This is a genomic window from Gimesia sp. (genome assembly GCF_040219335.1).
GTDB lineage: Bacteria > Planctomycetota > Planctomycetia > Planctomycetales > Planctomycetaceae > Gimesia.
Map to the genome: position 1 here is coordinate 1 of NZ_JAVJSQ010000002.1, position 87,137 is coordinate 87,137.

Annotated in this window: 70 protein-coding genes, 1 tRNA gene and 1 pseudogene; 35 read left to right on the forward strand and 37 right to left on the reverse strand. The window is 54.3% G+C overall.

Features of this window, described 5'->3' with window-relative positions:
• Window positions 1–211 (forward strand): annotated as a pseudogene (locus tag RID21_RS00105) (IS110 family transposase); the annotation flags it as partial.
• Window positions 212–238: 27 nt separating this feature from the next.
• On the opposite strand, the gene treZ reads toward RID21_RS00105, so the two are convergent.
• Genes treZ through RID21_RS00120 form a run of 3 tightly spaced genes read right to left on the reverse strand, consistent with a single transcriptional unit; the run spans window position 239 to window position 7,068 of the window.
• Window positions 239–2,860 (reverse strand): malto-oligosyltrehalose trehalohydrolase, encoded by a 2,622-nt coding sequence (gene treZ, locus RID21_RS00110; protein WP_350186580.1) that lies wholly within the window; start codon window positions 2,858–2,860, stop codon window positions 239–241.
• 15 nt (window positions 2,861–2,875) lie between these two features.
• Window positions 2,876–4,843, reverse strand: a complete 1,968-nt coding sequence (locus tag RID21_RS00115; RefSeq protein WP_350186581.1) for an alpha-amylase family glycosyl hydrolase — start codon at window positions 4,841–4,843, stop codon at window positions 2,876–2,878.
• Window positions 4,840–7,068, reverse strand: coding sequence for an HAD-IIB family hydrolase (locus RID21_RS00120; RefSeq protein WP_350186582.1), 2,229 nt, complete (start codon window positions 7,066–7,068; stop codon window positions 4,840–4,842). Before RID21_RS00120 ends, RID21_RS00115 begins: the two co-directional genes overlap by 4 nt.
• Window positions 7,069–7,609: 541 nt before the next feature.
• Here RID21_RS00120 and RID21_RS00125 point away from each other — a divergent pair.
• The 3 genes from RID21_RS00125 (at window position 7,610) to RID21_RS00135 (ending at window position 11,371) form a co-directional block, all read left to right on the forward strand.
• Window positions 7,610–9,022, forward strand: coding sequence for a sigma-54 interaction domain-containing protein (locus tag RID21_RS00125; protein ID WP_350186583.1), 1,413 nt, complete (start codon window positions 7,610–7,612; stop codon window positions 9,020–9,022).
• A gap of 150 nt (window positions 9,023–9,172) precedes the next feature.
• The gene (locus RID21_RS00130) at window positions 9,173–9,922 is read left to right on the forward strand and encodes a 3-keto-disaccharide hydrolase (RefSeq protein WP_232106819.1); all 750 of its coding nucleotides are present in this window, start codon (window positions 9,173–9,175) and stop codon (window positions 9,920–9,922) included.
• Between the two features lie 99 nt (window positions 9,923–10,021).
• Window positions 10,022–11,371 carry a PQQ-binding-like beta-propeller repeat protein gene (locus RID21_RS00135; protein WP_350186584.1) on the forward strand — a complete coding sequence of 450 codons (1,350 nt, stop codon included), beginning with the start codon at window positions 10,022–10,024 and terminating at the stop codon, window positions 11,369–11,371.
• A 36-nt stretch (window positions 11,372–11,407) separates the two neighbouring features.
• Here the strand turns inward: RID21_RS00135 and RID21_RS00140 are convergent, their stop codons facing one another.
• The 12 genes from RID21_RS00140 to RID21_RS00195 form a co-directional block, all read right to left on the reverse strand.
• Complete coding sequence (locus tag RID21_RS00140) at window positions 11,408–12,214, reverse strand: hypothetical protein (protein ID WP_350186585.1); 807 nt, start codon at window positions 12,212–12,214, stop codon at window positions 11,408–11,410.
• 90 nt (window positions 12,215–12,304) lie between these two features.
• Window positions 12,305–13,708: a 30S ribosomal protein S6--L-glutamate ligase gene (gene rimK, locus RID21_RS00145; RefSeq protein WP_350186586.1), complete on the reverse strand. Its 1,404-nt coding sequence runs from the start codon at window positions 13,706–13,708 to the stop codon at window positions 12,305–12,307.
• A gap of 65 nt (window positions 13,709–13,773) precedes the next feature.
• Window positions 13,774–14,223 (reverse strand): GNAT family N-acetyltransferase, encoded by a 450-nt coding sequence (locus RID21_RS00150; RefSeq protein ID WP_350186587.1) that lies wholly within the window; start codon window positions 14,221–14,223, stop codon window positions 13,774–13,776.
• Between the two features lie 315 nt (window positions 14,224–14,538).
• The gene (locus RID21_RS00155) at window positions 14,539–15,891 is read right to left on the reverse strand and encodes an outer membrane protein assembly factor BamB family protein (RefSeq protein ID WP_350186588.1); all 1,353 of its coding nucleotides are present in this window, start codon (window positions 15,889–15,891) and stop codon (window positions 14,539–14,541) included.
• Window positions 15,875–16,309: an Rrf2 family transcriptional regulator gene (locus tag RID21_RS00160; RefSeq protein WP_350186589.1), complete on the reverse strand. Its 435-nt coding sequence runs from the start codon at window positions 16,307–16,309 to the stop codon at window positions 15,875–15,877. The genes RID21_RS00155 and RID21_RS00160 overlap by 17 nt, the downstream gene beginning before the upstream one ends.
• Before the next feature lie 18 nt (window positions 16,310–16,327).
• Window positions 16,328–17,128, reverse strand: coding sequence for a tetratricopeptide repeat protein (locus tag RID21_RS00165; RefSeq protein ID WP_350186590.1), 801 nt, complete (start codon window positions 17,126–17,128; stop codon window positions 16,328–16,330).
• Window positions 17,129–17,247: 119 nt separating this feature from the next.
• Window positions 17,248–18,891, reverse strand: a complete 1,644-nt coding sequence (locus tag RID21_RS00170; protein ID WP_350186591.1) for a DUF4198 domain-containing protein — start codon at window positions 18,889–18,891, stop codon at window positions 17,248–17,250.
• Between the two features lie 44 nt (window positions 18,892–18,935).
• Window positions 18,936–19,712: a DUF3386 family protein gene (locus RID21_RS00175; RefSeq protein ID WP_350186592.1), complete on the reverse strand. Its 777-nt coding sequence runs from the start codon at window positions 19,710–19,712 to the stop codon at window positions 18,936–18,938.
• A gap of 77 nt (window positions 19,713–19,789) precedes the next feature.
• Entirely contained in the window at window positions 19,790–20,248 is a 459-nt protein-coding gene (locus tag RID21_RS00180; protein WP_350186593.1) for a hypothetical protein, read from the reverse strand.
• Complete coding sequence (locus RID21_RS00185) at window positions 20,238–21,176, reverse strand: DUF1559 domain-containing protein (protein ID WP_350186594.1); 939 nt, start codon at window positions 21,174–21,176, stop codon at window positions 20,238–20,240. The genes RID21_RS00180 and RID21_RS00185 overlap by 11 nt, the downstream gene beginning before the upstream one ends.
• Before the next feature lie 341 nt (window positions 21,177–21,517).
• Entirely contained in the window at window positions 21,518–23,353 is a 1,836-nt protein-coding gene (gene recQ, locus RID21_RS00190) for a DNA helicase RecQ (RefSeq protein WP_350186596.1), read from the reverse strand.
• A 109-nt stretch (window positions 23,354–23,462) separates the two neighbouring features.
• A complete protein-coding gene (locus RID21_RS00195; protein WP_350186597.1) occupies window positions 23,463–24,803 on the reverse strand; it encodes a DUF1501 domain-containing protein in 1,341 nt (446 codons plus the stop codon).
• Between the two features lie 570 nt (window positions 24,804–25,373).
• On the opposite strand from RID21_RS00195, the gene RID21_RS00200 reads away from it, so the two are divergent.
• Window positions 25,374–26,720 (forward strand): class I SAM-dependent methyltransferase, encoded by a 1,347-nt coding sequence (locus tag RID21_RS00200; protein ID WP_350186599.1) that lies wholly within the window; start codon window positions 25,374–25,376, stop codon window positions 26,718–26,720.
• Window positions 26,721–26,724: 4 nt separating this feature from the next.
• Window positions 26,725–27,855 (forward strand): NAD(P)/FAD-dependent oxidoreductase, encoded by a 1,131-nt coding sequence (locus tag RID21_RS00205; RefSeq protein ID WP_350186600.1) that lies wholly within the window; start codon window positions 26,725–26,727, stop codon window positions 27,853–27,855.
• 9 nt (window positions 27,856–27,864) lie between these two features.
• On the opposite strand, the gene RID21_RS00210 is transcribed toward RID21_RS00205, so the two are convergent.
• The gene (locus RID21_RS00210) at window positions 27,865–29,589 is read right to left on the reverse strand and encodes an FAD-dependent oxidoreductase (RefSeq protein ID WP_350186601.1); all 1,725 of its coding nucleotides are present in this window, start codon (window positions 29,587–29,589) and stop codon (window positions 27,865–27,867) included.
• Between the two features lie 188 nt (window positions 29,590–29,777).
• Here RID21_RS00210 and RID21_RS00215 point away from each other — a divergent pair, with 188 nt between their 5' ends.
• Window positions 29,778–31,298 carry a glycoside hydrolase family protein gene (locus RID21_RS00215; RefSeq protein WP_350186602.1) on the forward strand — a complete coding sequence of 507 codons (1,521 nt, stop codon included), beginning with the start codon at window positions 29,778–29,780 and terminating at the stop codon, window positions 31,296–31,298.
• Between the two features lie 68 nt (window positions 31,299–31,366).
• On the opposite strand, the gene RID21_RS00220 is transcribed toward RID21_RS00215, so the two are convergent.
• The gene (locus RID21_RS00220) at window positions 31,367–32,275 is read right to left on the reverse strand and encodes an alpha/beta hydrolase fold domain-containing protein (protein WP_350186603.1); all 909 of its coding nucleotides are present in this window, start codon (window positions 32,273–32,275) and stop codon (window positions 31,367–31,369) included.
• 207 nt (window positions 32,276–32,482) lie between these two features.
• On the opposite strand from RID21_RS00220, the gene RID21_RS00225 reads away from it, so the two are divergent.
• A complete protein-coding gene (locus RID21_RS00225; RefSeq protein WP_350186604.1) occupies window positions 32,483–33,646 on the forward strand; it encodes an alpha/beta hydrolase family protein in 1,164 nt (387 codons plus the stop codon).
• Between the two features lie 30 nt (window positions 33,647–33,676).
• Here RID21_RS00225 and RID21_RS00230 read toward each other — a convergent pair whose 3' ends face one another.
• Together RID21_RS00230 and RID21_RS00235 are read right to left on the reverse strand one after the other, a co-directional pair.
• Entirely contained in the window at window positions 33,677–34,117 is a 441-nt protein-coding gene (locus RID21_RS00230; protein WP_145040412.1) for a hypothetical protein, read from the reverse strand.
• An 87-nt stretch (window positions 34,118–34,204) separates the two neighbouring features.
• A complete protein-coding gene (locus RID21_RS00235; RefSeq protein WP_350186605.1) occupies window positions 34,205–35,176 on the reverse strand; it encodes a DUF1559 domain-containing protein in 972 nt (323 codons plus the stop codon).
• Window positions 35,177–35,579: 403 nt separating this feature from the next.
• On the opposite strand from RID21_RS00235, the gene RID21_RS00240 reads away from it, so the two are divergent.
• Entirely contained in the window at window positions 35,580–36,155 is a 576-nt protein-coding gene (locus tag RID21_RS00240) for an HdeD family acid-resistance protein (RefSeq protein ID WP_350186606.1), read from the forward strand.
• Between the two features lie 12 nt (window positions 36,156–36,167).
• Here the strand turns inward: RID21_RS00240 and RID21_RS00245 are convergent, their stop codons facing one another.
• From RID21_RS00245 to RID21_RS00260, 4 genes are all read right to left on the reverse strand, one after another.
• Window positions 36,168–37,382, reverse strand: a complete 1,215-nt coding sequence (locus RID21_RS00245; RefSeq protein WP_350186607.1) for a hypothetical protein — start codon at window positions 37,380–37,382, stop codon at window positions 36,168–36,170.
• A gap of 382 nt (window positions 37,383–37,764) precedes the next feature.
• Entirely contained in the window at window positions 37,765–38,196 is a 432-nt protein-coding gene (locus RID21_RS00250; RefSeq protein ID WP_350186608.1) for a hypothetical protein, read from the reverse strand.
• Entirely contained in the window at window positions 38,193–38,540 is a 348-nt protein-coding gene (locus RID21_RS00255) for a hypothetical protein (RefSeq protein ID WP_350186609.1), read from the reverse strand. Before RID21_RS00255 ends, RID21_RS00250 begins: the two co-directional genes overlap by 4 nt.
• A gap of 75 nt (window positions 38,541–38,615) precedes the next feature.
• Window positions 38,616–38,972 carry a hypothetical protein gene (locus RID21_RS00260; protein ID WP_350186610.1) on the reverse strand — a complete coding sequence of 119 codons (357 nt, stop codon included), beginning with the start codon at window positions 38,970–38,972 and terminating at the stop codon, window positions 38,616–38,618.
• Window positions 38,973–39,175: 203 nt separating this feature from the next.
• On the opposite strand from RID21_RS00260, the gene RID21_RS00265 reads away from it, so the two are divergent.
• The 4 genes from RID21_RS00265 (at window position 39,176) to RID21_RS00280 (ending at window position 42,078) form a co-directional block, all read left to right on the forward strand.
• Window positions 39,176–39,433, forward strand: coding sequence for a hypothetical protein (locus RID21_RS00265; protein ID WP_350186611.1), 258 nt, complete (start codon window positions 39,176–39,178; stop codon window positions 39,431–39,433).
• A 129-nt stretch (window positions 39,434–39,562) separates the two neighbouring features.
• Window positions 39,563–40,831 (forward strand): NPCBM/NEW2 domain-containing protein, encoded by a 1,269-nt coding sequence (locus RID21_RS00270; RefSeq protein ID WP_350186612.1) that lies wholly within the window; start codon window positions 39,563–39,565, stop codon window positions 40,829–40,831.
• A 69-nt stretch (window positions 40,832–40,900) separates the two neighbouring features.
• The gene (locus RID21_RS00275) at window positions 40,901–41,362 is read left to right on the forward strand and encodes an SUKH-3 domain-containing protein (protein ID WP_350186613.1); all 462 of its coding nucleotides are present in this window, start codon (window positions 40,901–40,903) and stop codon (window positions 41,360–41,362) included.
• Between the two features lie 326 nt (window positions 41,363–41,688).
• A complete protein-coding gene (locus tag RID21_RS00280) occupies window positions 41,689–42,078 on the forward strand; it encodes a phage holin family protein (protein ID WP_145184323.1) in 390 nt (129 codons plus the stop codon).
• Window positions 42,079–42,575: 497 nt separating this feature from the next.
• On the opposite strand, the gene RID21_RS00285 is transcribed toward RID21_RS00280, so the two are convergent.
• On the reverse strand, window positions 42,576–43,268 hold the full coding sequence (locus RID21_RS00285) for a WGR domain-containing protein (protein WP_350186614.1): 693 nt from the start codon (window positions 43,266–43,268) through the stop codon (window positions 42,576–42,578).
• 494 nt (window positions 43,269–43,762) lie between these two features.
• On the opposite strand from RID21_RS00285, the gene RID21_RS00290 reads away from it, so the two are divergent.
• Window positions 43,763–44,188, forward strand: coding sequence for a BlaI/MecI/CopY family transcriptional regulator (locus tag RID21_RS00290; protein ID WP_350186616.1), 426 nt, complete (start codon window positions 43,763–43,765; stop codon window positions 44,186–44,188).
• Window positions 44,188–47,496 (forward strand): M56 family metallopeptidase, encoded by a 3,309-nt coding sequence (locus tag RID21_RS00295; protein WP_350186618.1) that lies wholly within the window; start codon window positions 44,188–44,190, stop codon window positions 47,494–47,496. Before RID21_RS00290 ends, RID21_RS00295 begins: the two co-directional genes overlap by 1 nt.
• A gap of 383 nt (window positions 47,497–47,879) precedes the next feature.
• Here RID21_RS00295 and RID21_RS00300 read toward each other — a convergent pair.
• A tRNA-Met gene (locus tag RID21_RS00300) sits at window positions 47,880–47,953 on the reverse strand.
• A gap of 281 nt (window positions 47,954–48,234) precedes the next feature.
• On the opposite strand from RID21_RS00300, the gene RID21_RS00305 reads away from it, so the two are divergent.
• The 5 genes from RID21_RS00305 to RID21_RS00325 all read left to right on the forward strand — a co-directional run bounded on the left by RID21_RS00305 (window position 48,235) and on the right by RID21_RS00325 (window position 58,371).
• Entirely contained in the window at window positions 48,235–49,392 is a 1,158-nt protein-coding gene (locus RID21_RS00305; protein ID WP_350186619.1) for a sialidase family protein, read from the forward strand.
• Window positions 49,393–49,539: 147 nt separating this feature from the next.
• Window positions 49,540–50,772 (forward strand): peptidase T, encoded by a 1,233-nt coding sequence (pepT, locus tag RID21_RS00310; protein ID WP_350186620.1) that lies wholly within the window; start codon window positions 49,540–49,542, stop codon window positions 50,770–50,772.
• A gap of 437 nt (window positions 50,773–51,209) precedes the next feature.
• Complete coding sequence (locus RID21_RS00315) at window positions 51,210–52,880, forward strand: S41 family peptidase (RefSeq protein ID WP_350186622.1); 1,671 nt, start codon at window positions 51,210–51,212, stop codon at window positions 52,878–52,880.
• Window positions 52,877–53,776, forward strand: coding sequence for a WD40 repeat domain-containing protein (locus tag RID21_RS00320; RefSeq protein WP_149345903.1), 900 nt, complete (start codon window positions 52,877–52,879; stop codon window positions 53,774–53,776). Before RID21_RS00315 ends, RID21_RS00320 begins: the two co-directional genes overlap by 4 nt.
• Window positions 53,777–54,018: 242 nt before the next feature.
• Window positions 54,019–58,371: a serine/threonine-protein kinase gene (locus RID21_RS00325; RefSeq protein ID WP_350186623.1), complete on the forward strand. Its 4,353-nt coding sequence runs from the start codon at window positions 54,019–54,021 to the stop codon at window positions 58,369–58,371.
• Window positions 58,372–58,379: 8 nt separating this feature from the next.
• Here RID21_RS00325 and RID21_RS00330 read toward each other — a convergent pair whose 3' ends face one another.
• The 4 genes from RID21_RS00330 to RID21_RS00345 all read right to left on the reverse strand — a co-directional run bounded on the left by RID21_RS00330 (window position 58,380) and on the right by RID21_RS00345 (window position 62,046).
• Window positions 58,380–60,110 carry an ATP-binding protein gene (locus RID21_RS00330; RefSeq protein WP_350186624.1) on the reverse strand — a complete coding sequence of 577 codons (1,731 nt, stop codon included), beginning with the start codon at window positions 60,108–60,110 and terminating at the stop codon, window positions 58,380–58,382.
• Between the two features lie 270 nt (window positions 60,111–60,380).
• Entirely contained in the window at window positions 60,381–60,740 is a 360-nt protein-coding gene (locus RID21_RS00335) for a hypothetical protein (RefSeq protein ID WP_350186626.1), read from the reverse strand.
• Window positions 60,741–60,927: 187 nt separating this feature from the next.
• Entirely contained in the window at window positions 60,928–61,293 is a 366-nt protein-coding gene (locus RID21_RS00340) for a hypothetical protein (RefSeq protein WP_350186627.1), read from the reverse strand.
• A 141-nt stretch (window positions 61,294–61,434) separates the two neighbouring features.
• Complete coding sequence (locus RID21_RS00345) at window positions 61,435–62,046, reverse strand: superoxide dismutase (protein WP_350186629.1); 612 nt, start codon at window positions 62,044–62,046, stop codon at window positions 61,435–61,437.
• Between the two features lie 306 nt (window positions 62,047–62,352).
• On the opposite strand from RID21_RS00345, the gene RID21_RS00350 reads away from it, so the two are divergent.
• Together RID21_RS00350 and RID21_RS00355 are read left to right on the forward strand one after the other, a co-directional pair.
• Window positions 62,353–63,129: a glycosyltransferase family 2 protein gene (locus RID21_RS00350; RefSeq protein ID WP_350186630.1), complete on the forward strand. Its 777-nt coding sequence runs from the start codon at window positions 62,353–62,355 to the stop codon at window positions 63,127–63,129.
• Window positions 63,130–63,353: 224 nt separating this feature from the next.
• Window positions 63,354–65,069 (forward strand): hypothetical protein, encoded by a 1,716-nt coding sequence (locus tag RID21_RS00355; protein ID WP_350186631.1) that lies wholly within the window; start codon window positions 63,354–63,356, stop codon window positions 65,067–65,069.
• 29 nt (window positions 65,070–65,098) lie between these two features.
• Here the strand turns inward: RID21_RS00355 and RID21_RS00360 are convergent, their stop codons facing one another.
• A complete protein-coding gene (locus tag RID21_RS00360; RefSeq protein WP_350186632.1) occupies window positions 65,099–65,896 on the reverse strand; it encodes an ABC transporter permease in 798 nt (265 codons plus the stop codon).
• A 313-nt stretch (window positions 65,897–66,209) separates the two neighbouring features.
• Between RID21_RS00360 and RID21_RS00365 the strand changes: the two genes are divergently transcribed.
• From RID21_RS00365 to RID21_RS00380, 4 genes are all read left to right on the forward strand, one after another.
• Window positions 66,210–67,112, forward strand: coding sequence for a UDP-2,3-diacylglucosamine diphosphatase (locus RID21_RS00365; protein ID WP_350186633.1), 903 nt, complete (start codon window positions 66,210–66,212; stop codon window positions 67,110–67,112).
• Between the two features lie 36 nt (window positions 67,113–67,148).
• Window positions 67,149–68,345 carry a BtaA family protein gene (locus RID21_RS00370; protein WP_350186634.1) on the forward strand — a complete coding sequence of 399 codons (1,197 nt, stop codon included), beginning with the start codon at window positions 67,149–67,151 and terminating at the stop codon, window positions 68,343–68,345.
• Between the two features lie 51 nt (window positions 68,346–68,396).
• Window positions 68,397–69,140 carry a class I SAM-dependent methyltransferase gene (locus RID21_RS00375; protein ID WP_350186636.1) on the forward strand — a complete coding sequence of 248 codons (744 nt, stop codon included), beginning with the start codon at window positions 68,397–68,399 and terminating at the stop codon, window positions 69,138–69,140.
• A gap of 119 nt (window positions 69,141–69,259) precedes the next feature.
• On the forward strand, window positions 69,260–70,789 hold the full coding sequence (locus RID21_RS00380; protein WP_350186637.1) for a bifunctional aminoglycoside phosphotransferase/ATP-binding protein: 1,530 nt from the start codon (window positions 69,260–69,262) through the stop codon (window positions 70,787–70,789).
• A gap of 27 nt (window positions 70,790–70,816) precedes the next feature.
• On the opposite strand, the gene RID21_RS00385 is transcribed toward RID21_RS00380, so the two are convergent.
• The 7 genes from RID21_RS00385 to RID21_RS00415 form a co-directional block, all read right to left on the reverse strand.
• Complete coding sequence (locus RID21_RS00385; protein WP_350186639.1) at window positions 70,817–71,182, reverse strand: SpoIIAA family protein; 366 nt, start codon at window positions 71,180–71,182, stop codon at window positions 70,817–70,819.
• 121 nt (window positions 71,183–71,303) lie between these two features.
• On the reverse strand, window positions 71,304–72,008 hold the full coding sequence (locus tag RID21_RS00390) for an ABC transporter ATP-binding protein (protein ID WP_350186640.1): 705 nt from the start codon (window positions 72,006–72,008) through the stop codon (window positions 71,304–71,306).
• Window positions 72,005–72,928 carry a 1-phosphofructokinase family hexose kinase gene (locus RID21_RS00395; protein ID WP_350186641.1) on the reverse strand — a complete coding sequence of 308 codons (924 nt, stop codon included), beginning with the start codon at window positions 72,926–72,928 and terminating at the stop codon, window positions 72,005–72,007. Before RID21_RS00395 ends, RID21_RS00390 begins: the two co-directional genes overlap by 4 nt.
• A gap of 36 nt (window positions 72,929–72,964) precedes the next feature.
• Window positions 72,965–74,257 carry an SGNH/GDSL hydrolase family protein gene (locus RID21_RS00400; protein WP_350186642.1) on the reverse strand — a complete coding sequence of 431 codons (1,293 nt, stop codon included), beginning with the start codon at window positions 74,255–74,257 and terminating at the stop codon, window positions 72,965–72,967.
• A gap of 135 nt (window positions 74,258–74,392) precedes the next feature.
• Entirely contained in the window at window positions 74,393–75,562 is a 1,170-nt protein-coding gene (locus RID21_RS00405; protein WP_350186643.1) for an iron-containing alcohol dehydrogenase, read from the reverse strand.
• 133 nt (window positions 75,563–75,695) lie between these two features.
• On the reverse strand, window positions 75,696–76,280 hold the full coding sequence (locus RID21_RS00410; RefSeq protein WP_155362579.1) for a glutathione peroxidase: 585 nt from the start codon (window positions 76,278–76,280) through the stop codon (window positions 75,696–75,698).
• Between the two features lie 258 nt (window positions 76,281–76,538).
• Window positions 76,539–76,994, reverse strand: coding sequence for a hypothetical protein (locus RID21_RS00415; RefSeq protein ID WP_350186644.1), 456 nt, complete (start codon window positions 76,992–76,994; stop codon window positions 76,539–76,541).
• Window positions 76,995–77,404: 410 nt separating this feature from the next.
• On the opposite strand from RID21_RS00415, the gene RID21_RS00420 reads away from it, so the two are divergent.
• From RID21_RS00420 to RID21_RS00460, 9 genes are all read left to right on the forward strand, one after another.
• Window positions 77,405–77,749 carry an FHA domain-containing protein gene (locus RID21_RS00420; protein ID WP_145040480.1) on the forward strand — a complete coding sequence of 115 codons (345 nt, stop codon included), beginning with the start codon at window positions 77,405–77,407 and terminating at the stop codon, window positions 77,747–77,749.
• A gap of 93 nt (window positions 77,750–77,842) precedes the next feature.
• A complete protein-coding gene (locus RID21_RS00425) occupies window positions 77,843–78,352 on the forward strand; it encodes an NUDIX hydrolase (protein WP_350186645.1) in 510 nt (169 codons plus the stop codon).
• Between the two features lie 134 nt (window positions 78,353–78,486).
• Complete coding sequence (locus tag RID21_RS00430; RefSeq protein ID WP_350186646.1) at window positions 78,487–80,346, forward strand: ArnT family glycosyltransferase; 1,860 nt, start codon at window positions 78,487–78,489, stop codon at window positions 80,344–80,346.
• A 156-nt stretch (window positions 80,347–80,502) separates the two neighbouring features.
• Window positions 80,503–83,769: a DUF1553 domain-containing protein gene (locus RID21_RS00435; RefSeq protein WP_350186647.1), complete on the forward strand. Its 3,267-nt coding sequence runs from the start codon at window positions 80,503–80,505 to the stop codon at window positions 83,767–83,769.
• A gap of 3 nt (window positions 83,770–83,772) precedes the next feature.
• Entirely contained in the window at window positions 83,773–85,224 is a 1,452-nt protein-coding gene (locus RID21_RS00440; protein WP_350186648.1) for a DUF1501 domain-containing protein, read from the forward strand.
• Window positions 85,225–85,388: 164 nt separating this feature from the next.
• Window positions 85,389–85,784 carry a hypothetical protein gene (locus RID21_RS00445; protein WP_350186650.1) on the forward strand — a complete coding sequence of 132 codons (396 nt, stop codon included), beginning with the start codon at window positions 85,389–85,391 and terminating at the stop codon, window positions 85,782–85,784.
• Between the two features lie 165 nt (window positions 85,785–85,949).
• Complete coding sequence (locus RID21_RS00450; RefSeq protein ID WP_149345928.1) at window positions 85,950–86,270, forward strand: DUF971 domain-containing protein; 321 nt, start codon at window positions 85,950–85,952, stop codon at window positions 86,268–86,270.
• A 75-nt stretch (window positions 86,271–86,345) separates the two neighbouring features.
• Complete coding sequence (locus tag RID21_RS00455) at window positions 86,346–86,819, forward strand: hypothetical protein (protein ID WP_350186651.1); 474 nt, start codon at window positions 86,346–86,348, stop codon at window positions 86,817–86,819.
• Between the two features lie 90 nt (window positions 86,820–86,909).
• Window positions 86,910–87,137, forward strand: a 228-nt coding sequence (locus RID21_RS00460) for a hypothetical protein (protein ID WP_350186652.1), incomplete at its 3' end; no start/stop codon positions are given.

An 87,137-nucleotide genomic window follows, 5' to 3' on the forward strand; every position in this document is an offset into this window, starting at 1 on the left:
GGGACGAGTCCGGATCCGGAACGGGTTATACATGCCCACCGTCACGGCCCTGAATCACAACCCCAGGATCAAAGCGTTCTACAAACGGCTCGTGGAAAATGGAAAGCCCAAAATGGTGGCGCTGGTCGCTGCGATGCGAAAGCTACTCATCATTATCAACACCATGGTAAAGGAAGGGAAAAAATGGGAGGCTAACGTGATAAATTTCTGATTTTTTAAGACAGTCGCTACTACTTTATTAGTGTTGAAATATCACCAGGTGATCGGGGGCGAGTTGGATTTCGTTGTCCTGGATCAGGGGCTCTGATACCGAGGAGAGCTCAAGCGAACCTGTAAGGGGGATGCGAACGGGTTCTGCGTCCGTATCTGTGACCGGGGTGAGACGGGCGTGGATAGTGATCGTGCTCCCCTGCTCTGGCTGCAGGTATTGGAGCGTGAAAATATTGTGCTCCCGGTCAACGCTGGTCTGCAGGTGGTCAGCGGTCAGCCAACCTGCGTCGATCCCCTGTTTGCGGAAGTGGAGCAGGCTTTGATACCAGTGGAACATGTCCGGATCTCGGTGCGGGGCTTCATTCCATTTCGCTTTGAAAAACGCTTCGGCCTGCGAGGGGAGCAACGCATCCTGCCAGATATGAGGTGGGTAATCGCCTCGACGGCCGATGTCGACGGCGTCGCGGAGATGTCGATCTTCAAAGTCGACGAAGAAAGGAAACGGCGCGGAAGTTGCGAATTCTTCCCCCATGAAGATCAGCGGAATTCCAGGATATAGGAGTACCAGACCGGCGGCTGCTTTCTGGAACGGTTTGGACGTCAGATGGTGAATCCGTTTGCCGTGCGGATGGTTGCCGACGCTGTCATGGGTTTGCAATGCGATGACCAGCGACTCGAAATGCCGGCTGTCCCGTTCCCTGTCAGTGACGCGTTGTGAGTCTTTGCCGGCGAAGACGTATCCGTGAGCCAGCGACTCCACGAGGTCCGCAGTTCCGTGGTACTGACGGTGAGTCAGCGAGAGGTCCGGCAGGACGTGAGAATAGATCGAGTACATCAGGCAATCGCACCAGATGCCGTCGTAAGGAGTGCGGTCCTGATCGGGAGTGAGGAGTTCGTGGTTGTAGGCATTGGTTTCGGCGAAGAGGTGGATGGGCCAGCGTACGGTCTCCGCGAATCGTGAGACGCCCTGGCGGATGTCATCCAGGATGTCAGGGCGACTGTCATCGTACATGCAGTGCACGGCGTCGAGGCGAAGTCCATCGAGGTGAAACTCTTCGAGCCAGTAGACAGCATTATCGACGATGAACTGCCGGACGTGTTCTGATTCCGGACCATCGTAGTTGAAGGCGTCTCCCCAGGGGGTGTGATGTTTGTCGGAAAAATAGGGACCGAATTCAGAGAGGTAGTTCCCCTCCGGTCCCAGATGGTTGTAGACCACGTCCAGAATAACGGCGAGGCCGGAGCGGTGACATTCGTCAACGAAGGCGCGGAAGTCGTCAGGTGTGCCATAGGTGTTACGGACGGCGAAGAGGTCGACCCCGTCGTAGCCCCAGTTCCAGCGACCGGGAGACTGGGCGACCGGCATGATTTCCACTGCGGTGATGCCGAACTCGTTCAGTTCCGGCAGGCGTTCGATGGCCGCTCGGAACGTGCCTGCCTGGGTGAAGGTGCCGACGTGCAGTTCGTAGATCACGAGGTTTTGTTTTTCAATTCCCTGCCAGCGCTCATCGGCCCAGGGGAAGTCGCGGGGATCGATGATCTGCGAGACATTGTGGACTCCCCGCGGCTGATAACGCGAGGCGGGATCGGGGCGCGTGGTTTCTCCATCAAGGCGGTACTGATAGCAGGCATTCGTGGAGGCCTGGGGAATGGTGCCTGAATGATATCCCTGATGATCGCGCACCAGTTCGTGGCTGATGTTCGCGCTGTCGGTATTGATCTCGACATGCACCTGCTTACAATGAGGCGCCCAGACGCGGAAGTGCGTATCCCGGGAGGTCACAGGGGTGGCGCCAGGACGCGTGATTTCCGTTGGTTCGGGGGCTGCGAGTCCAAACCAGCGACAGCCTTCCAGCACTGCGGAGGTGGCGGTGGCTGAAGCGAGAAAGAGGCGGTCATCCCAACCGGATTGGCGGTGCAGGTTATAGACTCGCTGGGCCAGGCTGCGGTCGGCATTTCCGACCAGAATCGTACGGTAGCCTGCAGTGAGCGCGGCCAGGTCGTTTCCGGAGTCTCCTGAAAAGACGGTGCTGGAAGGATCGAGCTGATTCTCCTTGTGCCACCACTCGAGGGCCAGGGCCTTGGAGACGGTAGCGGGGAGCAGATCGATCAGACCATCTCCGTTAAAGGGATCGACGCTGTGAATGATCGAGTATGGGGCGTCGGTCTTGTCGAGAATCTGCTGGATGCGGTCGACTTCCTGTTCCAGCAGTGACGCGTCGGTGTAGTAACTGAGTTTGAATCTCCCCTGCTTTTCCGGTTCCTGTAAACGCAGGCCGGAAATCGGCTGCAGGAGTTCGCGGAGCTTCTCGATGGGCATCGAGGTAATGATTTGATCCTGGTAGTCCTGGTAGGCCGAGACCGGTTCAAATTCACCTGAAGTCTGGCGTTTAAAGATGGATGTGCCGACGTCGCAGATGATCCACTGCGGGATCGGCAGTTCGAACTCTTTAATCGCCTGGGAGACGGAAGCGAAGTGACGGCCCGTGACGAAGACGACGGATACATTACGGCTCTGGAACTCTGTGGTGAGAGTCTTCAGATCGGCCTGGTTTTGGGGATCCTGATTCAGGGGGATAAAGGTGCCATCCAGATCGGTGGCCAGAATCTGGGCTGCGGGATCTGTCAGCGGATTGTCTGCGCGAGACATGGGACGCTCCGTCGGTTAGACGCGATTGAGCCAGAGAATCTGGTAGGGGGCGAGCACGATGTTCTCTGAGGTCGCGTAGGTTTTGTCGTCGATCATATTCTGGAAGAATCGTCCGAGGCCAGCGGTGCGGATCTTATTTCCGTCGATTTGCTGAGGTTCCTCGGAGAAGTTGGCGAGCACGATCAGGCGGTTGCCTTCATTGATGCGGATGTAGCCCAGCACGTGTTCGTTGGTAAGCGCGATGAGGTCCATCTCCTGACCCGCGAGGGCCGGCAGCGATTTGCGGAGAGCGATCAGCTTCTGGGTGGTGCAGTAAATGTGGGTGCGGATGGAGCCGTTGCCCGCGTTGCGGTGGTCGTCAAGTTCTTCGAGGAATTCCCACTGCATTTTGGGGCGATGGATCCAGCGGGAGTCGCCGGCCTTGGCGGGATCTTTGACGAAATCGTAATCGTTGAGCATGCCCCACTCTTCGCCGAGGTAGAGTAGTGGAATGCCACCGATACTCAGTGAGACCCCGTGCAGGAGCAACATGCGTCGCAGAGCGAGTTCCTTCTTCTCCTCGTCGTCTTCCTCAATGGCCTGTTCCAGTCCGGCGAGCGACGCCATGGTTCCCGAGATGCGCATGTCGCCAGTCTCGAAGTTTTCCTGAAAAGGAACGCCGCGCGCGAAGGAGCCCGGAAACTGACCGGTGTAGAAGTCGTTAAGGAATTTACGATGATCATAGGCGTTGATGCCGATGGCCTGGGCATCGGCGTCGTCGAAGGTCCAGCCGATGTCGTCGTGGCAGCGGAGGTAGTTGACCCAGGCAGTGTTGCGGGGCAGTCGATAACGGTGGCTGAGGGTCTGCACCAGGAGATTGACTTTGCGGGTGGCCAGCGATTCCCAGAGGAGCGCCATCAGTGTGGGGTTGTAAGAGATCTGACACTCGTGCTCGCTGATGTACTTGACGACGTCGTCGGGATGTACGATGGCTTCGGACTTGAACAGCAGACCGGGGGTGGCGATGCGGGCCAGGCGGTTGAAGGCCTGGATCAGAGTGTGTGCCTGCGGGAGATTCTCACAGCTGGTTCCCATCTGTTTCCAGATAAAGGCGACCGCGTCCAGGCGGAGGATGTCGATACCCGTGTTGGCGATGAAGAACATCTCTTCGAGCATGGCGCGAAAGACCGCGGGGTTGGTGTAGTTCAGATCCCACTGGAAGCTGTTAAATGTGGTCCAGACCCACTGCTGCATTCCGTCGTGCCAGGTGAAGTTCCCGCGACGCACGGTGGGAAAGATTTCGCGGAGGGTCCGTTCGTATTTCTCCGGTTCGGTGCGGTCCGGGAAGATGTAGTAGTACTCCTGAAACTCACGGTTCCCGGCTTGCGCGAGGCGCGCCCATTCGTGGTCGTCCGCGGTGTGGTTAAAGACGAAATCGAGGACAAGCGAGATGCCTGCTTTCCGCAGGTCGGCAGCGAACAGACGTAAATCGTCAATCGTCCCGAGACGGGGATCGACAGAGCGATACGTACTGATTGCGTAACCGCCGTCGTTATTGCCGGGGCGGACTGCGAATAAGGGCATCAGGTGCAGATAAGTCAGACCGAGATCTTTAAAGTAGCCCACATGCTCGCGAAGTTTGCTGAGGTTCTCCCCGAATAGATCGACGTAGAGTGCCCCTCCGTTGATGCGTTCGGACTGGAACCAGTTGGGTTCGTTGATCCGATGCCGGTCCAGTTCGCAGAGTTCTTCTCTCCGTTCCGCCCACGCTCGGGCTGCGGTGAGCAGCACGTGTTCGATGTGGAAGAAGAAGTCGTAACGGTTGTGATAGAGTTCGAACAGCAGACGGAACAACGGGCGCCAGTGCTCGTCGAGTCGCAATTCAAATTCATGCTGCCTGGCATCACTGATCTGACTCTCCTGCCAGACCTGAGCTAACCGGGGCTGCAAACGTTGCAGGGTCAGATCTGCCTTGAAGTCAATCTCATCCTGTGTCTTGCTCATTCGATCCGATCGTTGGGAATGGTAATCTTATCTAAGAAGTTGTAGTACTTGATTCCTTCGAGGATGCCTGCAGCGTGGGTTGCCTGCGCGAAGTAGACGCGGGGTCGATTACGCAGACGTTCCAGCTCTTCGCTGTGGTTGCCGACGACGACTCCCAGGGTGCGTCCCAGCAGCATTCCCGCGTCATTTCCGGAATCGCCAGAGACAAGAACGTGTTCGGGAGCGAAGCCCCATTTCCAGAGCACGTGCCTCATTGACAGGTCGCTGCCCCCCCGCACGGGGATGACATCCAGGTACATGCCGAGCGACATCACAACCTTAGCACGTAATCCTGCTTCCCGGAGAATTTTTTTGATTTCCGAGAGGCTGGGGCTGAGACTGGTATCAATTTCATAACTGATTTTGAATTCTGACTGATGTTCTTCGATTTGCGGGAAAAATCCGGGGAGTGAATCCAGCACTTCGCGAATTTTCTCGGGTTGCCAGGCGTAATCGATTGATTTACGCCAGCTGAGGTCGGGAGTGAGATTCTCGCCGTAGTGTAACTGTGTTCCCGCGTCCGTATCAATCAGGTCCGGCTGAGGGAGCCCCAACTCCTGGATCAGTTCCATGGCACTGTCCAGACGTCGGCCCGTCGCAATTCCAAAACCAATATGATCATTCGCACGGATGAGTTCGATGAACTCCTGCAATGCCTCGTCATCTCCCGTCAGTGTATTGTCCAGATCGGTGATAATCAACCGGTCAAATTCGGGAAGACGACGCGAGGTCGATTTGTCGGCCAGCACGGGGGCGGGAGAGTGCTCCAGGATATCCTGCAGGTCCCTCAAGTAACGCTGCGCGTGGTTATTCCAGGAGTAATGTTCACGGGTGCCTGCGATCCCGTTTGTGGACCAGTCAGACCACTGCTCCGGCTCAGTAAGGGCGCGGAGTAGTGCGTGTTCGATGGCTTCTTTATCCAGAGGATCGACAAGCAGGCCGTTCTGGCAGTTGGCGATTATGTCCCGCGGTCCTCCATCGTTGGTGGCGACGACGGGGAGCCCTGTGGCACCGGCTTCAAGCAGTGTGAGTCCGAACGGCTCCGTCAGGGCGGGATTGATGAAGACCCCCTTCAAAGATGTAGCGAGCCGGTAGAGCTCAGGGACATCACTCGGCGTATGGGATTTAGGGTACGCGACCTTCCCATACAGGTTATAGCGGTCAACCAGGTAGAGCACGCGGTTGATGATGGTCCGCTGCGATTTGGGCAGATCGCGGAGGTCATCGCGAGTTCCCATGACCATCACGAGGTTGGCTTTCTCCTGCAGCTGTTCGCTTTCGCCGTAAACCTTGACCAGCATTTCCAGGTTTTTGCGTTCATCCGGTCGCGCCATGGTGAGGATCATTGGCTTGTCCGGCTCGCGCAGGAAGGGTTTCAGCTCTTCGGCGAATGCAGGTATTTTCCAGTCAGGTTTCGCAGGAGAAAATGACGAGAGATCCACGCCGGGAGGGATGACTTCCATCCGGGCGGGTTCATAGTGGTCGTAGAGTTCGTATTGCTGCTGGACTTCCTGGTTCGTGCTGGTGACTACCATGGAAGCGGTTTCCAATGCGAGTTCTTCCGCTTCGATGCGTGCGGTGAACTTGTAGCGGTTTTCCAGTTTATCCATTGATTCCGGATCAGTTTTCCCCAGTGAGAGTCGCTGGCGTTTGACCCGTCCCAGTGAATGTCCAGTAAAGACATAAGGAATGTGCAGCAGTCGGGCCAACTGGGCTCCCGCTACGCCAGCGTCCGCGTAATGTCCGTGAATGATGTCAGGCAGACCCGTGCGACGGAAGTGCTGCAGCGTCTGGTCGATAAACAGTTCCAGGTACGGCCAGAGCGATTCTTTACGCAGATAACGTTTGGGGCCGAACGGGACGCGGACGATCTTTGCGTTCTCAGAAATTGGTTCTTCAACCTGCGCGTAAGCGTCATCGACTTTGGGGTCAATGATCTGGCGGGTGAGTACCTCGACTTCTTTAACGCGCGAGTGAGCGGCGAGTTCTTTGGCCAGTTCCAGTACGTATTTGACCTGGCCGCCGGTATCCGCATCGCGGCCCAGTTCGGGATCGTGTGCCCGAATCAAACCGTGCAGACTGATGAGCGTAATTTTCAGATCACCGCGTCTCGCAGAGGCAATGCCTGCCCCACGAGGATCAACGACTGCGTCTGAAAAGGGTTCATTTAATACGTTATGGCTCATTGAGTTCATCCTGTTAAATTCTATTCCTGAGTTAGGGGCCCGCTGCGATGTCGCAATCCTGAATAACGGGAGTGATGGTAAGAGGTTCGCGTGAAAACGTGTCGGCGGGAGCGCGGCGAAAAAGTCGTTCGCCGATTTTGAATAACGTCAAAGTCGGCTCTGTTGAGTGGAGATATCAGTCGAGCAGGTCCGGTCGCTGAGCGACCACATTGGTCGCCAGCCAACCACCCGGGGATATCTCCTGCTGGGGCGAGTACAATCAAAACGGGTTTGTTAATTGCTTTCTCCTGAATGGTCATCCTGAGTCCAATGTACTGGGAATTAACTATGCAAAGGGCATGCCGAACCGGGGGGTAGAGGTCCAGCAGTGATGAGACATATCTGGCCCAAAATAAGTGCCACAGTTGTCTCATATGTGTGCGTGATGATATAATGGGAAACGCGTGTCGCATTTGCGAGTGAGAAATCGACCGTCGATTTCTCTGTAAATTCAGTCTCGTGCTCGCTGAATTCACCGCAAATAGTGGCCGGGAGGTGTCTCATGGAAAAACCTTTGCTCGTCTGTACGTTATCGAAACGTCAGGCCAGGACAGCCCTGGAGTCTGAAGGCTGCGATCTGCTGGTGGTCTCCTCTGCCGAGCAGATTCTGTCGACGGAATTCCCTCGCTCGCCCCGTTTGTTTTTGATGACGGCGACTGCAGAGAACCTGGAAGAAGTTCTGGGCGTCATCAGCGTTTTGCGCAATCAATGGCCACTGACGGACATTCTGATCTGGGCACCGGTTATCGAGAATGAGCAGGTCCGTATCTTGTTTCAGTCAGGCGTGAGGGATGTATGTCTGTCTCAGTCCGTGGAGCAACTGCAGCAGTTGGTGAAAGAGACGCTCGAGAATCAGCAGTTTCTGCCCCGCATGCACGATCTGAGTCATCAGCGGAAAAAAGGGGCGCGTTTTGAATCGATGCTCAGTCGCAGCCTGGCGATGTGGGATCTGTTCGAACTCTGCACGCGTGTGGCACCGACGGATGCGACCGTTTTGATCGTGGGAGAGACGGGGACCGGTAAAGAACTGCTGGCGCGAGCCGTACATCGTCGTTCGGGAAGATCGGGGCGTTTTGTCGCTGCGAATTGTGCGAGTATTCCTGCGGAACTGATCAACTCCGAACTGTTCGGTCATGAGAAAGGAGCCTTCACCGGTGCGGAACGGGCCAAGAAAGGTCTGGTGATGCATGCGAATGGAGGGACACTGTTTCTGGATGAAATTGGCGATATGCCTCCGGAAGCACAGCTGTGCCTGCTGCGGATGCTGCAGGAAAAACGGATTCGGCCTGTGGGCAGTCAGTCTGAAGTCGAGATTGATGTGCGGATCGTGGCGGCAACGAATGTACTGCTGGACCTGGCTGTCCGCGAGGGACGATTTCGCGAGGATCTGTTTTACCGACTCGATGTGATCCGCGTGAATGTGCCTCCACTGCGTCAGCGTCCGGAAGATATCTTTCTGTTGTTCGGCCATTTCACCAAACGACTGGCGCGGCATTACGGGTTGGAACCGCCGGTCTTTACGGACAGCTTTCTGGATGCCCTGCTCGATTACGAATGGCCGGGTAATGTGCGTCAGCTGGAAAATTTCAGTGAGCGGCTGGTACTGGCCCGGTTTCCCTCGGCTCTGACAGCACGGGATTTTGCCCGACTGCGGAGTACCAATCTGGCAGAGACCGGGCAGACGCTGGAACATAAGCAGCAGGCGGTCTGGCGGAAGAGCATTGATGCGTCGCGGACGCTGCAGGAGAATCTGGAGCCCGTGATTGAGCAGCTGGAACGCGAGTATTTACGGGCGAAGCTCAAGCAGAATTCCGGTCGGGTGGCAGAAACCGCTGACGCCGCAGGGATCAGCAGACGGACCCTCTTGCGCAAGATGAAACAGTATGGAATCGAGAAGCAGGATTTCAAAGACTGACAGTTCGGGAATTTTAAGCTGACCGGGCAACCCGCAGATTGTATTTCCTCCCCCCTCTGATTAGAGTAATTACTAAACAAGGTTATTGAATCGGCTGAGAGTCAAATCCAGCCTGGTTGTCAGCGTCATTATATCAAGAAGGAATGATCGATGAATTTAAAGTCACTCTGCAAAAGTGGTCTGTTTTCCCTGCTGGTTCTGGCTGTCATGGGAACTGCTGCCGTGAATGCAGGCGAAAAGAAGTCCGACAAGAAAATGAATCAGCCTCCGGAAGGCTTTATCGCCCTGTTTAACGGTAAAGATCTGTCCGGCTGGATCGGCATGAATTATCACATCGTCAAAGGGAAAAGCCCGATGGCCGTGAAGAAGATGTCGGAAAAAGAGCGGGAAGAACTGCTCAAAAAGAACTGGGAAGACGTACTGGAACACTGGTCCGTGGAAGATGGGGAACTGGTGAATGACGGTCATGGCGTCTATCTGACAACAGCTGAAGACTTTGGTGACTTCGAACTACTGCTCGATTACAAGACCGTCGCGAAAGCAGACAGCGGTATCTACTTACGCGGTGTGCCTCAGGTGCAGATCTGGGATACGACCGAAGAAGGTGGTAAATGGGATCGGAAGGCGAATCTGGGTTCCGGTGGTCTGTTCAATAACAAAGGGGAAGGCAAGTATCCGCTGGTACACGCCGATAAACCCTTTGGTGAGTGGAATCATTTCCGGATCATCATGAAGGGGGATAAGGTTACGGTCTACTTCAATGACAAACTCGTTGTAGACAACAAAAAGATGGATAATTATTATGAGAAGGACCAACCGATCTATGAGACGGGGCCGATTCAGCTTCAGACTCATGGCGGTGAAATCCGTTTCAGAAATGTCTTTCTGAAAAAGCTGTAAACCGTACAAAACAGAATTCGGAACCAGCTGTCCCCCGGGTGCGGGACAGCTGAACTCCGGGTGCTGTTTTCGATATAAGATTCAGGGAGGAGTTAAGGAATGGTTTCCTGCACGCACCGCTTATTTGTGACCGGCCTATTTTTATGGCTGCTGGTCGGCTGCACCAAAACGACTCCCGTTGAAGAAATCTCTGTCCAGTCCAGCGGCGTCTCCCTGAGTGATTCTGACGTTCCCGATCTGTCAGATGTCTGGCCAGGCTGGCGTGGACCGGAACGGAATGGACACGCCCCGAACCAGGACCTGCCCGTCCAGTGGAACGCGTCCAAGAATGTGGTCTGGCGTACTGATATTCCCGGACGCGGACACAGCTCTCCCATCGTGGTTGGTGACCAGGTGATGCTGGCCACCGCCGATGATGCGGATCAGGAGCAGATGGTGATCGCCTATCACCGCAAGGATGGCACCGTGCTTTGGGAAACCGTCGTGCATCAAGGGGGCTTCCCCTCTGACGGGGAACTGCATAAAAAAGGAACCAATGCGAACGGAAGTCTGCTCTGCGACGGCGAGCGGATCTTTGCTGCCTTTCTGAATTCAGGGAAAGTCATCGCGACCGCACTGGATCTAGAAGGTAAGCAACTCTGGCAGCAGGAACTCGGGGCCTTTAATTCCAAGTTTGGATACGCTCCATCTCCCCTGCTCTACAAGTCATTTGTAATCATAGCCGCCGACAACCGGGGGGGCGGATACATTGCTGCTCTGGATCGACAGACGGGCAAGATCGCCTGGCGGGTCGCGCGACCGGCGGTGAGTACCTATTCCAGCCCGATCGTGGCGCATGTGGGAGGTCGGGATCAACTGCTGATCAGCGGCTGTGACAGTGTCGCCAGTTACGACCCGGCAACGGGCAAGGAATTCTGGAGCACTCCCTGTCTCGCGGAAGCAACCTGCGGGACGATTGTCACTGCCGATGACAAAATCTTTGCCAGCGGCGGTTATCCCAAGCGGGAAACGGTGGGGCTCTCGGCAGAGGGAAAACTGCTCTGGACGGATAAGACCAAAGTCTATGAGCCTTCCCTGCTGGCAGATGGTAAATACGTGTACGGCGTGACCGATGACGGGATCGCCTACTGCTGGGCAGCCGGATCGGGAGAGGTCATGTGGCGGAACCGGCTGCGGGGTTCCTTCAGTGCCTCACCGATTTTGTGCAACGGGTTGATTTATGTCTCGAATCTGTCGGGGGAGACGTTTATCTTCAAAGCGACTCCTGACGGATACGAAGAAGTCGGCTTCAACAAGATTGGTGATGACTGCTACGCGAGTCCCGCGGTGGCGGATGGCGAACTGTTCCTGCGGATCGGTAAAGAACAGGGAGGCAAACGACAGGAGCAACTGGTCTGTCTGGCTAAGATGTCTGAATCCAAAGCTGCCGAGTCCGACCAGGCCAGGTAGGTAACCCTCGGTCTCACGAAACTGATTCGGACCGATTTATTTCTGATTCGGTTCCGCTTGCGGCCGTTTTTTGAAATGCTGTTCTGCTCTTGGAAGTTGGTGTGCCCAGTCAGGGCTGAGAAATTCGCGGATGCGTTTCTGATCGCGGGTGAGGAATGAACCGTGCTTCTGCGTGGTCCAGTAAGCGTAAAACTCGGTGTGAAGCCGGGGATCATCAATGCTGAATTCCCCCTGCTTTTCCCGAGCCTGCAGCCAGCGGTACATGCCGTCGAATGCTTCGATGCCGGCCTGTTGCCAGAGAATTCTTCCTTTGCCGTAAGTCAGATAAACATGTCGCTGGAATTTCCAGCGGTCGAGCATGAAACGGGCAAAGGTGCGACAGGGCATGTCCAGACAAGCCTGGAGTTCGGTCTGCTGTTCCTGCAGTTTCTGTTTTTCAGTTGATGCAAGCTGTTCTGTTCTGAGCTGCTTTTCTATCGTCAGCAGCTGTTGACGGATCATATTCTTTTCTTTGTCATTCAGTCGTCGGATCTGCTGGTCACGACAGAAAAAAGACGCCGCGTACGAGATTTCCTGTTCGGTGGGAACAAGCGACTTCCGACGGTCACTGATGTATTGTTCTTTGACAGGCTGCGCGAACAGCCGAAAGAGTTCTTCGCGTTGTGTTACATTCTTGCCGGTGCGGAGCTGGTCTCGATAGACGGCGCGGCCCATCACGGTGCCGATCTGCTCGTGTCCCGGGTTCTTGGGATCTTGAGACGCGGTCGTGAAAGACAGGCAGACAAAGAGAATATACAGGCAACAGACGGAGACGATGCTCCCCCTGGATAAAATAGAATTCATTGCAGGCCCTCGGAAAGAATCTTGCTTCAGTGATGCTAAACCGATGAGGGCATTCTAACCGCGGATCTCTGTAACACTAGAAAAATTCTGCTATTTATGGCGTTTCACACTCAATTCGCGCTTCCAGTTGAGTTTTTTCTCAATGGCGGAGATCATCATGCCGGCGATGTCTTTACCAGTGGCTGCTTCAATACCTTCGAGTCCAGGCGAAGAATTAACTTCGAGCAGCAGTGGACCATGTTTGGAGCGAATGATATCTACACCGGCAATCATCAGGCCGAGCGCTTTTGTGGCTTTCACCGCCAGCTTACGTTCGGTCGGTGTGATCTTGATGATGGACGCAGTGCCCCCCTGGTGGATGTTCGCCCGGAATTCTCCCGGGGCTGCTTCCCGCTGAATCGACGCGACGACCTTGCCGTCGATGACGAAACAGCGAAGGTCCTTCCCTTCGGCTTCTTTGATAAACTCCTGCACGAGCAGGTTGGCACGCAGCGCTTTGAAGGCATTGATCACACTTTCAGCGGCTTTGCGGGTTTCCGCGAGCACGACGCCGCGCCCCTGCGAGCCTTCCAGCAGCTTGACGATTAATGGAGCACCTCCCACCATTTCAATCAGGTCGTTGGTATCGATGGGAGAATTGGCAAAGCCGGTCGTGGGGATATTGATTCCGCTCTTGAGCATCAACTGCAGTGAATACAGCTTGTCGCGAGACTGGGTGATGGCGACAGACGTATTCACCGTCAGTACATTCATGCTCTCGAACTGACGGGCCAGCGCACAACCATAATAGGTGATGCTGGGACGGATGCGGGTAATGACGGCATCCAGGTCATCGAGAATGGTGCCACCCCGGTAGTGAGCCTCAGGTTCGACCGCGTCGAGTTTCATGTAGCACTGTTTGATATCCAGAAACTCCATCTCATGCCCCCGCTCTTCTCCCGCTTCGAGAATCCGCTGGTTGCTGTAGAGTTCCTGATTACTGGCGAGCACCGCGATTTTGAGTCCGCTACGGGTCTGTTCCCGCTTGCCATAATGTTTATTCAACGTGTCGCTGGTTACCTGCCCCTGACAGAAGCTGAGGGCGGGATCAACCAGCATCCGCCCGCTCATCGCTTCGCGTCCCAACAGCATGCGATAACCCATGGAATCACGATTGGCGAGTGTGAGTTCAATTTCCCAGGCCTGATCGCCCATCTTGAGTGTCGCCAGGATGACATAGCGGGTTTCCGAGATCCCACTGGAACTTTTCACCACGCGCTTGTCGACGATGGGACGTTCGCAGCGGACCACGGTGCGACGGTTATTCTGAAGGGGATGGACTTCAAAACTGACCCAGGTTTCCCCCTGGCGGCGGAACTTCTGAACGTTGAAGGCGTGGATGGAAGATGTTTTGGCTCCGGAGTCCACACGGGCTTTGATGGCGGGAATACCCAGGTCAGGGAAGGCGCACCATTCTTCACAGCCGATAATCTGTTTGTTTTTCTCATCTTTCATGATGGGGAGTGTCGTTTCTATTTCGAACCTGCCAGGCAGGGATGGTTTAAAACTTCGAGCAGGAGTCAGAGGGAATAGTGGTAGACGAAATACTGTTCGTCCCGCTTCCAGCCTGCGGTCTGATACAGGTCCTGTGCGGTTTCGTTCGTCATTTCTGTGGACAGGGTCAGCCGGACCGCCTGGAGTTCCCGGGCATATGCGATGGCAGCGGAGAGCAATTCTGTTCCCACTCCCTGCCGTCGACCTTCCGGTGCGACAAACAGATCATTTAAGATGAACGTCCGCGCCAGCGAGATCGAGGAAAAGCCGGGATATAACTGGGTAAAACCGACTGGCGTGTCTTCCTGATACGCGATGAACAGGACCGATTCGCCATGGTTAAAGCGGTCTGAAAGAAAGTCGCGTGCCGCCTGTGGATCACTTTGTTGCCGGTAGAACTGGCGATAGCTGTCAAACAGCGGTACGAGATCATCCAGATCTGTGAGAACGGCTTGTCTGACGGTGATCGAATTCATAATGCAGGCCACAAGGTTGAACGCGATAGGGGGGAGTCACTATGCGTAAAATAGTCGCTCTCGGCAGCTGTGTCCACAACACGTCTGTTAGTTTTCCGTGTTTGACGCAGTTCGAACGCTTTCTGCCTGGGTAACCAGCTCTCGCTACAGGAGGCGGAATTCCTGTGGACTGGCCGGGATGGTCATTTTACTGCATTCTCAAGTGTGAAAAACAGATGAAACGGGGGCGAAATGAAATCATCCCCTCACCGATGCTGTATCGGAGAGGGGATGATTCAAAGGGCACGACGCAGCTCTGTGCTAGAGGCCACGGTCTTATTTTTCAGGTGTACCAATACAGAATAATTCGGTGCCGGTACGAATCAGCAGGGTCTGGTCGACGGCTGCGGTTCCATAAACGGCGATGGGACCTGCTTCCGCGTATTCGGTTTTGGGTTTGTCCTGCTGTCCTGGAGCGGTTTTGGATTTCTCTGCATCTGCAGAGTCCGCCAGGAGAGCATTGGACGCGATGAGTTTAAACTCCGGTCCGGGGGCGATGACGTCAGTAATGCCTTTTTTGGTGAAGAAATAGATCTGGTCGCCGGCGGCCAGGGGCGAACTCCAGCAGGGACCGGAGAGCCTTTGGGCGTAGTTCTGTTTGCCGGTCTTGAGATCGAGACAGAAGACCACGCCGACCTTATTGACGAAATAAGCGCAGCCCTCATACGCCAGTGGAGTACAGTAATAGGAGACGGCCTTTTCTGCTTTCCAGAGCACTTCGTACCCCGGTTTCCCGTCCTTGGTTACAAGTCGGAGGCAGCAGTTGGAATCGCTGGCATTCGCGCCCCCCGGGTTGCGGCGGTCGGTGGACGCTCCAATGAGTACGTAATCTTCAAAGACTGACGCAGACGGAATTGTATTGCCGCTGATACCGGACATGGTCCAGAGGAGCTTGCCGGTCAACCCCTGGTAGCCTTTTACGGTACCGCGGGCACTGACAATGATTTCCGGCGTACCAGCACGGTCGGCAACGACGGGAGAAGTCCAGGCGACTCCTTCCTCTCGATCGGTCTTCCAGTTCGTTTCTCCCGTTTTCTTATTGAGAGACAACAGGTAGGAGGGGCCATCGTGGGCAGTCAGTACAAACAGTTGATCGGCTGTCTGCGCCACTGAGTTTCCGATGCCGTGGTTACTGACGAATGCACCGTAATCTTTCACGAGCGAACGATGCCAGAGTGGTGAGCCATCATGCCTGCAGGCGAAGACATCACCACTATCATAGAACGCATAGATCCCCTGCCCGTCAACTGCGGGAGTCGGTGCGGCACGGGAGACCATGGAAGTTGATTTCTTAGTCTGGCTGGCTTTGAATTCTTTCGTCCAGTTCAATTTTCCCGAGGCGAGATCATACGAGTGCAGCAGGCAAGTTTCCTGTTGTGGACCTGCGATGGATGTAACGAAGACCTGATTTTTCCAGATAACAGGCGAAGACTGACCATAGCCGGGGACTGCCTGCTTCCAGCGAATTCCCTGGTCGGCAGACCATTTCAGTGGCAGATCGCGGGCTGAGGAAATATTGGAGCCTGTCCCGCGAAAACCGGTCCAGGTATCAGAGGCGTTCGCAGTCGTGATGGTGGACAGCAGGCAGACTGCCAGCAAAATTCGAGTCGATTTATAATTCCTGGGCACAGCTGGGTTCCTTGAGATGTGGGGGTTCCGGAGGCGCTACCAGATCTGCCAGTGACGTCTGATGCAGGGTGGTTTCCAACATGGAAAAGGAGTTCAGCAGATGCTGGTGTAGCTGGCTGATCTCGGTCGAAACAGAGTCTGTGTGGGAAAGCGTCTCTCTGAGAGAGGTGGTATTCACGGCATTAATGATATCAAGCAGGCTGGTTTCACCGGGATCACGAAGCAGCGTGTATCCGCCGTTATGGCCGCGCTGCGAGCGGATGAGCCCGGTTCGGTTGAGTTCCAGCATGATTTTGGGCAGGTAGGCATGCGGGACCTGGGTGACTTCAAACAGCTGATCGCGGGTCATATAGTCCGGATAACGAAACGCCAGACAGGTCATTGCTCGGAGAGCATACTCTTCGGTTTGAGAAATCATATTCATAGTGATCAGGACTCAATGGCGTATCTGTCGAGGAGGCTTCGGCAGGCGATTTCTGACGAACGAGCCTCTCTCTGATTGTGTGGGGGATTGCAGTTGCAGCAGTTTGTTCCGGCAGATGTCGTAACGAATCTGGTCATTCGCATCTTGAAAAATGGCCATGAGCCTTTCCAGGCAGCTGCTACAGTGGATCTGCTGTAATTCTGAGCGACTGATCTGTTTGACAACGCGGTAAGCTTCGTCGAACTGTCCCATGTGTTCGAGGAGGTTACTGAGTGCGAGTCTGTAATGTCGGTTCTCCGGATCCAGACTGACTGCCTTGCGGAGAATGCTGGCAACCTGTCGTTGCGGGTAACCGAGCTGATTCATAAAGTGGGCCATCCCCAGCCAGGAATCGGCCTGATCCGGATCGCGGCGGACTGCTTTGCGGCAGGCCTGCAGCGCCAGATGTTTCATCTCGGAGTGTCGTCCCAGGTAGGTCGAGAGTGCGGGCAGCAGCCGATCCGGAATGTCTTCTCGCTGTAAGAGGATCGTGAATACCGACTGGGCCAGAGCGGTTTTACCGGTTTCCAGGTAGTTCTTAGCCAGAACGTATTGCCCGGAAGCGGAGAGCGGGATGAGTGTTGTTGCCGTTTCAAGTGAATGGATCGAGGTATTGTGCCAGCTGAGCGAGTCTTCAATCAGTCCTTTGAGTTCCCAGGCTTTTCCTGCATCGGGATCAACGGTGTGCAACTGTGTGATCTGGTCCAGTGCCTGGTAATGCAGTCCCTGTCGAAACAGATCGATGGCCACCTGCAGCGTTTGCTGTGTTTCCATAGTCATCCTCTCTGAAAGGAAATTATCAGGCTTCACCTGAAAAAGAGGAGAGACAAGAGTTCCCGGAATGGGGCGTATCCAGAACAGAACTCTTGTCTCTTCAAGCGGAAAACTTGACTTTAATTCAATTGAATCTGCTCGATCGTTTTGAGGTGCCCTTTGCGTGAAGCGCCTCCGATGGCGAGCAGACCGCCGTTACCGTCAGGGAGCAGACGATGGAAGAAACGCGGTGTGGCCAGTGATCCTACCTGCTTCCATTGGTTGTTCTTCTGATCCAACTGGAAAACACCGCCGTCCATTCCGCTGAAGTAGAGCTGGCCACCCAGGCTCCAGGCGGTGGTACCGAAACCGTTCATGGTACTGCCGGGCAGTTCCGGTCCTTTGGACCATTTGCCGGTCTGGGTGTCGTAGACGTCGACTTCGTGGCTGATATCGCCGTCAGCATCGATGCCTCCCATGGCGTAGATTTTACCTTCGTGGGCAGCAGCGGAGAGAGCCCGCCGCTGGAAGGGTTGCTTAATGGTTTTCCATGTGGGTTTGTCTGCAGCAGCATCGAAGACCAGCATATTCTCCTGCCAGATCGATTCATCCCCTTTTCGCATCTGCCAGCCACCCACAACGTAGAGCTGATCTCCCAGGAAGACAGCGTCATGTGAGGAGCGACCATTAGGCATCGCGGTGATGGGTTCCCAGCTGTTTTTGCCGGGCTCAAAGCGTTCCACACTGGGCAGCGATTCCATCAGGGATTCTTCTCCCTTTTTGTTCGTGACCGACAGGCCACCGACCCGGTAGACGCTTTCTCCGTGAGGTGCCATGGCCAGGCCCTGTAATGGAGTTTTGAGCGGCAGAGTTTCCCAGTTTTTGGGCTGCTTGAGGTTGAGCCGCTGGAAGTTCTGCGAAAGGTTGTCTGCACTGTGCTGATGGGCGCGTCCGGTGTGACCTGAATAGACATAGAGGTAGTCTCCACTGACGGCTGCACCGAAGCTGGAAATGGCATCGGGCAGCTGAGGATATTTGCTGTCGACAGCGGTCGTTTCCGTTTTGTCGGCCACGGGCACATAAGGGAGCGTCAGTGTGGAGTAGTGACGGATGCTGTCGTACTTGTCCCCTTTATGTTCGCCTGCTTTTTCTTCCACGTGTTTAGCGCGGATCGAATACAGGCCTTTGCTGAGTTTGAACTGGTACTGACCCTGGTCGTTGGTGCTGGCGGTGACCGTTTCGCTGGTGGTTTCCGGACCGATGACTTTGACCTCTGCACCAGCCAGCGGTTTACCGTTCAGGTTGACCTGCAGGGTGACTTCTTCCCCCTTGAGTGTAGGGATGATTTCCAGGGGCAGCTGTTCGGTGCAGGTGATCTTATTCCAGACCTGCTGACTTTTCTGCGGGAATGTCTTGGCGTAGTACTTGAGCAGGAAGTTGCTTTCGCCGCGCGTGATCACGCCATAGGTGTGATTCAGCCCATAAGCGGCTTTACCGGCTCCTTTGGGTTCGGGAGTGATGAACAGCGAGTCATCACCTGCTGTCAGGGAGTAGGTCTGCAGTTTGCCGTTCTGCTGTTTCTCCCAGACTTTGATGCTGGTGAGTCGTTTTAGCAGATCGGGGTCATCGGGTTCGGCTACCTCACCAAAGTAGAGCTGCACTTTGGCAGCGTTATTCTTGCCTTCGGCCTGGGGAAGCAGCCAGAGGAAATGGGCGTATGCCTGGTTTGTCGCGACGACTGCCAGCAGGCAGAGCATGGCGGCGGAAAATGTGAATTTTTTCATTTCAGATTACTTTCAAAAAGCGAGTCGCTGAGTAGGAATCCTGCTCAGTTAGTTTGTGAGAGTGCAGAGTCGGTCAGCAGGCGGTGATTTGTCAGCTTGATGGAACCGACGTTGCGATCGAATTTTTCGCCACATTCTACGGTCAGCATGGATGTGGGCAGGTCGAACTTGCCGACCCGGGTGAAGGCAAACGTATTGCTGCGGTTGGACAGAATTTCGCCTGTCTGGGGATTGCGGTAAGTCACTGAGGTGACCTGCGGGAGGGTTTCATTTTCTTTGGTCCGCAGTACGTCCAGCGTGGAAATGGTAAACCACGATTTATCAGAACGGCGATGGACTTCTGTCATGACATCCCCCTGCAGGCGAAATGAAACGTTTTTGCCGTCAATGTTGACCAGGCGGCCGAGTGGATGGTCGACTTCCTGATCAGCGAACGTGGCGGGGATTTGTTTCTGCTGACGGTATTTCCGATGTCCAATCACGGACTTCAGCTTGGGCAGGCTCCACTCGGAAAGTGATTCGTCCTGCAGAGTCAGCTTGATTTTGAACTGATTGTCTGCGACGAGTTTCCCGGTGGTGCACTTCCCATTGTAGCAGACGGTGACATCTGCCGTAAAACCGGGAAAGTCACGCCAGGTCGCCCGGGCTTCCCTGACCTTCTGGTATAGTTTGGTCGCGGCTGCTTTTTCCTGCTGGGAATCGGTCGATTCCTGTTCCCGGGCAGGCGTCCATTCCATGGTAGCAGAGAGAGCCAGCAAAACGATCAGGCCAGCCAGGCCCCATTGCTTGAGTTCTCGCGTGATTTTTTGGCGAAACGGCATCGGATGTCTCCATCGTTATGAGGTAAGTAGGTTCGCGTTGGCGGAAAGTGGGGATTGAAGTCAAACTTCAAACAGGTTTATTTCTTAGCAGTCGATGTCAGGGCAAAGGTAAAATCGTTGTCTTGCTCTGCACTGATGGACTTGGTCAATTTGCTCTGTTTGTTGTATTGCGGAGGGACTTTGACAACTTCGATCCTTTTAATACCTTCTGCTCTCAAACGTTTGAAAGCCTCTTCATCATCCTCTGCAAATCCTCCATCGTCAGTGGAGATGATTTCAATGCGATTGGTACCTACGACAGGGCCGAAATCGAGTGGGACATTGAAAATCCCCTCGCGAATTGAGGCTGAAGCCTGGGGACCTTCGTTTTCACCATCCGGAATAAAGCGGATGACACCTTTGGAGAGTGGATCGCCATCCAGGGTCACGATCCCCCGCACCGCAGCACGGGGGTATTCTTCAGAAGATCCACAGCCTGTCAAAGCAGACAGAACCAGGCAGAAGCACAAAATGAGTGATACCTGTTTAGAATTCACCGATCACCTCCCCACCGTTTCGGGTTGCCAGGGCATCCAGCAGGTCGGCGTCAATATTTTCAGAGATGAAGTGTACCGAGCCATCGACAAAGACGAACTGTACGCCGCCTACATGGTCGCTGCGAAATGATTTTCTCCAGTTACTGTCAAAGACAGAGTCGTTAGCAACATCGTGAGGATTAAAGTCTGCAGCCGTGAAGCAGACGGTTGATCCCGGGTAGGGATTAGCCCAGTAAGTGAATCCGTAACGAGACTGACCATTACAACTGGAACTGGCACTGGTGAATTTATAGTCCGGCAGGTTGTAAGCGGTTTCTCCGATTAACAGTGTCGTTGAGGTACCATCGGTGATGTCCCGGAAACGAATTTTACCGGCAGTGCTGCCTGTGTATACGATGGCACCATTCTGTGCTGGAACCGGATCGCCAACGTGGCTCCAGTAAATATTGTAGTCTTCTGTACCTCCACAGACCGCATAGTGTCCGGGAGCACGGCCGTTATCATCTGAACAACTGGGGACAGCGCGACGCATCGGCGATGTGGGGCACATATAAAACGGTAGCTTCTGAGAGGTGACCGTCACATTGTATGGGTCTGAGTTATTCAGATCAAAATTGTAAAGGTTATATGCGTTCGACTGATCGATGAAGGGGAGGATCGAAACAAAGAGACTACCTCCACTTGTGATGGAGTCGGAATTACCACAGTTAGCATTGGGGAGAGTAGTGTAGACGTCGGCATAGTTGTGAACGGCCAGGCCGATCTGTTTGAGGTTGTTTTTACATTGGGTCCGGCGGGCGGCTTCACGGGCCTGCTGGACGGCGGGGAGCAGAAGGGCGATCAGAATCGCGATGATGGCGATGACGACCAGCAGCTCGATGAGGGTGAATGCACGACGCCGCTGGGGGTGAGTGGGGGTGAGTAACATGGTTTCTCCAGAAGGTTGTAGTACCAGATTGATGAATTTGAACCGATGGATGATCGATTCAACGCCCGACGGATCTGGCTGGCTGGCTACGCATGGAGAAGCGTCATGTTCGCTGGCTGGCTGATTGAAATTGAAACTCAATCTCAATACAGGGATGATATAATTGGATCCCCTGCTCTGCAAGTTTTTAGACAACAAAATCAGTGAAAATTAATAAAATTACATGGGGTGTCTTAAGTGTCGCTGTATAAGTCACTTAAGTTGGTTTTTCTCTGGTGGAGAGGTCCAGGAATGATCTGGTCAGATGCTCCCAGAGCTAATACGGAGAGAATAATAGAGTGTTAGTCTTGAGATTCATTCTCAAAAGCAGCGATCGATTCCAGAAACGGTGTCCCGAAATCATCGCATTTTTTCTGACCCACGCCCCAGATTTCAAGGAATTGTGCCGTGGTTGCCGGTTTATGGCGAGCCAGTTCCCGCAACGTGGCGTCGCCGAAGACCATGTAGGGTTGAATCCCTTTTTCACCGGCGATCTGCTTCCGTAGCTCGCGGAGCACTTCAAACAGCCCTTTATCGACCCCCTTCCAGTTCAGGTTGTCGAACTTGTCGCGGGAACGTTGTGACTTTTCAGCCTGACTGTCCTGTGTGGTCCGCATGAGCTGTGGAGTTGCTTCCCCTTTGAGGAGTTGCCAGCCGCTCTTTGTGATTCGCAGCTGCTGGTATTCTGCCGTCTTGGTCAGGAATCCCTGGGACATCAGCTGGTTGAGCCAGCTGCGGATTGTCGCCAGGCTTTCCCCTTTCAACAGACCGTAGGTACTCAACTGGTCGTGTCCGTTATTGAGTACTTTTTTGTCTTTGGAACCCTTCAAGACTGCTGCGGTATAGGAGGCTCCAAAATTCTGATCCTGACGATAGATCGAGGAGAGGATTTTCTGTCCGATCACCTGGGCATCGTCGACCTGTTTGAATTCTCCCCGGCAGAGATCACAGCCCGTTTCACAGTCCTCTTCCAGGTCCTGACCGAAGTGCCGCATCAGGTAGCGGTGCCGACAGTCGAATGCGTGACAGTAGTTCTGCATCGCCTGCAGTGATTCAAAGGCGCTCGCTTTGGATTCGTCAGGCTGATCTTCGAGGATCCGCTGCCAGATCATCGCATCCTGCTCGGAATAGAGCAGTACGCACTCGGCTTCAAGACCGTCCCGCCCTGCCCGACCACTTTCCTGCTGGTAATTTTCCAGTGACTTGGGCAGACCTGCATGAATTACATAACGCACGTTGGGTTTATCGATGCCCATGCCGAAGGCGATGGTGGCGACGATCACATCGATCTGATCTTGAATGAAGGCTTCCTGGTTGCCCGCACGTTCGACATCGGGCAATCCTGCATGGTAGGGGCGCGTTTCGTAACCGGCGTCGTTGAGCGACTCACTCAGCGATTCCACATCGGCCCGGGAGATACAGTAAATCACCCCCGGTTCATCCGGGTGGCGGTCGATGACCTCACAGACCTGCGAGAAGCGATTGCTCCGGCGGGCGACGGTGTAACTCAGATTGGGACGATCGAACGAGCCGATGAGCAGTTCCGGATCCTGCAGGCCGAGTTGACTGGCAATATCGTTGCGAACCAGTTCCGTTGCGGTGGCGGTGTAAGCGTGGATGCCACACTGCGGAAAGATGCGTTTCAGTTCCTGGAGTTCCCGGTAATGAGGGCGAAAGTCGTGCCCCCACATACTCACGCAGTGTGCTTCATCGATGACGATATAAGCCAGCTTGATTTCGGCGAGCATGCTGAGCATACTCTCGAGCATGAGCCGTTCGGGGGCGACATACAGAAGTTTGATCTTGCCTGCACGCAGATCTCGAAAAACCTGTCGGGCTTCTTCCTGGTCGAGGGAACTGTTGAGACAGGCGGCGGAGATGCCACAGACGCGGAGCGCATCGACCTGGTCTTTCATCAGGGAAATCAGCGGGCTGACAACAACCGCGGTCCCTTCCACGCAGAGTGCGGGAGCCTGGTAGCAGAGAGATTTCCCACCCCCCGTTGGCAGGACGACCAGTGAATCACGGCCTTCCAGTACCGAAGTCATCGCGGCCTGCTGCAGGGGGCGAAATTCGGAATATCCCCAGTACTCGTGTAAGACATCCAGTAACGCGTCGTCCATCCCTGTTTCAGCCATGATCGTTTCCGTTAATAGTAGAGCGAAATTGCCTGTGCAGGCAGATCTCTATCGTAACGGCTGGAGTTGAAAAGCTAAAGGATGTAACGTCGCTGGAACGTCAATTCTTCTAGAGCACTTCGTGCAGTGGCTCGTAGTCGTCGACCAGGTATTGGGGACGTCCGGCGAGGTCCGGGATAGTGGTGCCGTGGAAATCGATGCCCAGGTGACGGTAGAGCGTGGCAAAGACTTCACCGAAGTGAATCGGCCGGTCTGCTACCTGGGCTCCCAGGCGATCAGTGGCGCCGATGACCTGACCGGTTTTGAATCCGCCGCCGGCAAGCAGGCCAGCTCCAACGGCCGGCCAGTGATCGCGGCCGCCATCTTTGTTGATCTTGGGAGTTCGTCCGAATTCGCCCCAGGCGACCACGGCGACGTCATCGGCCATGCCCCGCTCGTGCAGGTCTTCGATCAGTGTAGCCAGGCCCTGGTCGAATTGTGGCAGGTGGGTATTTTTCAGACCGCCAAAGTTGTTGCTGTGGAAATCCCAGCGACCGAAGTTCAAGGTCACAATCCGGGCACCGGCTTCCACCAGACGGCGGGCCATCAGGAAGTGCTCCAGGTTACGCGGTGCGCCATCGCCGAAGTTTTTGGGATCACCTTTTCCGTAACGCTCCCGGATGGCGGGATCTTCCTGGGAAAGATCGAGGGCGTTGACCAGTCGATTGGAAGTCAGGATATTGAACACCTGCTGGTTCATGTCATCCATACCCTGCATCGAGCCGCTGGCATCGGCATCGCGTTTGAATTGATCGAAGGTGGCCAGCAGTTGCTTACGATCGTTCAGTCGTGCTTCATCAATGCCGTTGAGGACCATGTTTTTCCGCGAGGGACCTGAGGGGCGGAAAGCGGAATGACTGACACCGAGGAATCCGGGAAGCCCCGGAGAGCCGTAAGGGGGATGCCCCGTATCGGGAGCAAGCCCTACGAAGGGAGGGACAGCAGGATCGGCGGCTCCCTGAATCTTGGAAACGACCGAACCGATGGACGGCCATCCGCCCGCCGGCTGGTTCCGAGTCGTACGACCGGTGTAGCAGATGAATGAATCGTGTGCTCCATTAGGAGAACCATAGACCGAACGCAGGGGAATGATCTTCTCGGCGATATTTCCCAGTCGCGGCAGATGTTCACAGATCTGGAAGCCGGGAACGCGGGTGTCGATGGGACGGAACTCGCCACGGATTTCCGCAGGGGCGTCCATCTTCAGGTCGTACATGTCCTGATGCGAAGGTGCGCCGCACATGTAGATCATGATCACGGCTTTATGTCGTTTACTACTGCCTGCTGCGGATTCTGCCTGCAGAAGTTGAGGCAGACTGATGCCACCCAGTCCCAGCGCACCGATCTTCAGGATTTCCCGACGGGAAATACGATCGCAGAGCTTCTTTTCCGGTCCCCAGATAGACAGCATGAAAAATCCTTTCTCAAGGAAGGGCAGGAGTTTAGTGAGGTTATCGGGCATTGCGCCTGGCAGGAGTTATATCAATGATCAAAAAACATTGATATAACAAATTGTAGCACTTCGGGGGGCGGAATTCCAAGCCCAAACTTCAAAACTCGGCTTTCAGATCAGGAAAAATCAGCTGACATTCCAGACCTGGTAAACTGACAAAAGCCTGACAAACAGGAGAGGTTTTAATTGTTTCAAAAGGAATTCGTGCCCTGGGGGGACCAGTTCTTTTGTATTCGTGATTTCCACAATATTTCCCTGCAGAATCTCCTGCTCTGACGTCTGTTTCCGGGCCTGATCTGTAACCAGATCTACTTAGCTGCCTTCAAAATCCTGCGAGCAAACCAGTTAATCCTGTTTTGGGAAATTCGCGGAATAGTGTTCATAATGCCAAAAAAAGATTTGAATTTTTGAAATAGAGTGAGAAAATAAGGGAGATTACTTAATTCTAACTATGTTTAAAAATCGAGGGAAAAGCCGGCGTTTGCTTACTGAATGAGATTCTGATCGCTTTAGTTAGGGAGATCAAAGGTGAATCCAATCAACTCTGATTTTAAGACCAGGCAAGCTTCCTCAAGTGAGTCGAGTGATTCTGAAGGTCCAGTAGAACTGGCTTCTCAACAGACTCCGTTGTTTCAACCTCCTCCCCCTACCAGCGGTGACTCTTCAAAACTGGACCGCTGGCTGATGCGGACCATGCTCGAAAAAGCCGGTAATCCGGAAGTCGAAGTGGTCTTGTGGGATGGGAGTGTCATCACCACGGCGACTTCTCCCGTTTCGGTTCGCGCGCATATTCGCAATCGCAGTACATTGTACAAGCTGCTGTTCGATCCGAGTCTGTATTTCGGGGATGGCTATTCGCTGGGAACCATCGAGGTCGAGGGGGGGCTGGTCGAATTTAATGAGGCGATTGATCAAGGCACTCACAAGATCGATACGCAGGGGTTCTATCGGGATCGGTTTCGCAGAAGTCTGAGCTGGTTGAAGCGGAATACCATAGATGCCGCCCGGCACAATATTCATCACCACTACGATATCGGGAATGACTTTTACCAGCTTTGGCTCGACGAACAGCTGGCCTACACCTGTGCCTATTTTCCTGATCCTGACGCTTCTCTTGAAGCGGCCCAGGTCGCCAAGATGGATCATGTCTGCCGTAAAGTCGGTTTAAAGCCGGGGGGCTCGGTTGTGGAAGCCGGCTGTGGCTGGGGCGCGCTGGCGATTCACATGGCGAAACATTATGGCGTGAGTGTGCGTGCTTTCAATATTTCCCGCGAGCAACTTGCATATGCCCGCGAACGTGCCAGGCGCGAAGGGCTTGAAAAACAGGTTGAATTTGTCGAAGACGACTGGCGGAATATTACGGGTTCTTATGACTCATTCGTCTCGGTCGGCATGCTGGAACATGTCGGCTTGAAGAACTACGAGGAACTGGGCCGCGTGATTGCCCGCTGTCAGCGTCCCCACGGACGCGGTCTGATTCATTCGATCGGCTGTAATTCGCCCCGGGTACTCGACAGCTGGACGACCAAACGGATCTTCCCTGGTGCCCACGTACCCAGTCTGAGTGAGTTCATGAGGATCTTTGAGCCGCAGAAGTTTTCCGTACTCGATGTCGAAAACATCCGGCTGCATTATGCCCGAACGCTGGAGCACTGGCTGGAACGCTATGAGCAGAACATTGACCAGGTCCGCGATATGTTCGATGAAACCTTTATTCGCACCTGGCGACTTTATCTGTCGGCTTCGGTGGCTGCGTTCCGCTCCGGTTCGCTGCAGTTGTTTCAGGTGGTCTTTACGAATGGAGCCAATAACGAAATTCCCTGGACCCGAGCCGGCCTGTATCAGGACCAGCAGTCCGGTTCAGTAGAAGGATAGACCGGTGTCAGAGACAGACAGCTGTGATGTACTGATTGTGGGCGGAGGTCCGGGCGGTTCATCCTGTGCCTGGGGGCTTCGCGAGTCGGGGCTGGATGTGCTGATTCTCGACAAAGCGACATTTCCCCGGGACAAAGTCTGTGCCGGCTGGATCACCCCGGCTGTGGCAGAGCTGCTGGAACTCGATCTGGATGATTATTCTCACGGGCATGTCCTGCAGCCCATCAGTCGCTTTCGTACGGGTCTGATTGGCGGAAGCACGCTGCACACTGAATACCCCGAAACGGTCAGCTATGGGATTCGTCGTTGCGAATTCGATCACTATCTGCTGCAGCGCTGCGGAGCACGGACCCGGCTGGGAGAGTCCTTTCAGTCGCTCGAACGAACAGCGGACGGCTGGCTGGTAAACGGGAATCTTTCTGCGAAAATGGTGGTCGGTGCCGGAGGACATTTCTGTCCGGTGGCCCGCGAAATTAACGACAAACATGCGGGTGATCACTCGGTGGTCCTGGCCCAGGAGACCGAAGTTCAACTCACTCCCGAACAACAGCAGCGGTGCCGCGTTCAGCCCGATACGCCCGAGCTTTATTTCTGTCGCGATTTCAAAGGCTATGCCTGGTGTTTTCTGAAGGATGGTTATCTGAATGTGGGCATCGGTCGTGAGGGAGAAAAGCAACTCTCCACGGCCCGGGATGAGTTCACGGAGTACCTGGATCGGGAACAACGCGTTCCCAGGGACATCCTCGGGAAATTCAAAGGGCACGCCTATCGCCTGTATGGTCTGCAGAAGCGCACGATCATCGACGATGCCCTGCTGCTGATCGGAGATGCCGCCGGCCTGGCGTCACCACAGAGTGGCGAGGGAATTCGTCCGGCCATCGAATCGGGGTTGATGGCGGCAGATGTGCTGCAGAACTGTCAGCCGAATTTTGAGAAAGGGCAGCTGCAGGTCTATCAGGACCGACTGCTGGAACGGTTCGGTCCCTGGCCGGATGAGCCCGCGCACAGCATGCTGCCCGATGTCTTCCGTCAGTTCCTGGGTCGACAATTAATGGGAACCCAGTGGTTTACCCGCAAGGTGCTGCTGGATCGCTGGTTCCTGCAGCAGCATCTTCCCCCACTGGTCCGCAGCTGAGTCAGCGATTTAACTCAGTTGGGACCATTCAAGCTCGATGCCCTGCCCGGTCAGCTTTTGCTGGAAGTCTTCCAGTTGCTGTGGCGTGTTTCTGATCTGGCGTGGTGTCGTGTGACTGGTCAGTGCGTGGGCACACAGGGCACCTGCTGCTTCGCCAATCGACCATTCCACGGGATGCAGACGATAGCAGCCGTTAGAGATATGTGTCGTTCCAATGTTTTTGCAACCCGGGATCAGGTTTTCGACACGTTCTGGAATCAGCGCACCCAGTGGGACCTGGAATGGCACGCTTCCCATGTCGATGTAGTTGTCGCCTCCCGTACTGGGATGCAGATCCAGATGGTAATAGCCAATGCCAACCGAGTCGGCGAAGGGTTTGGCCAGCAGTGGCTTTTGGTCCTTGCCCTGCACTTTGAGACGTTCGTCGTAGGTCAGGTCCTGTTCCTTGATGGTCAGCTCAGCCTTGATGCGGCGGGACTCGCGGATGTAGGGATACTTCGCCAGACCGTCTTCTGTTCCCACAATATCTTTCCGCAGACGCAGGCCCGGCCAGCCTTCTCCGCCATCCGGACGGGGAGCGGAGGTCTGCAGCCAGTAGAGGAGTGACAGGCTGAGTTGTCTGGCGGCGTGGAGCTGTTTCTCCCGCTCTGCCTGAGTAACGTCGGTAATGTTTCCCAGCATATAGTCGTTTTGCGGCCAGTTAACGACGGTGATGTCGCTGACATACGAACCGGGAGTGAAGTTGCTGCGATCGATCATCCGGCGGTAGAGCCAGAGATTGAGTGATTTCGTGCGGGGCGCAGGTCTCTCTTTTCCAGAGGGGACAAACGAGAGCGCTTTGGGTTTGAGCGTACGCGGGTGCGAGTAATTGAGTGAAAGAATCTTGCCGGACCAGGCTGGGTTGAGGGGGGGCACATGGTCTTTCCAGAAATCATACATCGCAGGACGATCGATGGTATGATCTTCCCCTTCCCGATGATCGATGGCGAAGCAGTGCGTGAGCGCCTGGATGTTCTGCTTATTGGCTGTTTCCGGGGCATGCGGTTCGCCGGTTTGAGCCTGCGATTCTGCGCCCAGTACGTATTCGGTTTTCGTCAGTGGGAGCAAGTCCCCTTCTTCGCTGGCATCAACAAAGTAAGTGCCATGAAGTGTGACGGGGTGACCACTTCCTGCGATCTGACAGTCAACGCTTTCAATGCGGTCTCCTGTGCAGGCTGCTGACAACGGTTGAGTGTTGATGAGCAGTGTGAGCTGACCGCTGCTGATCAGTGGTGCCAGCATGGACTGCAGGGCTGCGACGCCGACCCGGGGTTCATGGCAGATCCGGGAGACCGAACCGTTGCCCGGATTCAGGTTCTCCAACTGGCGGGCTTTTTTCGTCAGCGGGTAGTGCTGTTTATAATAGTCGCGGATCAGAGTCCGGAGCTGGGCGTAGCTCTGTGTGCGTCCAAAGGACTCAATCCACTTATGCTCATCGGGGGGGACCGCCTGCTGTGAAATCTGCCCGCCGATCCAGTCGGTCGGTTCAGTCAGAATCACCGACACGCCGTTGCGGCAAGCTGCGAGGGCGGCAGCACAGCCTCCCAGACCAGCGCCGATCACGACAACATCTGCTTTCAGTTCGCGTGGCATTGCGGCAGCGGCACTACGGGACTGCATGGCCTGCAGAAAACCAAGACTGAAGATACCGGAACCGTAAAAGCCACACTGTTGCAGGAAACGTCGTCGATGCATGAGAATAGATTTCAGAAAACGGGTGAGATTGTCGGTGATGATTGATTAAGATAAGCGAATCACCGGTTTCACAAATAATGCGAGCTGATTTACTTTATCTTGTTTAGTATATCGGAAGCGAGACCGAACGAAAGTGAAGTTGTCTGGTGAATGAATAATCGTGACAAGAAAAAATGGGAGAGACTTTGATGCGGAACATCGCGTGCCTGCTGTTCATCGCCTGGTGTTGTGCTCCCCGGTTGTCGCTGGCGAGTGACTGTTTCCAGATTCGTGTGATCGACGCTGCTACGAAACGGGGCATTCCGCTGGTCGAGTTGAAGACTGTCAATGAGATTCAGTATGTGACCGACAGCAATGGGATCGCTGCGGTAAATGAACCGGGACTGGTGAATCAGGAAGTCTATTTTTTCATTCGCAGTCATGGTTATGAATATCCCGCGGATGGTTTCGGGTATCGGGGCAAGAAGCTGAAAGTGACGTCGGGCGGGAACGCGGTTCTGGAACTGAAACGCATCAACCTGGCGGAACGACTTTATCGCATCACGGGAGGCGGAATCTATCGGGACAGCCTGCTGACGGGAGAACCGGTGCCTTTGAAACATCCGGTACTCAATGCGCAGGTACTGGGATCGGACAGTGTGCAGAACACGTTATTTCAGGGACGGGTCTACTGGTTCTGGGGAGATACGAACCGCACCAGTTATCCGCTGGGGAACTTTCAGGTTCCCGGGGCCATCTCGGAACTGCCCCAGCGGGGAGGCCTGCCGATCGAGCGGGGAATAAACCTGGAGTATTTCGTCGATGAGAGTGGCTTTGCCAGCCAGACCTGCCCGATGCCGGGACCGGGACCGACCTGGATCGATGCGCTGGTGACCTTGGAGGATGAATCGGGTCGGGAGCGTCTGTTTGCGAAATATGTGAAGGTGAAGGCACCACTGACGGTCTACGAACGGGGGCTGGTTGAATTCAATTTAGAATTGAACCAGTTTGAAAAGCGGAAGACATTCGATTTCGACGCACCGCTCTACCCGGTCGGTCATCCGGTGCGGTATGAAATGGAGGGGCGTGATTATCTGCTGTTCGGACTGGAGATCCCCCTGATCCGTGTGCCTGCGACCGTGGATGCCCTGGGAGAACTCAGTGAATATGAAACTTACTCGTATCTCCAGCCGGATGCTAAGAAAGGTCTCTGGACTGTAGACCGCGATGATCGGGGACATGTGAAATACACCTGGCGGAAAGGAGTTCCCCCTTTGAGTTATGAACTGGAGCAGAGGCTGATTGCTGAGCAGCGGCTGCGACCGGAGGAGGCCTTTTTCCAGTTTCGCGATCTAAAAACAAAGCAACGTGTGCAGCTGCATAACAGTTCGGTGGCCTGGAACGCGTATCGTAATAAGTGGACGATGATCGCTTCGCAGAAGAACGGGACCTCGATGCTGGGTGAGATCTGGTATTCGGAAGCTGACAGCCCACTGGGGCCGTGGAAGTGGGGCCGCAAGATCGTGACACACGACAGATACAGCTTTTACAATCCGAAGCAGCATCCCCTGTTTGCCCGGGAAAATGGACGACTGATTTATTTTGAGGGGACTTACACGACGCTCTTCTCGGGGAACAAAGTCAAAACGCCGCGTTACGATTACAATCAGATCATGTATCGCCTGGACCTGTCCGATCCACGACTCACTGCAGACCAGTTCGCGCAATAAAAACACAGAGCCAAGTCCGATCAGGGGCTGACTCTGTGTTTGATCTCAGTCAAACAATCGCGAGCCGCTTACGAATCATCGCCTGTGAGTTTATCGATCAGAAATTCATTCGTGTTTTTGTATTTCTCTGATTTCGACACGCCGGGGATCAAGAGGTGGCATTCCATACCGGACTTATCGGCTTTCTCTTTCATTTTGACACCGTAAACCGGGTGATGAATTCCGTGGCCGGCGTTTTCTGATGGGAGTTTCATATTGTTGCCGTATGTCATCAGCAGTGGTGGGTCGTCCGCGGTCACGTGGTTGTAGGGAGAGAACTCCTTGTACAGAGCTGCGTGCTTTTCGTAGTTGTCCATGACTTCCTGCATGCTTTTACCGCCCACTGATTTGTAAATCATGGCGTGCTTGAGCACGTTCGGACCGAGCCAGGGTTCGATGACTTTGGGGTCGATGGAAGTCTGGCCCCCGCCGACAGCTGCTGCGGTGACCCGCGTTGATTCACGCAGGACCGGGTCTTTCGCTTTGGGATCGGCCATATCATCGTGGCAGAGCAGCCACATGGATGTGCAGGCACCGGCGCTACCTCCCGTCAGGGCGATTTTATTCTTGTTGATGTTCCACTCTTTGGCCTTGTGCCGCAGAAACTGAATTGCCCGCGCCGCATCGTATACAGGAGCGGGCAGCGGTGCTTCCCCCGTCAGGCGGTAATTGACTGCCGCGTAGGAAATGCCTTTGTCGAGAAACGTTTTGATATTGCCGGGCAGACGGGCTTTGTTGCCTCCGATCCAACCACCCCCGTGGATATAAACCAGCAGCGGTCGCGGCCCTTCCCCTTTGGCTTCCCAGAAGTCGAGCTTGTTCATGTTGTAGGGACCGTAGGAAACATCAGCGTAGGTCGGCTTCGGCTGGTCTGCTGCCAGGGCCGTTGAGGTCATCAGTGTCAAAGCCGCAGCGAGCGAAAGAAACAGGCGTTGCATAGGACGAGATCCTTATATCGGGTGAAAATAACCAGAAGGAGTTCTGAAGAAAATGAATTCCTTTCTGATCATCTTGTGCAGTTTTGGGATGGGAATCAAGAATCTAATGCGAGGAGTTCCTTTCAATCGCCGGACGGGCTATGATGCTGGAGTGTGAAGAATGAGCTGCTCTGGAGAAAACAACCGTTGATAAGGGAGAGTGTTTTGATGAAACAATGGTTTCTAAGTGGATTGGTGTGGTTGTGTCTGTTAAGTACATCTCTGCTGCAGGCCGGCGATAAGACACCAGAAGTATCTCCCGCACGCGCCCAACAACTCTGGCAGCAGATCGCTCCCTTTTTTGAACCCGGTGCTGAATTCCAGGGTGACCTGGGGGATTTGAAAACACCGCTGAAATTCTACGATGGGAGTCCGGTGAAGACCAAAGCGGACTGGCAGAAGCGTCGTCAGGAAATTCTCAAGACCTGGCACACAATGATGGGTGGATGGCCGCCCGTGAATGAACATCCCGATGTGAAAACTCTCAAGCAGGAGCAGAAGGAAGGATATACGCAGTACACGGTCCAGTTCGACATTGCTCCCGGGCATCCCAATACCGGTTACCTGTTGATTCCCGATGGTGCGAAGCCGGATCACAGTCGTCCGGCTGTGCTGGTGGTCTATTATGAACCGGAGACTGGTGTCGGCCTGAAAGGCGAAAATCGGGACTTTGCCCGGGCCCTGGCCAAACGGGGTTTCGTGACATTTTCTGTCGGCCATGACTATTCACTCTACTATCCCAATCGCGAGAAAGCGGAGATCCAGCCGTTGTCTGCTTTGGCCTACGGAGCAGCGAATGCCTTTCATGTGCTGGCGAACCGCAGTGAAGTCGATCCCGAACGGATCGGAGTCATGGGGCACTCGTATGGCGGCAAGTGGTCGATGTTCGCTTCCTGTCTGTACGATAAATTCGCCTGTGCTGCCTGGTCGGATGGCGGGATTGTCTTCAATGAAAAGCGTCCCAGCGTGAATTACTGGGAACCCTGGTATCTGGGATATGAAGGGCCGGATTTCCGCAAACGGGGATTACCTACCAAAGAGAATCCACGAACCGGGCTGTATAAACGGCTCGTCAAAGAAGGCCACGATCTGCATGAACTGCATGCGTTGATGGCGCCGCGTCCCTTCCTGGTGTCAGGCGGTTCGGAAGATCCCCCCAGTCAGTGGCGGGCACTGAATCACACGATCGCTGTAAATGATTTCCTGGGATATAAAAACCGGGTCGCGATGACGAATCGTGAGAAGCATTCACCGAACCCGGAATCGAATGAGCAAATCTATCGCTTCTTCGAATACTGGCTGATGCAGGATCAACTGGATCAACAGAAGTAAACTGAACGCATCTGGCGAAACGGTCGAGCGTTATTTCAGATCGAATTCCAGATCGGATGTGCCCCCTTCCGGAACCGTTGCCTTGAAAGGCGAAGTGCCGAAATCGCTGAATTTGTGAGGCAGTTGATTGATGGCACCGACGTCTGCAGGGAATTCGCTTTCGGGAACCTGGGAACCATCGGGCATCACGAAATGTTCGAACAGCACGCGGTAGTTTCCGGGAGGCACGCCGTCGCGGCCGTCCTGGTAGCGGAGCATGAACTGGCCTGACTCATCGGTGGTGCCACGTCCCCCCTGCCCGCCGGTCTGGCCGTCAGGAAAGAAAACCACGGAGACCCCCGGCACTGCTTTGCCCTTAATCTTTACGGTTCCCCAGGTGGGAAAGGTTTTTAATTCATCACGCTTGGTCTCTGAACTGCCGCAGGCAGTCAGGCATAACAACGACAGAACACAAAAAAATCTTACAGCCATGGGATTCGTTTCAAATAATATTTCTGGATGAAAATCAACCGGCGACAATTGTGCCGCCGATTGAAGAGTGAAACTGTCCGTCAGAGATTAAAATTCGCCGAGTACGTTTCCGTCGGCGATATAGGAGAGATAGACCCGCGTGGTGGCGTCAATGTTTTCGCTGATGAACCGGACGGCTCCATCGCCGAGTAGAACATGACAGCCACCCGTGTGAAGACTACCCGAGTAACCCCAGGATGCGAGATTACCTACGGGACCGCTGGAGTACCAGGTATTGATGTTCGCACCCGCGAAGTTGGTACCATTGCCGACCCATTTTGCAAAGCCCCAGGCGGTTCCTTCACCGTTGGCAACCAGACGTGTGGTTTCCACAACAGCGACTGTATTGCTCATGCCGTCTGAGACATCACGGAATTTGGCACACCCGTTGAAACCGAACATCGGTCGGCTGGAAATACCGAGTTCTCCCCAGTTGGTGCAGGTCGAATACTGGCTGTTGGTGCTGAAATCATAGTTCGTGAACACACCCAGCAGAGTTGAGTTCCCCGGGGAAATGGAATAATGGGTGCTGGATGTTGTGCTGTAAACCTCGGGGGTCGCGTCTGACGGACAGTGGAATGCCTTAATGATGGTCGAAACAACTTCGTCATTGGCATTCCCAGAAGCTCCCGGTGCGACAATGTTCCCGCCTGAAGGGTTGTAAGAACCCGAGGCGTAACTTGAGTTGAATTTATTATACAAAGCACTCTGTTCGAGATAGGGTAAGAGCAGCAACCAGCCGCGGTGATTCAGGGTAACTTTACCACCTGTGCTGGCCGAGCCGGCACTACAGGAACCGGAGTGGGAAACAGAGTAAGGCAGCACTCCAAACGTTTCGTTGTAGTTGTGCAGTGCCAGTCCCAGTTGTTTGAGATTGTTCTTACAGGTGGAGCGTCGTGCTGCTTCACGTGCCTGCTGGACAGCGGGCAGCAGGAGCGCAATCAGGATAGCGATGATGGCAATGACCACCAGCAGTTCGATCAGCGTAAATCCTTTACGGCGTGGTTTGGGAAAGGACACAGAGGACTCCTTAAGAAAGAATAATGACGATCGATGAGAGAACAGCCGCACGATCTCTGCCAGTCATGAATGTCTGGCGTGACCGAATTCAGAATGTTCAGTCATTAGAAAAAGATAATAAATATCTTTAAGCAAGCAGCGTGCCAATCAGTGTGATTCGTGTCTCAGTCTGGTCGTTTTTTTGTGCATAATCAGATTAAAATAGAACTTTTGAGTTTTCTTGAGTGAATCCTCGCTGTTGTCCGAATTAGAATGGAACAGTGAAATCGGGCTCTGCTTCAGCTGTTATTGCCTGATTATTGGGCACCATCTCCCACTGACAGTGGATTCTGTCCCGCTTTGAACAGTACTGTAAATTGTTGATTCCCGGCACTTTGTTCTTAACCCAGACGAGGTTCTCACCATGTCGACCACTACTCCGCCCGTCATCAAAAACTTCAAAATGACTGGAATCATTCTCTGTGTGCTCGGGGTGATTTCTCTGATCACACCCGCGGTGGCCGGGACAGCGGTCGTGCTGGTGATTGGTTCCCTGCTGATGTTCGGTGGATTTCTCTACCTGTTTCAGACGTCACAGGCCGGAGACACGTCCGGTAAAATGATGCACATCATCCTCGGGGTTCTGATGATTCTCGGAGGCTTTGGGATCATCAGTCATCCCCTGTTCGGGTTGTCGTTCCTGACATTGATGATGGCGATGTTCTTCCTGTTTGAAGGGACCTGGAAGGTTCTGATGTCCTTCAGTCTCAAGCCCGCTGCAGGTTGGGGACAGGTCCTGTTCAGCGGACTTATCTCACTGCTGCTGGGGGGACTGATCTGGGCTGAGTGGCCTCTCTCCGGGCTCTGGGCCGTAGGAACTCTGCTCGGCGTCGACCTGCTGCTGACCGGATTTTTCCTGATCAACGTCGGCAATCTGCCCGGAATGCCTGGTCAAGATCCATCTGCGACTCCCCAGGATACTGAATCTCCGCAGCAATAAGCGGAGTGTAATCTACTGCTTCGGCACTGGTGGCAGTGCCGGGGCGGCCGGAGTGACCGGCTTGAGAACTTTCACGTTGGCCTTGGCCTCTGTGGATTCATCCGGTGTCTTGTAGCTTTTGCTGCCCAGTTGTGCGGTTCGATTGGGATCCATTCGGTTCCGGTAGATGACCAGTCCATCGATGGCGTGATACAGGGCGGAATAATTGACCTTTTCCCCTTTGTTATCGATGATATCGTTGGCCAGCAGAGAAACTGCTTTACGAACCCATTCTTCATTCAGACGCTCATCCGGCAGCGCCATCATCAGGAATTCGAGGGTATGCCCTGTCGTTTCCAGACGCTCCTGGAAGTTTTCGCAGGCGCTTTTCTGGAAGAAGTAATCGTAAGAGAAGGAACCGTCCAGGTTCTGCATCGCTTTGGCTTCTTCAATGTATCGCTGCAGTTTCTGATCTGCTTCCAGCCAGTAGCTCGATAACCGATGTCCTGCGTTCCGATAGGTGTTGCGGGCATAAGCGAGTGCGAATAAAGCGTGTGTACCACCGCAGGGAGAGTCGTTGGTGACGGTGTTGTTCTGCATGTAAACCAGGTCTGACATATGCCACTCTTCCCCGTTTTTATCGTACCAGACGGCGTCCGGTCCGAGGTAGTGGACCAGGGCCCACAGAGACCAGGTGACCTCTTCATTTTCCTGGATTTCTTTCTTGGCATTTTCGACCATGTCTGCCACGGTGATGGGACCATCGGGAGTCTGAACCTGGTGATCTAAGGGTATGTCAGCCATCGCCATGATCGCCAGTGACTGATTCTTATGACCTTCGAAGGCGTTCTCTTTTGTGTAAGGATGGGGACGTCCGCCGAACTCGGTTTTCTGGAACCAGGGTTCGCCGTCGTAGGTGACTCCGGACGAGAGCCATTCCAGGGCATTGACGGTCTGGCCATCTTTCTTGATCTGATAGTCTTTGCGAAACGCCAGAATGCCGTGGAAAATTTCCCAGGGAGAATGCTTTTCCGACTCGAGATACTTCTGCTGCGAGACCTCGATGGCCTGCTCTACTTTTTTCAGCAGTTCTTCGGGTGATTCGAGCTCTCTGCTGCTGGCAACTTTGGTTTCCGTTTCACTGCTGGAATCTGCGGAATCCGAAGGGGATGACTGATTGCAGCCCGTTGTGAAACAGAGGCCGGCGAACAGAAGTACAAACAGCGAAAGACGTAACGAAACATTCATGATTGGGGAAATTCCAGGGATATTAACGTATTTCAGGGATAATCGCAGGCAGGAGCCGCTGCAGGAGTTGAGCTCACCGGCGGCTGTCTGTTTGAATGTACCACGTAAAATGGCGGAAGTAAATCATATAAGTTGTCTAAAATGTCTATATTTTCAGTCGAGGCGCGTTGGTTTGAGGGTTGTTTTATGCATTACACAAAGATTGCAGGACTTACGGTGCCATTTACATGAATTCGAAATCTGAGAACTGCTGCAACCGCACTGCTCCCCCACATTTCAACCGGGCATAACATCGCCGACCTGATCTCACACCAGGTAATGCTGGGAATCCGGTTCAATTCGCTGGGGAATCTGATCGGCTGCCGGTAAGTAGCCTGGCTGGTCAGAGTGTTGCATCGTTGATCAAGGTGAGTACATTCAGCAACCGGGCCGCATCCGATTGCTGTGTCTCATCTGGATTGAAGCCATAGCTGTCCATCCACCCTTTTAATGACTGTCGGTTGAAGAGCCGGAGTGCCGAACAGTGGATGCGCAGGTTGTCTGATTCATCGAACAGCAGATAACCGGACTCATCATTCAGTCGGCAGCTCAGGCGTTCGACCGGAGCCTGCTGTGTATCGGACAGCGACAGACTCTGACAGCAGGTACAGACGAGAAACTGAGGTTCCGCGTCCTGCGATTGCAGTCGGAGCACAGCGATGGCATGTGAGAGTGTGTATGTCAAAAATCGCACTTCCCCCTGCTCCAGTAGAACTCGTGTTTCCTGCGGGGCACATTTGATCCAGCCGCTTTCCGCATCGGATGTAGAAGTCATATCGCCAGGACCAGCAGCATGAGCAGCGCGACGGCGTTACCGATGATGAGCGTCCAGTAGCCGAACTTTCTGAGGCTGGTGGTATACTCGGCGTCCTGTCCTGCTGACTGGTACTGGGCGTTCAGCGCTTCGTTTTCTGCGATGATTGCGCGGGCGGCAGCCTGTTGATCCTGCAGCACCATGACTTCGACGCCCCCCGGTGCTTCGGCCCGGAATTGTGCGGTGAAGCCGCCGGTCTGTGTGGCGGTAATGCCCTGCTCTGCGAGCAGATCGATCAGCAAGGCAGCTTCGAGTTCGGTGGAGACTGTCGCGACAGTGATCAGTGATGTTTGGTTGGGAGCCATGGCGGCTGTTCCTGTTTGTTGTTCTGCCGATCGGGGTGAACCAGTGGCGGAGGCGGACTGTCTGGTTACCAGAACTCAGTCCTGCTGCATTGATCGTAAGCTCTTTGATTTATTGACGAGTTCTTCAATGAGCGGTAATACCATTTCGTGCAGTGGATTCAACTCACATTTCATTCGGGAATAAGGATCGACCATCACGAAATAATCCATGAGAGGCGCTTCGGGATGGGGTTCGTAACCCACGACGATGGTGATTCTGTCGGGACCCTGGGTGTATTCCAGAATCTCGGACCAGCCTGTCGAGTTAGTGAAATCGTACTCTTCTTTGGTATGACTGACTAATTCAAGTCCACTGCACCGTTGTTGGACCTGTTGTAGTACCGACATCGCAGTCGGGTGATCGAGCTCATAGAGGCAAAGCGCTGCTGTCATTGGGCGTTCCTGGTGTGGATTGTTTTTTGTGTCGCCGTTTGAATTTACTTGTAGTATACATATTTATGGTTGTGGGTTCAATCTGTTTCTCTGGTGTCGTTCAGTCTGATAACGGTCTGACGACGTGGGGAGATCAACTTTTATTGCCTCTTTGGAGGAATGAAATCCTGGATTGAGAGCAGCCCTCCACTGGTATCTCTATCATGACCTACATCAAACGCAGAAAGTCAGTTCGTCCGGTGTTGGCTGAAGTCGCGCTGGCGCCGTTCAATTTGGTCTTCACTGGTTTGATGATCGCGTGGATCAGCCGGTACCTGTTACTCATCGGTCTGTGCGCGATGTTCTTCAGTATGTGGATGGCGGGACAGTCGTTCGCGGCGGCAGTGCCTGACCGGGAGACGTGCGGCTTGTTTTATCTGAATTCGCGGGAAGCGTTTCGCATCGAACAGTTTTACCTGTGATTTGGGAGCAGCTTGTGTTGCTTCTTGAAAGCTCAGGGAGTGATGCTTCCTTGCCTCTGTTTCTCTGGCGGCTTAGAATCGAAGTCTCTCGATCGATTCCCCGAACTCAGCCGTAATAGAGGAAGAGCCATGCGCGTGTGTCGTCTTGTTGCTGGATTGATGATTCTGGCCGTGTGCCTGTCTGCTTCGGGATCGCTCTGGGCCTGGGGGAAAGGGCATCGGCTGATTCGGCTCTGGGCGGTGGCCCGGCTGCCGGAATGGCAAACAGAATTACTTGGCCAGGAAAATCTCACCCGTCTCTGTCGGGATTACACGTCGCTGCAGGACAAGCACGCCGGTGGAAAGATGCCGCAGTTGGATGCTTACTGCCTGGTGCCGGGCGTGCGGCTCTCGCTGCATGATGTCAACCCGCCGACACAGAGTGCGACCGCCATCCAGTGGTACCTGGAGCAGATCGCCGCTAACCTGCAGGCAGGCAAAACAGATGAGGCGATGAAATACCTGGGCGTGCTCTGTCACTGGAACGAAGATCCGGGCTGTCCCTCGGCACACAGCAGTCCCGTTTCCGAACTGCAACTCAAAACACTGCTGCCTCCCCCCAAGGACAAGGCACGCTATAACTATCTGTTTGGCGCGGGCGGCTTCATGGATTCCGGCAACTATCAGCTGGCGGAAGAAGCGTATACGCCTCGACTTTTGGGGCGGACGCGTGCTGAGGCGGCGCTGCGGATCTATGAGCATCAGAAGCTGCTGCGGAACAATGCCGCGGCGCACATCATTCCCATCGTACAGGACACGATGCAGGGAGACGGAACCAAAGCGGACGAACATCGGGGGGCAGCGGCCTTGGTCAACGGACGGCATACGGCGGATGTGATCTTCACCGCGATCTGCCTGGCGACGGACCATGTGGACGATCAGGAGTTTCTGTTCGCTGATCAATCATTGACAGAATGGTTGCCCGATTTCCGGGGGCGGATGATTCCTCACCCGTATTACGTGAAGCCGTTCCTGGTGAACCAGGCAATGGACGCCCGGCGGCAACTGCATCCCCTCAAGATTAATGAGACCAAATACGAAACCGGTTATGGCATGGGGACGCCGTTCGAGCTGGACTTCGTGCTGGCCCCGGGGAATGTCTTCAAGCGGTTTACGTGCGATGTCGGACTGCATCCCACCGCGGGCAAGAAGGGAGCAGTCATGTTCGCGGTCGAGGCGAACGGTAAGGAACTGGTCCGCACCAGACCGCTGCGTGTGGGGGATGAACCCATCCAACTGGACGTCCCCCTGCCCTCGGCTGAGGTCTTGAAGCTGTCGCTGAAGACAATCGCCGGCGAAGGATCGGAACCGAGTCATAACCTGGCGGTGTGGGGACAGCCGGTGTTGAAGACTGAGTGAGTCAGCAGAGTTTGGGAGAACGCTTTCTGTCTTGATCTTGAGATTTTGGAGAGAGCACAGGAGCGAAAAATGAAATTTGATCTCTCTGTAGAAACGATACTTAAGGCAAATGGATGGACCGAAAATCGGTCTGTTGACCCAACACCCTGGATTCAAACACTTAATGAGAATGGATTTGAAGTAACGCCTGATGTTGAAGCGTTTTTAAAATGTTTTGGAGGACTCCAATTTACACCTCCTGTAAATCCTAAAGGGAAATATAGACCAGAAGAACTTTCTTTTTCTCCTGCCGATCCAGTGTGCGAATTTGAAAGGGTGTCTTATTGGGCAAAAAAGTTGAATGAAGTACTCTGTCCAGTGGGGGCTGTATTTCGGAGAGCAACTCTCTGCATCGGCGAGTCCGGGGCATATTACCTGATTTCTGATGTTGGAGTTCACCTCGCAGGAGAAAATCTTTTTGACTGTATGGAATGCCTCTTCGCTGCTTCGACTAAACCCATTGAAGTGCTTCTTGCTCCAGAAAGAGATTAGGTTTGTTTCACTTAGAAGTTCGCGGTGGGGCGGAATAGCTTTCCAGGCGTGCGCGGCGGTAGTTGCAGGCGTCGACCTGGAACGAGTGCAGTCGATGATAAAAAGATAAAAGACGAGATCAGTGAGCATTTCGTATGCGACTCACCTGATCAAAGGAGGTGTTTCCAGCCAATTGAAAACCTTCAATTGACCTCCCCCTGTCAGAAAAAAGTTGACAGTTGAAATTGCGCAGTCGATAATCGGGGTCCAGTCACTGTTCAAAATTCTCTGATCAATCGCTACGGAGAGCAGGTCCAGGACGGCTATCGCCGTGAAAGGGAGATGCCATGCTTCGTCTTCTCGCCTCCACTGTCTTGTATGTACTCGGGAATGCGATTGGAATCGTTGTGGCTGCCCAGTTGTTGCCCGGCTTCTCCATCGACTTCTGGTCGATCGTCATCGTCGCGGCGATCTTCACGCTGATCGTGGTTGTGATCACTCCCCTGCTGATTAAGATCTCGATCAAGAACGTGCCCCAGATGAGTGGCGGCGTCGCCCTGGTCGCAATCCTGGTCGGTCTGATCGGAACCAGCATGTTTTCCGATGGACTGAAAATCTCCGGCCTCACCACCTGGATTCTCGCGCCGTTGATCATCTGGGTCGTCGCGCTGATCGCGGGACTGGTGCTGCCGTTGTTCCTTTTCAAGAAGACACTGGAAAAGGTGAAGGAGTCCTGAGCGAGGTCTGCGGGATCACTTTTAACTCAGCGCATTAAAAAAGCCAGAAGCATTACTGAGAGAATGCTCCTGGCTTTCTTTGTTTGTTGCGCTGTGTCTTTTGTCTGAGGCAGGTAGCCGAGGCGGGACTCGAACCCCCGGCATGTGGAATATGATTCCGCATTCTGAATCGACTGACTCGTTAGATAATACTGAGAAGCAGCAAGGCGAAAATCGCGTTTACACTCCGGTTTAAACCACAGACGCTAAATTACAGTTCATTGTAGATTCATGGGGTGAATTACCAGATGACACTAAACAAACAATTTTACGTATTGTGAAAATAGTTCACAGTCAATTAAAGAGTTAACTAGTTTCATAAATGGGTCGAATTACAGGACGTCTGAAGAAACAAATGAGTTTATTGTATGACGTTTTGCGTAACCGGGTGGCGACGGCTGACGTTGATTTCAAATTCGGCGTGAATCGCCACTCCGGTTCACGCTGTTGTTATGCAGCTACTCGAACCCTTTTTGATCTGCATAGCTGTCGACAGGATAGCACAGAAACGTACCGGCGTATTGGAGCGTTGCAGTTCCTTTGATTGCCCATTCCATGTGCTCGCTCAAGTCCCATGCCGGAACCACGTATGCGACGGCAACATTGGGAACCTCAGGATCCAGTCGGATGCTGTTGATCTTGATGTGCGGCCAGATTTCGCCGGGCTTGGCAATTTTGGGGAGAGACTCGTCGCCAATCATCTCGACCATGTCGCGATAGTGGCGAAAGCACGCCTTCTCGATCTTTGCTTTCAGGGGCGGTGTCCACTTGGGCATCTTCTTGAACATCGGGTGTGAGTAGTCAATTGGGGCGTTGTCGTCAGTTAGCTCGACGGGGATGTCGCAACCGAGAATTGGAATGTCAACCACCAGCGACGGTTTGTATCCCTTCTTCAGTTTTTGGGCGGTGACCTTATCAGCTGCTGCCGATGCCTCGGTGGGGCTCTTAAACGACTTGGTTTTTGTCTGTCCCTTTGAGCCGACTTTCCCGTAACGGACGGTGTAAGAACTCTCGTCGATAGAGATCGACCAGAACTTAGCTGACGAACCGTCGTGGAACTCGTACCAATTACGTGCGACCATCGCTTTGCTGTATAACTTGTTATTAACCTGCACGGCCTTGTTCTGATATGATGCCAGTATGCTGTACATGATACCGGTCGTAATTAGATTTTCAAGGCGTTACTCTATTCTTGATCTATGTTTACAGCAATTACTTGCTGATATTGAAAAAAAGAAAACACAACAAGGTGTAAAAAAACATGAAACTCATTGAGTAACACAATCAGAAAACGTTCGTTTTGGTTTTCTGTCCTGCATTTGACGAGTTTCGCAGACAAAAATGAGCTGTCTGAATGGTATGGACCGATTTCAGATCAGCCCGAAGTGACGCGATGCCGTTTAATGGTCGCTTAAAAACGCATTTGCGAAAACGCTTGAATAGATCGGACGAGGGCAAGAGTAATAACCAAGCTTAAGGAATATGACCAGCGTGATTCATGGACCCAGGTCAATTCTACAGGAATTCGAATCGATCAGATTATCTTAATTAATTAGACATATGTCTAAATGCGTATTGACCAAATATAGACGTATGTCTAAATTGGTGAGGTGTCTGATTCACCAGTTACTTCAGGAGATTTTCAATGGCAAAGAATTCCAGGAGTGGTCACTCCGATTCCCAGGATTTACCTGAGGCAGAGCTTGAAGTTCTGGCTTGCCTTTGGAATGCAGGTGCTTTGACGGCTGGAGAAATCCGAAATCAATTAGAGTCATATCGACCGATGGCTCATGGTTCGGTGCTTACACTGCTCAATCGATTGTCTGAAAAGAAGTTCGTGAAGCGAGAGAAGTCAGGACAAGGCAAATCATTTACTTACCGCGCGGCACGAGGTCCAGAATCCACTCATCGTCGAATTCTGCAGAAGCTCAGACAACGAATATTTGGCGGAAACTCAGTCGCCATTGTGGCATCCCTGCTGGAAAGTCACCCCACCAGTCCGGAAGAAATTGAGGAACTCAAGGCTCTCATCGAACGTCTTGAACAGAATCAGAAATTGGAGGACAAATAATGTCCGTTGATACCATTAATTCCGTGGCCGAGGCGTGGCTCTTTATTGTGATGCACATGTTTTGGCAGTCAACTGTCGTCGCATTGCTTGTCCTGGTAGTTGTTTGCTGGAAGGATCGTATTTCAGCAAATATTCGGTATGCTTTGCTGATGCTGGCTCTGATCAAGTTTGTTGTGCCACCGTTTTTTGCGATGCCGGGTGGGATTTTCAGTCAGTGGGAAATATCAAACGGTTCTTCGGTGGAAAAGACCTCGAGTATGGTTTCCGTACTCCCGCCAGAACGTGAGAACCTGGTAGTGCCGTCTTTTGAATCAGTAACACCTGGCAGAAATGATCTGCCTGTTCCTGTCCAGAATAACCCGAAGAAAGAAGTGAGATCGACTACTGAAATAGCTGAATCCCCGGTTTCGATAATACCCTCATCATCAGTAATCCAGCAGGAACCGACGGTCAGTATTAGTCCCATTGCCTGGTTAATGATCGGCTCCCTTATCGTAACCCTGGCGTTTCTGCTGTGGATGGCGAAAAGCAGTTTTCACCTGATGCGAATCATGGCCCGTTGTAAGGATGCAGATGGTTTAATGCTGGAAGAATTCAGAGAACTGACTCGATCAATGGGATTGCGCCGCCGCATACGTTTGCTTTTAAGTCCGGCCCCCGTGACTCCGATGGCATGTGGCCTGATTCGACCGACAGTCATTGTTCCCGCAGCAATGCTGGCTCAACTGTCGGCGACTGAGCAGCGTGCTGTTTTTGCGCACGAACTGGCGCATCACCGTCGTTTTGATCCTGCTGCACTTTGGATTCAGGGTTTTATTCGCGCTCTCTGGTGGTTTCATCCATTGGTATGGATGTTGCATCGCAACATGCAACGCGTCCGAGAACAATGTTGCGATGATCTTATTGTGGTTGAGAATCTGGTTACGAAAGACGAATATTGTGCAGCATTAGTCCGTGCACTGGAGTGGTGCTCTGTGCGAACACAGATTTTGCAATTATCTGCTTTGCAGATGCGACCGCTTCAGTCTCGCATCACACGCGTCCTGAATCCACGGGTCCGTCGATCGGCCAGGTTATCAAAACTCGCCTGGGGAATCGCGATACTCTTGAGTGCAGCCATACTTCCAGGTCTTGCTTTACGGTCTGGAGACGCTGTAGCCGATGTTCTCGCAACGAACAAAAGTGAGCAGCAAGAGAATGACCAGGCAGTGATAGAATCGAATCCTGACCACGCCGAAATTGGTGGTTTGATTCTCGATGAGAAAGGTAATCCCGTAGAGGCAATCGTTTATTGCAGTCAGGTGATAAATAAAGTTGTTGACTTCCAGTCAACGACGACAGATGCAGATGGCCGTTTCCATTTTGATGATATTTCAGCAGATAGATGCGCATTAACAGTCGTTGCCGCAGGGAAAAGTTACACCGGCACGTACGTAACTGTTCAAGCAGGGCAGAACCAACGGAATCTGAAGCTCATTGTTTCTCGTCCCGAATCTCTGGTTCTTAATATCCAAGACAAGCAGGGAAAACCTGTTGCCGGAGTCGAGTTTTCCTACGTCAACTGGAATGTGAAGGGCGGAAGTCGATGGTGGCTTCAGCGGGAGTGGCTTGACCGAATGAAAATTGCCTGTCCCACATCAGATGCGGAGGGCAGACTTGTGATCGAAGGAATTCCAGCAGATGTCGATTGTAATGTGCTCGTCAAACACAAGGACTATGTCAACGGTTTAATCGAAAATGTCAGAACATCAAAAGAGAACACAATCACTCTGGATAAAGGAGTGCCTGTAGAAATTCAAGCAATCGAGGCAGAAACGGGGGAACCTGCGACAGAAGCCACCATCAGAATCACAGGTTATCCGAAAAGTATTAACGTAAGTAACGTTCCCGTAGATTCGGAAGGCAAGTATCGCACTCGATTCCCGATCATGTCTCATCGCGTATATATCAATGTGCGACATCCATCGCTGGCGACAACTGAATCAGCTCGAATACTTAGTGGAACGGCTCACAGTAAGTATGAATTCAAGCTATACCGCCGAGGAGCAGTGCGCGGACGTGTATTGAGCCCAGATAACCAGATGCCGTGTTCCGGAGTGCAGGTGCAACTCATCAGCAAGCGGGCAATTATTCTAAGTAGTTACACCGACAGTGAGGGACGCTTCGAAATGAACCCGCCATCCGGCAGGTTTGGAATTGTTGTTGGTTCAGGAAATGGTTTCTATGGGGAAGACAAGAATTGGAAAGACGTCCACATTAAACCTGGCGAAACGACGGAACTGGGAGATCTAAAAGCCAAACGGCTTCCGCTGATTCGTGGGATCGTGCTATTACCGAATGGCCAACCTGCCGTCAATGCATTGGTGATGCAGGGCGATCAGCAAACTCAGTCCGTCTTAACCGATGAGAATGGACGGTTCGAATTACAAATGGAGCATAAGCCATGGGTCGCACATATCATGGCGTGCCATTTGACTGAAAAGTTAAGCTCGGGAGTGAGCCTCTCGGTTTCCAGCCTGGAAGAGGGGACTGAAGCACGCATTCAACTTGAGCCGGAAACGATGTTGAGCGGCTCAGTCGTCGACACAGCAGGAACTCCGCTGGAAGATGTAGATGTGACACTTTGGTCAGTATATGGTGATAAAAAAAGAAGTGAATCCAGAAGACTCTCGACCCATAAAACTGATGCTTCAGGTGAATTTCGCAGTTGGGGACTAAGCAGACATCAAAAGTATCAGGCATTGGTCAGCGTAACGCGCAATACCAATTTACCTGGATTCGCCAGCGTCAAATCTGATATGACTCAACTTACAAAACCAGTACAACGCCTGGCACCAATCAAAGTTGATTCCCAGATCTATCAAGATCCTAGTCAACCCCCGTCTTCGGCTGCGGAGATCGTGTGCCGTGACTGGATCAATTCGGACGAACTGAATCTGGATACACTCCGCGGCAAAGTCGTCTTACTGGACTTCTGGGCCACATGGTGTGGACCTTGTATGGCAGATTTGCCCAGGCTTCAATTGGCGCATGAGCTTTACGGGGAAAAAGGATTGGTGATTATTGGCCTTCACAATAATTCAGTTCCAACAGACGAAGTAAAAGCGTTCGCAAAAAAACGTGGACTGACCTTTCCGATAGGACTCGATACGTTGTCTGGTGAAACTTGCGGGAATTATAATGTGAACAGCTATCCGACAAAGATTTTGATTGGCCGTGACGGAAGAATCATTGCCACGCAAATCAGCACTGCAGAGTTACTCCCGATTCTTCGAAGCAATGTCCTCTACCACAACGATCAGAAATAGATTGAATGCGCGAACTTTGAATTATGCCTGAATCCGCTAAAGAGTATGAGTTCTTCATGTGTGTTTAACGTTCGTTTTCGCGGAATACTGGCGAATTAGTGGTTACCACACTGAAATTCACAGACTGATTCCCATGAACTCATCTCTGAAATCAAAGTACAGGATTGCCGTGAAATCAGAGGTTAATGATTCGGCACTTTCGTACCATCTTCGCTGCGAGTTCCCCTTCGTCCCGCCGTCGCGTCAGCCTTCACCCCTGCCAGGCTGAGGTTGCGAGATGGGAAAGCATTGCCACTGCGAACACCAACAAAAAAACGCCTGAACCCCAAGTTGGGATTCAGGCGTTTTTGATTCTCTCTGCGTGCCAATGTTTGACACTAAAGTAGCGGTGGAGGGACTCGAACCCCCGACACGCGGATTATGATTCCGCTGCTCTAACCAACTGAGCTACACCGCCGGATGGTGTGGGCGTCTGTGTTGAGACAGACACTCCTATCCTAGTGGAAGTTCGCTGGGGAGAAAAGGTTTCTCCGGTGCTAACTTCCTTAGATATCTCACGTTATCGGCAAAAAAGCCGTTGAGAAGTCGCAAGATTAACAAAATCTTGTTAGTACGCAAGTCAACCGCCGTTTTCATTCGAAAATGTCGCAGAAATTCGTTGATTGTGGGGCTTTTCCGGGGGCGTTATACTCGAATCTGCTCATTTGATACCCCTGAATCTCGCTCTGGAGTGCCCGCATGATGAAATCGCTCGCGTTCGGTCTGGTTCTCTCGCTCCCGTTCCTCTCGACTGCCCCTCTCCCGGCAGCGGCACCTGCGGAAACACCCCAAGCCCTTGAGACAGTCATACGGACGACCGTGTTTGAGAAAGGGGAAGCCGGCTATCACGGGTTTCGGATCCCGGCGCTGCTGGTGACGCCGAAGGGAACGCTGCTCGCGTTTGCTGAGGCGCGGAAGAACAACCTGGGCGACAGCGGCGATATTGATCTGGTGCTCAAGCGGAGCAGCGACAACGGGAAGACCTGGTCTCCCCTGGCGGTGCTGTGGAATGACGGGGAGAACACCTGCGGGAATCCCTGTCCGGTGGTGGATGAGTCGACCGGGCGGATCTGGCTGCCGCTGACCTGGAATCATGGCAAGGACCATGAGAAGCAGATCAAGGCGCAGACCGGTCTGGATACGCGGCGGGTCTATATGAGTTATTCCGATGATGACGGTCAGACCTGGAAGCCGCCTTACGAAGTGACCGAGACGACCAAGAAGCCTGAGTGGACCTGGTATGCGACCGGGCCGGGCAACGGGATACAGCTGGCGCAGGGACCGCACAAAGGGCGGCTGGTGATTCCCTGCGATCATAATATGACGCTGGACGGTAAGGTGGTGCGGCGGTCGCATGCGATTTATTCGGACGATCATGGCGAGACGTGGCAGTTGAGTGAACCGATCGGCGAGATGACGAATGAATGTGCGGTCGTGGAACTGGGCGACGGTCGGCTGCAGATGAATATGCGGAGCTATCACGGCAAGAACCGGCGGGCGATTGCGTATTCCGACGATGGCGGGGCGACCTGGTCTGAGGTGACGCTCGATCCGACGCTGATTGAGCCGGTCTGCCAGGCGAGCCTGATTCGCGTCTCGTTTCCCAAATATGGAACGCCGGGGCAGATTCTGTTCAGCAACCCCGCCAGCAAAAAACGGGAGAAGATGACGGTCCGGTTGAGCAAAGACGACGGGCAGACATGGTTGGCGTCGCGACTGGTAACGCCGGGTTCGGCCGCGTATTCCTCTCTGGCTTTGTTGAAAAATGGTCAGGCGGGGCTGTTGTATGAGCGGGACCGTTATCAGAAAATCGAATTCGTGGCGTTTGATTTAAAACAGTTTACTGCCGGACGTTAGGTTGTGGTGTGGATCTGGTTTAGAGGCTGCGTCCAGACGACAGCGTTTCAACCGGGGCTAATGCCCTGCGGCTAATGGCTTCATAAGTTAGCAGGTGTCCCCTCGCTGGGGCGCCTTACTATTTTCTGAAAGATAAAGTGACCGCCGATGGATACATTACTTGATCGTTTTCTGCGTTATGTCAAAGTGGATACCCAGTCGGACGAAACCAGTCCCTCGTTTCCGAGTACGAAGAAGCAGCTGGATCTGAGCCGGATGCTGTGTGAAGAGTGTGAGCAACTCGGGCTGGAAGATGTGACGATCAGTGAGTACGGCATCGTGATGGCGACGATTCCTGGTACGGTTGAAGGAGAAGTGCCGGCGATTGGCTGGGTGGCTCACGTGGATACGTCGCCTGAATTTTCCGGGACGAATGTGAAACCGGTCGTGCATGAGAACTATGACGGGAGCGACCTGGTACTCCCCGGCGATACCTCACGCGTGCTGCGGGTCAGCGAGGAGCCCCGACTGAAAGAGATGGTGGGTAAAACCGTGATCACCACGGACGGAACCACGCTGCTGGGAGCCGATGATAAATCGGGCGTGGCGGTGATGATGTCTGCGGCAGCGCACCTGATGAGCGATCGCTCGATTGCCCATGGTCCGATCCGGCTCTGCTTTACCTGTGACGAAGAGATCGGCCGCGGGATTGAGAAGCTGGACCTGGATGTGTTCGGCGTTTGTTGCGCTTACACGCTCGACAGTGACGGCAGTGGTCGCATCGATTCCGAGACCTTCTCGGCCGATCAGGCGGTGATTACCGTGCGGGGCGTGAATACGCATCCTTCAGTTGGTAAAGGCGTGATGGTGAATGCGATTCGGATTCTGAGTGATCTGATCTCATCCTTGCCGACAGAAACACTGAGCCCGGAAACGACGGACGGCCGCGACGGTTTCATTCACCCCTATCATATCGAAGGGGGCGTGGCGGAAGCGTCAGCCCGGCTGATCCTGCGTGATTTTGAAACCGAGAAACTGGCCGAGTATGCCGGCCTGCTGGATTCCCTGGCGCAGCCGCTGCGCGAGAAATATCCGCGGTCGGAAATCAAGGTCGACGTGCATAAGCAGTACCGCAACATGCGGGACGGTCTGGGTAAGGAAGCGCGGGCGCTGGAGAAAGCGATTGAAGCGACACGTGCTGCGGGGCTGGAACCGAACCTGAATATCATCCGCGGTGGAACCGATGGCAGTCTGCTGACCGAAAAGGGGCTGCCGACGCCGAATCTTTCCAGCGGTCAACACAATCCGCATTCCCCCCTGGAATGGACGACCGTGGAAGAGATGGAAAAGGCCGTTGATGTTTTAGTGCAACTCGCGATTCTCTGGGGCCAGGAACGTTGAAGTTTTTCACGTCCAGTTGAGTCTTTCTGGCAACGTACCCTCTTTTTTTTCGAAACACGCCGATCTGGTTCCGGTTATTCCACCTGTGGAAGCTGGTGAATTCAACCAGACATTGTGCATTCTGCTGCGCCTGATGTGGCAAGGAGTTAAGACGATTCGCATCTGAAGGAAATCGGGCGACGGCGTGCTGTTCTCCTGTCTGTTATTTAAGCTGTAGCGATTGTGGTGATTGTACCACATCTTCGTGAAAACGATTGTTTGACCACCGTTTTTTTGTGGCTTATGTTAAACATATCGGCAAGCTACCTGTTTAAATAATCGCTGTGCATTGACGTGTGCAGCGCTGTTCGGTGTTTTGCATTTCGTTTACTTGTGCTGTGCCCTGATTGTGGTGGCCTGCAAGTGCGAATGACGTGCATCGACATAGAGGGGGAACAATGTTTTCTACTACCAAGATGCGACTTCTTAAGAGAGTCTACTCGAGTTCGCTGTGTATCGTGTTACTGGGATGTCAGCTGGCGGTCACTACGACTGTCTCGTATGCGGATCCCGGTCCTCTGCCCATCGTCATTCCCGTTACTCAGACCCAGGCGGTTGCCAAAGGGGAAGAGTTTGAACGGACGCGACAATGGATTAAGGCTATTGAGCACTATGAAGAAGCGCTCAAAGAATGGCCGGACAATGACAGCATCAAGTACGGGCTGCGTCGTGCCAAGATTCATTTCGGCATTGATCGACGTTACCATGACGACAGCTTTAATAAAGTTCTGCTGGTCCAGTCCCGTCGCGAATCATTCATTCTGTATGACGAAATTTTAGCGAAGATTCAGTCGCACTTCGTCGACCCGTTGAGCACAACCTCGTTTGTCGCTCATGGAACAGAAAGCCTCTACCTCGCTCTGGCCAACGATGAATTTGTGAAGGTGCATCTGAAGAGCGTGCCACCGGAAAAGATTCGTAATATGCGTCGGATTCTTCGCGAGAGATACTGGAACAAAGGTGTCAACGGTTTTCACGGTGCCCATCAGCTGATCAACGAGGTCTGTGACCTGTCGTATCAGAACCTGGGACTGCGTGACTCAGCCGTAATTGCAGAATACACGTTCGGTGGCTGCAATGCCCTGGACGATTACAGTAGCTTCCTGACTCCCGAACGTTTGGGCGATCTGTACGACAACATCGAAGGCGAATTCGTCGGTATCGGCATCGAAATGAAAGCCGAGATTGGCGAAGGCATGCTGTTGATCAACGTACTGCCCGAGAGTCCTGCAGAAAACGCAGGCGTGCTGGCAGGCGATCATATTGTGAGCATCGATGGCACCGACTGTCGTCACATGACGACCGATGCGGCAGCCAATCTGCTGCGGGGCACCTCCGGCAGCCAGGTCGTTCTGGAACTGGAAAGTCCCAAAACGGAACAGGTCCGAACGGCCCGCGTGACTCGCAAGGCGGTTCAGGTTCGCAGTTTTCCGATCGTGAAGATAATCGATCAGGAGAACGGAATCGGCTACATTAAAATGACTGGTTTCCAGAAAACCTCAGCAGCAGAACTCGATGCTGCCCTGCAGAAGCTGCACGGCGAAGGCATGCGGGCTCTGATCTGGGACGTACGTGGAAACCCGGGTGGTCTGCTTTCTGCGGCTGTAGAAGTGCTGGATCGATTCATCGATGAAGGTAAACTGGTTTCCACCAAAGGTCGTGTTTCCGATCAGAACTGGAGCTACACTGCTCATCGTCCTGGTACCTGGAAGATTCCGCTGGTCTTGCTGGTGGATGAAAACAGTGCGAGTGCCAGTGAAATTGTGGCGGGAGCACTCACCGATCATCGTCGGGCGACCGTGGTGGGTCGCAAGACTTACGGTAAGTGGTCGGTCCAGAGTATCTTTCCGATCCGCGGATCTACGGGATTGCGTCTGACGACTGCCAAATTCTATTCGCCTCACGGAAACACATATGGTAAGATCGGGATCAAACCCGGAATCACGGTTGAGAAAGATGAACTGCGGACGGCCATGTATGGGGCGTCACAGGAACAGAAACTGGCGACAGATTCTGATATCAAACGTGGCTTACAAATTCTGCAAAGGCAATATGCTGTAACACCATGATGGATGAACGTGCCGCCTGGCTGACCCAGGGAAAAGGAATTACTCCCAGCCTCCGCTGGTCATTTTCCACCGAAGCGCCTCTCCTGGCGCTCGATCTGGCACGTGAAACCGGAGAAATACTGGCCGCCGATATTTCCGGCGGCCTTTATTTATTGGATCGGCAGGGACAGTTCCTGCATCTGAACCGCGGGATCAAGGATGTGCAGCTGGTACACTGGAGCGATCACGGCAAGCGGGGGGCCGCGATCTACTCCGATAATAATATCTGCTGTTTCGATCGCGATCTGAACGTGACCTGGGCGATCTCCTTCTCCGTGGAATGCCTGGCGATTGCCATGGATTCCTACGGCGATTATGTCGCCGTCAGTCTGGCCAGCGGGAAAACGATTCTGATCGATTCCCAGAAAAAGAAGGTGGCCAGCTTTGAGACCATGAAGCCGCTGAGTTACCTCGAATTTCAGATGACCGAACCCCGGCTGATGGGGGCGGCTGAGAATGGCCTGGTCTGCTGTTACGACCTGGAAGGCAACTGTCTCTGGACGGAGAAGCACTGGTCGAACTGCGGCGGGCTGGCGATGTCAGGCGATGGTCAGCGGATCTACCTGGCGGGATTCAATTATGGAATCCTGATCTTCGATCATGAAGGCGATTCCGCGGGAACGCTGGTATTCGAGGGGACGCCGAAGGTTCTTGCCTGTGATTTTCAGGGTAACCGGATCGTCACTGCGACCATTGAACAGGAATTGTACTGGCTCAACCAGGAGGGCAAACTGCTGTGGGGCGGGATTATTCCTGATGAAGCAATCGAGGTCGCCTGCGACCCGTTCGGACAGTGGTGCGTGTGCGGTGCTAAATCGGGGCTGGTGCAGTGCCTGGACTGGAGTGACTCACTTTAAATGTGTTTGTGTGGGGGGCGGTGCGAACATGTGGTGATGTGCACTAACCCGTTTTCTAGGCAGGATCGTAGAAAAGGGCCAAGGTCTATTTTGACTCTCCCCTTGCAAATGCTTATTATATAAGCTCTTCCTGCAACACATTTATTGCGTCTCACTTTCAGTTCCTGTTGATTCACACTTTCTCTCACACTGGCGACATGCGTTACTAACACCGGCGAATCAGATCATTTCTGGGGCAGGCGATGGCCAAGCGGAATAAAGATACTCCTGAAAAGAAAAAACGCCAGTCCGCGCGCGTGCCCAAGCTGGATTCGCTGGGGAAATACCAGATCGAGAAAGAGATTGGTGCCGGCGGCATGGGAGCAGTCTTTCTCGCCCGCGACACAACGCTGAATCGACTGGCGGCGCTTAAAGTTCTACCCCGGGACAAGGCGGAAAACCCGGTTCTGGTCAAACGATTCAAGGCTGAGGGACAGGCGGCTGCTCACCTGCGGCACGAGAATATCGTCTCTGTCTACGATGCGGGCGAAGAAGACGGTTATCTCTACATTGCCCTCGAGTATGTCGAAGGGACCGACCTCCATAACATGATCAGTAAGCGGACCCGGCTGCCCGTTCGGCGTTCACTGGAGATTATCACGCAGGTGACGGAAGCCCTCGCGCATGCGTACCAGCAGGGTATCGTCCATCGGGATATCAAGCCGGCCAACATCCTGATTCGTCAGGATGGGGTCGTCAAGCTGACCGACCTGGGGCTGGCCCGTTCGATTGATGACAACACCGAAACCAGCATTACCCGGGCGGGTACGACTGTGGGAACGGTCGACTATATGGCTCCCGAACAGGCACGGGACAGTAAAGCGGCTGATATTCGCAGCGATATCTATTCGCTGGGCTGCACCTGGTATCACATGCTGACCGGACGGGCCCCCTTCTCCGAGGGAAGCCTGACCAATAAACTGGCCGCACATGCTACCACTCCCCCGCCCGACCCACGGGAATTGAATGAACGCGTGCCCGAAGGGATCGTGGCGATCATTCACCGGATGATGGCCAAGTCCAAGAACGACCGCTACCAGACGCCGGAAGAACTGCTGGAAGATCTAAAGGACCCAAATCTGAAGCGTTCCAATGTCGACAATAATGTGCTGGAAGCACTGGCCTCAGATGAATCGGATGGGGAACAGCCGACGCGTGAGGTCGATATTATTCTCCCGGCTGACAGCAGCGATTTTCAGATCAATCAGTTCATTCCCGATTACAACAGCCAGCCGGATGAGGACGATGACGATCACGCAGATGCAGATGGCGGGAACCGTCTGAGTACCAGCTTTGATCTGCAGCAACTGGCGGGAGAAGTGGAACTGGAGTCTGAAGTCACGGTGCCAGGTCTTAAACGTTCGACAAAGTCGTCGCCTGAAAAGAAAAGCGAGAAGAAGTCATCCCGCTCGAAATCGGGACCGCAAAAAACGGTCGACCGTTCAAGTACCCGGAAGCCTGTTGAGGAACCGGAAGAAGAAGGCTCCGTGATCTCCGATTCCGCGATGAAGACGCGGAAGGCGAAACGTTCTCGCAAAAGTGAGCCGGACTCATCACAGGGTAAGCGGAGCCGACCTGCTGCAGCGGGCAAAAAACAGAACCGGCCTCAAGCGACGAAACGCAGCAGCGGAAGCCGCAAATCGGTTCGAGAAACGTCTCCGGTTATGAACGGTGACGCCGATGCGAACGAGAGTGAGATTTCACTCGACTACCGGCAGATTGGTCTGGTGCTGGGCGGGTTACTGCTGGTCATCATACTGATCTGGTGGGCTGTGAGCAGTATGGGGTCTGGTTCTGGACCACAACAGGGACCAGGCAGTAATCCATTTGATCCCAATGCCGAGGCACCTGCGCCGGCCGAAAACACAGCGGTCGCTGCCGCGGATGAGCAAAAAGCTGATGCTGAAGCGGAAAAAGAAACAGAACAGACCAGTACCGAAGTCACAAAAACAGAGGAAAAGCCTGCCGGTTCCCAATGGGAAGAAGCAGCGGTACGAGGGCAGGAAAAACAGTTTCTGCCCGAGTGGGGAAAAGGCTTTTCGGCATTGACGGGGGCGAATGCCAGCCAGCCGGAAGCTCAGTTGACCCTGCTCAAAGTTGCCCATGGATCGTCGGCGCAGGGAATCTACTCCAGCCTGGATGACGCGTTGGCAGAGGTAGCTAACCGCGGGGCTGTCATTCGTCTGTACGGTCCCGGTCCGTTCACAATGAGTCCGCAGCGACTCGCGGGAATTTCGCAATTGATCATCATGGCAGCGGATTCCAGCCAGAAACAGCCGACCGTGATCTTGAACCCGAGTAGTGGGTCTGATGCACAGACGATTTCTGATTACCTGAGCTTTGCCGGGGGGCTGCTGCGTTTGCAGGGAATTCATTTCCTGTGTGACGCGGGCCGTCTGACTGGTAATGGCGACTGTAACCTGCTGGCTCTGAACCAGAGTGATCTGACCATTCAGGAATGTTCCTTTTCACTGACAGGAACCGGGACACGTGAGTTTCGTCTGATCAATTCTACCGGAGTTCCCCGCACCGAGACCGATCGGCCCGAGGGGGAGTCGCGGATTCTGCTGGAGAACTGTGTCGTTACCGGCAGAAAGCTGGAAGTGGTGCGCGTGGATCAGCCCTACTCCGATGTGATGCTTTCCAACTGTTATTTTTCCGTGACCGAGGCCCCCTGCCTGGAACTGACGGCGTTGAATCCGAATCTGAACCTCAGCAGTGTGCTGCAGGCACGGAAGGTTCCCCGCACGCTGCGTGTGTTTTCCAGTACGCTCGTCTCTGATCAATCGATCTTTGAACTGATCGGGCCGGTGGCGAAACAGGCCCAACCTGCTGCCGAGAACCAGGAGACTCTGAAGACGCAGACCGACCTGATCGTGATCAATTCGGTACTCGTGGGAGATCCGCAGGCAAAACGGGCTGCGATGCTGACACTCGTCGACTGGCCGCAGGATAAACTGCGCCAGCAGAGCAAGAGTCGCTTCAAGGACCTGGATCTGCAACTGGAGAGTGTCATGTTCTGGGGTTGGCCGTTGTATCTGAGATCGACCGAACCGGGCAGTCCGCAGAGTACGTTTGAGATTGATGCCCATCGAACCTGGCAGCAAAGCTGGGGAAAGCCGGTGGCGGTCGAGTCCTTCGATGCCGATCTGCCTCCCAAGTATGCGGCACTGCAGAAGCCGGCCTTCGACAGCAGCCTGCTCAATTTTTCCAAAGTCAAAAATGTCTACCGTGTTTCTTCAGGGGGGATCGTACCTGGCTGCGACCCGAACCGTCTGGCGACGCTTTCTGCCGGCGAGCAGGAGCGGATCCAAGCCTATGTGAGTCAGCCTCAGATCGGAGAAGCGATCGCCGGCAAGTTCGCTAAATCGAAAACGGTTGCTTTCGATATGTCGAAAGGAAATCTGAGTGACTTTCTCAACAGCGCTGCCGTTTCAGGACCCACCCGGGTGAATGTGACCGGCCAGGGCGTCTGTTACACGGCTCCCATCGAGCTGGAAAACAAGCAGGTGCAGTTAAATTTCGATACGCCTACTGGTGCGACTCCTTTGATTGTGGAACTGAAGCTGCTGCCTTCCGCAGGGAAGACGCGGTCGCGTGATTCCCGTAGTGCGGGAGTGGACTCTTTTATTGCCCTGAAGAATTCTACCCTGGCGATTCACGGTGGGAAATTTCGGATTTCGGCCGACCGGAAAGGTGTGGTCCCCCGGAATTTCATTTCGCTGCAGAACAGTCAGCTGACACTTGAAGATTCTGCCCTGGATGCTCTGCTGCTCAACGACAAACGCTTTCAGTCCGTTGTGCAGGTTAGCGGGGGAACGGGGAATCAACCGAACCAGGTGCTGTTGAGTCGCACCTATCTGTCGACTTCGGGAACGATTGTTAATTCAGAGACGCCGCAGCTGGACCTGGATGTCTCCGAGAGCCTGTTATTGAGCCAGAATGATCTGTTCGCACTGGCGGTGAAGCCGTCGTCGAGTCCGCGGGTTCGGGTTTCTCTGAATCAGAGTACCCTGGCGCCTCGCGATTCCGTGCTGGCTTTTAAGGAAAGCGACGGTTCTCAATCTACTGGAACCGCTGCCCGGGTGCTGGCGGAAGAATGTCTGTTTCTGCCTGTGCCAGCCGCGTCAGGCGGTCGCTCTGACTCTTCTCGTTCCGCTTCCCTGCTCCGGCTCCCCCAGAGTCTGCAGAAGCAGGTGCAGTGGTGGGGTTCGGGTAATGGGTATATGGTAGAGCGGCTGAAAGCACTCGGGGAATCCGGCTCGCTATCTGCGGGAGCTGGCGGCGATTTTGAACAGACGCTGGCTCAGTTGTTCGGCGACCAGGCGGATCAACACGCACTGGCGATGCCGGGCGGGGTTCTGCTGCAGGAACAGAAACTGCCTCCCCTGACGAAGATTCAGCCAGTCCACTTTCGGCTGCTCCCTGCCTGTAAGGCGGCGACCTGGTCGGACCTCAAACAGCCGCTGGGGGCCGATCCCGTTGCACTCCAGGCGATGCTGGAAGGCAATCCGCAGGACCGGGCGAAAGCGGCACGCAATAAACGCTCGTTCTAAGGACTTGCTTAGATATTCGAGAGTGTGGCGTGGGGGTGATCTTCATCCAGGCGCGGAACGGTCAGCGTGAAACGGGACCCTTTACCGGCTTCGCTTTCGATACTGATTTCTCCCCCGTGTTCGCGGATGATTTTCTGGCTGACCGCCAGGCCGATACCAGTGCCGCGGGCGCCCTTGGTGGATTCGAACAGGTTGAAGATTTTACTGATCTGATCCGCGGGGATGCCGGGGCCATTGTCGGAGACCATGATCAGGATCTGATCGGGTTTCGCGAGGTAGCGGGTTTCCAATAGAACGATTCCCTGCTCCAAACCTTCGACGGCATCGATGGCGTTGATGACAATATTCAGGATCGCGCGATGAAGGCCTTCGTGGTCGAATACGCTTTCCGGCAGTTCCGGGTCCAGTTCGCATTTCAACTGAACGCCGCACTCTTCGGCACGCGCCTGCATCAGTTCATGCACGTCTTTGACTGGCGTATTGATGGAACCTGGTTCGAGGGCCGGCTTGCGTTCGGTGCTGAAGGTCAACATGTCCATCACCAGATGATAGATTTTGTTCTGGTTCTTCTCGACAATGTTCCAACCTTTGCGGACGAGGTCTTCCTCAGACTTGTTGAGTCCCATGTCGATCAGGTAACTTCCGCCACGAACCCCTTGCAGGATGTTCTTGATATGGTGGCTCAGGGTGGCGATGGTCTGACCCATGGCGGCAAAGCGTTCCGCTTTCAACATCGCATTCTGGAAGCGGTAGTTTTCGATGGCCAAGGCGGACTGACGACCGATGGCGACCAGCAGTCTCAGGTGTTCTTCGCTGAATTTTTCGACGGCCCCGTTTTTGAGCAGGGCTTCGGGATGAGAAGTCGTCGTGTCGACGTAGATGACGCCCATCAGTTCATGGCGGCCCTGCATAGGAACGCACATGGCTTCGCGAATGCCTGCCTGCAGGATACTGCGGCCCCCTTCAAATCGCTGATCGCGCTGCGCGTCTGAGGTGCGGACCCCCTGTTTTTTGTTGAGCACGTAATCGACAATACTGTGGGAAACGGGCATGCGTGCGCCGGACTTTTTCTCGGCACGACTGCTGAAGATCTGGGGTTGGATATCACCCGATTGCGGGTCGGTGATCAACATGCAACCCCGATCTGCGGCGACCGTATTGATGGTCAGGTCCAGGATGCGCTTGAGTAGTTCTTCCTGTGAAATGGTCGGGCTGACCGCGGCTTCTGCGATGCGGTACAGAGCCTGCAGGTCGTTTTGCACATCCTGCTGCTGGACAATTCCGGAGACATCTGCTGTGTCCAGCACCATAGAGTCAAACTCGTGATTGACTTCATGGGTAATGCTGGACTGATTTGAATCCTCGTTGCTGATCAGGTCGATCTTTTCCGCCATGTAGCGGGAGTCTTCGTCGATCGCCTGACTGGAGAACAGCAGCAGACTGCGTCCGATCTGGATATGATCGCCGTTACTGAGCCGGGCGGATTGAACCTGGGTCCCGTTGACCATTGTTCCATTGGAACTGTTCTGGTCGGTGATGATGTAGGAGCCGTTCTTGAAGGAGATCGTAGCGTGCTGACGGGAGGCTTCGGTATCCAGGATCCGGATCTCGTTTCGCACTCCTCTCCCCACACTGGCAGGATCTGTTCCCAGTTGGAAGCGGGTTCCGAGGTCCACTCCCTGGATAACCAGCAGGGTCGCTTTGCCCCCCTCTTGTGCGTTTTCTATCAGCCTTTTCATGGTCTCTGATTCTCAGTCGGTGACTGGACCTGCTCATCAGGTAAACGTACGCTGCACCAAATATCTGCAACCCGCGCGGTGATACATGAATTCAATGTGCAGTCTGTTTCAGTCGAGGAACGCCCGGGAAACGATTCCGTTTTCCTGAGTTCTCTGTGAAGGGAAATCCTTTACAGAAAAGCCCCTACGGAGAATCATATCTCAACCGGGAGCGCTGTTCAAATCCCAACATCCGTTTAGAGTGAGATCTGTCAGGAGAATCTGAGCGGACTACTGGTGAGATCGAGGCTGATTGAGCAGGCTTTCAATCGAATCGATCAGCTCTGCGTATTGAAATGGCTGGACCAGGAAGCGTGTGGACTGGTCGGTTTCGGGAGTGGCAGGAACTTTTACTGAACCGATGACAACTTTAGGGACTTCGTTCCAGCCCGGTTGTGCTGAGGAAGAGGCGGCCAGGTCGTCATCGTGCAGAACGACAATGCTGGGCAGTTCGTCCTCGGTGATGACATCCCCCGGTTGTGGCTTGCGGATGCGATTGACGCGGCATCCCTGGGGTTCCAGGACTGCTTTAAGAACTTCTTCGGTTTCGTGTAATCCATCCAGGACGACAACATGTTGACCATTTACCACTTGAGGGTTCCTTCCCATGACCACGGTAAAGCCTGATGAGCTCCACAAATCCATTTGTCAATCAGGCAGGTCGGAAAGATAGCCTGTTCCAAAGTTTGTGTCAAAATCAGTTAGGAGAGCTGAAATTGAGTTTTTGGAATTATGTAAACTTTACAACCGGTTCGTGGTAGTACGTGGGTTACCTGGTTTACCAGGCGGATGGAGCCGGGAAGTTCTCGTTAAACAGCGGTTCCTGATTGATGTAGTCGTCTGCCCGTTTCATACTGTCCAGTTGAAGTTTACGCTGTTCCTGCTGGAGTTCTTCGCTGGAAATGGGGCCTCTGACTTCAGCCAGCGGTGCGACGTATTTGGGCTGTTTGACTTTTACGTCGGTCGGATAAAAGACGCCCCGGTCCTGTGGAACAGCGGCTGCAGAGGCATCTGAGGCGGAAGCGATCGCGGTTTCAGGGTAGATTCGCTTGTGATAGGTGCTGCTGAAACCGGCGGGCTGATGATAGTCGGGAATGTTGCGGCACCCGACCTGCAGACAGGTCAGACCAAGCAGAATCAGCATGTATCTGCTGTATTGAGGCACCAGGATTCCCTTCCGAATAACAGAAAAAGCGGCCCTCAACAGGAGAGGGCCGCTTTCGTAATATCGGCGATTCAGGGGAAGGCTGTCGATTAAAAATCAGACAAATCCCGGAACCAGTGCTTAACCTTTGGCAGCCGCATAGCGTTTAGCGACTTCATCCCAGTTAATCACATTGAAAAATGCGGAGATGTAGTCAGGACGCTTGTTCTGGTAGTTTAGGTAGTATGCGTGTTCCCAGACGTCCAGTCCCAGAATCGGGGTGTGACCTTCTGAGAGTGGTGTGTCCTGGTTGGGAGTGCTTTCGACGACCAGTTTACCGCCATCGACAGAGAGCCAGGCCCAGCCGGAACCGAAACGGGTGGCTGCAGCATTGGCGAACTGTTCTTTGAAGGCATCGAAGCTGCCGAAAGTGGCGTTGATGTCATCGCCGAGCTCACCGCTGGGTGTTCCACCGCCGTTGGGGGACATGATGGTCCAGAACAGGCTGTGGTTTGCGTGTCCGCCACCGTTGTTGCGGATGGCAGTACGGATATCTTCAGGAACGGCGCTCAGGTCGCTCATCAGGTCTTCGATGGACTTGGAAGCCAGGTCGCTGTGGCCTTCGAGGGCAGCGTTGGCTTTGGTGATGTAAGCCTGGTGGTGCTTGGTGTGGTGGATCTCCATCGTGCGGGCATCGATGTGAGGTTCCAGGGCATCGTAGGCATAGGGCAGGTCAGGAAGTGAGTAAGACATACGACAAACTCCTTTGTGTTTCGGTGTAATTAGTCTAAAGTTGTGAGTGACTTTACGTATATTGCCCGGCGTCTCAAATCCAGTAGATCATTAGAGATAACCGGATCTGTGTGCAAATACATCCTTCTTCCCCATTGTAGAGGATTATCTGATTCTCACAACCAACTGGTCGATAAGTTTTCACATTGGCGCCTGCAGCCTGCTTCCTGCCGATGTGCATAGTTGACGTTTAACCGGTGGGTTCTACAATAAAACCGTGCCGAAAAAAATTCGACAGAATTCTCCGGATTTGTAAAGGATCTGATTATGCACAGGAAAGCTCTGGTTGCTTTACCCGTATTCAATGAAGAACGTCATGTGATTGAGGTTTTGACCGAAGTCCGCAAGTACGCCGAGGCGATTCTGGTCGTCGACGATGGTTCTTCGGATCGGACTCCAGAGCTGCTCAAAGAAGTGTCGGGCATCGAAGTTCTCACGCATCCGGAAAATCGTGGATATGGTGCTGCTCTCAAAAGCGCCTTCGATTACGCGGTCGCGCACCAGGATGAATACGATATCCTGGTCACCATCGACTGCGATGGTCAGCACGAACCCACCCTGCTCCCGAATCTGGTCCAGCAGATGCGCGAACAGCCTGTTGACGAACCAATCGACATGCTTTCGGGCAGTCGTTATCTGAAGCAGTTTGATGGTGCCAGTATTCCTCCCGAAGATCGTCGGCAGATTAACGTCGCCGTCACGCGTCGGATCAACGAACAACTGGGCTTTGATCTGACGGATGCCTTCTGTGGTCTGAAGGCGTACCGCATTGAAGCGTTGGCGAAGTTCAACGTGACCGATCTTGGCTACGCGATGCCGCTGCAACTCTGGGTTCAGGCCGCTGCTCACGGAATGAAGATCGTTGAATTCCCCGTTCCGCTGGTCTACCTCGAAGAAGAACGCAGCTTCGGTGGTTCGCTCGATGATGCGATCAAACGCAAAGCATACTACGATGAAGTGCTCGACCGGGAAATGCAGGCAGCCGGGCTGACCTGCTGTGCCTCTGATTGTTGTAACGATCGTACCGATTCTTTCAGCGAGTGATCTGCCGGGTATTCGGTTCAGATCAGCCTCTGCGGATGCATCGGGCGATTTCCCTCTGAATTCAATTCAAAAGGACTCGACAATCAGTTGTGCACTCATCAAACTGAAAGCCGCTCAACCATACCGCTCGGGCGGTGGTTCTGTTATGATAGGGCCGATTGACGGATCTTCTCGCCTGCCCGTACCTGATTTTGATTCATTCCGCACACCCGTAAAGCGTTGAAATGTCATCAGTGACTCCTTTTCCCTGCCAGAATCCTGAATCCCGATTTACATCCAGTTCCGCGGTGCCGGAACCGGTCTGGGAAAAACAGTATCTGCGTGTGCCCCGCTCCGACGATGTGGTCTTTTCACGGCCCGATCGCTCGGAGATCATCGCGGATGCCGAAGCGAACCGCAGCATGTTTGAAGCCTGCTCCCGGGAACGCAGTGGTAAAATTATTTCCAGCCTGCGGAGCTGGGCCCGGAAAGCAGTTCTGGAAGAAGCGGCCCGCTACACCAGCGAATTGACGGGGACCCCTGTCGAACTGCCCGCCGATCTCGACGAACGTCTGCTGTTCATGACGGGACATCAACCGGCGCTGTTTCACCCGGGCGTCTGGGTGAAGAACCTGCTGGTCGGAAACGTGGCCCGGCAGACCGGGGGCCTCAGTCTGAACCTGATCGTCGATAATGACCTGGTGAGTACTACTTCGATTCGCGTGCCCCAGGGGACACAGGTTGATCCGGAACTGGTCGAAATTCCTTTTGATGAAACCATTGAGAAAAAGCCCTGGGAAGAGACGACCGTCCAGAACCGGGAGCTGTTCTGCTCTTTTGAGAAACGCGTCAGCAAGGCACTTCAGCAGTGGCCCGACCTGGGAGCGCCCCTGCTGCAAGAGATCTGGCCGGCTGCCGTCGCGCAATTGGAAACTTCCGATCGCCTGGTTGACTGTCTGACTGCTGCCCGGCATGCGATGGAATCGCGCTGGGGTGTTGAGAATCTGGAACTGCCCATCAGTCGTCTCTCGGAAACCGGACCGTTTCTCTGGTTTGCCTGTTACCTGATTCAGAATGCGAGTGCGTTCCGCAAGATACACAATGAAGTCCTGGGAGAGTACCGCAAGGTCAACCGGGTCCGCAGTAAAACACATCCGGTGCCCGAACTCTCTGAGTCTGAGGGCTGGGTAGAAACCCCGTTCTGGGTCTGGCAGGCCGGCGCCACTCGACGGCATCAGTTGCTCGTTAAACGGGAAGATCAGGAAGTACTGCTGTCGGATGGTACGCGGGAAATCGCCCGCTTACCGCTCAAGGAACAGTGCGACCTGTCAGCGGCGATCGAAGTCTTGAAACAACTTCCCGCGCAAGGCATCCGCCTGCGAACGCGGGCGTTGACCACGACGCTGTTTGCCCGGTTGTTCCTGGGCGATCTGTTCGTGCATGGTATCGGCGGCGCCAAGTATGATGAAATGACCGATCGGATTTTTACCCGGTTCTTCCATCTGGTGCCTCCGCGATATCTCACGCTCTCTGCAACCCGTTACCTCCCCTTCTGCGAGGCGTTTAATGTGCAGGAGTGCGATGAAACCTGTCTGAGACGGATCCTGCGGGATCTGGATTTCAACTCGGATCGGCACCTCAATCCGGAGCAGCAGAAGACAGCGGCTCCGCTGCTGGAACGCAAACGGGCGTTGATTCAGGAGCAGGAAGCTGCTCCCGATGAGGAGTTAAGCCCGGCTGCCCGCCGACGTGAGAACCGACAGCGGTTCCGCGAAATTCGCGTAGTCGACGCTGCCCTGGCCGAACTGACGACAGAGTTGCGAAGTCAGGTAGAAGAAGATCTGGCGACGATTCAGAAGCAGCGGCAGGCCAATCAGGTCATTCAGAGCCGCGAACTTTCGTTTGTGCTCTACCCCGAAGCGACGTTGAAGTCTTTGTTCGAGAAGCTGGTTGTTGAATAACCGTTGCTCGAACCTCTCTCAGTTCCAGGTTACTCCCCTGCTTTGTGGATCCGTTCAAACAGGAACTGATGGCGGGAGTTGAATAACCGCCGGTATCCCAGGACGACGGAGATGACTGTCCCCAGCGCAGTGCCGGATGCGATCAGGAACATGATTGCGATCTGGTACTTCACCGATTCCAGCGGACTGGCACCGGCGAGAATCTGACCTGTCATCATGCCGGGCAGTGAGACCAGGCCGACAACCATCATGGAATTGATAATCGGCGTCATACCCGAGCGGACCGCATTCTGCAGAGCCTGTCGAGCTGCTTCATTGCGGGTGGCACCCAGCGTCAGTTTGAGTTCCACCTCGGCCCGGCGGAGGACGAGTTCTTCACTGAGTCGATCCAGGCCCAGTGAAATTCCATTGAGGGTATTCCCGAGGATCATTCCCAGTAAGGGGATCAGATATTGCGCGGGACTGTCGGACCAGCTGTGTGGCGGAATGACGACCGTCAATGCGAAGCCGGTCACCAGCCAGGAACTGGCAAAGACCGCGACGATACTGTTGAGCCAGATGCCCGGGTAGCGCCGCTGGGAACGTTGTACCGCGGTGATCCCCGCGATGAGCGTCATCGTAAACATTAATGCGGCGATGACCGACCACCAGGAGAGCTCGAAGATCCAGTCCAGGATCAAGCCGATCAGCAGCAGTTGCACGATTGAGCGGAGCGTGGCTATCAGTAACCGCTTCTCCATATCGAGCTTGAGCCAGACGGAGATGATGCCGTTCACCAGGACCAGCGACGTGGCGAGGACCAGATTGAGGGTTGTTAAGTCGTACATGAAACTTGCTCGGGACAGACTGGGGGATGCGGGTTCAACAGCAACGCAAATCAGTTTACGAACAGGGATTGTAGCAGAGGCTGCTTCATTTTTTCATCTCGGGGGCTTAACCGGATCTTCAATTTGCAGTGTTTTTCCGTCTTTTCTGAATTCGCGAGACCTTAACTTTCCATTCATCAGCAGCGAATAATTTTCTGGTAGTATCCCCCGCCATAATGAAATCAGAAAAACAAATAGAGGTGCACACAGCCGGAGTTGTGCCAGGCATGCAGGGCATGCGTTATCGCGGAGCAATGTCATTAAGGAGGATGATATGATCGTGTCCGAGGAACGGGAATCCACAACGGCTGGTCGCGAGATACGCACGATCTTTGTCAGTGATGTCCACCTGGGCTGCATGCATTCGCGGGCGGAAGAATTTCTCGCCTTTCTGAAAGCCCACAAGCCTGAGTCCCTGTATCTGGTGGGGGACCTGATTGACGGCTGGAAGCTTCGCAAAAAATGGCGCTGGCCGGAAAGCTATAACGCGATCCTCGATCGTGTCGAAGAGCTGAGCGCCTCGGGAACCGAAGTCTTTTATACTCCCGGAAACCATGATAATTTTCTCCGCGACTTCGGCAAGCGGTTCGGCTTTGTGACCCTCTCCGATGAGTTTGTGCATATCACGGCGGACGGGCGGCGTTTCCTGATTATCCACGGAGACCAGTTCGATAAATTCGAGACTGGTGCCCAGTGGCTCTCGGTGCTCGGATCGTTCGCGTATGACATTCTGCTGACCGCGAATACCCTGTTTAACCGGGTCTTTCGACGCAAGGGGCAGGCGAAGTTCGCGCTCTCTTCCGCCATCAAGTCGCGGGTTAAACAGCTGATGCGGTTCATCAGTGATTTTGAACAGAAGCTGGCCAGCCATGCCCGCAAGCGGTTATGCGAGGGCATTATCTGTGGTCACATTCATGCTCCCAATATTCTCGATATTGACGGGATTAACTACTGCAATACCGGGGACTGGGTCGAGCACTGCACTGCCCTGATTGAATACAGCGACGGTGTGTTGGAGATTGTGTACTTCGATCAGAATGTCGCCCCCGTGAAGAAACCAACTGTGAAAACCAGGACCGCGGACCAGGGGGTGAGACCCCAGGTCGAGGTCGAAATGTCAGGACTGCTGAGTCGGTTCTGGAAACGTTGTCATCCCCTCAGGTTGATCAGACGCTGATCAGCCTTTTTTTATTGTCCAGTCGGAGTAGATTCCATGATTGCAGAACGGATCAGTCGTAAGAGTTTTCAATGGGTTCATCAGGGAAACCTCGTTTATAACACCTGCTGGGAGGACCCGCGCCTGGACCGCGAAGCGTTAAAACTCGGACCGGACGATGAAGTCATGGTGATTACATCCGCGGGGTGTAATGCCCTGGATTATCTGCTCGACGAACCGCGACGGGTGCATGCGGTGGATGTGAATCCCAAGCAGAATGCGTTGCTCGAACTGAAGCTGGCTGCGATTCGTAACCTGGATTTCGAAGACTTTTTCGATCTGTTCGGTCGCGGGAATTCTGCCAACTGGGAGCACCTGTATGGTCAGAAGCTGCGGTGCGAGCTGTCTGTGCTCACGCGGAAATATTGGGACCGGCATGGGGATTTCTTCTCAAGCGAAGGCAAACGCCCCAGCTTTTATTTTCGCGGCTCTTCCGGCCTGTTTGCCTGGATGGTCAACGGGTATATCGACCGGGTGGCCAAGATCCGGGAAGATATCAATTCCCTGCTCTCCGCACAGGACATCGATGAGCAGACCTCGATTTATCAGTCGCGCAATCTGAATGAACAGCTTTGGACGCGGATGATCAAATGGTGGATGCGTCGCGATCTGACGCTATCGATGCTGGGTGTGCCCCGGGCGCAACGGACTCAGATTGATCAGGGGTATCCGGGTGGGATCGTGCAGTTCGTGATCGATCGGATCGAGACGGTCTTCACCAGTCGCTCGCTGCGGGACAACTATTTCTGGCGCGTCTATCTGACGGGTAGTTATGATCCCGAATGTTGTCCGGAGTATCTCAAACGCGAAAACTTTGCACGGCTCAAAGGAGGACTGGTCGACCGGATCAGCGTGAATACGAATACCGTGGAAGGGTTCCTGAACCAGCACCAGGGTACGATTTCCCGTTATGTGCTGCTGGACCATATGGACTGGATGGCTGGAGCACAGCCTCAGTTGCTGCAGAGTGAGTGGCAGGCGATTGTGAACCGGGCGGCTGAAGAGACGCGCATTATCTGGCGGAGTGCAGGTATGCAGGTCGATTTCATCGATCCGCTGCAGGTGCAGCACCAGGGAGAGACGGCCCGGGTGGGGGAAATGCTCCGTTACCAGAGTCAACTTGCGGACGAACTGCACGAGCGGGATCGTGTGAATACGTACGGTAGTTTTTATATCGCCGATCTGCAGGTCTGATCTGATGCCGAAGAAAAAGCGGCTTTTACTCGCGCGGAAAGGAATCGCCCGATGAGTTATCTGAGTGGACGCTGGAATGATGTCCGGACGCTGTGGCATTTGCTGGCTTCGCGGATCGAGGGGCAGACGCACGCCGAGCGGCTGGACTCTTTTTATTCCGGACAGGCAGCGGGCTATGATCAGTTTCGTCGGAAACTGCTGCATGGTCGTAGTGAATTGTTCGAAAGTCTGCCGGTTCCCGAGAATGGCGTCTGGGTCGATCTGGGAGCCGGGACGGGAGAAAATGCTGAACTGTGGGGCCCGCGCCTGCATGAGTTTCGTCAGGTCTACCTGGTCGATCTCTGTCAACCCCTCCTGGATGTCTGTGAGCAGCGGATATCGGACCGGGGCTGGGAACGGGTGTCTGCGGTCTGCGCGGATGCTACGCAGTTTACGCCTGCGGAAACGGAGGTGGACCTTGTGACGTTTTCTTATTCCCTGACGATGATTCCCGACTGGTTTCAGGCGGTGAATCGGGCCTGGGAGTTATTGCGGCCGGGGGGGATGCTGGCGATCGTCGATTTTTATGTCTCCCGAAAATACCCCGCTGAAACCCTGCGACGACACAGCTGGTTTCAACGTCATTTCTGGCCGACCTGGTTTGCGGGGGATAATGTGTTTCTGAATCCGGACCACCTGCCATACCTGCTCGGCCGGTTTGAACTGGTTTCACTGAAAGAGTGTCAGGGAAGTCTGCCGTTCGTGCCTCTGCTGAAAGTACCTTATTACAGTCTGATTGTCCGCAAGCCCGCCTGAGGATTAAACGGAATCTATTGTGACTGTCGTCGGCTGCCCTCTGCGCTCGGTTCCGATTCTGTTATGATACGCGCTGTGTCACGACTGAGAATCAGAGCCACGTACAGGATGCCGACCAGATGTTGATTGAATCGCTGCAGAATTCATCGCTCTTCGCACATGAGGTAGACGGGTTTCAGGTCCTGGAGACACACATCTCCTGGGTGCTGTTGACGGGGCCTTATGCTTACAAACTCAAAAAGCCGGTCGATCTGGGCTTTGTGAATTTCACGACTCTTGCTTTGCGGGAGCAGTACTGCCACGAGGAAATTCGGCTGAATCGACGTCTCGCGCCCGATTTGTATCTCAAGGTGATTCCCATCACCGGGACTGAAGCGGCACCGGAACTGGATGGCGCGGGGGAAGTCATCGATTACGCGGTGCAGATGGTGCAGTTTTCTCAAGATGATCTGCTGAGTAAAGCGATTGGTGAAGATCGGTTAACCGCCGGTCACATCGATCGGCTGGCTGAAGAAGTCGCGGAGTTTCACGGCCGGGCTGCAGTCGCGGATAGTGACTTGTCTTATGGAACGCCGGATAAGGTTATGGCGCCCGTCAAGGAAAACTTTCGGCACGTGGACGAGTTATTCGGCGATGATGACGAGGTCCGCGAAATGGTGGAGCAGATTCGCACCGAGAATGACCGCTGGCATGAATCCGCAAAAGGCTTGCTGGCGGAGCGGAAATCGCAGGGCTTTATTCGGGAATGTCATGGGGATATGCACCTGGGGAATATGATTCTCAATGACGGCGGGGTGACGATTTTTGACTGCCTCGAGTTCAACGCCGACCTGCGGTGGACCGACGTGATGAGCGAGGTGGCGTTCGTGGTGATGGACCTGGAAGACCGGGGACGTCCTGACTATGCGATGCGGTTTCTGAATCGCTACTTCGAACTGACGGGAGACTATGCTGGTGTGCCCCTGCTGCGGTTTTATCTCTCGTATCGGGCGATGGTGCGCGCCAAGGTGGCGGCGCTACGACTGAGTCAGCATGAATTTTCCCCAGCTGAAACACGGGAGATCCGTGAGGAGTTCTGGTCTTATCTGAAACTGGCTCGCAAGTATGTGACGCGGGATGAACCTTTATTAATTCTGACACACGGCGTTTCGGGAAGTGGAAAATCGTATGGGACCGGGCTGCTCTTAGAAGGGATGCCGACGATTCGCGTGCGTTCGGATGTGGAGCGGAAGCGATTACAGGCGGAGCGGGAGATTTCCGATGAGCGTCTCTATACATCCGAAGTGACCGAGCTGACCTATCAGCGGCTGGTGGAACTGGCCGAGATGATTCTGGACGCGGGCTGGTCGGCAATTGTCGATGCGACGACGCTGCAGGTCTGGCAGCGTTCCCTGTTCAGCGAACTGGCGGCAGCGCGGGGAGTCCGGTTTGTGCTGCTCTGTTTTGAAGCCGAACAGAGTGTGCTGGAGCAGCGGATCGAAGATCGGCAGACGTACGAAGAAGATCCCTCGGATGCGACTCGGGATGTGCTGAAATTACAACTCGATGTTCGGGAACCGCTGACGGCGGAGGAACAGGCGGTTTCAGTCGTCCTCCCTACCAAACAGGAATGGACGACTGAAATGCTGGTTCAACTGGTGACTGGTTAGACACCGAATGCTGGAGGAAGCAGAGAATTATTCCGTTTCCGAAATCCAGGTGCGGGCGGCGTCCAGTTCGTGCAGGTCGAAATATTTGACCTTGGCAGAGGTGAAGGGTTTGCAGAACATGGCCATGCCCTCTTCCCATTTCTTCTCGCCGACCATGGCCAGTTTGCCGATGTCTTTGAAGTGCTTGAGGTCGAACTTGATGTCTTCCCAGATGGCTTCCATGGTCCAGCCGTGGAAGTCGTGGAGTACGACCAGCATGTGCAGAGGGCCGTGCTGCTGGATCAGAGTTTCAATCGTGGGGGTGAAGTCGTGGTAATCTTCCTTGACCAGTTTACCGGACATGCTGATTTCCACGTAGTTCTCGGTCGCGTGGTGTATGATCTCAAGTGACATCGGTTGTCTCCTATAAAGGTGAGAGAATTACTTACTGTCTCCAGCATAATTAAATCAGGACTGGTTTCCAATTCGTAATGGACAGATTTCACGGTTCCTGCATAAACCCGATTGGCCTGGTTCAGGCGGTTGTCGGAACCGGTGCCAGGGTGCCGGCTGGAAAGGTCATGACCTGTGTGGCGACGCGTTCTGCCTGTGTGTGATCGTGGGTGATCCAGACGAAGGCCGGGCGCTGGTTTGAGGTCTCAAGCCACTGTTGAATGATCTGCTCAAACTGCCGCGTGGTTTGCGGATCGAGGCCGGACGTCGGTTCGTCCATCAACAGGATCTGTGGGGCGAGGATCAGGGCCCGCAGCAGAGCGACGATCTGTCCTTCTCCCCCTGAAAGGGCACTGGATTTCCGCTTGAGGAAGCCGTTGGGGCGTTCGAAGGAACTGAGCAGTTCCAGGACCGCATCGACATTGTTGGATTTATCCTGGTTGATATGAAACTGCAGTGCGAATTTCAGATTGCTTTCCACGGTTCCTTCGATGAGGACGGGCCGCTGCTGCAGATAGACAACCTGGCTGCGGTAGGCGGGCAGGTCCTTGTCGGCGACGGGGGCATTCTGAAACAGAATGTCTCCCGCCTGGATTTCATCCAGGATGGCCAGGGATCGAAGGAACAGCGATTTTCCTGAACCGGTGGGACCGACAATCGCGATCCGATCGCCGGGATGGACCTGGAGTGACAAATCGCGGACGAGCCACTCCCCTGCACTGGTCTGACGGCCGATCGAGCGGGCTTCCAGCAGACAATCCTGGTCTGTTTCCGTCGCGTCACTCAAGCGATCTGCTCCACTTCGATCTGATCGTAGAAGGTCTGCATCCGCTTTTCCGACAGGCGGGCGGGCAGGAGTTGTGTCAGGTTGTCGGCGGCAGCAGCCATTCCCCGGCGGATGGCATCGGGGACCGGTTTGCCGCGATGCAGGGCCACCGCGATGCCCGCTGCCAGGCTGTCACCACAGGCAATCGGATTCACAACTTCCGCCCGAGCGGGGGTGAAGCGATAGACGTGTTCCCGCGAAGTGGCCCAGAGGGTGTCTTTGCCCTGCGAAATCACAACCCAGGTGGCGCCCCGCTCGTTGATCTCCTGCATGCCTTTGATGAGCGCCTCGGTATCAGCGAGTTCGGTCATCAGGGTGCGCTCCAGTTCTTCGTGATTGGGTTTCACCAGGAACGGTTTTTCTTCGAGGGCTGCTTCCAGTTCCGGTCCGCGGGCGTCGAGAATCACGGGACAGTGTGTCTCGGCGATCAGATCGCGGTAAAAGCTGGAGGGGGTGCCTGCGGGAAGTGAGCCGGTGAGTACAACCACCTGGGCGGACTTGAGGTGCTTCAGGTATTCCGTCTTGAAAGCCGCCAGCTCCTCTGCAGTGATGGGCTGTGCGTTTTCAACCAGTTCTGTGGTCTTGCCGGTGGAACGATCCAGGATCGTTGTGCAGACCCGGGTGGGCGTCTGTTGCGGGATGACGCTGGAAGAGACGCCCAACTGTTCGAGTTCGTTTGAGATCAGTTCCTGCGCGAAGCCGCCCGCGGGGTAGATCGTCGCACAGGGAGTCCCCAGGTGCCGGACTGCGATGCCGACGTTGATGACCTTCCCGGAAGAGGCCCATTGCGCAGACTGACAGCGGTTGACCTCACCTGTTTCCAGGGAGGTCACTTCCAGAATCTGCTGCCAGGCCGGGCTCAAGCCGGCTGCGATAATCATGGTGTCAATCCTTTACAAAGATAAACGGGAAAGGCGTCAGGGAACGAGTTCGCCGCGGAGCATAATCTGGCCCACGCGAATGCGGGTTCCCCGGTATTTGGGAGATTTCAATTCTTCATCCGGGTTTTTGAGGCGAAACGCGACCGGCGTACGGTCCGGCTGCTCGGGATGAATTTCAACGGTCACGGTATGAATCTGGTTCGGGTCCAGGTTCTGTGCCAGTCGAAGCGTCGAAATTCGATGGTAGGTGCAGTAACTGTCGAAACGGGCCACCGGTTTCTGGCTCGGCTTGCCGTCGACGGTGATCAGTACCTGGCCCCCGTCGGGGCCGAGCAGATCGTAGAGGGCTGCCTGGGTTCCACGGAAGCGGAAGGTGATGCGACTGCCGGGGTCGTCTGCTTCCCAGATCTGTCCCATACGATTGCCGAAGCGTTTCTGCAGAATATTGTCAGCGGGCAGCTTCTTCCAGTTGCCGGTGAGCATGGATGGTTCGAGGGGAATCATCTTGGCGTTGGTCCAGTGGCTTTCGACGAAAGGCTGTTTCAACTTGTCGGCGTGGTTGACTGGTTGAGAGTCAGTTTCCATTTTCTGGATGGCGTCGGCAATGACTTCGGTGTAGATTTCGTGTCCCTCGTCCAGTGGGTGAACACCATCTTTAGAGAACTGGATGATGCCGTCTGCCAGCGGTTTGTCGGACTGAAACTTGAGTTTCCCCTGCTGTTCCAGTTCGGCAATTTTGAGGGCGACATTGATGGACGGGATGCCGTAATGGTCGGCCAGGAGTTCCATGGCGGAAGCGGCTCGCGGGCATTCTCCCTCGCGGAGTTCCTTTTCGTAGTTCACACGGAAGGTGTAAACGAAGCAGATATCTGTCTGCGGATTTGTCTGCCAGATCTGTCGCACGATGCCGTCCATTGAGTCCCAGATGGCCTCGGGGTGACGTCCCCCGTCATTGACGGCGAATTCGACGAAAACCAGATCGGGCTTGTGATCGAGGACATCGCGCTGGAGTCGAAAGGCACCCAGGTCACTGCCCGTTCCCCCAATGGCGGCGTGGATCTCGTGAATCCTGGCTTTAGGGAAAGCTTCTTTGAGCCACTTGGTCGTTTTGACGCGCCAGCCGTTGGCTGCGGTGATGGAGCCGCCGAGATAGGCAACGTTGACTTCTTTTCCCTGCTGCAGTTTCTGAAGCACATTGCCGAGGCCCTGGCGGGGTTTTACCAGTTCGGCTTTGACGGTGTGGTTAGCAGGCGGTGCAGCCTGGGTTGATAGCAGAGCGGTAAAGAGGAAGAGTCCAGCTGTGAGCAGCTTCAAACAGGACAGATGCATGGCGCGGTATCTCCAGAGGCAGACGTGCGAGTAAAATATCAGTTAACAGTCCAGTTTAACCTATCAGGAAGCAGATTGAAATGAGCGCACACTGACCAATTTGCAGAGCGGATTATTCAAGAAACCTCAGTAATCTTACACGAGATCCTGCAGGATACCGGCCAGTTCGTCGTCGGAGATTTCGCGTGGATTGCCCCGCATGCTGTTGCCCCGGGAATCAGCGACGAGTGCGGGAATCTGTTCGCTGGTAACGCCCAGTTCCGAGAGTGTCGCGGGAATGCCGATGCTGGCGTTTAAGGCTTCGATCTGCTGAATCAGGGAATCGGCGGCGTCGGCATCCGTGAGGGAGAGCCCCGGATCGAGGTGCCGGGCGATTTCTGCATATTGCCTTTCACAGACACTGCGGTTGGCTCTAAGCGTCGAGGGCAGCATGACAGCACAGGCCAGTCCGTGTGGAATGCGACAATGGGTTCCCAGGGCGGGTGCGACGCCGTGTGCCATGCCCAGTCCGGAGTTCGCGAGTGCGATACCGGACAACAGAGCGGCGTGAGCCATGCTCTCCCGACCCGTGCGGGAGTTGCCATCCGCGACAGCTTGCGGCAAGGCGGGGATGGCCAGTTTCAGACCCTGCAGGCTGAGTGCCTGGGGGATGGGTTGGGCGCGGCAGGAGATGTAGCTTTCCAGTAACTGGGTGATAGCATCCATGCCGGTGCGGGCGGTGATTTCGGGGGGGACCGAACAGGCCAGCTTCGGATCACAGAGGATGATGTCGGGGATCATTTCGGGAGAACGCAGGCTCTTCTTGAAAGCGGGGGCGTAGCTGGAGATGACAGCGTTCTTGGTGGCTTCGCTGCCTGTGCCTGCCGTGGTGGGGATTGCCATAAAAGGGAGCGGTTTTGCTTTGAGTTGCAGCCCCTGTCCGACCCCTTCGAGGTAATCGAGCACGGTTTCGCTTTCCCGGTTGGTGATCATCGCGGCACACGCTTTGGCGAGGTCGATGCCGGAACCGCCGCCGATACCGATGAGAAAGTCCCCTGCTCCCTGAGTATGGTGCTGGAGGATGTTCGTGACCTGGTCGACGTCGGTCACTTCCGGTTCATGTGAGATCGTACGGATGTGTTCGCTGGAGATGCCCGCACGGGAGAGTAGCGACTTCAATTCGTCCAGCACGCCGTTGGTTTCCAGGGAGCGCGAGCCGGAGATAATCAGTGCCCGACTGCCCAGGGATGCGGCCAGGGTGCCAGCCTCCTGGAAACGATCCCAGCCAAAATGAATCTGCGGGGGAGCAAAGAAATCGTAGTGCATGGCGCTGTCTTTAGTGTTTGAGAAAAATTCAGCCCGTGGCTTGCATCGGTGACACTTCACGCGAGGAACGGGGCATAAAAAAAGGGATACACTGAAAGGAGTGTATCCCCGGGACCGTATGAACTACGGTGTGTTACTTCTGCTGCAGTTCTGCTTCGATCGTGGAGACGACTTCTTTCGACTGCGGATTGGTGCGAGTCGGGAAGCGGGCAGCGATATCGCCGTCACGGCCGATCACGAACTTTTCAAAGTTCCAGCTGATGGGACCGGAGGATTTCGGCTTGGTGTTCTGCGAGGTCAGATACTTGTAGAGTGGGTCAGCGTCTTTACCGTTGACGTCAATCTTGTTGAACATGTCGAAGGTGACGCCGTAGTTCTTGGTGCAGAATTCAGAAATCTGAACCGAGGTTCCGGGCTCCTGGGCACCGAACTGGTTGCAGGGGAAACCGAGGACGACCAGACCTTTGTCTTTGTATTTTTCGTGCAGCGACTGCAGGTCTTTGTACTGGGGAGTCGCGCCGCATTTGCTGGCGGTGTTGACGATCAGCAGAACTTTGCCCTTGTACTTGCTCAGATCAACGTCTTTGCCGTCCAGGGACTTCATGGTGCGATCGAGTACGGGGGGAACGGATTTCTTATCATCCTGACCGGCAATCAGAGTGGAACAGGTCAGTGCCAGCATGCTTGCCAGCAGGGTCATGGTCGTGAGGCTTCTCATCAATCTCTCCCTCATTTGGGATCCGGGCAAGGTGCACGGCTCGTAAGTTAATAAAACAGACACAGGATGCTTTTCATCGCCTCGTGCGAGAACACTTCGATCCCTCCAGTGTTATCGAATCAGAATGATAACCTTACTCAAATATTACATTGATGCCTGAGTAGAATCAATTGCACAGAAGTGTTTCCTGCAGGTATTGCAGGTGTGAAGCTGATTTATTTGAAGCGGACATCTGGTGGATTAGGGAGAATAACGGCTTCAGGAGAGACGGTTGGCGAGGTTGGCCTTGTGGTAGAGGGTGCCCAGCAGTTCCGAAATGGGGAAGTCATCACTGGTGCTGCTGGCTTCGATTTCGAGTTCGTTCACCCAGCGGTTGCGGAGGTCTTTTTCCAGCTGCTCGCGGGCCGAGCTGTTCAGTTCCTGGAAGTCGAACAGTTCCACAATATAGTGTTCAGAGGTATTGTCTGCATCCGGTTTGAGGGTGAAGGCGAGATGGGCCAGTGGTTCCCTGGCGATGATAAAGTCTTCGAAGGGAGCCAGTTCGAAAGATTTTTCCAGCTCGGAAATCAGACAGTGCTGAAAGGTTTCGTAGGGGCGCTTCCGTTCTCCGGGGAGCATGAATTCCTGACGTTCGTAGTTCCAGTGGACCAGCCAGTGAGGCTTTCCCTCGATGGTAGTCTGAAACAGGATGAATGCACCAACAAAGTTGCTCATTGTTGTCGGTTAACCTTTCGCGGGTGGATGCTGCGCTCTGGATGTTGAAACTAGATGGCCCAATCGAATTTTATCATCACAGCAGATTCAGATGTTGTTGATTTCAGCGAAAACATGCTCATCCTCGAAGAAAGTGAGCGCAGAGCCCAGATTCCACGCTATTAGGGGAACCGCAGATTTGTGGAATTCTGAGGGAAATTCAGATTTTATGATCTTTTTCCTGTTTCCCATTGCATGCGTAGAATGGAAATTGTAGAATTACGCATAAGAGCTCACGTATGTAAGGTGAGCCCACAAAACTAATACAATCCCCCAAGACACCTGCCCCCTACACACCCGCCCCTGAAGGCAAACATTGTTGAGCCAACACTTTGGACCGTGTTTCGCCTGAGCGTAAGAAGGTTCCTTTAATGAAAATTCATCTAATCAGTGATCATCCCGATTTACCGGATATCGAGGTCAGTGTTGATGAGTTACCCGTTGTAATGGGAAGAAGTAACAATTGTGATCTGCGTGTGCTGGATCCGATGATGAGCCGCCAGCAGTGTGAATTGACCTTCCTGAACAACTCCGTTCGCGTACGTGACCTGGAATCGACCAACGGTACGATCGTGAACTCGGAAACCGTGCATGAAGCTCCCCTCTACCCGGGCGATATTCTGACCATCGGAATGGCCAACTATGTCATCAGTTACTATGATGGCGAAGGTCAGGAAAGTTTCGAAGAGAGCTATTTCTCCGAGAACCCGGTTTAACAATTCCGCCTGAAGGCGGACCTCTCCCCTGGCTGACAGTGTAGTGGAATCGATTCCTGCACGTTGAATTTCTACTGAGAAATCGAAACAGCCATGTCTCACTCTGAAGAACTGTTTGATGTTGTCGATGCCGACGACCGGGTCTTGGAACAACTGCCCCGCTCCGTCGTCCACGCCCGCAAGCTCCTGCATCGTGCCGCGAATATTTTTGTCTTCAATTCCCGCGGAGAACTGCTGCTGCAGTATCGCGCCGCGACCAAAGACGAGTACCCCCTGACCTACACTTCCTCCGCTTCCGGTCATCTGAGTGCCGGCGAGGATTATGCCGAGTCGGCCCGACGTGAGATGCAGGAGGAGATCGGGATTACGACTCCCCTGGAGCGACTGGCGAAATTTCCCGGAACCCCCCAGAATGCTTATGAGCATACGGTTCTGTATCGCACCGTTTCCGATGGCCCCTTCACGTTTGATCCGGTTGAGATTGAACGTGCGGAATTTTTCAGCTTGAACGACATCGAACGAATGCTGGAGGAAAACGCGGAAGGTTTCACGCCTCCTTTCAGGCAACTCTTTCGCTGGTACCGCGCCTGTTACCGGGATTGAGCGTCTGCACGGAAACCTGCGGGAAGTTCAGCGGAGCACATGGCAGGAAACCTTCAACGTGAGGTATGCTTTTCGTGACCAGGGAAGTATTATTCAGGCTGATTCCCTTTCTCCTTGTCTAAATGCGATCAATTATGAGCTCAAAACCAGCCCTCTCTAAGAACACTGTAGTGGGACTCCTTCTGATCTGGGGAACTCCCTTGCTGCTGGCCGGGCTGATCCTGCAGCAGACCGCTGCGTTTCGAAATTCTAAAAGTGCAACCTTTGATGAAACCTACTATCTAAGCACCGCTCTGAAGACGGTTCACCAGGGGTTTCTGGACACACGGATCAGTGGGGAAGGCGTTGCGCCGCTGCCGATCATCTTGGATTACCTGCCGGTCGTCTGGAATGAGGAGGGCAGTCTGCGTGAGAATCCCTGGGAAGGTGAAGTCAGTGATCCTGTATTGATCCGGCGCGCCCGAGGACTCAATTCGATTCTGGTGGGAATACCAACGATGTTGGTGGTGTACTGCTGGCTCTATCGTCGACGCGGTTACCTGGCGGCTTTGCTGGGCGGCGCGCTGGTTACTTTTTCCCCGACGATGGAAGCTCACTTTTCCCTGGCCACGACGGATGCCTGTTTTACACTGATGGCGCTGATTGCACTGGCGACACTGGTCCGTTACTGGAAACAGCCCGGCGCGTGGAATCTGTTCTGGGTTGCTCTGGCGGTTTCTGTAGCCATCTCGGCGAAGTACTCGGGGATTCTGTTGCTGCCTTGTACCTTGTTGATTGTCAGTCTGGTCGCTCTACAGAAATGGACCTCATTTTCCAAAGCGGCGGTCTGGTCTCTGGCGAAACGGGTCACGCTGGTCTTTGGAGTGTTTCTACTCATGTTCGTTCCGCTGACCTGGGCGCTGCATCTGTTCTCATTTACGGGGCCTTTGAAAAATGTTCCTTACGCCGAAACCCCCGATTACTCTCCCTGGGTCAAGATGCTCGGTCGGGGCCCGACGGCTCAGAAGATTATGGAAATCGCACACAATGATATTAAGCGGCCTGCTCCTTTTGCGGGGGTGTTGTTTCAGTTCCAGCATAACGAGGCAGGCCATGATGCCTATCTGATGGGGGAACTCTCCAAGAGTGGCTGGTGGTATTTCTTTCCCCTGGCCTGGCTCTGGAAAAGTACACCCGTGGAACTGCTGCTGACGGTGATCAGCCTGTGTCTGCTTCTCTTTCTGTGGGGCGATTTGAAACGGCTGGTGAGGCCAGTTCCCGCTCCTGTTTCTGAACTTCCTGTTGAGGAAGAGCAACAGACCGATGTCAATGCACCGACGAGCCATGCACCTCTGATCTGGGTGCTGGCTGTGGTCGTATTTATGGGGATGTCTTTGACCAGTCGCTTGAATCTGGGACAACGTTACCTGCTACTCCTCTATCCCCTGCTGTTTCTGTTCAGCATCGATCAGATGTGGCGCTGGTTCGAAGGTCGGCTGGGGCTGCTGATGGCAGTGTCGGTGGCCTTGATCGGTTTTCAGGTGCAGTCGATTGTTTCGGTTCAACCCAATTATCTGTCCTACTTCAATGATGGAATTGGCGGGCCTCAAGCGGGGCACAAATACCTGCTGGATTCAAACCTTGACTGGGGCCAGGACTTGCCTGCGCTCAAGAAGATTATGGACGAACTGCCACTCGAGGATCAGAAGAACTCATTGATTTACTACTTCGGGACCGCTCGACCGGATGTGTTCGGAATTAAAGCAGCCCCGCTTCATGCCAATCTGGATGCTGATCCAGACCAGTGGAAATACATGATTATCTCGGCGAATCATCTGCAGGGACTGTATGCTCACGAGGAGGATCCCTGTGCTGAGTTCCGGAAGCTGGAACCATTCAAGATGGCCAATTATTCGATTTACGTCTTTGATCTGCAGAGTCCGGAAGCAAAGCAGGCTTTGAAGCATTGTCTGAAAATCTATCAGAAATACGAGGACGAGCAGCAGGAAAAATAGTGTGGTTTTCTCTATATGCCTGTTCTGGTGAGATCGATCCTCTCGACTTTTGTTGAGACTATGGTTCCGGCTGCGGTCACCTGTTAGAATAAACGAATCTTAATATGTCGCTGAGACTGTGGTTCGCCTCCTGTTCTAACCAAAGTGGGGACTGCTGTGATAAGACTGCGATTGCCGGGACTGGTTTGCGCTGCGGGCCTGCTCGGATTATTTCTGACGGGCTCGTCCTTTGTATGCGGAGGCGAGATCGAGTTTAACCGTGATGTGCGGCCGATCCTTTCCGATCTCTGCTTTCAGTGTCACGGTCCCGATGCCTCTCAACGCCAGGCTGACCTGCGGCTCGATCAGGAGAGCGGTCTCCTGGGCACCAAGGCTGACCCGGGAGTGGTGGTTCCCGGAAATACGGCTGAGAGTGAATTATTCAAACGACTGCTGACGACCGATCTGGAACTGGTAATGCCTCCGACGTCGTCTGAGAAGCAGATCACTGCAGACCAGATCGATACCATCAAACGCTGGATCGATGCGGGTGCCCGCTGGCAGAAACACTGGGCCTTCATTCCACCCCGACGCCCCGAGATTCCTCAGGTCAGGCAGCAGTCCTGGGTTCGTAATCCCATCGATGCGTTTGTGCTGGCGCGACTGGAAGCAGAGGGGGTGAAACCCTCTCCCGCAGCCGATCGATCGACACTGCTCCGCCGACTGAGTCTGGATCTGACCGGTCTCCCCCCTGCTCTGGCAGAGCAGGATGCGTTTTTTCAGGATGAGTCTCCCGATGCTTACGAACGCCTGGTGGATCGTCTGCTGGCGTCACCCCATTATGGCGAGCGGATGGCGCTGGAGTGGCTCGATGCGGCCCGCTTTGCTGATACCAGCGGTTATCAGACCGATGGGGAACGGCATATGTGGCGCTGGCGGGAATGGGTGATCAATGCTTTCAACAGCAATAAGCCTTTCGATCAGTTTACCATCGAACAACTGGCCGGGGATCTGCTGCCGAACCCTACACTGGATCAGCTGGTTGCCACCGGTTTCAATCGAAATCATCGGGCGAATTCTGAAGGGGGAATCATCTTTGATGAGTATCTGCTGGAATACGCGGTCGACCGGGTTGAGACCACGGGGACGGTCTGGCTGGGACTGACGGTGGGATGTGCCCGCTGTCACGAGCACAAGTACGATCCTGTTTCGCAGAAAGAATTTTACCAGCTGATCGCGTTTTTCAATAACATTCCCGAGCGGGGGCGTGTGATCAAATACGGCAATGCGGCTCCGTTCGTCAAAGCACCGACTGCTGCCCAACAGCAGGAAATGAAAGAATTGAAACAGCAGATCAGCGGACTGGAACGGAAGCTCAAGTCCGCAGAGCCAGAGTTGAAGCGTCTGCAGAACCAGTGGGAGGCGAAGCAGCCCTCAGCCGACCTGGAGCTCAAATACCCACAGCAGCACCTGGCCTACCGGATTGACTTTAACGGTGAGCTGAAGCTGCAGGTCATCGGCAAACAGCAGATGGATTACTATGCGAACCGGACGAATGCTTCAAGTGATGTGGAGAGATACGAGCAGGATGGATCAACCAGTCAGGCCCAATTCGAGCCGACTGCAGAAGGACAGGCGCTGAAACTTAATGGCACCGAACAGCATGAAGTGAAAGAGTTGAGAGAGCCACAGGGGATCAAACTGGATGGTCAAAAGCCGGTCCATTTGAAAGGGGACGCGAAGCCGATTTTGGGTGACAAAGACCCGTTCTCGGTCGTCTTTCAGGTCAACCCTGCGCAGCCAGACGGGACGATTCTGGCATCACTGACACCGAAGCAGGACGAGAGCGGTTTTCGGATCTTTCTGGAAGCCGGACGACTGCAGATCAACATGGGGCCGCGCTGGCTCGACGATGCAGTTTTGCTGGCAGCCCGCGATAAGCTGGAACTGAACCGCTGGTCGCATGTGGTTCTCACCTATGCCGGGAATTCGCAGGCACGCGACTTCCAGCTGTATGTCAATGGAGAACCACAGGAACTGGAAGTCAAACTCGACTATCTGACCGGCGGGTTTGCGTTTCCTGCGCCGTTTGTGTTTGGGGCCTATCACGATCGCGATTACTTTTGCGGGCTGGTTGACGATTTCCGAATCTACCGAACGCAGCTGACTCCAGACTGGGTGACCCTCGACCTGGTGCGAGAGTCGGTTCCCGAAATTCTGAAGATTCCTGTTAACAAACGAAGTGCAGCCCAGCAGCTGAAAGTGACACGCTATTTCATGACATATCGGGCGCCGACGGAGTACCGTCTCGCTTTCTTTAATTTGCGGTCTCTGAAAGAAAAACAGTTCGCCCTGGAACGTCGTCTGCCAACCAGCATGGTGATGCGGGAGCAGGACGAAACGCAGCCCACCTTCGTGCTGATGCGAGGCGAATACGACAAACCGGGCGAGCAGGTCTCTGCCGACATTCCGGCCAGCCTGGGAACGTTGTCCGCCGACCTTCCCCGCAATCGACTGGGACTGGCCCGCTGGCTCGTCGATCCGGCGAATCCGTTGACGGCCCGGGTGATCGTGAACCGCTACTGGCAGATGTATTTTGGGAATGGTCTGGTAAAGACGACCGAAGACTTCGGTTCCCAGGGTTCCTGGCCGACACATCCCGAACTGCTCGACTGGCTGGCGACCGAGTTTATTCGCACTGGCTGGGATGTAAAACGACTGCAGAAACTGATTGTCACATCCGCGACCTACCGGCAGTCATCGCATGTCTCGCCTGCTTTGTTGAAAGCGGACCCTGAGAATCAGTTACTGGCGCGGGCGGCCCGATTGCGTCTGCCTGCGGAGATGATTCGCGATCAGGCGCTGTCTGTCTCCGGTCTGCTTCGTCCCGAGATCGGCGGACCTTCGGTCAAACCCTATCAACCTCAAGGAGTCTGGAAGGAGATCGCCAGTCAGATCTATGAGCCGGGAACCGGAGCCGATCTGTATCGCCGGAGTATGTATACCTACTGGAAACGCACCGTGCCTCCCCCGACGATGGCGACCTTCGATGCGCCGTCCCGGGAGACCTGCATTGTCAAACGCTCGCGGACCAATACGCCATTACAGGCCCTGGCGCTGCTCAACGATGTGACGTATGTCGAAGCGTCCCGCAAACTGGCCGAGCGGATGCTCGATCAGAAAGTCCAGACGCCGGCGGAACGAATTCGTTTCGCGATGCGGGTTGTACTGGCGCGTGAGCCGAGCGACCGCGAGCTGGAGATCTTCCTTAAAGGTTGGGAGCGTTATCACAGCCGATTTGCAGCGCAGCCTGAAGCGGCGCGGAAGCTCCTCGACGTGGGTGAGTCGCGGTCGGCCATTCAGTACGACCCTGCGGAGCACGCCGCTTATACCGTGATTGCCAGTCTGATTTTGAACCTGGACGAGACCATTAACAGGGAATAACCGATGCAGAACATGACAGATCAACTGACAATGCAGGTCAATCGCCGGTCATTTCTGCGCCAGAACACTGCCGGTGTGGGGCTGGCAGCACTCGCGACGCTGCTTATAGAATCACAGACAGACATTTTGCGGGCGGCTGAACCAAAGCCGACTGTTACCAGCGGTCTGCACTTCCCCGCACGGGCGAAACGGGTGATCTACCTGAGTCAGTCGGGGGCACCTTCGCAGCTCGATCTGTTCGACTATAAACCCGGCCTGAAGAAGTTTCACAAGACAGAACTCCCAGATTCGATCCGCCAGGGCCAGCGGCTGACGGGGATGACTTCCGGCCAGAAGAGCTTTCCGATCGCTGCCTCGATGTTCAAGTTCGCCCGGCAGGGAGAGTCCGGCACCTGGATGAGCGAACTTATGCCGCACACGGCGAAGATTGCCGACGAGATCTGTGTGGTCAAGTCGCTATTCACCGAAGCCATCAACCACGATCCTGCGATTACATTTCTGCAGACCGGCAGTATTCAGGCGGGCCGCCCCAGCATGGGTTCCTGGATTTCTTATGGACTGGGGAGCGAGAACCGGGATTTACCGACGTTTGTGGCACTCACTTCGGGAGCCGGCGGACAGCCTCTGTATGATCGTCTCTGGGGGAGCGGGTTTCTGCCCACGAAACATCAGGGAGTGAAGTTCCGACGCTCCAGCGATCCGGTGCTGTTTCTCTCGAATCCGCCGGGGATCGACTCCGAGCTGCGACGCGAGATGCTGGATGAACTGGGGACGCTGAATCGGATGGCGCTGGAGGAAAAAGGTGATCCCGAAATTGCGACTCGCATCTCCCAGTATGAACTTGCGTTTCGGATGCAGACCTCGGTTCCGGAACTGGCCGATCTGTCACAGGAGTCAGCCGAGACCTTTGCACTCTATGGAGAACAGGCGAAACAACCGGGCACGTACGCCGCGAACTGTCTGCTGGCCCGTCGTCTGGCCGAACGGGGTGTGCGGTTCATTCAACTGTATCACCGGGGCTGGGATCATCATCTCAACCTGCCGAGTAAGATCAAACAGCTGACCGGAGAGACCGACCAGGCGACGGCAGCGTTGATTCTCGATCTCAAACAACGGGGCATGCTGGATGACACGCTGGTGGTCTGGGCGGGAGAATTTGGTCGGACCGTTTACTGCCAGGGAACGCTCACCGCGTCGAATTATGGCCGCGATCATCACCCGCGGTGTTTCACGGTCTGGGCTGCCGGCGGCGGAATCAAGCCGGGGATGACATACGGGGCGACTGACGACTTCAGTTATAACATCACCGAAAACCCGCTGCCCGTGCATGATCTGAATGCGACGATCCTGCACTGCCTGGGAATTGATCACAAAAAACTGACGTTCAAATTCCAGGGCCGCGACTACCGCCTGACCGACGTGCACGGGAACGTGGCACAGCCGCTGTTGAGTTAACCTGTTGCCACTCTACCAATAATCAGCTAGAGTCCGGGCCTCAGTCAGCCGTTTCTGAAAAATGCGGGAACTTGACTGTGCCGACATGCGTCATTGAGTGAGACCGTCGCCGGCTCTGCCGGGACGCTGCATCGCAATTCACTATCTGACAAGGAGTTCAAGAGATGAAACGCTGGTCTGTTCCTCTACTGGTCGTGCTGGTTGTCGTCAGTCTGGTTTCCAACAGCTTGTGGAGTGCGCCTGAGGCGGAGTCGGAACAGGACAAGGTGTCAGCTTTACTGAAACGCATTGAGCAACTGGAGCAGCGGGTTGAGCAACTGGAAGGGACGCGTCCGATGACGATCATGCCGACATATCCCCAGGTACAGCTGCGCGATCTGCAACAGAACATGCCTCCTGCAGCTACGATTCCTCCGGGCTGGAAAGAGCAGCAGATTAACGGGATGAAATATTACATCGTTCCGCTGCAGTCATCCCAGGTGGAAAGCGACATCAAAAGAGTAGCCCCCAGTTTGCCTCGGAAGGCGGAGTCAACTCCGCGCTCCCCGGGTACTGATTGAATTCGCGTAATCTTTTCTCGCGTGCTCTCGTACACTCTCATCCGGACTGCGGGGTGGTTATACTGTCGGCTGGCCCTTTGGGGCTGAGAACTTACCAGATCAGCACGCAGGCGACAGGCAAACATGCTTGAAGGATTGCCTGCAACAGGACACCGATAGAGACCCATGGAACTGACCCCGACCGAACTGAAACGCCTCGACGACCAGACGCTGCTCATCACCTGGAGCGACGGACAACGGAAACGCTATGCGGTCTCTGACCTGCGTAAAGCCTGCCCCTGTGTGATGTGTCGCAATGAACGGAAGGCGGCCGAACACGCACCACAGCAGCTGACGATTCTGGCTCCGACCGAACTGGCACCGCTCAAAATCGACCGCATGGCACTGGCCGGCAACTACGCCTACCGCATCACCTTCAGCGATGGCCACAACACGGGCCTGTTTACCTTCGAGCACCTGCGTGAACTGGGTGAAGTTGAGGAATAGCTGAGTCCGGATTGACCGTGCTCCTTTCAGCAGGTAAGATGTACACGATCACAGTTGTCTTACAGGTTTGTCTGTATGTTCTATCGACGCTCCCTTTCACTGCGTGTGTGTCTGGTTGCCAGCCTGTGTTCCCTGCTGGTCGGCGGTGGTGTCGTGTTCGTGTTGACGCGTCCCTGGCACTATGCGCCTGAGATTCGTACCATCAACGTGCTTTCTACCTCGGACAGCGATCTACTGCAGGTGGAACTGCTCGCGCATCCCCCGTGGTCACAGCAACTGATCTACGATTATGCGGTCAACCGCGAAGCCGGCACGATCGATCTCTATACCACGTATGTGATCTGGGCGCCGCTGTCCAACCTTCCCGACTCTGATGCAGCGACGGTCCCGGATTTCACGATCCTGATCCCGGCGGAAAAACTTCGCCCCGGCACTTACCAGGTCCGGCGGTATTGGAAAGGGCAATGGACCAGCATCGGTACCCTGCAACAGGATGACCGGGAACGCCTGCGATGGGAACAGCGGGTGATGCCGGGAGATGAACCGTGAGCTTGTCCTGGACCATGACTATTGATCAGAATGGGCACACAGAATCCGTACTTAATTTAAATTACAGAGATCAATCGAACGGAAGAGACTATGGCCGGACTGGCAGACCGCTTACCGATGCTCGTTGAACTGCTTAGTGAGGATCGGGACATCGTACGGGCAAACGCAGCCGATCAGAAAAAGGACTGGAATGGCATTTGCAGCAGCACGTTGGCCAGCGACTTGCGTTTCTTTGCGATCGCCGATTATTTTCTGAAGCACGACATCGCTTCATTTCAGTCTCAACTTTCAGAAGCGGTCAAAATCAGGATTGAGATG

Coding starts and splice junctions, on each gene's coding strand:
- RID21_RS00245 (WP_350186607.1), bottom strand. CDS start 37,382: ATGAATGTTTCGTTACGTCTTTCGCTGTTTGTACTTCTGTTCGCCGGC.
- RID21_RS00240 (WP_350186606.1), top strand. CDS start 35,580: ATGTCGACCACTACTCCGCCCGTCATCAAAAACTTCAAAATGACTGGA.
- RID21_RS00140 (WP_350186585.1), bottom strand. CDS start 12,214: ATGAATTCTATTTTATCCAGGGGGAGCATCGTCTCCGTCTGTTGCCTG.
- RID21_RS00125 (WP_350186583.1), top strand. CDS start 7,610: ATGGAAAAACCTTTGCTCGTCTGTACGTTATCGAAACGTCAGGCCAGG.
- RID21_RS00410 (WP_155362579.1), bottom strand. CDS start 76,280: ATGAGAAGCCTCACGACCATGACCCTGCTGGCAAGCATGCTGGCACTG.
- RID21_RS00265 (WP_350186611.1), top strand. CDS start 39,176: ATGACCTACATCAAACGCAGAAAGTCAGTTCGTCCGGTGTTGGCTGAA.
- RID21_RS00220 (WP_350186603.1), bottom strand. CDS start 32,275: ATGCAACGCCTGTTTCTTTCGCTCGCTGCGGCTTTGACACTGATGACC.
- recQ (WP_350186596.1), bottom strand. CDS start 23,353: ATGGCTGAAACAGGGATGGACGACGCGTTACTGGATGTCTTACACGAG.
- RID21_RS00430 (WP_350186646.1), top strand. CDS start 78,487: ATGAGCTCAAAACCAGCCCTCTCTAAGAACACTGTAGTGGGACTCCTT.
- RID21_RS00415 (WP_350186644.1), bottom strand. CDS start 76,994: ATGAGCAACTTTGTTGGTGCATTCATCCTGTTTCAGACTACCATCGAG.
- RID21_RS00375 (WP_350186636.1), top strand. CDS start 68,397: ATGAGTTATCTGAGTGGACGCTGGAATGATGTCCGGACGCTGTGGCAT.
- RID21_RS00345 (WP_350186629.1), bottom strand. CDS start 62,046: ATGTCTTACTCACTTCCTGACCTGCCCTATGCCTACGATGCCCTGGAA.
- RID21_RS00210 (WP_350186601.1), bottom strand. CDS start 29,589: ATGCATCGACGACGTTTCCTGCAACAGTGTGGCTTTTACGGTTCCGGT.
- RID21_RS00135 (WP_350186584.1), top strand. CDS start 10,022: ATGGTTTCCTGCACGCACCGCTTATTTGTGACCGGCCTATTTTTATGG.
- RID21_RS00230 (WP_145040412.1), bottom strand. CDS start 34,117: ATGGCTGTAAGATTTTTTTGTGTTCTGTCGTTGTTATGCCTGACTGCC.
- RID21_RS00365 (WP_350186633.1), top strand. CDS start 66,210: ATGATCGTGTCCGAGGAACGGGAATCCACAACGGCTGGTCGCGAGATA.
- RID21_RS00270 (WP_350186612.1), top strand. CDS start 39,563: ATGCGCGTGTGTCGTCTTGTTGCTGGATTGATGATTCTGGCCGTGTGC.
- RID21_RS00195 (WP_350186597.1), bottom strand. CDS start 24,803: ATGCTGTCTATCTGGGGACCGGAAAAGAAGCTCTGCGATCGTATTTCC.
- RID21_RS00330 (WP_350186624.1), bottom strand. CDS start 60,110: ATGAAAAGGCTGATAGAAAACGCACAAGAGGGGGGCAAAGCGACCCTG.
- RID21_RS00185 (WP_350186594.1), bottom strand. CDS start 21,176: ATGTTACTCACCCCCACTCACCCCCAGCGGCGTCGTGCATTCACCCTC.
- RID21_RS00370 (WP_350186634.1), top strand. CDS start 67,149: ATGATTGCAGAACGGATCAGTCGTAAGAGTTTTCAATGGGTTCATCAG.
- RID21_RS00405 (WP_350186643.1), bottom strand. CDS start 75,562: ATGCACTACGATTTCTTTGCTCCCCCGCAGATTCATTTTGGCTGGGAT.
- RID21_RS00400 (WP_350186642.1), bottom strand. CDS start 74,257: ATGCATCTGTCCTGTTTGAAGCTGCTCACAGCTGGACTCTTCCTCTTT.
- RID21_RS00455 (WP_350186651.1), top strand. CDS start 86,346: ATGTTCTATCGACGCTCCCTTTCACTGCGTGTGTGTCTGGTTGCCAGC.
- RID21_RS00385 (WP_350186639.1), bottom strand. CDS start 71,182: ATGTCACTTGAGATCATACACCACGCGACCGAGAACTACGTGGAAATC.
- RID21_RS00380 (WP_350186637.1), top strand. CDS start 69,260: ATGTTGATTGAATCGCTGCAGAATTCATCGCTCTTCGCACATGAGGTA.
- pepT (WP_350186620.1), top strand. CDS start 49,540: ATGGATACATTACTTGATCGTTTTCTGCGTTATGTCAAAGTGGATACC.
- RID21_RS00360 (WP_350186632.1), bottom strand. CDS start 65,896: ATGTACGACTTAACAACCCTCAATCTGGTCCTCGCCACGTCGCTGGTC.
- RID21_RS00280 (WP_145184323.1), top strand. CDS start 41,689: ATGCTTCGTCTTCTCGCCTCCACTGTCTTGTATGTACTCGGGAATGCG.
- rimK (WP_350186586.1), bottom strand. CDS start 13,708: ATGAAAGATGAGAAAAACAAACAGATTATCGGCTGTGAAGAATGGTGC.
- RID21_RS00225 (WP_350186604.1), top strand. CDS start 32,483: ATGAAACAATGGTTTCTAAGTGGATTGGTGTGGTTGTGTCTGTTAAGT.
- RID21_RS00170 (WP_350186591.1), bottom strand. CDS start 18,891: ATGAAAAAATTCACATTTTCCGCCGCCATGCTCTGCCTGCTGGCAGTC.
- RID21_RS00215 (WP_350186602.1), top strand. CDS start 29,778: ATGCGGAACATCGCGTGCCTGCTGTTCATCGCCTGGTGTTGTGCTCCC.
- RID21_RS00425 (WP_350186645.1), top strand. CDS start 77,843: ATGTCTCACTCTGAAGAACTGTTTGATGTTGTCGATGCCGACGACCGG.
- RID21_RS00290 (WP_350186616.1), top strand. CDS start 43,763: ATGGCAAAGAATTCCAGGAGTGGTCACTCCGATTCCCAGGATTTACCT.
- RID21_RS00175 (WP_350186592.1), bottom strand. CDS start 19,712: ATGCCGTTTCGCCAAAAAATCACGCGAGAACTCAAGCAATGGGGCCTG.
- RID21_RS00255 (WP_350186609.1), bottom strand. CDS start 38,540: ATGGCTCCCAACCAAACATCACTGATCACTGTCGCGACAGTCTCCACC.
- treZ (WP_350186580.1), bottom strand. CDS start 2,860: ATGTCTCGCGCAGACAATCCGCTGACAGATCCCGCAGCCCAGATTCTG.
- RID21_RS00420 (WP_145040480.1), top strand. CDS start 77,405: ATGAAAATTCATCTAATCAGTGATCATCCCGATTTACCGGATATCGAG.
- RID21_RS00445 (WP_350186650.1), top strand. CDS start 85,389: ATGAAACGCTGGTCTGTTCCTCTACTGGTCGTGCTGGTTGTCGTCAGT.
- RID21_RS00150 (WP_350186587.1), bottom strand. CDS start 14,223: ATGAATTCGATCACCGTCAGACAAGCCGTTCTCACAGATCTGGATGAT.
- RID21_RS00440 (WP_350186648.1), top strand. CDS start 83,773: ATGCAGAACATGACAGATCAACTGACAATGCAGGTCAATCGCCGGTCA.
- RID21_RS00350 (WP_350186630.1), top strand. CDS start 62,353: ATGCACAGGAAAGCTCTGGTTGCTTTACCCGTATTCAATGAAGAACGT.
- RID21_RS00160 (WP_350186589.1), bottom strand. CDS start 16,309: ATGATTTCTCAAACCGAAGAGTATGCTCTCCGAGCAATGACCTGTCTG.
- RID21_RS00395 (WP_350186641.1), bottom strand. CDS start 72,928: ATGATTATCGCAGCCGGCTTGAGCCCGGCCTGGCAGCAGATTCTGGAA.
- RID21_RS00315 (WP_350186622.1), top strand. CDS start 51,210: ATGTTTTCTACTACCAAGATGCGACTTCTTAAGAGAGTCTACTCGAGT.
- RID21_RS00340 (WP_350186627.1), bottom strand. CDS start 61,293: ATGCTGATTCTGCTTGGTCTGACCTGTCTGCAGGTCGGGTGCCGCAAC.
- RID21_RS00120 (WP_350186582.1), bottom strand. CDS start 7,068: ATGAGCCATAACGTATTAAATGAACCCTTTTCAGACGCAGTCGTTGAT.
- RID21_RS00295 (WP_350186618.1), top strand. CDS start 44,188: ATGTCCGTTGATACCATTAATTCCGTGGCCGAGGCGTGGCTCTTTATT.
- RID21_RS00130 (WP_232106819.1), top strand. CDS start 9,173: ATGAATTTAAAGTCACTCTGCAAAAGTGGTCTGTTTTCCCTGCTGGTT.
- RID21_RS00275 (WP_350186613.1), top strand. CDS start 40,901: ATGAAATTTGATCTCTCTGTAGAAACGATACTTAAGGCAAATGGATGG.
- RID21_RS00115 (WP_350186581.1), bottom strand. CDS start 4,843: ATGAGCAAGACACAGGATGAGATTGACTTCAAGGCAGATCTGACCCTG.
- RID21_RS00305 (WP_350186619.1), top strand. CDS start 48,235: ATGATGAAATCGCTCGCGTTCGGTCTGGTTCTCTCGCTCCCGTTCCTC.
- RID21_RS00355 (WP_350186631.1), top strand. CDS start 63,354: ATGTCATCAGTGACTCCTTTTCCCTGCCAGAATCCTGAATCCCGATTT.
- RID21_RS00320 (WP_149345903.1), top strand. CDS start 52,877: ATGATGGATGAACGTGCCGCCTGGCTGACCCAGGGAAAAGGAATTACT.
- RID21_RS00250 (WP_350186608.1), bottom strand. CDS start 38,196: ATGACTTCTACATCCGATGCGGAAAGCGGCTGGATCAAATGTGCCCCG.
- RID21_RS00285 (WP_350186614.1), bottom strand. CDS start 43,268: ATGTACAGCATACTGGCATCATATCAGAACAAGGCCGTGCAGGTTAAT.
- RID21_RS00450 (WP_149345928.1), top strand. CDS start 85,950: ATGGAACTGACCCCGACCGAACTGAAACGCCTCGACGACCAGACGCTG.
- RID21_RS00260 (WP_350186610.1), bottom strand. CDS start 38,972: ATGACAGCAGCGCTTTGCCTCTATGAGCTCGATCACCCGACTGCGATG.
- RID21_RS00325 (WP_350186623.1), top strand. CDS start 54,019: ATGGCCAAGCGGAATAAAGATACTCCTGAAAAGAAAAAACGCCAGTCC.
- RID21_RS00165 (WP_350186590.1), bottom strand. CDS start 17,128: ATGGAAACACAGCAAACGCTGCAGGTGGCCATCGATCTGTTTCGACAG.